Below are 113396 nucleotides of genomic sequence, written 5' to 3'. Positions count from 1 at the left end.
CGCCGAGGAGGAGTTCGCGCTGGTGGCGAATGCCGAGAGTGACCTGGCGACCAGCTGATCCGCTCAATCAGTTCAGGTAGCAAAGACGACAACGCCCGCCATGGCTGACCATGGCGGGCGTTGTCGTGACTGGCGGGCTCAATTCAGCTCAGCTCAGCTCATTTCAGATCAGATCAGCACAGTTCAGATCCAATCAGAAAGGATACTGCGCCAGGAATTGCTGGGCGGCCGCGGCGGGGTCTTCGGCACTGCACAGCGCCGAGACGACGGCGAGGCCGTCGGTGCCGCTGGTCATGACTTCGCCGGCATTGGCCAGCGAGATGCCGCCGATGGCGACCGTCGGCAGCGGGCTTGAGCGCACGAGCTGCGTGAGTCCCTCGATGCCCAGCGGCGCGGCATGATCCGGCTTGGTCGGGGTGGCATATACCGGGCCGAGGCCGAGGTAGTCGATGCGCTCGACATCGACGGCCTTGAGCTGCTCAAGCGTCTGGACCGACAGGCCGATCAAGGCGTCCTCGCCGAGACGGCGACGCGCCTCGACCGGGTCGCCATCGCTCTGACCGATGTGCAGGCCATCGGCGCCACTGGCCAGCGCGACCTCGATGCGGTCATTGATGATCAGCGGCACCTCGTACTCGTCCAGCAGCGCCTTGAGGCGGATGGCCTGGGCGATCATCTCTTCGTCGCTGGCATGCTTGTCGCGAAGCTGCACGACACTGACGCCGCCGCGCACGGCGGCCATCACGGTGGCTTCCAGGCCGCGCTGGGCGCACAGCGCGGGGTCGGTGACCAGGTAAAGGGATAGATCAAGTGACATCGGTCAGCTCCAGACGAGAGGCTAGCGGGGTGGAATCGGCGTCGAGAGTATACAGGGCATCCATGAAGCGTGGCACGAAGCTGCCCGGGCCTTGCGCCGACTGGCCCGCCGTCTCACCGGCCTCGGCGTAGCAGGCCAGCGCGGCGGCGGTGGCGTGCAGGGTGTCGTCATGCCCGGCGAGGGAGGCGGCGAGGAAGGCGGCGACCACACTGCTCAGCGCGCAGCCCATGGCAGTGACGCGGCCCATCAGCGCATGGCCGCCCTGAACCGTGATTTGCCGCTGGCCATCGGTGACGACATCGACACGGCCGGTCATCGCCACCACACAGTTCTGCGTGCGCGCCAGCGCGACGGCGGCCCGACTGGCGCGCTCCAGCGCATCCTCACCGTCATCGCCGCTGTCCACGCCGCGTCCCTGATTCATCTCACCGGCCAGCGCCAGCACTTCGGAGGCATTGGCGCGAATCACGCTAGGGCGATATTCCAGCAGCGCGCGGCACGCATACTGGCGCAGGCTGGAGGCGCCGATGCCGACGGGGTCCAGCACCCAGGGTTTGCCATCGCGGTGGGCGCACATCGCGGCCAGTTGCATGGCCTCGATCCAGCTGGGTGACAGCGTGCCGATATTGATCGACAGCGCCGCACTGATGGCGGAGATCTCCTGAATTTCCTGCTGCGCATGCGCCATCAGCGGCGAGGCACCGATAGCCAACAGGGTATTGGCGGTCGGCGTCATCGCGACATGATTGGTGATGTTGTGCACCAGCGGCGTGGTCTGGCGCAGCTGATTCAGCAGACTGCCGGGAGAAAGGGACGACGATGGGGTCATGGGATCTCGTGACTGGAGAAAGGAAGCATCAGCGCTCGAGAGTAAAAGCTGGCGCTGAAAGGTCAAGTGGCAAGGTCCGGCGCTGACGGTGGCGTGACGCGCTAGCTCTCTCTCATCTATCAAGAGTCGCGCAAAGGATAATAAATAATATTGTGGTTCTATAAACCTTGACGACAAGTCCATAAGATACAGTCTCTTACGGTCTTTTGTGTACGAGTCATCAGTCAAGGGTCACGCAGTGATACGGATAGGTCAGCGCGGTAACGTCAGCAATACGAGCAGCAGTCACCTGGATATCGCTGGCAACAGCAGCACAAGCAGCACAAGCAGCACAAGCTACAACAGCAAGCTCCCGCGCGGCCGGCAGCCGTCTGGCGGTTCTCGGCTTGAGCGCATCGCCAGAAGAGTGGTGATGGCGCTGACAGTGCCCGTACTGCTGGGCACTGCAGCCAGCAGTCAGGCGGAGGCGGTGATCGCCAGCTGGAATCTGAAGCATGCCGGCTGGAACAACGGCAAGCATCTCGAGCAGGTCGCGGCGGTGGCGAGCCATATGGACCTGATCGGCCTGCAGGAGGTGATGAAGGAGGAGGTCGTCAGCGAGCTCGAGCAGCAGCTTGAGGCGCTGACCGGCGATGAGTGGGACAGCCTGGTCAGCCATGCGGTCGGGCGCAGCACCTATACCGAGCGTTACGCCTATCTGTATCGCGACAAGACGATCGCCTATCAGGGCGGGGCTACCGTCTATCTCGATCCCGAGGATGTGTTCTCGCGCGAGCCGCTGCTTGCCACCTTCGTCGAGAAGGACAGCGGGCGGGCCTTCAGCGCCGCCAACGTGCATATCGTCTACGGCGACAGCAAGGCGGATCGCGCGCCGGAAATCCGTGCGCTGGCGGATATCTACGACCTGATGAAGGAAATCTCGCCCGGCACCCCGGCGATCATCATGGGCGACTTCAACATGGCGCCGGATGAGCCTGCGTGGGGAGACCTGCGGATCCTCGGCCTGCGCCCGCTGATCACCGAGGGCGCGACGACGCTCTCCAAGACCGATGGCCGCTATGCCTCGCTCTACGACAACATCTGGTATGTGCCGAGCGAATGGCCCAGCGCCAGCGGCGAGGTGTTCCGCTTCCCGGACTATCTGGGCATCAGTCATGAGGCGGCGCGTGCCGATGTCTCCGATCACGCCCCGATCTATCTGTCGGTGACCGGCGAGACACTGGCGTTGCTGCCGCTGGACGGCGGCCAGCCGCAGGCGGCGGGCACAGAGGTGGCCAGTCGTGCATCCAACGCCTCCAGTTCGGCGAGTCAGACCTGTATCGACCTCAATACCGCCAACGCTGATCAGCTGGATCGCCTGCCCAATATCGGGCCGGCACGCGCCGCCGATATCATCCGTCAGCGTCCGTGGAGTTCCAGCGGTCAACTGACCCGCATCAGCGGCATCGGCAAGGGCACGCTCAGCGAGATCGTCGCCAGCGGCATGCTGTGCAGCTGAGTTTTTTTCAGAACGGGTCTGTTCTGAAATGCTCTTTTCTTAGTAGGTCAGTCTGAACAGGTCTGTTGTGAACTGATCAGGCCTGAGCCTTAAGAGATCAGTCTCGGTCTCACTCGAAAATGACGAAGCCAGCCATCACGGGGATAGCGTGATGGCTGGCTTCGTTGCCTTGAGGCGGGCTGGTCGTCTTCCTGGTGCCGCCTGAGGTCAGCTCAGATACTTCTCGAACCAGGCAAGGGTTCTGTCCCAGGCGAGCTTGGCGGCCTGTTCGTCATAGCGCGGGGTGGAGTCGTTGTGGAAGCCGTGGTGGGTGTCCGGGTAGATGTAGGCCTCATAGACCTTGTCGTGCTCCTTCAGCGCGGCTTCATAGGCGGGCCAGCCGGCATTGACGCGCTCATCGTGCTCCGCATAGTGCAGCAACAGCGGGGCCTTGATGGCGGCGACTTCCTCGGCGCGCGGCTGGCGGCCATAGAAGGGCACGGCACAGGCAAGCTCCGGATAGGCCACGGCGGCGGCATTGGAGACGCCACCGCCGTAGCAGAAGCCGGTGATGCCGATCTTGCCGGTGGTGCGGTCCTCGCTCATCAGGTAATCGATGGCGGCGAAGAAGTCGTTCATCAGCTTTTCAGGGTCTACCTGTGCCTGCAGCTCCTTGCCCCTGGGGTCATTGCCCGGATAGCCACCCACCGAGCTCAGTCCATCCGGGGCCAGCGCGATATAGCCGGCCTTGGCCACGCGGCGCGCCACGTCCTCGATATAGGGGTTGAGGCCACGATTCTCATGCACCACCACCACGCCCGGCAGCGAGCCGCTGGCCTTGGCGGGCTTCACCAGATAGGCGCGCACCTCGCCATGGCCCTCGGGGGACGGGTAGGTGATGTATTCGGCGACGATATCGGGGTCCGTGAACTCGACCTGGGAAGCCAGTGCGTAGTCGGGGCTCAAGCTTGCCAGAATCGAGGTGGCCGTCATGCCCGCAACGGCAAAGGCCGCCGCGCGATCCAGAAACTGGCGGCGAGTGATGTTGCCATGCACATATCCGTCGTACAGCTCCAGCAACTCGGGAGCAAAATCCTTTGCAGTGAGGCGGGCCATGTCAGACTCCTGGGCAAGAGAAGGGGGCGAGCGAGTCTTGAACATAGCAACCCGCCATGACGCTACCAAGTTTTTGCCGCCCTGTTCACCGAGTCTGTCATTTTCCGGGCCTGACATTTACAGGGTCTCTCCTTTTCCGGGCCTGACATTTGCTGAGTCAGGTATTTGCCGAAGCGTGCGTGAGCCGGATGTGAGCAGGGTGGGCGTGAGCAGGGCGGGAGTGGGAAGCACTGGTGTAGGAAGGTCTGGAGGCACCGCCAAGTTGGGTTGAATGGACGTGAGCCGAGTCGCGCATGTCGCCAGTCGCGGCCGTGCGCATTGTGACTGCAGGCGTCAATCATTATCATCTGCGCATGATTCATGCTGATAGCCGAGCTGCCTGGTGGCTCCGGTGGGCCCTGATGCATGGAAGTTCACTTCCTCCTCCTAGTGGCAGACCTTGCTGGTGATTGAAAAAAGTCCGATGTCTCCCCCCGCGCACGCTCAGGCCTCAGCGCCTGAACCGTCGCCTACGCTCGCCCAGCAATACCGGCGCTTCGCCTGGAAACGTGTGGTGATTCTCGCCGCGCTGGGCCTGGCACTGCTGTTGGCCATCCTTGGCGACATCATGACCGGCCCTGCCGATCTCGCGCTGTCTGATCTGCTGGGCGAACTCATCAATCCCGGCTCGCACGGGCCGATCAATGAAGCCATCGTCTGGCAGATTCGCCTGCCGACGGCGGTGATGGCGGCGCTGGTCGGTGCCGCTCTGGGGCTTGCGGGCGCCGAGATGCAGACCGTGCTCAACAACGCCCTGGCCAGCCCCTTCACACTGGGCGTGGGCGCCGCGGCGACGCTTGGTGCCTCGCTGGTCATCATCCTGGATGTGGCCTTGCCGGGGCTGCCGCCCAGCTACACCATCGCGCTGATGGCCTTCGTGTTCGCGGCGCTGTCGATTCTGGCCATCGATGCCGTGGCCTCGCTGTATGGCGCCAGTCGCGAAGTGATCGTGCTGTTCGGCATCGCGCTGGTCTTCGTGCTCAACGCCGTCAATGCGCTGGTGCAGTTCGTTGCCAGCCCCGATGCGCTGCAACAGCTGGTGTTCTGGACCATGGGCAGCCTGTCGGAAGCCTCGTGGGAGCGAGTCGCGATCATCGCAAGCGTCTTGGTCGTCTGCCTGCCCTTCGCCATGCGGCGTGCCTGGGCGCTGACAGCGCTGCGTGCCGGGGAAGACCATGCGCGCAGCTTCGGCGTGCCGGTCACCCGCCTGCGCCGCACGGCGCTGTTGCGCGTCAGCCTGCTGGCGGCAGTGGCGGTGGCCTTTGTCGGCACCATCGGCTTCATCGGTCTGGTCGGGCCGCACATGGCGCGTCTGGCGCTGGGGGAAGACCATCGCTTCTATCTGCCCGGCAGTGCGCTGGCGGGCGCGCTGGTGCTGTCCCTGGCCGCCACGGCCAGTGAGTCGCTGGTGCCCGGCCTGGTGCTGCCGGTGGGGATCGTGACCTCGTTGATCGGTATTCCCTGTTTCCTCGCCTTGCTGCTCGGACAGCGCAGGGGGCAGGGATGAGCCATCACGTCTTTGATTCGCAAGCATCCTTGAAGATCTCGCAGCTGACCACCGGCTATCAGCGGCGCATGATCTTCGATCAACTCGATCTGCCACCGCTGCCGGCGGGCTCACTGGTCGGGGTGCTCGGGCCGAATGCGGTCGGCAAGTCGACCTTCCTCAAGGCGATTGCCGGCATGCGCCCGGCCAAGGGCGACATCCACCTCGGGGAGCTTGCGCTGTCGTCGCTGCACGGGGCGAACCGCATGCGCCATGTCGGCTACCTGCCGCAGACGCTGCCGCAGCCGACCAGTCTGGTCGCCTATGAAGCCGTGGCCAGCGCCTGTCGCGCGGCGCGTGCCGAACTGAGCCGCGAGGCCACGGATTCGCTGGTCGAGCAGGTCTTCGCACGCCTGTCGCTGCATTCGCTGGCCTTCCGGCGCATGGACACGCTCTCCGGTGGCCAGCGTCAGATGGTCGGTCTCGCCCAGGCGCTGGTGCGCCAGCCGCAACTGCTGCTGCTGGATGAGCCGACCAGTGCGCTGGACCTGCGCTGGCAGCTGGCCTTGATCGAAGGCGTGCGCGGTGTGGTGCAGGAGCAGCAGGCCATCTGTCTGATCGCGCTGCATGACATCAATCTGGCGCTGCGTTTCTGTGATCAGATCATCCTGTTCGCGCCCTCCGGGCTGCTGGCCACCGGGGCCCCGCGGGAGGTGATCACCGCCGAGCATCTGCGTGAGGCCTATGGCATCGAGGCGCGGATCGAGAGCTGCTCGCTGGGCCATCCGGTGGTACTCACCGACCGCGTCGCCGACTCGGCCCACGCCGATATCGGCCATATCACGCGCGATGCCGGAGCCAGACGATGATGGCGGTGCGCAAGACTGAGCCCAGAAACGAGCCCAGGAGACTGGCAGGCGCCTGTCTGCTGGCACTCGCCAGTGTCTTCGCAGGCGCCTTCTCGAGCGCACCGGGCAACCTTGCCCATGCCGCCGAGCCGGTCGCCAAGGGGCAGACCCGGGCCAGCTTTCCGCGTCAGGTCACGGATCTCGCCGGGCGCGAGGTGACGCTTGAGGACTCACCGCAGCGCATCTTCCTCGCCCAGCCGCGCCAGCTGTATGCCCTGCTGACGCTATTGGATGCGCCGCTTGAGCGCATCGTCGGCTGGGCCTATCCCTTGGCGGTGTTTGACCCGGCGATGACCGCGCGTCTCGAAGCGCGCTGGCCGCAACTTGCCACGCTGCCAGCACTGAGTCGCGCCTCGACGCCGAGCCTCGAGGGCGAGGCCCTGCTGGCGCTGACGCCGGACCTGGTGCTGTTCGATCTCTCTCAGCGCTCACGTATCGAAGGCTCGCCGCTGGCGGCGCTGCTGGACGAGGTCGGCACTCCCTACCTGTATGTCGAGTTCAATCATCATCCGCTGCAGGATGCTCCGGTCAGCGTGCGCCTGCTGGGCGAGGTGCTCGGCGTCGAGGCGCGTGCCCGCGAGGTGGATGACACCATCGCGGCGCATCTGGCGCTGATTGACGAACGTCTGGCGACGATAGCCGAACGGCCGCGTGTGCTGATCAACATCGCACCGGGCGTGAAGGTGGATTGCTGTCGTACCAATCTGCACAACGGCGTGGCGGACCTGGTCACGCGGGCTGGCGGGCGCAATCTGGCCGCTGAACTGGCGCCGGTCAGCGGTGCCACCCTCAGCAAGGAGTGGGTGCTGGCACACCCGCCCGAGGCGATTCTCAATACCGGCGGCCAGTGGGCCAAGGGCGATGGCCTGCGTGCCGGCATCGGCATCTCGGGCGAGGATATCCAGCACGATCTGGCGCGCATGGTGCAGACACTGCCCGGCTGGCAGTCGCTGGATGCCGTCAAGCAGGGCCGGGTGATGGCGCTGTGGCATGGCTTCCACCAGGGGCCCTATGCCATCGTCGCGCTGGAGGCCATCGCGCGCTGGCTGCACCCCGAGACCTTTGCCGACCTCGACCCCATGGCCACCTTTGCCTACCTGATGAATGACCCGACGCTGTCGCGCAGCAGCGGCCACTTCTGGGGGCAGCTGGCGCTTGAGGCGCCTGACACGCCCCGATGAGCTGATCGGGGCTGGTGCCTGCTGGTGCTCGGGGACGGAAGTCGTATTTTCTACTTGAGGCTTTCCTGAAACGATGGGGCGACGTTGTCATCGTCCCATGATGTTATCGCCCGACGATGACATCGGGCCAGCGACGGGAGGCCGCATGTCAGAGCAGGATGACCGCAAGCCCACAGCGACGGTCAGCCCGGTGCGCAGTGCGCAGCTGGTGGCGATCGTCCTGGCGCTGATCGAGCTGTTTCAGGGAGATTGGCAGGGCGCCCTGCTGCTGGGCGGGTTAGGTTGGGTGATCGGGCTTTTCAAGCATCCGCGCTGATAGGCGGCGCGAGTGGTACGTCTTTTCCGTGACAGGAAATCAGGGGGTAATGTGGCCAAGACACGCATGGTGACCCAGTTCGGCATGGGCACCTCCATTCGCAGCCAGAACTACACCGAGGCGGCGGCACGTGGCATCCGCGATGCCCTGTGGCACAACTCGCTCAACGTGGCGGACGCCTTCGGCTTCCCCAAGGAGGCGATGCTGATCGAGGTCGAGATCGGCGTGCAGCAGCCCGACAAGGTCGACAGTGATGCCCTGCTGGGCACCTTTCCCTACGGTCAGCCCAGTGTGCGCGTGGTCAAGGGCGGACTGGACGTCGCCAAGCCGGATGGCAGCGGGGTCAGCGTGATCGCCAATGTCGCCATCATCGTGTCATTCGACATGGCGGCCGCCGGCGCGGCGTCCACTTCTTCCACGCCCGGGCAGTCGGCAGGAGGTCAGGCATGAGCGAGCAACGCATCATTCTCGAGATGGGCACCGGCAATGACCTCTACGGCATGGACTACACCAAGGCCGCCTGCCGTGCGGTGCATGATGCCCTGCATCATTCCTCCATCGTGATGTTCCAGTCACTCGGCATCGATCACCACCAGATGCGCGTCGAGGTCACCATCGCGGTCCAGGAGCCGGACGCCGTGGATACGGACGCGGTGGCGCGCGAGCTTCCCCGTGGGCGCGCCGAGGTGACGGTGGTGCAGGGTGGCCTCAATGTGCATGACGAGGTCAGTGGCCAGACGCATGTCATTGCCTCGGCCGCCATCGCCGCCATGCTCGATATCGACCACGACGCCTGGCAGCTGTGTCAGTCGTAGGCAATGCGCGAGCGCGCTGACTGAGGTCATGCCGATCAATGAAGAAAGCCCCCGTGCGTCAGTGACGCACGGGGGCTTTGCGGTTCAGGCCAGGTGGCGCAGGCGCTGATTACAGCGAGCTGATGCGCAGCACCGGCTTGACGGTCAGGCCTGATTTCGAATCCGCGAAGGCCTGTTCGATGTCATCGAAGTCATACATCTGGATCAGCTTGTCGAAGGGGAAGCGGCCTTCCTTGTAGTAGCCGACCAGGCGCGGGATGAAGACGCGCGGCACGGCGTCGCCTTCGATCACGCCGATCATCGACTTGCCTTCCGCCATCAGGTCGTGGTGCACGTCCAGGGTCACATCGTGGGTCAGGCCGACGATGGCAGAGGTGCCCAGCGGACGCAGTACCTGCAGGGAGCTGCGTACCAGCATCGGCACGCCGGTGGTCTCGAGGGAGAATTCGCTGCCGCCATCGGTGATGCGCTTGATCTCGCCGACCAGGTCCTCGGTCTTGCCGTTGACGCTATGGGTCGCGCCCAGCTCATGGGCCAGTTCAAGACGGCTCTCGTGCAGGTCGACCGCGATGATGTTCTTGCAGCCGGCGATCTTGGCCGCCATCACGGCACTCAGGCCCACGGCGCCACAGCCGAACACGACGAGACTGTCACCGAAGCCCGGCTTGAGGCGATTGAGGATGGTGCCGGCGCCAGTCTGGATGCCGCAACCCAGCGGACCCAGCAGGGCGAGATCGACATCGCTGTCGACCTTGACGGCATTGCGCTCGCTGACCACGGCGTGAGTGGCGAAGGACGACTGGCCGAAGAAGGTGGCGACGTCATGGCCGTCACAGCTCAGACGCTTGCCGCCATCATCCATCACACCGCCGAAGTTGAGCTCACCGCCACGCTCGCAGACGGTCGGGTGTCCGGTCAGGCAGTGGCTGCAATGGCCACAGTGCGCGAAGGACAGCACCACATGGTCGCCCACTTCCATGTCGCGGACATTGTCACCGATCTGCTCGACCACGCCGGCTCCTTCATGGCCGAGCACGATCGGATAGGGGGCGATGCCCAGGTCGCGTGCGGCGGCATCGGTATGGCAGACCCCGGTGGCCACGACACGTACCAGAATCTCGTCTCCCTTGGGGGACGCGAGTTCGACGTCCTTGAGGTCGAAGGGCTGGCCTTGGGTGGCGGTGACGGCGGCGCGAATTTTCATGGTGTTGATCCCTTTGATGATCGAGTGATGGCGTTCTTCAGAGGCGTCCCGGGGCGGCGTGCCCTCCGGGACGGTTCTCTTGACTATTTCAGGGCTGTCTAGCCTCGTTCAGGACTGTCTAGCCTCGTTCAGGACTGTCCCAAGTCGCTCAGGGCTTCTGGGTCGTGACATGGGCAATCACGGACATGCCGATGCGTACCTTGTCGAAGTCGGGCTGGTTCGGGTCGAACACGATCTTGACCGGCATGCGCTGGGTGATCTTGGTGAAGTTGCCGGTGGCGTTCTCGCTGGCCACGGCCGAGAAGGCGCTGCTGGAGGCCGGTGCGATGCTGTCGACATGGCCAGTGAAGGTCTTGCCCGGCAGGCTATCCAGCGTCATCTCGACCGGTTGGCCCGGCTCCATCTCGGCCATCTGGGTCTCGAGATAGTTGGCGACGACATAGGCTTCCTTGTGCGGCACGATGGCCAGCAGCGAATCACCCGGTTGCACGTAGGCGCCGACACGCAGTGAGCGCTGGGTGACGATGCCGTCCTTCGGCGCACGAATGACGGTATAGCCGGTGTTCAGTTCCGCCTGCTCGAGCGCTGCACGTGAGCGTTCGACCTCGGCCAGGGCTTCCACGCGCTGGGCTTCAAGGACGCCGATCTGCTTTTCCGCCGAGCGCTGAGCCGCCTGGGCCTGCACGAGATTGGCTTCCCAGATGCCCTGCTGTTCATCGGCCTTTTCCTTGTCCTGCTGGGAGGCGGCGTTGGTCATGCGCAGGCTGCGGTAACGCTTGGCATCATTGCGCGCATAACGCAGCGAGGCCTGGGTGGACTTCACTTCGGCGATGGACTGCTGCACGACGGCGTGCTGACGCTCGATGTTGGCATCCAGGTCACCGACCGCTGCCTGCTGGGCGGCGAGGTCGGCCTGGGCGGAGTGCAGGGAGGCCTGGTAATCGCGGTCATCCAGCGTGGCCAGGATCTGGCCTTCCTTGACCACTTCGTTGTCTTCCACCAGCACCTTGTCGATCTGGCCCGCGACGCGTGTGGTCACCATCACGCTATCGGCGCGCACATAGGCATTGTTGGTGGCTTCGCGGCCATCGTGGCCCTTCCAGTAGAGGCCCGCGTAGGTCGCGACCAGCAGGAGCGCCAGAACGCTCAACAGTAGGGTGGTACGTGTCTTGTTCATGTCGGTGTCGTATCTCGTCGTCTATGTCGAAGAAGGGGGAAGTGGTTGAATCCTGGCTGGCGGGCAGCCGCCGGCTTTGTCTGTGTCTATGCCCCGGAGGGTTGTGCTTGAGGGGGCTGTGCTGGCGATGGCTCTGGTTGAGGTGCCGGCGCCGGCGCCGGTTGTGGCGGATAGGCGCGGATCGGAAGCACCATGACCAGTATCAGCAGCGCCACCACGAAGGGGATGATGGCGAGGTAGGCATCCGCATAGCTCATCACGGAGGCCTGCTCGGAGATGCGCGTGGTGATATCGCTTGCCGCATCGACCTGGATGAGTCCGGCGGGCTGATTGCCCTGCAGGCCGAGTGCTTCGCCCAGGCGGGTGGTGTGCAGGGCTTCACGCGTGACGAGGAAGCTTCCGTAGACCGTGGAGGCCACCACCGTGAACAGGGCGCGCAGCGAGTTGACCATCGCGGTGGCGAACGGCCCTTCCAGCGGGCTGAGTGCCCCGGTGGCATTCATCAGCAGCGGTACCACCACCATCGGCTGGCCCAGGGTGTTGAGCACCTCGATGAGATAGAAGTTGTCGCGATTCCAGTCGCTGGTGAGCTGCGAGCCCAGCAGGCAGCTGATCAGGATCAACACCAGGCCCGTGGCCATCACGTAGCGGCTGTCGACGCTCTTGCGGTTGATCAGTGTCGCCACCAGCGGTGCCAGCAGCAGCTGCGGCAGGGCCATGGTCAACATGACCGGGAACAGCTGCATGGGGCGATAGCCCTGCACTTCCCCCAGGAAGGCGGCGGGAATGGTGCCGGCGGCCAGGGTCAGGAACATGAAGGTACACAGGGTGATGATGCCGAAGGCAAAGTTGCGGCGTGCCAGCAGCTGCAGCTTGTAGAGCGGCATCGGGTGGAACCACTCATGGATCAGGAAGGTCACGAAGACCAGCCCGCCCGTGGTCAGCAGGGCGACGATCAACGGCGAGTTGCCCCAGTCGAGTCGCTCACCCTGGGTCATGCCGGCGACCAGCGCGCACAGGGCGGTGACGCCCAGCAGGGCACCGAGCCAGTCGAACTGCTTGCAGCGTTCCAGCTTGAGCGGGTCCTGCGGCAGGCCCCAGGAGACCAGCGCGGCGGCGAGAAGGCATACCGGCGCGGTTTCCCAGAACACCAGATTCCAGTCGCCCAGGTCGCCATAGAGAGCGGCCAGCGGTGCCGACAGATAAGGGCCGAAGGTGGCCGTCATCGCATAGGCCGACAGGCCATAGAGCTTGCTGTGCCACGGCAGGAAGCGCAGCGCCGACATCATCAGCAGCGGCAGGATGCTGCCGGAGGCCAGGCCTTGGGCAACGCGCAGCCCCGCCATCAGCGGGAAGCTGTCGGCCAGGGGCACCAGCAGCGAGAACAGGGCCAGTGACAGGCAGGCACCGATCGCGAAGCGGCGCAGGCTGAAGGTGACGGCCAGCCAGCCGGCGAGCAGCATCATCGAGACTTCCGCCGCGCTGTAGATGGTGGTCAGCCAGCTGCCCTCATCGTGGGAGAAACCGAAGTGTCCGACCACATCCGTCAGGACGGTCTGCGTGACACGCTCTCCCACACCGGACATCAGCGATGCGAGCAGAATGCCCACAAGACCGAGTGCGAGTCGTAGATTGAAGGGTTGAGGAGCGGCCACTGTAGAGTTCCCGTTTTGAGGTGAAGCGCTAGACACCTTGGGTGTCTCGTTATGCGGTACACTGTACCACTTGGTGGTTTTGTTAGGCAAGTAGTTAGCTTGTTAAGGAGTTGTGTCTGTGTCCACAAGAGAAGGTAATGGCGTGCAGGTCGTGGCCAGAGTGGCGGCGATTCTCAAGAGTCTGGAAGGCAGTGAGCAGGGCATGAGCCTGGGGGAGATCGCCGCCAGGAACGATCTGCCGCGCTCGACCGTCAAGCGGCTGGTCGATGCGCTGGCCCAGGAAGACCTGCTGGAAATCCACGGCCATGGCGGGATACGGCTCGGCTCTGCGCTGATGCGGCTGGCGCGCCATAGCCAGCTCGATATCACCACGCATGCCAAGTCGTTTCTGGAGGCGTTGAGCGGCACCACCGAGGAAACGGTGGTGCTCTGCAGTCTGAGCGGCAACGAGCTGCTGATACTGCACTCGGTGTTGTCGCCGCTGCCGCTGCGGGTATCACCGATGGCCGGCAATTTCCTGTCATTGCATGCGACAGCCAGCGGCAAGGTGCTGCTGTCGCATCTCGAGGATGAGCAGGTGGAGCGCCTGCTGGGCACGGAACTCACGGCCTACACAAACAACACCCTTGCGATGCCGGCACTGCTGACGCAACTGGCCGAGGTGCGTCGCACCGGCATCGGCCATGACGAGAATGAGCATATGCAGGGAGTTGGCGCGATCGGAATCGGCCTGGAAACCAGCCAGGGCCATTACTCCGTGTCCGTGGTCGGCCCCTCGTGGCGCATCAGCGAGCGCAGGGCGGAGATTCAGGCCGCGCTGCAGGCGACCCGTGACGAGATGCTCAAGGCCTTTCGTTCACTCAAGTGAGCGCGTCCCGCCAAGGCGGCAACGCTGCCGTGTGCGGCGGCTGATCGAATGGCGAGATAGTGGAGAGGGCGAACAGGAAGGCAGGCACAGCAACGCCGCTCACCCGAATGGGCGAGCGGCGTTTATTTACTAGGCAGCACTCAGAGACAGAGCTGAGAAACTGAGTTTGGAAAGAGAGTCTAGCAAGAGAGCTCAGAGGCCAGTGCTCGCTCAGGCCTCTCTGGCCGCGATCAGTTGGTCCGCCAGGGTCATCAGCTCCGCGGCGATGAAGTCCGGGGTCGGCACATTCTCGGCGGGCAGCACGGCATTGTGTGGGCGCGTCAGCAGGGCGCCCTGCATGCCGGCAGCCTGGGCACCGATGGTGTCCCACACATGGCAGGCGATCATGCACATGTCGCCCAGTTCGACCTCGAGCTGCTCGGCGACATGCTGATAGGTGGCCGGCGCCGGCTTGAACTGCTTGACGCTATCGACGCTGAAGTGCTGCTCGAAGGCCTCGCTGATACCGGCCTTCTCCAGCGGCGTCGGGGAGGCGCCTGCGGGGGAATTGGTCAGCGTCACCAGACGAAAACCGGCCTGCTTGAGGCGCTCAAGCGCCGGGGCGACATCGGGATGGGCCGGCATCTCGGCCATGCGCGACTTGAGCTCATCGATATCGCCATCCGCGAGTCTGACCTGATGGATGTCGGCGACCATCTTGAGGGCGCCCACGCCGAGCACACCGAAGGGGGTATAGCGTTGTGAGAGCGTCATGGTCTGCGAGTACAGCACCAGCTGTGCGAACCATTCGCGCAACACGCTTTCATCACCGAACACGCGTGAGAACAACGGCGAGAGAGTGGTGATGTCGAGCAGTGTCTCGTTGACGTCGAATACCAGTACGTCGGGAAAGGTCGTGTCAGACATGATGACTCCTGGGGTGATATTTCAGACATGCAGTGGGCGCGAAGCGAGGTAGCAGGTCGACGGGTAGCGTCAGCGGATCAGCGCCAAGGAATCAGCGCTGGCAAGCCCGCGTCACTTTCTTCATGACGCAAGACTACCCGTTGTTGAGCGATTGCTCAAATGGTGGCCGTTGGCAGTGTGATGACGCCGGTCAGAGGTCTGGAATGGCAGCGACAGCCTCAGCGCCTGACGGCGCTCGATATTTTCATGATCAAATGTTGTACAAACATTGAATTTACGCCATATTGCGTCGCAGAAGGGCTGAGAAAACCAAGAAAACAGCAGGGGTAAGGGACAATGAGCAATATCGCTATCTGGATGGGGCTTGGCTTGGCCGTCACCTTTGTGCTGTTGGCGACTGGCGTCTTTGACAAGCTACTGACCCGCATCGAGCAAGATGATTCGGCGCGCAAGATGAAATGATCTACTGGCGGTGACAGCCGAAGGGATTCACGTAAAACCCGCCCTCCAGGGTGGGTTTTTTCATGCCCGTTTGGCGACAGAGCCTGCAGGGCAAGCGCGCTTTACGGTTTCGCGAATCTGAAGCCGGCACGCCATCGGTCAGCGAATGTAGTCTTGCGTATCGCTGTGTAATCATGGAGAAGTGATTTGCTATCGGGGTGTTCGTCGCGGCCATGATGTTTCGCGAGTCGCGATGAGATCAACGTGCTGAACACGCCAGCAAGTTACCACTGGTTAACGTTTCGAGAAATGTCGCCCGCAAGAGAGAGTTGTACAGATATCACATCATGGATAGTGTGAGTTCAGCGGGTTTTACAGAGTATGAGGGATGTTCACACCCGTAATGGTTACCTGAACGCGTGTGATCATTGCCGTGAATTCAATCAGTGTGGCTCCAGGGAATCGAATCATGGATGAGAAAGCCAACGCTGTTCTGTCCTGCCCGGTATGTAACTGCCTGAGCATGGATTACCAATATCATGAGCGCTCTGATGATTACCTGGTGCACTGTGGTGAGTGTGCCGAGTTCATCGGCACCTGGTCGTTGTTGCAGCGTGAGCTTGCAGTGCAGAAGGCACGGATTGCCTTGCTCAGTCCGGAACTCGCCAGTCAGAGTCTTTACCGTCGTGTGCGCAGCATGCCCGTCATCCACTGAGGCGTGAGCGGGTGGGCTTTCGCTGAGCTGCCCCGGCAACGGTCATCGTGTGTTGCTCTCGAAATTCCTGTCGGGATGTCTCGAGCATGAATGTCAGATACAGCAAGGCCCCGCCATGGCGGGGCCTTGCTGTATCTGGCGTCTGCGGCCGTGCTCAGTTCTGGTAGGCACCGGCGGCGTAGGTCATCTCATAGCTGTGGCTATAGACTTCCAGGATGTTGCCGAACGGGTCTTCCATGTAGACCATGCGGAACGGCTTCTCACCCGGGAAGTACTCGCGTACCGGCATGCGCTGCTTGCCGCCGGCGGCGACGATGCGCTCGGCCAGACCTTCGACGTCCGGGTCCTGGACGCAGAAGTGGAAGATGCCGGTCTTCCAGTACTCGAAGTTGTTTTCCGGCGTCTCGTGGTTCGGGAATTCGAAGATCTCGACACCGATACGGTCGCCGGTGGACAGGTGGGCGATGCGGAAGCTGCCCCAGCCCGGACCGAAGACATCGCTGCACATCACGCCGATGGCGGAGTCATCTTCGGTGATGGTGGTCGGTTCCATCACCACGTACCAGCCCAGCACTTCGGTGTAGAACTTGACTGCGGCTTCCACATCACCGACGGACAGGCCGATGTGGGAGAAGGTGCGCGGATACGGTGTGTTCTTTTCGTTGCTCATGAGTCACCTCGATATGTGAGTCGTGAAGGAAATGGCTCGGTCACTGCCTGCGTGACGTTGGAAGCCATCTTGGGCGTCATGAGCAATAATGAAAACTACGTAGCAGTTATGATAATGATAAGACTTGCTTATGGTGATGTGGGTTCACCGTCGCAGTCTTGCTGATGCCACCTCCCTGACGCTGACTTCCTGATTCTGTCCCCTGACTCTGCCCCCTGATTCTTCCAGCCCCCAGGAGCTTGAATGCTGCAACCCCAATGGCTACGCACCTTTCGCACTCTGGTGAGTGTCGGCAACTTCACGCGCACCGCGGAGCGGCTCGATCTGACCCAGGCCGCCGTCAGTCAGCATGTGCGCCAGCTGGAAACCCGACTTGGCACGCTGTTGATCCGTCATCCGCGCAAGATCGAACTGACGCCGGCCGGCCATGCACTGCTGGATTTCGCGCGTGAGATGGAAACAGCCGAGCAGCGCCTGGCCCAGCGCCTGGCGGGAAATGAAGACAGTCATGGCGACATTCGGTTGATCACGCCGGGCAGCATTGGCCTGGCGATCTATCCGCGCTTGCTGGCGCTTCAGCAGGAGTCGCCGGGCCTCAATGTCCACCATCGCTTCGCGCCGACGCGCGAGGTGGTGGAGGCCGTGCTGGAGAATCGCTTCGAATTGGGGATCGTCACGCTCAAGCCTGATGACCCGCGCCTGAGCGTGACGGAGTGGGCGCGTGAGCCCCTTGAGCTGGTGGTGCCGGCGGGAGTCGAGATCCATGACTGGGGGGATCTCGAGACATTGGGCTTCATCGACCACCCGGATGGTCAGGACATGGCCTCGCGCCTGTTGAGTCGGCGCTTCCCGGGCAATCCGGGCATCAGCTCACTGCCGCGCAGTGGCTCCACCAACCAGATCAGCCTGATTCTGGAGCCGGTCGCCCGCGGGCTGGGCTTCAGCGTCGTGCCGCGCCATGCCCGCGAGGCCTTCCCCGAGCATCAGGCCATCCGGGTGGTGCCACCGCCTGAGGGCAGCACGGAGGTGGTCGATACCCTGTGGTTGCTCACGCGAGCGGAATGGCCGCTCTCGGCGCGCGCCAGACGGGTGTTGGAGTATCTGAAGGTGTCGCTGTAGCGCGCCGAGGCATTGACGCTCAGACCTCGGCGCTCAGACCTCGACGTCGGGCATCAGCGCTCAGACCTCGACACTCAGGCAGCGACGCCGGGCATCAGCGCACTGATCAGCTTATGGAGCAGTTCATGAAACAGTTCATGGAGCAGCTTACGGCTGGCTCAGCGCGTAGACCTGTGCCGTCAGGGTGCTGCCATCTTCCAGCGTGACCGTGGCCGGCTGGCGAAGGTATTCGCTGCCTTCGAAATCATCCAGCGCCTGCCAGTGAACGGCCAGGTTGTCGGAGGAGAAGACGTGACCGCGGATGGTGTCGCCCGCCTCATCCAGTCTCAGCCCCGGAAAGCCCATCTCAGCCCCCCAGCCAGCTGCCTCAAGGCGGCCCTTGAGGGTGCCGGGTGTCCAGCTGCCGCCAATGTCGAGCATGACGTGTTCGTTGGGGCCGCCCGGGCCGAGGGTGCCGTAGATGAATAGATGCTGCATGGGAGTCTCTGTCGTTCGTCGGGGGAGAAGCCTGTCTCGGCGGCGCGCGCCGGACGGAGCGAGGGCTTGCGGCAACTCATGGCTGCCTTGTGGTAGGCCCCGGAATCTCGAGGCCGGAAAATTCGCGTGTCAGCCAGCGGGTGATTGGTTGGATCACGGCGCTGTTGGGATGGCGGACACTCATGCGATAGCCGTGGCGGTCCCGCGAGATATGCGGCGTCAGGGCGATCAGCGAGCCGTTGTCGAGCAGGTCCTGGATGACGTGGCTCCAGCCCAGCGCGACGCCCTGATGATTGACGGCGGCATTGAGCGTCAGCGGGAAGTTGTTGTAGGGGAAGGCCTTGTCGAGGCGCGGCACCGGCAGTCCCGCATGGCGACACCAGGTGGCCCAGTCCAGCCAGCGGGTATCGCGCATGTCCAGGTGCAGTAGGGTGATACGCGACAGCGCCTCGGCGTCCAGCCCCTTCTCGAGCCCATGACGCTGGGCGTAGTCCGGGGAGCAGACCGGGAAGGCGCGCTCCGCGACCACCAGCGTATCGCGATGATCGCCCGTCAGCGGCGGGCCGAAGCGGATCGCGATGTCGGCCTGCTGCATCTGCGGGTCTTCATCGCGATCGATCGGCAGCAGCGTGAAGTGGCAGTCGGGGAAGTCCTGCTCCAGCCGCTCCAGACGCGGGCGCAGCCAGACATGCGCAAAACCGGCGCCCGCGGCGATGGTGATGCGCGGGGTCGGCTTGTGCACCTTGCGGCGTGCTTCCGTGACGGCGCTGCATACCTTGCCAAGCCCGCCTGCCAGTTCGGCATGGAAGCTCTCGCCGTAGTGGTTGAGGATCAGCCGGCCGCCCTGGCGATCGAACAGCGGATGGCCCAGGTGCTCCTCCAGCGCGCGGATGCGCTGGGAGATGGTGGGCTGGGTGGTATCCAGCTCACTGGCGGCGGCCGTCATCGACCCCAGACGGACCGTCACGTCAAAGGCGACCAGCCCGCGCAGGGAGGGCAGGTCATCCAGAGGGCTTGCGCTTTCCAGCGGCGGTGGGGAGCTTGTCTTTCGGGCCGGCACGAGAGTCCTCACTGTGATGCGCTGTCGCGGCGCTCCTGTCGTACTGTTTTGGCCTAGATGATGGCCTGGCTGATGGCTCGGGCGATTGCCTGAATGAGGCATGAGAAGGCATCAGCCAAGGATCACCGGATACGAACAGGAGTGCCGCCTTGTATAGGCGGCACTTATACGCGACGCAGCGAATGACATCAACGCTCAGCCCGGCGGATCAGGCCGTGAGGTCGCAACGGATCCTGACCAGCGTCGCATCGGATCCTGATCGACGCGCGGCTGATATCAGTCGGTGTCGCGCTCGGCAATCCGCGCATGCCAGGCGGCAATGCTCTCTTCGGGATACTCGGCGTGATGAGCATCACGCGCTTCGTGCGCGACTTCCACCCAGTTGGCCTTGCTGTCGAGCATGATGTGGACATGTTCCGGCGGTACGGGCAGCGGGGTGTCGATCGCCCCCGCCTGAGGGTGGATCAGCTCCGGCCAGCGGGCATCGTAGAGCCACAGTGCACTGCCGCAGTGCTTGCAGAAGTGGCGTTCCGCCGGACTTTCGACCCCGTCGGTCACCGCGTGATAGATGGAGAGATTGTCCCGGCCTTCCACCTTCAGGGTGTTGGCATCGCCCGCCAGATTGATCGCGTAGCCACCGCTGCCCGCCGTCTTGCGACAGATCGAGCAATAGCAGCGCTGATACGGATAGGGGTGCGGCGATTCGAGCTGGAATGTGACGGCCTTGCAGTGGCAGGAACCTTCAAGCTGCATGAGGAATCTCCCTTGTGATGCATGAATGAGGACGCTGGCGCTGACTGGCCATGCATCGCCTGAAGGGCAATGTTACTCCATCCGGGCGCAAGGCGGCGGGCCGTCATTCATCACTTGCCACGATCCATCCATCTCTTGCCACGAGCCAGCAATCGCTATCCGTGCCGCGCGTGAGTCTCACTGCGGCAGGGCGTAGACATAGGCCTCGAGTTCACGATTGTCATCGAGAATGACGGTGGTGACGGTGCGCTGATAGATGGGACCCTCGAAGTCATCGAGGGCATCCCAATGCTCGGGCAATTGCGCCGAGGAGAACACGTGGCCGCGTATCACTTGGCCCGTGTTGTCGACGACCAGCCCCGGGAAGTTGTGCTCATCGCCGTGATCGGTGTTTTCCAGTCGGCCGCGTAGATAGGCCGAGCTCCATTCGCCATCGATATTGGCGATGACATGTTCGTTGAGGCCGCCGGGGCCCAGTGGACCGTAGATGAAGAGATGTTCCATGCGTCTGCCTGTCGGGTTGGGGAAGGGGGGATGATCCGCGAGGGAAAGACGGCCGTATCGGCACCGTCTTCATTGACGCTGACGTTAGCCAATGATGATGAAGGTTGAGTGGCGAGGTTCAACCCCTTGGTGACGTGGAGCACTCAACGCAACGCCCACAAACCAGATTGCCCCCACTGGGCGGGCCAGTGAGGGCAATGGTCAAGCGGGGGAGCGGAGCAGGTCAGGCGCGTTTCACGCCCCCGCCTTCACACGCTCAGACGCGGCTGTCGAAACCGCCGGCCGGCTCTTCGCCGATCACGTCCGGATCGAAGGGCTTGCGCGCGAAGACGCGACGCAGTGCCGGTTCGAAGTGCTCCAGCGGCGGGGTCGGGTAGTCGGGATCGAAGGCCGCCTGATCATAACGCTCGCAGAAATCCACGCACTTCTGATACCAGGGATGGTCCTTGTAGATCTCGCGCTCGTTGCGGTCCTCGCCGTAGAAGTGACCGTAGTAGAACTTCTGGAACAGGCCGTGGTGATGGATGATCCAGGTCACTTCGGCACGCACGTACGGGCGAATGATGGCGGCAGCCAGCTGCGAGTGATTGTAGGGCGCCAGCTCATCGCCGAGATCATGCAGCAGGGTGGCGACGACCAGGTCGTCATCGGCGCCATCGGCCTCGGCGCGCGCCGCTGACTGCAGGGAATGCTCCAGACGGCTGACCTTGTAGCCGCTCAGGCCATCATCGAGCTTGCGCAGGGCAAGCTTGAGGCGCTCCACCAGCCCTTCATTGAACTGATCTTCAAGACGCTCGAGCAACGCATAGTCTTCTGCGGTGCCGTCCTTCATCTGGGTGAATGAAACCTGATCCATTACGCCATTTCCTCACGGTTTTCTTGTTGTGCCTGCTGCTGACGCTGACGCATCAGGGTCGTGGCGAAGCGCTCACGCGGGCCATCGCTATCCATGTAGCAGCCCTGCAGGTGGCGGTGCCCCTCATTGGTGTCGAACGCCGTACGGCCATGCAGCACGCGGGTGTTGTCGAACATCATCAGCTCTCCGGATTCGAGTTGGAAGCGAATCTCGTTGGCTGGGTCCTGGAACAGCTGCCCCAGACGCTGGCGGGCCTGATGGTAGCGGCGAGTGTTTTCCAGCGACATGTGCGGCAGATGATCGAGGCGCGGGCTGTAGTTGACGCCGATGGGCTCACCATCGGAATTCTCGCGAATCACGCAGCGACGCGTGGTCAGCTCGGTACCGGCGTCCAGGAAGCGGAAGCCGACCGGCGTGGTGCGCAGCAGTTCATAGCCTTCCGGCATCTCGGCCTTGAGCTGCTTGAGCGCATTGAGGCTGTCGACCAGCGTGGACAGGCCACCGGTGGTCTCATTGACCAGGCAGTGCAGCATCTGGATGCCCGGCACCGGATCACGATACGGGTTGTCGGTGTGCGGCCCGAGCGCCACGCTGCGGTAGGCCAGGTCATTGCCCGTCGGGCGCGAGTACACCTCGAAGTAGCTGCCGAAGTTGGTGTCCTTCACGTAGCCGAAGTGACCGGCCACTTCCAGAATGCGTTCCGGGTCGGTCGGCACGTTCTGCACGATGATGTAGCCAAAGCGCAGATAGGCCTTCAATGCCTTCTGGAAGTCCTCATTGTTGCCCATCTTCTCCCAGTCGACGCGCTGCGCCTGCTGATCGATGCTCGCATCCCAGCTCTCGGGCTTGGGGAACGGCGTGATGCCCTGCAGTTCATGCGCCAGCATGGTGAGGTCATACACCTCGCAATGCCCGTCACTGAAGGTGAATTCCACGTGCGTCTCGTCGACCGGGCGCGCCGCGGTCAGCTCGAGGTTGACGTCGATGGCATGCGAATCGAACAGACGCTGGGTGGTCACTTCATCGAGCTGCTCCGGGTCCTGGGTGCGCTCGCGCAGCCACAGCGGGCTGACCGGCTCCAGGCCTTCGGCGGTGATCAGGTTCAGTGACAGCGGTGACTCGCTCAGGGTCAGCGGCAGCGCGTCGGACAGGGCATTGGTCAGGGACATGCAGGCATCTCTCCATTAGCACGGTTGTATATCGTGGCCATTATGGGAGCGAGGCATGGGACCTAAGTAGGGGGTGAGTGTTATCGGAGGGTATGCATTTTTCTTATGGGGTGGATAGAACCCGAGAAAATGACCCGTGATGCGTACTGGTAAATTGATACAAGGATTCAGTGATGCTCACTTCGAGTAGTTGCAGGGCCTGAATTCAAGCAATAAGCGCAGCACCTGCGGTATCTAGGTTCTGTACGAAAAGTCGGCTCGTAGACAGCGCCGTATGCAAGCTACGCATACCATCGCATAAAAGCTACGGGCCAACTTCTCATATCGCGTCGCAATACGACGGAACTCTCTCAGCCAACTGAAAGAGCGCTCCACGATATTTCGCTGACGGTACATGGGTTTATCGAAACCCCGTAAGAGACCTGGCCGGGGTTTCCGCTTCATCTTTCGTTGCGCGATGATCGGCTTGATTCGAACGCGGTCGCAGTAACGGCGCAACTCATCACTGTCATAGCCCTTGTCTGCCACGATGTAGCGGCAACGCTTTCGTGGCCGGCCACGACTCCCCGGTAGATGAACCTTTTCCAGAGTGGGCATGAAGTACCGCGTATCCGATTCTTGCCCCGCCGACAGCCTGAAGTCGATGGGCCAACCAAAGCGATCACAGATCAAATGGATTTTGGTCGTGATACCGCCACGACTCCGGCCCAACGCATGGTCTAAAGGTGCTTCGGATCCCCCTTTTTGCCTCCACCAGCGGAGGCGCGTGTTGCACGAACGGCGGTTGAGTCGATCATCCAGGTCTCGAGATCCATCAGGCCATCTTCGCGAAGCCGCAGTTGAAGTCGCGACAAGACTGCCTCAAAGGTACCGTCATCACGCCATTGTCGAAACCTGGCGTAGACAGTGCTCCAAGGGCCATAACGTTCGGGGAGGTCACGCCACTTAGCGCCAGAGCAGAGGGCCCAAAAGATGCCGTTCAGCATCTGTCTGTCGTCTTTCCTGGGCCTGCCCATCGATTGAGCCTGTGAGACAATGTCCTCGATCAACTGCCATTGGCTATCCGAGATTTCGTAGCGTCCTGTCATACCGCACCTATGCTGGATGTGCATGGGTCACATTAGCAAAAATGACTTTTCGTACAAAACCTAGGCCTCCTGAGTATTTTCCTAGAAACTTACTTCGGTCAGAATTAATGTAATCCCCCTTATTTTATGTGCTTACTTAAATCAATCACTTGCTATAGGGCAATAGGTGCGAAATCGCACTTTGTTGTCATATGGTAAGCCATTCTAGGGGTCAGCGTTTCTTGTCATTCAGCAAAAATTACCCAATTTCTGATGACTATCAACAGGTTGTGAGGGTGGGCTGGCCAGGCGGTCTACCCTAGGGGGCTGGCCGGAAATTTCCGCGTACGAGCGGCTGTTGAGGCCTATCGGAGGAGGGGAGGTTCCGCTTCATCATAACGCACCATGAGGTGGAAATGGAAATAATACAATGAGATTTTCATGTATTATCATAGCGTTATTTGCGGTTTTTCGTATGAGTCATACAGGGCAGTCACCTCCCTATAATACGGAGGAATTATCGTTATCCCTCTTTTCTCAGCGACAATCGAGTAGGTACCTGCTTGGCCGCGGATTCTGAGTGCAACACCTGAGTTTCCCTGTAAAGTATTGCGCTCATACCATACTCATAACTCAGCGTTACCGATCGTGCCACTATCCATGTTTGTCTCTCTCAAGGGTTGAGCCTTCGAGATATTGCTCGATGCCTGAGTCGTTTCCATTTCACTATCGCCGCGAAATTCGCCGAAATAGTGAGTCGGGCAAAGACTACCTGGCTGAACGCGCGCAAGCGTCGCGACTCAAGCATCGGTGTTTTTTCTCGCCTATGTAAAAGCTATCCATCGATAGCGAGCGATTCAGGCCTGTCGATTACCTTCTTCGTAGCTACTTGTCTCCAGAGTAGATCGCTGACAAGCTTCGATACATTAACCTACCCAAACTTGAAGACACCTACTTCTGTCGCGAGACGATTTTATACTGACATCAACGCGCTGCCGGTTGGGCAACTGCACAAAGAGCTCATTCATTGTCTGCGGCACGGAAATAGTATGCGTGAGCCTCTTCGTGGTGTGAAGGACCGGCGAGGGCAGATCCCGAAATGGTCAGTATTCACCTCCGCCCGCCCGAGGTGGAAAAGCGCGAAACGCCAAGGCATTAGGAAGGCGATATGATCAAGGGAAAAGGCAATGCCTCAGAGGTTGGCACTCTTGTAGAGCTCAGCAGCGGATACTTGAAACTGGCAATATGCATGATGCTACTGCGACTTCAACCGTAGAAGGCTTCAGCGCTGCTCTGAACAGAAAGTCGTTGGCAGCACGAAAAACTTTGACGTATGGCCTCGGGCATGAAATGGCCAAGCACACTGCTATCACGCAAAATACTGGCGTCGTCATCTAATTCTGTGATTCTCATGGTTCTTGGCAATGAGGCAGCAAGGAGAATATCAATGGCTTGATTTGCCAGTATCTTCGCAAGGGTACGGACCTGTCACTGACCAGTCAGGAAGAGGTGTTGATTGCGGCACGCGAATTCCTACGTTCCGGCTTGGATGATCTGTTAATCGTGGCACGTGAGTTCCTCAATCCGCGGTTGTCTCGCTCCGACCTGCATCGCATGCTCAAACGGTGCGAGGTGCCGACACTGGCGGAACTGGCTCGACAAGACGCCGGCGATAACGAGAAACCCAGACACAAGCCCTTCAAGGACTCCGAGCCGGGCTTCATACATATCGATATTAAGCACCTCAGATGCTCGACGAGGAGCAAAAACGCTTCCTGTACGTCGCTATCGTTCGTGCCACGCGGTGGGTCTATATAGAGGTCAGACATAGCCAGTCCGCGAAGGATTCGCGGGCGTTCATGAAGCGGATGGACGAGAAGTCTCCTTTCATGACCCAGAAGTGCTCACCGACAACGGTAAATCGTTTACCGATCGTTTCACTCGGGCGGGTGAGCGCAAGCCCAGTGGGCGACACCCCTTTGTCCAGAAGTGCCAAGCCATGGTAACGAATACTGCCTGATCAAGCCGGACAGGCCACAGACGAACGGCATGGTGGGGTGCTTCAACAGCCGTATCAGCAATATGCTAGCGACTCGATACTATGTCTCAGGCGAGGACCAAGAGCAGACGCTTAAACGCTACTCTTGGCTGTACAATTACTACATCTCGCAGAAAGCACTGCACCATCAGTCGCCGATCGCAGCGATGCTGGAGTAGCAGATCAAGTGGCCTGAGTTATTTACCAAGCGAGAGGTCTACCACGCGGGACCCGACATCCACCTTTTATTTAAAATATTTCCTCTTTAATAGCTCTATCTCTAAAGCAAGATGATCTGTCCGGTTAATAAATTGTCTTAATTTTTTGTTAAGTTTTTTCTTATCTTCTTGATTGTATTTTACAATCTTTTCTTCATCTTCAATACATGCATTATTGTGCAATTCTTTTTCAGGTCTAATAATAAATTCACAGCTTATAGTGTGTGTTTTAGATTTTTTTTCTATAGTCTTCTTGCCTTTTATTGCCATAAAAGCTATGTCTGTTTTAAAAGAAATGCTATATTTTTCATATTCATCAGTCATGGCTATCGCATTGTCAAAAATTTTAGAGTTGGTTTTTGGGTTTAAAGATTCTATTTGATAATCATGAGAAATTGATGTTCTCAATCTTCTTCATCATTTCAGCAGTTACATTGTCTATTCTTCTGCAAGCAACATAGCTATTGCGCATCTCTCTTAGAGATAGCTTGGTTGCCATTGTTTTTTTTATTGATTCACTAAATGGAATATTATTCTCGAAAGTGGAATATTTATGCTGAATAACCAATTCTTTCATGGGTTCTATATATTCAGCCTGATCTTTTTTGTAATTCATAAAAAAGATTCCAAGTGATTTTGGAGATTTCCCAAATTGAGAATTTATTTTTTTTATAGAATCTTCAATCGTAAAGAAACACAGAACAGAAAATATGTCTGGGCTAGAAGGGGTTATAATGTAGTCCGCCATTAAAAGCGCCGCATTATATTTGTCCCCTTGACCAGGTGAAGTATCAATAAGGATATAGTCATAGTTTCCTTGATATGCTAATTGACGAATTTTTTTGTAGCTGCTTGATATATCTTGACGTTGACTGTTATCGAGATATAGACCTCTTTGTGGTTCTCCAGCTATAAAATCGATGCCGGGCTTATATATTTTAGGTCGTGGTAATTTATTACCTTTCCCTATAAGGTTAGAGATATCAAATTCCTTCTCTAGGTCAGTACACATTTTTTGATGACAATCGTGCTTTTTTAGGAATAAGAAGCTTAGATCACAATCATCACTGAGATCAACGCAAAGTACACGTTGAGGTTTGTTGCTTTTTCCATCACCAGTAGAGGGTTCCGAAAGTCGATGGGCCATATGCCAGCAAAGAACTGTTCTACCTACGCCGCCCTTAGCGTTCGCTATCGTGATTATATGTGCCATTTTTTACCTATTTCGTAGTTGATATTATTTTTAATTATTAAGTGAATTTGAATGTATTAGTTTATTTTAGCTCTTTATAAATTGCTTTTTCAGACTTTTTAGTACATCGATCTAGAGCGATAGAGTATTTGTAGCACAATCCATTCGAGGAAATAAAGCGCTTTTTCAAGGTGAGATGCGGGAGGAAATATTGATAAGGCGGTGGCAGTGCTAGTTAAGATCTCAACGAAGCCTCTAAAAGCAAAGCATGTTCTTTTTATTATTCGTTCTCGATATCTTTTGCGCATGATTTTCTGTAATTCACTGTGTTTTTTTATTGATTGTTAAGTGGGTGATTGTTTGTAATTTTAGTGAAGCATTAGGAAGCAAATGATCGATATGATTGGAGTGCGGTGGGTTTTCGAAGGAAGAATATATGGGTTAATATTGCGTTAACTATTGATTTTATTGATTTTTTTATATAATTTTTCTTATCTTTTTCATGATTTTTGAGAGATCATTTGATTAATATTCTTCTAATTTATACATGTTTTGTATTTATTTTTTTGCGACTATTTTTTATTTTTTTTCTACGTGGATGTTGTGATATTTCTTGTTATTAGATGCGTTTTTTCTAATTCTTTGGTTTTTTGAGACCTTGGTATAGGTTGCCTCAGATACCCTTAAAGAGGGCCAAGAAAAGGGAGTAAATGGTAGGGTGAACTTTGAAACTTGGATTCATAGAATAACCGCAGCACTTTGGGTCGCACGGTAGAGGCAGGAGGGCCAGCGCCGGTACCCTTCTCGGCTCACCGACCAAAGTGAAGCAGAGTATGGAATACCGACCGCTGACCCAGACCCAGCGATACCAGATCCACGCCCGTTATGACTTGGGCATGAGCCGGCGCCAGATCGGCAGGGAGCTGAACCTCCACAGCAGCACGATCAGCCGTGAAATTCGCCGTAACGCCATCGCTGATGGCTATGATCCCGAGCAGGCTTAGACACTCAGTGATCATCGGCGCCACACTGTTACCAAGTGGATAAAGCGCCTTCCAGGCATGATGGCCGCCGTTGCCGGGTGGCTACGTGAGGAGTGGAGCCCACAGCAAATCAGTGGCTTCATGGCGCCCTTGGCCGGCGTTAGTGTCAGTCATCAATGGATCTACCCCTTGATCTGGGACGACAAGGCACGGGGTGGTGACCTTTGGCGGCATCTCCGTCAGCCCAAACGCCGCAATAAGCACCGCACGCACGCCAATAGCGCCGGGTTGGGCAAGATCCCCAACCGAGTCGGTATCGAGCACCGCCCAGATGAGATTGATGACCGGCGCTTCATCGGTCGCTGGAAGGACCACAAGCAATCAGGCCTGGTCACGCTGGTCGAGCGTCGCAGTGGCTATTTACTGGCGGCACGACTGCCCAGGATCTCGGCCGAGTTGACGCAAGCAGCCATGATCCGCTTGTTGAAGCCGCGTCGGGGAGCGGTCCAGACGATCACACTGGACAATGGCTCGGAATTCGCTGGCCACGAAGCGGTGGCCAAGGCCGTGACGGCGGCGATGTACTTCTGCGATCCCTACTGCTCTGGACAGCGTGGGACCAACGAGAATACGAATGTCCTGATACGGCAGTACTTCCCCAAAGGAACGGATTTCCGCCAGGTCAGCAATGCAGAGCTACGCAAGGTGGTCGAAAAGCTGAATGACCGTCCTCGAAAGCGACTCGGTTACCGGGCACCGGCGCAGGTGTTTCTAGGGGAATACTCAGGAGGCCTGGATACCGCAGGTGCTGCGCTTATTGCTTGAATTCAGGAAAAAATGGGCGGCCTCACGTTCCAAGTGAAACCCTATTGAAGGGGGGGCGGACCGCCAACGGATTTTTTGAGCACCTCGGCCCAGACTTCCAGGAGGGTTCGCCAGTCCAGTGTCTGGCGAGGCCGTGTGTTCAGTGAGCCGGCGATCTCGTTGAGCTCTTGCTGGCTGTGGATGAAGAGATCCGTGCCCTTTGGCAGATACTGCCGCAACAGTTCGTTGGTGTTCTCGTTGGAACCTCGCTACCAGGGGCTATGCCGGTCAGCGAAGTAGATCGCCGTGACGGTCTTCTGGGGGGGCTCGGCATGTTTCACCATCTCTCTGCCTTGATCGTCGGTCATGGACAAGCGCAGCGATCGCGGTGCCTCCCTGAGATCACTGACCTGCCTATTTCTCAGGATATTTAGCGTTAAGACTTAAACGGCAAGTTTCCTTATCATCGAGACCACGTTCTGGCAGTTGGGTCGTCTTTCCCGCCCCAGGACCCGCATAAGGTGAATGGATCTTGTTCCATGCCTTTACACCAGAGAGTCTCGAGTCAGCCTGTTCTCTGATTTCTCTCGGACACTGTCTGAAATAGGGAGAGGCGGCTGTCACCATGACGCGTTAAAGGACGCCCCACAACCGCCGTTAACCACTGTATCAGTCTTCGTGTCAGTGTCTGCCGTGATCGAGCATGATATGCGACTTTCAACAGCTTTTAACTCGCCGGATGACCATGACGCAATATCCTGAGCCTCCCCCAGTTGAGAAAGGTTCTCACTACACTGACGCCACCCGCCTGGCGTCACGACTCCTCATGTACGTTATCGTCGCCCTGTTTCTTATGTCGGGTGGCGGCCTGATTTACCTCAGTCTGGCGGTCGACGAAGACCAGCTGGCGCATAACAAGTCTGATGTTTCATTGGCGTTGAATAGCCGATTGGAACAGATTGCCATCGCCCTGGACGACTATGCCTTCTGGATTGATTCCTATGACTATACCTATGGTGAAGTCGATCATGAGTGGGCGTATGAACGAGATAATATTGGAGCTTCTCTATATCCCACCTATGGACTGAATGGCGTATTTATTGTGGGGCCAGCAGGCGCTACCCGTTACGCTCTCATCAACGGTGAATTGACGGATATCAAGGTAGAGGAGTGGATCCAGAGTGATCTGCCACGCCTACTGGAAAAAGCCAGAGAGGGATCACTGGAGGATGAGGTCGCGTCTGAATATACGGCAGTCAATGGCGTACCTGCTGTCGTATCGGCTGCCGTCATTCGGCCGGATAGTTCTTATGTACAGTTCGAGACGCTTTCCTATCTTTTGTATGTTGACATCCTGGATGCGACAAAACTGGCCGCACTGGCCGAAAGTTATGACCTGAAAGGCTTGCGTGCTGGCATTGGAGCAGGGGAAGACCTCGAGGAACCCTACGTGATTCTCGCCAGCGAGGGGGTTGGGGATATTGTGGTGCAATGGCAGAAAACCGCTTATGGCCAAAATATCCTCATCAAGGTGCTGCCTATCTGGGTACTGGTAGGGGGGCTGGTACTGTTCCTGTTGATATGGCTTCGCAAGCGTATCAATCATGCCAGCAAGGTTGTGGATGAAGTGCAGGGCGCCTTGAAAGTCAGCGAGCAGCGCTTCAAGAATCTGTCAGAAATTTCGTCCGACTGGATCTGGCAATCCGATACAGACCAGGTCTTGGTCTATCTGTCTGAGCGCTTCGAGCCGCTGACAGGGTTATCAACTTCGGAGTGGATCGGAAGGCCGTTGTCAGAGCTTTTGCATTACGACGCGTCGACCTTGGTGGCCATTGCCACTCGTGGGGCGGCGGCCGGGCGTCAGCCCATCGAGTGTGAGCTGCGGGATGGCGAGGGGCGCGTGAGATATTGTCAGATTTTTGCCTGTGAATTTCGTGTCGGGGGAGAGCTAAAGGGCTATCAGGGAACCGTGTGTGACATTACGCGTGAAATGGAAGCCAAGGCCAAGATTGAACATATCAGTCAACACGATCCATTGACAGGTCTCGCCAATCGTCACCGCCTTGACCGGTTCCTTGAAGAAAAACTGAGTACTGGAGTGAGCGGTCATCACCCGTTATTCGTGCTGGCCCTCGATCTTGATCGCTTCAAGCCGGTCAATGATACCTACGGCCACGCTATCGGAGATCATGTGCTCTGTGAAATCGCGAAAACGATACGCGATTGCACAGATGATCGGGACATGGTCGCAAGGCTCGGGGGAGATGAATTCATCGTTGTGGCGACACAGTGCAAGACATCCCATGATGCAGAGCAGCTGAGTCAGTGCCTGATTGACAAGATCAATCAACCGATCAAGGTCGAGAAGAACGTCATTCATGTTGGAACGAGCATTGGCATCGTTGCGGCGCCGTATCATGCATTGACGCACGATGCGCTTTTGCGAAGTGCGGATATCGCGCTCTATGAGGCAAAGTCGCAAGGCAGAAATCTGGCATGTGTCTATGACCCCTCAATGACTGAGCGCATCATGGAGCGGCGCCAGTTGGAAATGGATCTATGCCAAGCTGTCGCGCGCAAGGAACTTCAGCTTGAGTTTCAGCCTCGTGTCGATGCGGTAACCCAGGAGGTTATCGGTGCGGAAGCACTGGTGCGCTGGCACCATCCTATCCGGGGGGTATTGGGGCCTGCCTGCTTCATTCCTTTGGCGGAAGAAAACGGCATGATCTTCGAAATCAGTGACTGGGTCTTGCGCGAGGCGTGCCGGAATGTCATGAGCTGGAAGGACACGCTGTGGGTGTCAGTCAATCTGTCGCCCGTGGAGTTCCAGCGCCATGACCTGGTGCAGCGTATCCAGCGAGTGCTCGAGGAGACCGGCTTGTCTCCTGACCGGTTGGAGCTTGAGTTTACCGAAAGCATCATGCGGGAGGACTCTGAGGCAGTACTGACGACGATGAGCAACCTGAAAACCCTTGGGGTTCGGTTGTCGATGGATAACTTTGGAACGGATTACTCTTCCATGGGGTATCTGCAAAGCTATCCATTCGATGGCATCAAGATTGATCGTAGTTTTCTGATGTACCTCGATCATTCTGAGCGTCATGAGGCGGTCGTGGATGCCATTATTCGAATGGGTCACGCGCTATCACTCAATGTGACCGTCGAGGGGGTCGAGACGACTGAGCAGTTTGAGAAAGTCACCAGTTTGTCCTGTGATCAACTTCAAGGGTTTTACCTTGGTCCGCCAGTCTCTCCGAGTTCCTTCCGGGAGCTGCTGAGTGATGATATGTCTCGCCAACGCTGGGGGGGAGTGCAATAGAGAGACGTCATACAAGGAGGGGAGGCTTTTGCACTGGGAGCCTGTCAGGTCGGCACACAGACATTCTGTCAGGGATGTGGCCTCCCATTGGCTAGTGCCATCGACCTGCTGAGGCGCCATCGGTGAATTGCACCCGCGACCACGTGGGCACTCAAGGGGTGGGTAGTCCAGCTTGGCGGGGTCGCGATAGCATGCACTCAGGCATCCATTTCCCGTGAAGGAAACGACACAGGCACCCGCTTTCGGGTGCCTGTGTCGTTACAGGACGGTGGCGCTCCCCTGCGTCATGCGATTGTAGAGCTCACGACTCTCAGCCAGGGCCCGCCAAGGGTGTTGTCGTGGCGGGTTGCGAATCCTGGGGCGACTGAGAAGGCGCTTCATCCATCGGCTCCGTCATCATGTGTCCCCCCGGGATATTGGCCAGATCGAGGTTTTTATCGACCTGACTGAGGAATTGCAGATGCCGCTGGTATTCATTCAAGACGTCATGAATGACCTGCGTGCGTGTGAAGCCATTGAGATCCTGACCGATGCCCCCTTCGGCGAGATGCACATCCAGTCGTAGATAGTAGTCATCATCTGCCGGTAGGAAGCTCGGGGTACGCATGCGGCATGGACGCACCTGATACAGGAAACTGGGAGCGCCAGGGAAATCAACCTGCAGGGTCGGACACCCACCCTCCACCTCTTCACTGTCGCGGTTCGTGACCGATGCCTGATGGCCGTGTGCTTGCAACTCGCTGGCCAGCTGCTGCAATGCCGGACGCACAGAGTGCTTGAGTATGCTGGCAGCGCCATGACGTGTAGAGCCATCGAGGGTACGCGTCAGTCGTTCACGCCAATCGCTGTCTTCACCGCTGACAACGGAAACCATCTGACGGGCTTCGGATTTCTCGCTTTCAATGCTCAGCGCGCGGTACATGCTGATCATCACCATGAAGATGACGACAGAGAAGGGGAGAGCCGTGATCACGGCAACACTTTGCAGGGTCTTGAGGCCACCGGCCATCAAAAGCGCGATGGTGATGACTCCAATGAGGACGGACCACAGGATGCGTAGTCGAATGGGGGCATCGTGGTTCACGTCACGTAGCACATAGGTGAAGTTGGCGAGTACCAGTGCCCCGGAATCTGCTGATGTCACGAAGAACACGATGCTCAGCAGTGTCAGCAGGCTCGCAGTAAAGCCGACACCGGGCAATTGTTCGAGGAAGGTGTAGATGCTGGTTTGCGGTGTATTGAGCGCTTGCTCGCCCAGTTCCACGGCACCGGATTGCACCAGTTCAATGGCCGAGTTACCGAAGACGCTCATCATGATCATCACGAAAGACAACGGGATGAAGAGCGCGCCGGCCACAAACTGGCGAATGGTTCGACCGCGGGAGATACGTGCCAGGAAGAGGCCTACGAACGGGGCCCAGGAAATCCAGAAGCCCCAGAAGAAGACGGTCCAGCTATTGAACCAGGACTGTTTGTCGGGGGCATAGGCGTAGGTTTCGAAGCTCAAGCCCAGATAGGCGGTGGCATAGTCACCAACATTGGTCACCAGTGCATTGAGAAGATGTAGCGTGGGCCCCTGAAGTAGCACGAACAGCACCAGCCCACCGACCAGCAGCAGGTTCAGTTCTGACAGGCGGCGGATGCCTTTTTCGACACCCGATACCACAGACATCGTGCCCAGTACGATGACCATGATGATGATCAGAATCTGAGAGACCAGCCCCTCATCGACGCCGAACAGATAGTTCAGGCCGTAATTCATCTGCATCACGCCTATCCCGAGTGCCGTGGCGATCCCGAAGACGGTGGCGAGTACCCCCGTGATGTCCACCGCATTGCCAATGGGGCCGTAGATACGCTTGCCAAGCAGCGGGAAAAGGGTCGAGCGAATCGCAAGCGGCAATCGGTGACGATAGCTGAAATAGGCCAGCGCCATCCCCATCACCACAAAGACTCCCCAGCCGGAAATCCCCCAGTGCATGAAGGTCTGCACGATGGCCCTGCGTTGCATCTCTTCCGTCGTCCCTGAGCCACCCGGAGGTGTCAGAAAGTGCGACAGTGGCTCGGATACCACGAAAAAGAGGATCGCGCCGCCGATGCCCGCGGCGAACAGCATGGCCGCCCAGGATAGCGTCGAGAACTCGGGACGCGAGTGGTCAGGTCCGAGTCGTATGCGCCCGAAGCGTGACATGCCGATACCGACCACGAAGATGACATAGAGTGTGACGGCCAGCATGTAATACCAGCCGAAGGTATTGCCAATCCAGTCGAGGCAATATCCGAAGAAGGCGGTGGCCTGTTCTGTGAAGCCCATGGCGTACGCCACGAGCAGTACGATGGCGATCAGTGAATAGCGAAAGACCGCGTGGTTGAGGTGATTGCTGGAATCCGTTTGAGGCACATCATGCGTGGCAAGATGCGCTACATCCTTTGGTGTCATGCTCAATCTCAAGCTCCTGCGATAACGGGGAGAGGGGAGTTGATACGACGATGTCCTGGAAAACCGTGTCAGCCGGACAGGGCTTCAAGGGGGGGACAGGGTCGCCGCTCGCCATATTGATCTCATGGGTATCAGTGCACTTGCAGGCTGCAGGCATCGAGGTGGCATGCCTTGAAGCCTGTGGTGCCTCTTGTCTTATGGATGCTGCTCATCACTTGTGGTGCCTGACGGTCCTGCAGCCATATTGTTTTTCGTCATAGCGCCTTGCCTGCGAGTGGCGATTTTCGCGCGTGGTCTAGCCGTGAAATCGACGTAACGGTGATTCACATCCTGATAATCGAGTAGCCGGTGGTTGAATGAGTCGGATCAGCGAAGTGAATGCGCGAGAGCGCGCCGGGTTGGTGACAGCATCATGAGCCCCAGGCCTCGTGCCCCCTGAATGATTCGCTGCTCTTGACGCTGTGGCCCTGTCCTCAAGCGGGGAGGATAAGCGGCGGCTGACACCCTGCGCAGGGCCTCGATACTGCAGGCGCACAAGAGGGGAAGTCGCTACCCAGTAAAGGGGGAGATAGCTCGATAGCAGGCAATCGTCTGGTGTGGCGCAGGACATGAAAGGGCGGCTAGTCGAGTCATAAGCTCTTTGCATCATTTTTGGTTATGGAGCATGCCGTAACGGCGGTATCTGAGAGGGCTGGAGCATCATAAGATATTATGCAATTCGCGAGTCTCCATGAGCGGCATTAATCTGTAAACTGGCCCATTGTTAATCAGAGGGTATTACCTGAGCTTATGGCAAACATCGGTCGTCATGTGTCACCCAACCTGTTGCGTGTGTTCGAGGTGGCGGCACGTCATCGTGCTTTCACGCACGCTGCCCAGGAATTACGCTCGACCCAATCTGCCGTCAGTCAGCAGATCCGAGCGCTCGAAGATGCGTTGGGGGTGACGCTCTTCAAACGAGTGCATCGTGGAGTCAGCTTGACGGAAGCAGGTGAGCAGCTGTTCCAGAGCGTGCAGGAAGGGTTTGCTGTCATTGAGAGAAGTATCAACGACATTCAGCAGCTGACGACTCCCCCGTCTCTCAATATCTTGACCGATTTCGCCTTTGCCAGTGCATGGTTGATGCCTAACCTGCCCGAGTTCCGACGGCTCAATCCGGGTATTGCGGTTCACTGCATGACCAACCAGGGCGTTCTCGATCACTCGATGCAGGATATCGACGTGGCACTATTGTTCTGTGCGGAAGAGGACACACGACCTCGGTTGTTGCGTGAGCGAGTCTTTCCCATCTGTAGCCCTGATTTTCTGGCACGCCACGGGCCCATTGAGCATCCTGAACAGCTTTGCCAACTCCCGCTGCTGACCTTGTCGGCTGCCCAGGGACAGGCCTGGATGGATTGGTCGGCGTATTTCATGGCTCAGGGGGTCAAGCATGGCGTCGGGCAGCGAGAGTTGGTCATGAACAACTATCCCCTCCTGTTGCAAGCTGCCGCTGCGGGACAAGGCGTAGCGTTGGGATGGGAAGGGTTGTGCGATGAAGCGCTAGCGTCTGGGAGCCTGGTGGCGCTTCGTGAGTTTTGTCATGACACACACCATGGTTACACCTTGATCGAGGTTGATCCCTCCGAACATTCCCAGGCCAAGCAGGCCTTGGTTGACTGGATCACCGCCCATTTCGATGATCCCGAGGCTGTCACGGAGATAGCGTCAGATACGTCATGCTGAAATGAGGCGGCTGCACGAGGGCCGCTGAGGGAAGTGTTTGGCAAGGGGCGTCGCCTCGTTGCAGCATTATCGTCGGAGCGTTTTTGGCGATCGCCAAGTGGGTATCACCACCCCCGATAGCCTGTGGATCGGAGATGCCATGAAAGGGGGTGGAGCTTCCCCGACGCCTGCGCATTCTGATCTGAAAGCACCAGGCGTCGTGGTTTCGTACGACATGCCACTGCGTGGTTGGAAGGCCTCATTGGATTCAGTACATGCCTTGCCGTGGCGAGGGGAAGTCAACTGGGTGACATCAAGGGCCCCGGGTTATCCAGATAGCGTTCTCGAATATGCTGTGCCGACCAATAGGTAAGAGCTGCGACCGTCCCCGTAGGGTTGTGCTGCATATTCTGCGGGAAGGCACTGGCGCCCATGACGAAGAGGTTATGCGCATCCCAGTGCTGTAAATATCGATTGAGGACCGATGTCTTGGGGTCTGTTCCCATGATGGCGCCACCGGTTATGTGGGTTGATTGATAGCTCGAAGGATCAAAGTGATCGCCTCGCTGTTTGACGCTCTCGGTGTGATAGTCCGGCTGTAACTGGGCGACGATCTCACGCATTCGCTCCGCCATGAACTCCGTCATGCGTAGATCGTTTTCCTTCCAGTCATAAGTCATGCGCAGCAAGGGATCCCCATGAGGATCCTTGTAGGTGGGGTCCAGGTCGAGGTAGACATCCCGATAGGACATGTTCGTCCCGGTCGTGCCTATCATCATGTGATGGCCATAATGCTGGCGAACCTGCTTTTTCCATTCACTGCCCCACTGTGGTGTTCCCGGAGGAGTGCGTAGTGCACCGATAGCGCCTCCCGGGCCTTGGGTGGTGTAGATGTATGAGCCCCCGATGAAACCGTGTTGCTCGGTATCGAAGGTATCGGGGCTGAAGTCATCAATTACCTGTCCACTGCCACCAGCCGAGATGAAGGGGTTGAATTGATGATCCTTGAAGTAAAGATCCATGGAGCCCGTGATCTGGTAGGAGAAGTTGCGTCCCACCACCCCGGTGTTGCTTTCCGGGTCATAGGGTTCTCCAATCTCGGACAACAGCAACAAGCGGACATTGGATAAGGGAAATGAGGCAAGAATGACCATGCCCGCAGGCTGAAAGACCTCATTGCCATCAGCATCGCGATAGATGATCCCTTTGACCGTCTCATCTTCCTCGTGCTTCACGATCCGTGTGACTTCACAGCCCGTCCGATACGCGAAGTTCTCGCGTTGCTTGAGTGCATCAAGCGTGCAGGTCTGTGGGGATGCCTTGGAATAGTTGAGGCATCCGTAGTTGCTGCAAAAGCCGCAGAAGTTGCAGGGACCCAATTGCATGCCATAGGGGTTGGTCCAAGCGCCCGATACATTGGCAGAGGGGTAGGGATATGGATGCCAGCCCAGTGCCTGGGTCGCCTTGGTGAACAAGGTGTCCGTCAGGGTTCTCGGCAAAGGAGGGAGTGGGAATGGATTCTCGCGCGGACCTTCGAAGGGATTTCCTCCTTCGATCATTTCCCCCTGGATATTGCCAGCCTGACCGGATAAGCCTGCGACCTTTTCGAAGAAGTCATAGTGAGGTTCCAGCTCTTCATAGCTGACGCCATAGTCCTGGATGGTCATGTCCTCAGGCAAAAAGCCTGGAGAAAAGGTGCGATCGGCAAAGCTCTTCAGTGCCAGTTCGTTTGGTGTGGCGCGATACAGCACGCCTGTCCAGTGCGAACCTGCACCGCCCACCCCATCACCGGGATGGAAGGTTGTCCAATGACGTTGGGGGATGGCCTGTTCCTGGCGATTGCGTCGTATCGTGACGGTGCTCTGACGTGGGCGTTGCATCATCTTGAGGCGTACGCCGTACTTGAGTTCATCCGCAGGCTTGGGATACAGGAAGTCCTCTTTGCTCCGATCTGCTCCGCGCTCAAGCGCCAGCACGTTCAATCCAGCGCTCGTCATTTCCAGGCCCATGATCGAGCCGGTCCAGCCAAGACCGATGATGACGACATCAACGTCTGGTTGTGTGATGGACATGTCGTGATTCCTTTCAGTTCGACGGGGAAGTGGAGGCAGCGCCTTCGCGAGCGTGGCCCAGGGAGTCTGGGCGCCCTTGTTGCGCCGGCCTACCAGGCCCGTGTGCCTGTCTCACCTCAGCCACCTGCTCAGGAGTCACCTGGGAGGCGTCATTGCTCCAGCTCTGGCGGACGAAACTTGCCAGGCTGGCGGCTTCCTCGTTGCTCAAGCGCCAGTCAAAGCCTGGCATTTGCAAGCGTTCCGGGCGTTTTGGCGTCGACGGCAACTGTGCGCCATACAGGATGGTGCTGATCAGGGCTGTCGGGTTGTCAGCGTTGACCTGGGTGTTGCCGGAAAGCGGGGGGAAGACGCTATCTGCGCCTCTACCATTGGCGAAATGACAAGCATTGCAGTTATCCAGATACAGACGTGCCCCCTCGTCGAGGGAAGTCGCGCTCGTCAGTTGCCGTGTCGTGGCATCCGGTGCTGTGTGGGAAGGTGGCGTCGAGACGGGGGCGGGCGAGACGCGTTGCTTGTCCGTGGCACCCAGCGTCGTCAGGTAGGCAGCGATGGAAGACAAGTCCGCATCAGTGAGGTGGGACGTACTGTGCTGAATGACAGAGGTCATTTCGCCGCCAGTCGCGGCGTGGCGATTGCGTCCAGTGGCCAGATAATCGATGACATCGTCTTCCGACCAATCGCGTAATCCCGTCGAGTCGCCGCCACGCAGTGAAGGAACCTGCCACTCGTTCAGCTCAGTTCCAGCCAGGTAGTTGTCGCCGTCTTGGTCGTTGAGCGCTTTTTCCTGCATGAACAGGCCGCGAGGGGTATGACAACTGCCGCAATGCCCCGCGCCTTGTACTAGGTAGCGTCCACGCGCCAGCTGTTGCTGTCGATCACCAGAGAGATCACTGGAATGATTGGCGGAAGAGGTATTCGATACATCATCGACGAACAGCCAGTTCCAGAACCGAATCGCCCAGCGCTGATTGAATGGGAAGCTGAGAGAGGTCTCCGGTGCGGGCTCGGTGACAGGGTCCACCCCTTTCATGAAATAGGCATACAGTGCCTGGATATCGTCGTCACTCAGACTGGCATAAGACGGGTACGGCATTGCCGGGTACAGATAACTGCCATCCGCACGAACCCCTTGTCGCAGGGCGGCGGCGAAATCCTGCTCACGATACCCTCCGATCCCTGCCTTGGGGGCTGGTGTGATATTGGTTGCGTAGATGGTGCCGAAGGGGCTCTCGATGGGGCGCCCCCCTGCGTACTCTTTACTCGTACCCTCACGGGTGTGGCACGCCATGCAATCTGCTGCTCGGGCCAGGTAGGCGCCGCGCTGGATCAGTTGGGTATCGGCTGTAATATCCGTGCTGGTAGGCGACGGATTATTTGTGGGGCTGTCACCGAGAACGGCCATTGCCGCACCTGCGGCACTCACGGCAGCCGCCAAGAGCGCGAGGCGTACTGGCCAATTTCTGTAATGGGGCATCCGTTGCTCCTGTTACCCGTCGTCCGGAGGGGAATGGCTGACTTTTGAGCGGTGCTGGTCAGCCGCGCTTTCCGGCAAGGCTGACTGGGCCGAGCGGATAGGGCACATCATGCTGTGTGACCCACTCACGGAAGCTGGCGCGAGCGCCCGTGAAGCCAAGCATCTTCCAGCCCACCATGTCCCGGTTTCCCCCATACATGGGATCCGAGAGATACCCTTCGCGTGTGTTCTGCAAGAGAAAGGCAAAGAAGGTGGCGGAGGGGAGGTCGGGTATCCCGGCGGCTTTAAAATCAGCTCGTCCATTTTCCAGGTCGGCTAACAGCACCTCCTGCTGCTCTGATGAAAGGTCAGTGAATTCCTGTCCCGTTTTTTGCTTGGCATGGTGACGAGCGCCCTGAATCCCCAAGCGATAGAGTGCTGCAGGTGTGTGGGGGAGCTGATACCCAAAGACGGGATCGGCGTTCGGGTGAAAGGGGCCTTGCATGTACCAGTCGCTCGCTTGCCCGTAGTCTCCACTCAGCTCCTTGTCGATGAAGACTGGGACGTTGGCCGTCAAGGCCCCGGCACCATGTTCATCTTCAGGTATCAGGCGATCGGTGGCGGCGAGAATGAATTCCCATTCTTCCGCGTTGAAAAACGCGGGGGCGTACTGATGAAGAGGTGGGGTCGCCGCATCCGACGTCTGGCTGAATAGCAGGCTTGGGGCCAAGGTGACGGCAGGAATGACGGTCAGTGAGTCCCGCATGAACTCACGGCGTTTCTGGCCTTCGGGATCAAGCGACATATTGCCTCCTTACGCGCGGTGCATCGGTGACTCGCTTAACTTCTCAGCGAGTGCTCAACGCGATATCTGGCTGACTCCTTCGGGAGCGGGGCACACCATATGACGACTCATGCCGCCTCTCTTCGACGTCACTCCTGTCATAGGATGGTGATGCCGAGAGAATGCAGAGGGAGTGTCAGAATGCTGTGCTGCAATATTAGAATAACAGCATGATTGGTTGCATTTGAGAGGAGAGGGTAAAGAGTTGGTGTGACGCAGCGTTGCGTTTACCAGTCTGCTAGGTGTGAGAGGCTTGTCGGTAGGTAATGGCGTGTGGAGAGATTCAATACTTCTAGACTCCAACGTGATGGGTAAGGTTGCCCCCTCAACGAAAGGTTACCTGACCCAGGAAGTGTCGTGCATTCTTCTGTCGCTTAACGTAGAACGTTTCTCGCCTAGGGTTAGGTCAAGGTCATCTGATGCGACTAGTCAGTGTCTTTGGAAGCTGGTGAAGCTGATTTCTACGCAGGATCACCCTATTAGTGGAGGCCGCGAGAAGTCATGCTGAAGGAAGACGTTATCTTCAGAGTCGGCAAGCTCAAGGAGTACAGCGCTGGTAGTAATATCGTCGATAACGATAAGTTCTGGCGTTGAAATATTGTAGCTTTCTTGATATTGGCTGCGACAAAGCAAGACGCTGCACGGAGGCTTGGGAGTGAACTGGAAGCATCTAAGCCAAAGGCTTGAAAATAAGCCATGGTGGGGCGACTTGATGTTCTAGGTTGTTAGGTCCCAGGCTGTGCAAAGGCACGGCTCAGTCAGCCCTGATGATATTATTTTTTTTGGCGTAGTCATCAATGAAGCGATTGGGCCTCTGGTGTTGTATCTGTCTGCTCGCAGAGTGGTTGATTGTGATACGTCTTACGGGCCGGTGGGTCTGGTAGGGTAAGCGCTAGGCCATGCTTGAAGTCATGGGGTGGCGGTCAGAGAAGGGATGCTCCTCACCAACCAGTGAAGCCCTTAGACCGGTTGCCAATCCTGTGAAAAGCTTGGCGCTCTTGAATGCTTCAGGGTATTTGCCAGCGGAAAGCTGCTAGGAACGCCTCAACCGAGTGGCTATGCACGAGTCCCAAAGTGAGAGTCTTCAACGACTGTCAAAAATATGCGTGTTGCTGAGTTTCGTGAAATGAGCCGGTCGGACAGCTGAAATGAAACGCTACCCGTTATCATGGCTTACCCAGCGTATTGATATTTGTGCGAATGACAAGATCGGCCTTCATTGCCTTGGCAATTTCACGTCCGTAGGAGACTGCCGCCTTCTGTGTGGTGAATAACTGAGTGTGATGATTGCGTTCATCGCTCTTGACGAGCCATGCCCCTGATTTGGCTATTACGAAGACAGTACGAAACATAGTTAACTCTCATGTAAAATGGCGATCTTACATTAATGTATTATAAATTAATACTAAAGTTTTACATTCCCCTTCTGTGAATATTGGATGCTGGTAATGGTTCTATTAGCGCAAGTTATTTCTTCCTGTGTGGCGCATAATCGGAGATAATTTGAGAGGCTTGATTTTTGCCTAGTGAAAATCCTGGATTCATAGACTTGGATTCATAGAATAACCGCAGCACTTTGGACCGCACGGTAGAGGCAGGAGGGCCAGCGCCGGTACCCTTCTCGGCTCACCGACCAAAGTGAAGCAGAGTATGGAATACCGACAGCTGACCCAGCCCCAACGATACCAGATCCACGCCCACTATGATTTGGGCATGAGCCAGCGCCAGATCGGCAGGGAGCTGAATCTCCACAGCAGCACGATCAGCCGTGAGATTCGCCGCAACGCCACCGCTGATGACTATGATCCCGAGCAGACTCAGACACTCAGTGATCATCGTCACCGCACTGCTACCAAGTGGATAAAGCGCCTTCCAAGCATGATGGCCGCCGTTGCCGGTCAGCTAAATGAGGAGTGGAGCCCACAGCAAATCAGTGGCTTCATGGCGTCCTTGGCCAGCGTTAGTGTCAGTCATCAATGGATTTACACCATGTTAGTAATGCAGAGTTACCCAAGATGGTTGAGAAGCTGAATGGCCGTCCTCTAAAGCGGGTCGGCTACTGACTATCGACTACCGGCGTAGGTGTTTCTGGGGAATGCTCAGGAGGCCTGGATATCCTACAGATATGTCTTGATCGAGGTAAATCCGATGAGCATTCTTTGACCAGACAGGCACTTATGGACTGGATCAAGGTGAATTTACAGCGTCGGTTGCGGATATCTCATGAGAGATGACGTGGCCCGTGTCGGTATTGATGATTGCTCCAAAGCAGCATGGCCCTCTCGTTAAGCCTACAAGCATTTTTGAAACCCGATCATTCGGCCTCGGCGACGGCGATGATGGGGGTGTAGATTACTATGCCCCAAGCCTTAAACTCTACGCCACGCAGCGCGATAGACGGGGGCTCGGGGTCCCCCGACAGCAGCGCCGCTGGCCATGCCATTGGCCCAACATGCTGTCGGCCTTGGCTCGACAGACGTCGCTGGCGCTGGGGTGAGGGATCAGGTGTTCGGTGGGGCCCAAGACGTGATCAAGTGCCGCATCCGCGTGGATGGAAACCCGTCCCGAACCTCCCCAGCCATCAACGGCAGGGTATAGCGAGAATCGCTAGGCGACTGCCCCAGCATTTCGACTCTGCAAGGGGTAGCGTCATCATGTTGGAAGGGCAACGTCTCCCTCTCGAGTGCTGTGCAGGCAGACAGTGTCAGAGGGGCGAAGGAGCGAGGCAATAGCGCTCCTGACAGAAAGAAAGGGCAACACACGGCTTTCCCGGTCCAAGGGAAGCGCTGACACGGAGGAGCGGGCACTACAGGCGACGATCTGGAGTGAAATCGACCTCTTCGGCACCCTGGGCCAGCGCCAGAAAAGCGGGGTGCTCTGGATTAACGAGGTAGTTCGTTTCTCGGGGCGCGACCACACTCGGAACCGCCAGAACTAGGCTCGACTGTCCCTCAAGCCAGTCGTCCCCGATCTCGGCTGTGGAGGGTGGCGCCGGTTCAGCTCGCCAATCTGCTGGCAGAACGTCCTCCGGGAGCTGCATTAGCACCTCCTCCCGGAATGTCACCTCCAGGAGCGCATACTCCTTCAGTAGCTGATTGTCTTCCAGGTGAACCATCACCTCGAGCATGGCCAATGACTCTGTGCTCGCGAGGTACACACAGGCCTTGCCTTTGCTGTTCCAGCGCCCGCCGTACAGCCGAGCCCCTTCCCCATCAAAGGCTGTCTTTAGCCACTTCCGCTTAACGAGCCGATAACCGCGCACCACAGTCATGCAAAGACGCCATGCTCAAGCCGGCCGATCAGATCTAGAACGGCTTCGGCGCCAGCAGTGGTAGCCACCATCTCGACCGGTCGACGGCCCCCCAGCCCACGCACGGGGCTGAGCAACCATTCTTTCGCCTTCGCCTTGTCGCCTTCGAACAGGTCCACCGCGCTCTTGTACACCTCAGCGAAACGGTAAAGCCGATCGCCCTCGGCAGGTTTGAAGTAGCCAGTATCGGCACGACGCTTCAGGGTTGCCGGAGGAATGACCACATACCGTGCCAACTCCTTGCTCTCAAGCCCGGAGATCTCAGTGAGCTTGGTATAGACTTTGTACGAGATGCCGGCACTCAGCGCTTCATGCAGCTTGGCTCCACGCGAGGGAAGACCCAGAGCCCTCCAGAAGTCGTCCTTCCGAGCGGCTGGTTTTGGGCGATACTCTTTGATAGTGGCTTGCATAGCTCTCTCCCGTGACTTCACCTGATACCTCTTCAGGGTATCAGATGATTCATTTGCCAGTATCTCGTACCGTTTGTCGGCTTCCTGAGGTAGTACCGGCCGTAGGCCAAACCTGAACCGGCATCAGACAGAAGAACACAAACGCCGCCACCGGCCTCGCCAACGCCCGCGTGATATCGGCAAGAGTGCCCGAGCGGATATCACTCTCGTTGTTGGTCATCACTCTGTCGTTGCTTCCTGAAGTGTGACGCTATGAGTCAGAGCCTAGCGGGTTTACGAAAAAGGAGTTGGGCGAGGTTCGGGTGTCCATGGCATGCGCGCCCCTGGAATGCCCGCGCGCTGGATGATTTCGGGCACGAAGGCTTCCTGACGATGCGCCATGATATGTACGCCGCTCACACCTTCTATCTCACGTAACTGCTGGATCATCTCGATGCAGAGGTCTCGGCCTTCCGCCTTCTGATCCCTGGCCCCTTTCAAGCGCTTGAGTACGTCATCCGGGATATGCACGCCAGGAACATGGCGGCGCATCCACTCGGCGGTGCGTGCCGAGGCCAGCGGGCCGACGCCGGGCAGGATGAAGCATTTCTCCAGCAGGCCCAGATCACGGGCACGATGCATGAAGTCCTGAAAGCGCGGCAGGTCGAAACAGTACTGTGTCTGGATGAATTGGGCGCCGGCGGCAATTTTCTTGGCCAGGCGGTGAGGGCGAAACGCGAAGGGCGGGGCGAAGGGATTGGCGGCTGCGCCCAGAAATACCTGGGGCGCTGAGGTCAGTGCTCGGCCGCTTGCGAAGGCGTGCTTGTCACGCAGCCCGGCGACGATTTCCAGCAGCGACAGGGAGTCGAGATCGAACACCGGCTTGGCCTCGGGGTGATCCCCGACCTGCACGCCATCCCCGGTCAGACACAGCAGGTTGCGGATGCCCAGCGCCGCAGCCCCCAGTACATCGCCCTGGATGGCGATGCGGTTTCTGTCACGACACGAGATCTGCATCACCGTCTCATGGCCTTCGCGGGCCAGCAGGGCACACATCGCCACGCTCGACATATGGCAGTTGGCACCCGAGCCATCGGTGGCGTTCATGGCATCCACATGGCCGGCAAACAACTGCGCGCGCGCATGCACTTCCTGTGGATCGGCCGAGTCGGGCGGTGCCAGCTCGGCGGTGACGGCAAACTGACCGCTGCGAAGCACTCTCTCCAGGTGACCGACGTTGCTATCGCGCTCGGTAGGTGGCGGTTGGGTGTTGTCCGGGATAGTGAGTCTGGAGGTCATTTCAGGCTCTCTCGGCGTTCAGCGGCTTGCCGAGCCACGCGCAGCCAAGATGAGGTGCCCTGCAGGCGATGGTCCACCGGCAACTGCACGATCTGGATCGCGTCGTTGTCCTTCATCCGCTGGCTGCCTTCCCAGGCTTCCACCCAGACACAGCGCGTGTCCGGTTCGACTTCACAGTTGCCATTCTGCATGACACCGCCGCAGGGGCCGTTGCGCAGGTGCTTGGGGCAGTTCATTGAGCAGGACATGCCGGTCGAACTCAAAATGCACTGGCCACACATCTGACAGTCAAATAGCAAGCCCTTGCAGGCTTGCTCCAGCCTGGCGACGGGCTTCTCGGCGCGTGCGTAACCGACGGACTTCCACAACGGCTGCAGTTTGATGATCACCGGCTCGACGGCCTGATAGGTGAGCTCCAGCAGTCGTGCGTGACGTGCGGCCCACAGACGAATCGAATACACGCATGCCTCCTGTCAAAACCTGGCGGGGGGGTAACGCCCTGGGCGTTTCGGAGCGCTATCTTCGCATGGCCGCTACCCGAGCCGACATCCCGTGGGCGACAGCGTCACTATCGAAAGGCGCGGGCCAAGGATCCGGCGACGGGGCATGAAGGGCTCATTGCTCGGCGGCGAGGCTTTCAATGATGAAGCTCTCCATGGCCTGCGCCGCCGGCGACAAGCTGGCTCCCTTGCGGCGAATCAGGCCCACTTCGCGACTGACCCGCGGTTCAGCGAGCTCAATGAACCGCAGGCGCTCATATTCCTGCGGAAACGCCAGGCGGGGCAGCGTCGTGACCCCCATCCCGGCGACCAGCGTGGCGGTCAACGAAATCATGTTGGAGATATACAAGGCATGCATCTCGAGCAGTGACTCGGCCGCCGTGCCCTGTAACAGCCGCGAGGTGCCATTGCCGATCAGAGATTCTGTCTCCAGTGCTTGCCATGTCAGAGTCTGGCGCTCGGCCAGGGGGTGATCGTCACGGCAGACCACACCGACTTCGTCATGAAACAACGGATGAAAGAGCAATTCTTCCTCCAACCCCCACAGGCTGGTGATGCCGATGTCGACCTGACCGCTGATGACCTGCTCGCGAACGAAATCGGCGTTGCCATCGTGGAGACCGACCTTGATACCCGGATAGCGGCTGACGAACTCGGAGAGCAGTTTCGGCATCAGTCGGCTGGCCACTGACGGCACCACTGCCATGTCCAGTTGGCCTGCTTCCTTGGCGGCGCGCGCCTGTAGCTCCCGGCTCAGACGATCATGCTGATTGATCAGCTCTCGAAAGCGTGGCACGCAGTAGCTGCCATAGGGCGTCAGGGTCGCCTTGGCACCCTTTTCGAACAGTGCCTCCCCCAGGCGGTTTTCCAGCTCGCGGATGGCCATCGACAGGGCAGGCTGGGTGCGATGCAGATAACGAGAGGCAGCGTGAAAACCGCCGTGATCTACCACTGCCAGTACATAACGCAGTGGCGTGATCTTCAGCTCTGCGACCATCGCGTCGATCCTCTTCAAGGTGGTAAGAGAAACTTATCATAGAGTATTTATTATTGATTATCTTTATCCCACTGGTCCTCCTAGTCTGTTGTCACCGCGTTCAAGGAGGTTCACATGTCACACCACACCACTACCGCCACTCACGCCGCTGTTCACGATCTCTACATCGATGGTCAGTGGGTCGCAGGTCAGGGCAGCATCGCCAATCTCAATCCGTCCGATACCCGTGATGTCATCGGCCAATATGCGCAGGCCAGTGTCGATCAGGTTGCCGATGCCATCCAGGCGGCCAAGCGTGGCCAGGCACAATGGGCCCAGTCGGGTCTCGAGCAACGTTATTCCGTGTTGATGGCCATCGGCGATGAGCTGATCGCCCGCAAGGCGGAGCTGGGTGAGCTGCTGGCGCGTGAAGAGGGCAAGACCCTGGCGGAGGGAGTGGGTGAGGTACATCGCTCCGGGCAGTTCTTCCATTACTACGGCGCTGAAGTGCTGCGTCAGATTGATGAACGCGCAGACTCGGTACGTCCTGGCGTTGAGGTCGAGGTCCGTCGGGAGCCTGTCGGTGTCGTCGGTGTGATTAGCCCCTGGAATTTCCCGATGGCGACAGCGGTCTGGAAGATTGCCCCTGCGCTGGCCTTCGGCAACTCGGTCGTCTTCAAGCCGGCCAATCTGGTCCCTGCAAGCGCATGGGCGCTGACCGAAATCATTCATCGCCAGTCACTCCCGGCAGGCACTTTCAATCTGGTGATGGGCCCGGGCAGCAGCATCGGGGATGAACTGATCTCCAGCCCCGACATTCATGCCCTGTCCTTCACCGGCTCTCTGGAAGTGGGTCGCCGAGTGGCGGCGGCCACTGCCGCCAATCTGGTCAAGTGCCAGCTGGAGATGGGCTCCAAGAACGCCCTGATCATCGCCGATGATGCCGACATGGAGCTGGCCGTCGAGGCAGCCTTCAATGGTGCCTACTCAGGCACTGGCCAGAAATGCACGGCATCTTCGCGGTTGATCGTGATGGAATCGGTCCATGACGAGTTCGTGGAAAAGCTGACTCAGCGCCTGTCTCAGGTATGTGTCGGCCACGCGTTGGAAGAGGGCGTGCACATGGGGCCTGCTGTCGATGCCAGACAGCTCGAGTCAAATCTGTCCTGGGTGCAGCGCGCACAGCAAGAGGGGGCAACGTTGGTCTGCGGCGGCGAGCGTGTGGAGTGCGCTACCGACGGCTACTTCATGAGTCCGGCGCTGCTGGTAAATACCAGCAACGACATGGCCATCAATCGCGAGGAGATCTTCGGTCCCATCGCCTGTGTCATCAAGGTGAGCGACGCAGAAGAGGCCATCAATGTACTCAATGACACGCACTTCGGGCTCACGGCGGGCATCATCACCAATTCCCTGAAACTGGCCAGCAGCTTTAAGGCGCGTGCCGAGACTGGCTGCGTGATGGTCAATCTGCCGACTGCGGGGACGGATTACCACGTGCCCTTTGGCGGACGTAAGGCTTCAAGCTTCGGGCCTCGTGAGCAGGGGCGATACGCGCGCGAGTTCTACACCATCGTGAAGACCTGCTACATCAAGGCGTGAGGAGGCCCCATGTCAAAGACAATGCTGACGATCGATGGCCTGCAGTATTCCAACTGGTCACGCGAGATATTTGAACAGATGCGTGAAGGTGGGCTGGACGCCGTACACGCCACCCTCGTGTACCACGAGACGACGCGAGAGACGTTGTCGCGTCTTGGCGAGTGGAATCGCCGTTTCGAGGCCTGGCCTGATCTGATCATGCCCGTGCATGTGCCGCAGGACATCGCGGTTGCGCAGGCCAGCGGGCGTGTCGGCATCATCCTGGGGGCGCAGAACTGCTCCCCCATCGAGGACGATATCGACATGGTCGAGGTGATGCGTGACCTCGGGTTGATGATCATGCAGCTGACCTACAACAACCAGAGTCTGCTGGCCTGCGGGTGTTATGAGGCGGAAGACAGCGGGATCACACGCTTCGGACGCCAGGTGATCCGTGAGATGAATCGCGTCGGCATGGTCATCGACATGTCGCACAGCGCAGAGCGTTCCACGCTCGAGGCGATCGAGATATCCGAGCGCCCCGTGATCATTTCCCACGCCAACCCGGAAAGCTTCCATCCGGCAAAGCGCAACAAGTCCGACAAGGTGCTCAAGGCCATCGCGGAGAGTGATGGCCTGCTGGGGTTCTCGGCGTATCCCTTCCATCTGCGCAATGGCTCCGACTGTACCCTGACCGAATACTGCGAAATGATCGCCAGAACCGCAGACCTGATGGGCGTCGAGCACCTGGGGATTGGCACCGACCTGTGCCAGAACCAGCCGGTGTCCATTCTGGAGTGGATGCGCAATGGTCGCTGGTCCAAGGACATGGATTACGGTGAAGGCAGTGCCAGCAACGCTGACTGGCCGCGTCCGCTGTCCTGGCTGCGAGACAGTCGTGACTTCCCCAACCTGATTGCCGGTCTGCGCAAGGTCGGCATGTCCGAGGACGAAGTGGCCGGCATCATGGGCAAGAACTGGGTCGCGCTCCTCGAGCGCGCCGCGACCCGTCAGGAGACCGCGCCCGCCTGATCGCCGTAACGCTATGCCATGGCACCTGTGCCGAGCCAGGAATCCTCAGGGTATCGCTCGGCAACCAACAACCATAATAAATGCCTGCCAATGACGAGAGCTCGTCAGAGGAATGCCACATGACTTCATCTCGCAAGACCACGACGTCTGCCACGTCGGATGCGTTACCACAAGGTCAGTACCGCTTTGGTGACCCTGTCGTTCTGACCTGCAGCATCGGCTTCATACTGCTGTTCGTCGGCCTGTCCCTGTTTGATCTTGAAGGGGTCGCGCACGCCATCAGTGCCGGCTTTGCCTGGACCGCCAGAACACTGGGCAGCTACTTCCAGATTCTGTTGCTGCTCACCTTCTTCATTGCCCTGGGGCTGACCGCGACGCCTGCGGCCAGTGCCCGTATCGGTGGCACGCGAACGCCTGAGCTATCCACCTTCAAGTGGGTGTCGATCATCATGTGCACCTTGCTGGCGGGAGGTGGGGTCTTCTTCGCTGCCGGCGAACCGGTGTACCACTTCCTGGTGACGCCGCCTGCCTTTGATACCGAGCCGGGCACTGCGAACGCCATCGCGCCTGCACTGGCGCAATCCTTCATGCACTGGGGCTTTCTTGCCTGGGCCATTCTGGGCAGCCTGACCGCCATCGTGCTGGCGCATGCCCATTACGACAAGGGCCAGCCCCTGCAGCCGAGAACGCTGCTGTATCCCGTATTCGGCGAGAAGATCATGAAGGGCAAGCTGGGCGGCGTGGTGGATGCCATGTGCGTCATCGCCGTGGTGGCAGGAACGGTGGGCCCCATCGGTTTTCTGGCCACCCAGGTCAGTTTTGGCCTGCATGAGCTCTTTGGCGTGACCAATGACTATTCGACGCAGCTGAGCGTGCTGGTAGTGCTCGGGGTGATCTACGTCACCTCGGCCGTGACCGGCATCGACAAGGGCATCCAGATCATGTCGCGCTTCAACGTCTTCCTGGCGCTGGGCGTGGCAGCGGTAATCTTCGTCTTCGGGCCGACCCTGTTCATGGTCAATGCCTTCACCCAGGGCTTTGGCGAGTATCTGAGCTCGTTCTTCACCATGTCGACCATGACGGCACAGAGCGCTCCAGACTGGTGGATGCAGTGGTGGACCGTATTCTTCTTTGCCTGGTTCCTCGGCTATGGCCCGCTGATGGCGATCTTCGTGGCGCGCATCTCCAAGGGCAGAACCATCCGTCAGATGATCCTGACCGTTGCCGTGCTGGCGCCACTGGCCACCGCCGTCTGGTTCACCCTGCTGGGCGGGGCGGGCATCTTCTATCAGTTCACCGGCGTGATCGACCTCACCGAAGCGCTCAACAACTTCCAGTTCGATGTCGCGACCCTCACCGTGGCGCAGGCATTGCCCGGCGGAACCGCAATGGCAGCTGCCATCCTAACGCTGACCACCATCTTCGTCGCCACCACCGGTGACTCTATGAGCTACGCGATCGCTGTCGTCAGTGCCGGACACGATGACCCCAGCCCGCTGGTGCGTGCCTTCTGGGGCATCAGCATGGCGTTGATGGCTGCGATACTCCTCTATATGGGGGCCGGTCAGATCAGTGCGCTTCAGCAGTTCATCGTCATCACGGCCATCCCTGTCTCGCTGGTGCTGCTGCCCTCCTTGTGGACAGGACCTCAATCAGCCTTCGCGATGGCACGTGCGCAGGGAATCACCAGCCAGCGGCCAGCCATGCCGGCCCCGGAAGACGCAGGAGAGCGTTGATATGTCTCGCAATCACCAGGGCGCGCGCCTCTCATCCACCGAGCAACGTCTGCGACTGCGGGCACCGGACGATGTGATGCAGCTGGAGCGTCTCGGCAGCCTGCATGCCAGTCGCCTGAGTTTCGTGAGAAGTCTGGTGCGCCAGATGGCACATGAAAAATGGAAGATCACCACGACCCGATTCGAACTGGATGCCCTCGGTCACGGGGTGGCGATCTACTGCCTGCAGACGCCCGGCAAGCGTTATCACGGCGTCATATTTTCTCAGGCGCTTGAGGATTCCGCACGCTCTGACCGCGTCATTGCCGAGGCCTGGGATGTCACCTTCGGCGTAGTGGAGGGGGATGTGGATGATGCGCTTCTCGAGCAGATGGCGGCCAATGTGCCGTTGCAGGAAGCCGGGCGCCAGCACCCGAGACTGCTGGTCCTTTCGCGTGCCAATCGCAGCTTGCGTAACTTCGCAAGCTTCCTGGAGGCACTGAGTGCAGGCCAGCAACCTGATCCTGAGTGGCTGACCCGGGTCGGCTATCTGTATCGGACCACGGCCGTCTACGGTAATGGCAAGTTCGGCATCGCGGATTATGACCGTCTCAAGGACAACGCGGATTTCCATCGGCCATTTTCTGCCCAGATGCTGGGCGTCTATCTGCTGCGTCACTTCTCGATCCAGCAGATAGAGCACATGGCCCGTGCCCAGGCACCCGAGACCGCCGCACCTCTGGCAACCTCATTGAAGCGCTATCTGGGCATCGGCAACTCCACCGGCCTCGGGATGGCGCCGTTCCTGATCAATCATCCGCAGCTGGTACAGCGCTGGGTGGAAAGCCGAGAACTGGCGCTTGCCGAGGTGACGGCACAGGCACCGGGAGAGCAGGAGCGTTCACGTCTGCTGGCACTCCTCAAGCGCGCCGAGACTCATCTGCGCCAGACGGTCACGGACGATCACGAGCAGACCCTGCGCAACCAGGCCACGGTGGCGTCGTTGCCTGAGCTGATGACCTGGCTCGAACTCGTGCCGCTGTCGCCGGAGCTCTGGCAAGAGCTGATCGACTGGAGTTACCAGCAGCATGGGCTCGAGGCTCAGGAGCTGGTAAATACTCTGCTACTGGAACTGTACCCGAGTATCGTCGACCGCTATGAGGACCTGATGGCGGTGGAGGAAAGCCTGGAACTGACCCCTGACATGCCGCTGGTTCACCTCAAGCAGGTGATCGAAACGCACTACGACTGGGCGTTGCGCGTCGATTTTTCACTCGCCGAGAATCGCCACTGGTTCTGGTATCGCTCGGTAGAGAAGGAGGAGCCCCGCTTGGGAGTCCGCGACAGGGAAGCGGGTGCCGACAAGGAAATGAAGCTGGCGATTGCCCCGCGTGTCGCGGATACCCATGCGGCGATCAGTCAGTACCTGGAAGATCACCCTCGTGCCTTGGTGGTGGAATTCCTGATCCATTGCCCGCGCCACAAGGATATCGTTCGCCGCATTCAGAGCATGGCCAGCACCTCTTTCGGCGAGATACGCGCCAACCTGTGGGCGCGCGACATGAAGCCCATGCACCTGTTGCGGACCAAGCTGTCGTTCTTCGGTGCCAGTCGTTTCGATCCCAAGTCTGATCGTTGGGTGCGAATCACGCTCTTCCAGGGAGCTCCGCTGGTGGAGGAACTCAACGCCGAACCGCAGGACCCTGTCGCATTTGATGATTGGAGCTTCCCGCTGGCTCCGCAGATTGCGCACACGGTGCTGCCAGAGATGAACGCCGACCCTCGGCAGGGCAAGACCACGACAGTGGGAGGAATGTCATGAAGGTCTCCTACAACGAGCTTCACGGACTGTGTCGCAAGGCCTTTCAGGCGATGGGCTTTGAAGACGGTGACGCCGGTGATGCCGCCGACATGGTGGCCTGGATGCAGCTCTATGAGCTGGAAGGGCTGGCGGCGCTCAATCGCGGACTGCGTTTCTTGCTGGAGGATACCGATGAGCGTCCGCCGGAGATCGTCTATGCCGATGGCGACCTCGCGGTACTCGACAGCCACGGTCACAGCGTATTGAAGAGCTCATCGCTGGCGCTGGAACTCGGCTTCGCCAAGGCACGTGCGCGTGGCCTCGCCGTCATCAAGATCCAGCATTGCCACAATCGGCAGCTGATCATGGGTTATCTGGCGCGCCTTGCGGGGCGCGGCATGAATGTCACCGCCTTCTGGCGCAACGCCCAGGACGTGGACGAGGCGGTCGGCTGCCCCATGATCGAGCAGGTCGTGGGCTTCAGGGCCAACAGCTCGGTCCCCGAGATACGGGTCTACGCGGTGCGTGAAGTGCCAGAAGAGAATGAGCCCAATGATGGCATCACGCTGGTGATGGCCAACCATGTCGATCTGCTGCCATCCCTTCGCTCCGACTATGACGTCGACCTGCTGGCCTGTCATGAAGAGTCGAAGCTGCTCGCCTGTCGCCAACGTGCCATGCAGGAAGGCATCGAGGTGGATGACGAGCTCTGGTCACGCCTGAAAGCACTCTCGACACGCCTGTTGGTCGAGGCAACGGAAGACTCTCGCAGCGGTGCCGGCGCCGGTTCCACCGACAACGACTGACCTTTCGCGTCTCAATACGCCCCAGAACTCCATGATTCGCCGCTCTTGCGTCGGCGGGTCATGGAGTGCGCCCATCGAAAGATTCTCGAGGAATACCCATGGTTCATCCCGTCAAGACTGATCTGTTTGCCTCTCGTGCGCCCCTGTCATGGGCGAGTGTCGGCAATGGCATCCTGTTCACTGCCCAGATTCCAATCGATGCCGCCGGCAATGTCGTGGAGGGCGGGATTGCTGCCCAGACCCGCCAGACGCTGGATAATCTGATTCATACCCTGGAATGCGTCGGTGGTGACGCCTCTTCGCTGACTCAGGTGCTGATCTATGTGACTGATCGCGAGCACCTGGCGACAGTGAATAGCCTCTATGCAGAATATGTGCGTGAGCCCTATCCCAATCGGGCTGCCATCATCGTCTCCGGGTTTGCACGTGAAGAGATGCTGGTCGAGATGGTCGCCTACGCCGCATTGGAAGGCGATAGAGGCAGCTCTGCGTAGAGCCCCCTCTGTAAGATTGATCAGCCGGATACCATCGCTCAAAGAATAAGCGTTCCGAGATCACCCGCGCGCGTTCACGCCAGGTGCCTATCTAGTCATTGATGGGCGCCTGAGTTCATTGCACTGGGGCTGACCAGGGCGTAATCGCCTGGGTGTACTTACTGGCGCGCCGCATGGCCTGACGATGCAGGTACTCCAGGCTATGGGCATAGTGTGTCAATGTCTGCTCCGGTGTGCGGTGGCCGATCCAGATGGCGAGTTGATACAGCAACATGCCACGTTCCCGGCTATCTTCCCCGGCATAGCCCTGAACTCCCTCAAGAAAGCGTTTCAGGGGCGCTTTTTGCAAGCCCCAGGAGCCGTGCTCCTGCAAGTCATCGAGAATGTCTCGATTTTGCGCTGCTTCAAGTCGGATCAGCCACCAACTGACGGCAGCGTGACGCAACGAGTGAAAGTCGATAGCGTTTCCCACCACACCTCTCATGGCGTCGATCGCTGGGGTGATCAGGCCGGCGTGATTGAAGGCCAGACCGCTGTCGCTCGGGCCGAACAAAGCGATGTCAGAGAGGGCTGAAGTGGGGAAACATCGCCGCCGATAAATCCACCACGCTGCCAACAACTGAATATCCTCTAAGGACGTCAGAAGGTGCAGCGGCAGTACGCGCCGTGCCGCAGGGGTCTTTCCGCCACGAATATAAACGCGGCACTCAATCTCTGGCAATGAACTCAGCTGCTCACTCAACGCCTCGCGAATGGTCTCCATCTCATGCGATGCAGGAGGTGAGAGCTCTGTGTCAGATAGCGCCGGTAAGGGGGTGGCCGGGCATTGATCCTCCAACCAGTGCTCGAGCGAGAAGGTTCCCTGAGGACATTCGATGCGAATGTCTCGTAGCGTCAGGGCGCAGACTTCGCTGGCGCGCATCCCCCCGTGAAAGCCAAGGGCGATGCTGAGCCATTGCATGGTGCTGTCAGGCGTTGTATCGGGCTTGGAGAGAAGATGGCCCCGTACCTTTTCCATCTGTCTCAGGGTGGCGAAATGAATTCGTTTGGCGCTGGGAGCTTTATTGTTGCCTGATATCGGGGGCTCGACGTCCAGCAGTACTCCCATACTGTGCATGAAGCGGATGAGTTGCCCCATATTGCCAAGAAAGCTCTGTGTCGTGCTGGCAGACCAGCCCATATCGTGTGGCACACACCAGCACATTTCCTGAGCACTGTCGTTGTCCCATTCCTGGATATCGATCGACAAGGCGTAGTCCGCCATCGCCATCGGCAAGCTGCGAGACAGGTAGGTGTGCAATGAGCTGACGCGAAGCATGCGAGTCACGCGCAGATCGTGGAGCCAATAGAGCACCATGGCCGGATAGCTATGGCGGATACCCATGAGTTTGGTGAGACGCCTGCTTGTCTCGAGTAACAGAGCCTCCAGGCGCCCTCTGACCTTCTCGTCGCTTGTCTTGCGCAGATAATCAGAGGAAATGACACCGATCCATTGCTTGATGATACGTCTTGCAGAAGGAAGCCAGTCAATTGACCAGAAAGCTCCGCTAATCAAGCGCTGCCCCGGAGGTTGTGTCAGCACGGTTGGGGGATATGGAGCCTTCGTTTCTGACGCCTCGGCTGCGAAAAGATCCACGGTGCTCATCTTGTCGTCATTCGCCACAGGCTCATGCTGGCGGTCGATGGAATGAGCCGCCATGACGGGGCTGGGAGGAGGGGCCTCCAGCCGAGCGAAATACGAGTGGGGCTCATAAAGCCCTTGGGCGCTACTGTAGGGAATCGGATAGCGACTGAACTGACTCACCCAATAGCCTGGCAACCCTCCTAGTACTGCGGCATGGGGCAATGCTCTCAACAGAGTCGTTAGTTTTAGCGTCCGGCGTTCCTCGATCGTCAGGGGCAGTGTGGTGACCAGGGACGCCAGCTCCTGTCTCATGCGACCCTTGACGCTGCGAATCCGCTCGGTAATCGAGAGAGGTTCGTCTTCCGGCCTCTCGGCCAGTAACCATTTGTCCTTGGCGGCGGCGGGTTTCTTGGCTCTCAGTGTCTTGAATGCTGTCGCCAGTGTCGACTCCAATGGCAGACGGTAGGCCGTCAGGTGAGACGACATGATCCGTGGTGGGGTCGAGTGAGCAGGGATCCAGACCCACTCATTAGGGGTATTTCGATCACCCTCGAAGTGACGGCGCGTGAGGCAGGCCAATGTGACCAGAATAACTTGCTGCCCCAGCCCTGCACGCACGCCGAGCTCTACGGCAGCGCGTAGCAGGGGAAAGTCAGCGCCGGAACGACGTAGCTCGCGGATGATCGGCAAGACCCTTGCCGTGCTGGCCAGTGCCTTCGCATCCATTGGCAGCACGCTTTTGCGCCTGGCTAGCGTGGGCCACTGTGGCAGCATCGCCAGGACTCCCGGGCTTTGATTGACCTCCTCCAGAAAGTGGCCGATGACGCCGTAGGCTTCGCGACGCCCTATCGGGCGACGATGGTGCACGCTTCTCCACCGCATCAGTTCCTCGACCATGGCTTCGGCTTGCGTGTAGTCGAGTGCCAGCGTAATGCTCCCGGCCTCTGCTGGTACATCGTTGGCTGGTTCGCGCTTGGCGTGACGCTCGAGCCAATACAGAAGGTGCAGGCTTTGCTGGCGCTGCCTGCCCTTGACTCGATCAAGTCGGCGCTCCTCCCATCGCCGCCAAAGCTCCTGCATGTGGTGGGTTTTCATGAACTTTAGGTGCAAGTCAGGATCGGGACGGGTCAGTAATCGGGTTACTGGAGCATCCTTTTCACGAGCAATGGAAAATATCCAGTCTCCGCTCATGGCAAATCCTTGAGAGGTAGTACCCTTATCCTCAACTCCTCTGACAAGCCCCCCAAGAGGCGTTGCATCTCGGGTGGTAGGCAGAGGTTGCTGGCATAGGGGGCGTGACGCTGCTGGCCGCGTTTGACATGGCCCAGCAGCATATCCAGCGTGTTCGCTTTCATTCGGCCATCAAGTGTCTGGGCGACGAAATGACGCGGGGCGTTATCGGGCAGTGCCAGCAGGGTATCGAGTGCACTGCGTGATGATGTGGTCAGCTGCGGTGCCTGATGGCGTGCGCTGATCCAGTCTCGCATGTAGGTCTGTCGGAAAGGCTTTGCTGTCAGGTTGAGGCTCGCCCTGCGCCTCGACCACCACATGGCCAGTGCCTCCTCGTTTTCAGGCCATGACAGCCAAGTCTTTCCCTTTCGTGGCCAGTTTTGACGCCAGGCGGTCTGCCACGCCTCTAGGGTATCGAGGTTCTGGCAAACCGGGAGAGGTAGCGGGATCACCCGGCTTTCTCTGTAGTGCCCCGAATCCTTGTCAGCGACCCAAAGCAGACGTCCACGCCGAGACATTCGCGTAGTGGGGCCTATCGGGCGCAGTCCTGCTGTGAGCTGAACGCCCAGGAGCGTGTAGCAACAAAGGGCGCTATTGAGTTCGATCAAGGCCGAGCAGACATCTTGCGAATGACTTTGCGTACGGGCGGCTTTGGGGAAGTCAGAAAGGCCAGCTTGCACCAGATCATACAAGCCCTTCAGTGCCTCTCTGGCCCTATGGAGCGTCAGTGTCACGCTCGAGCCCAAGGCCGTGATGGCTTGTGTCTCATTGGGAAGTGCAACCGCTTTCTTTGGTGTTGCGATTCCCCACCATTCAAGCGACGCGTTCATGAGCCGCTGTAGCTCACGCATGGGCATCTTGCGGTAAGCGGCAGGCGCTGCCGTTTTCAGACTGAGTTCCCCGTTAAGCCACTCTGCTTCGATATCCGTCTTCGCCATGCCGAGAATCTGATGCCGCGCGGCTCTGACAACGCGCTGAGCCGTGGGGGTGGTGCCAGTGTCTGACCTCATGTGTTGCACCAGCTGGCGATTGAGCAGCGTCAGGGTCTTTATCAGAGGCTGAGTTGTCGCATCACTCAATTGATTGAGTGATACCGCGAGGGTGTTCGGTAGTCGTAGAGAGAGTGGTGGACTGCCTGACGGTGCATGAATGACGGGGACGTAGAGTGTCCTGCTTTCAGCAACCCACTGCAGCGGTTGACCACGCGATACCGCCGTAGTGCGGAGCAGCGCTTCCTGCGCTACATCCGTCACACGCATCTGGCTGAGACGCACGGGGGCAATACCAGTCGCGAGTACAAGCTGCACCAGCAGTTTGGCATCAGGCGGCAGAGGTAATGCCAGTATCCTGCGGATCTGCCCCTGAGTCGTGGCGAAAGTCGACAGACTCCCCAGGCTCTGCGCGATAGAGGTTTGTTGACGCTTGCGAGCGATTACCCTGCAATCTTCCGGTGTCAGCAGGCTGTCTCCCTTGCGATAGAAGGGGGCTTCCTCTTCTTGCTGGTGTGAGACGCTGTCTCGTTCGAGGCTGGCATCCTCGTCCCCGTCCGGGCGCAGTGGTGCATCGAGTGTCTCAGGTAGTTCCGGGCTGGAGGCAACGGGCGAGAAGTTGTGCTTGAAAGTGTCTTGAAAAAAGACAGAGCGTTGCGGGCTTCTTTTCGTGTAGCGCGCGCGTCGAGTTCCAAGGGCTGGATTACCGGAGAGCAGTTCATAGGCTCGATTCAAACGGTTATAAAGCTTCGACTTATCGTTCGCCAGCCAGGGCATGCTTTTCCAGGCACTGAGCAACGAGAGACTGGCAGAATGACTCCATACGATCGGGTGCTGCCAACGTGGCAACATGTACCTCAATGCGATGCGTAACGTCGACAGATGTTGGTAATAGATACTGGGATCGACAAGAGGGCCTGAGTGGTAACCCGCCATGTCGCGCAGGGCGAGGCGAATCAATCGTCGATTGTGCTCAATGGGAGACTGCTCGCCATTGTTTGGCAAGAATGCGAGGTAGGGTGTTGAGGCTGTACCGTGGCGTGCAATCTGTGATGCCTGAGTTGCGATATCTGTTCGCACCATGGTGGGGCCGAATTTATCGGGAAAGGTCAGGTGACTATGTAAGGGATGGCTCTGACGTATTGTCTGTAAAGGGCCCGGCTCAAGTGGGAGAAGTCTCAGGAGCTTGCTGATGAGGTCAAGCAATTCAGGATCGTTCTCATCCTGCGCATGAATCTGAGCGGATATCCAGAGGTCCGCTTGGCTACAGGGGGGGAGGTTGCGCTGAAGAAACGGCCATAAGTGCCTTTCCTCTGAAGCTGACAATACTTGGTCACCCAGTTGATCTGCCCATTGGCGGAGTATTGTCTCGGGGAGCCACGTCTTGCTCTCGGGAGTGTCATGCGTCATGACGAGGAGCTCTCTGTGTCGTCCTGCTGATCGTCAAACAGATCGCCTATCTTCTGGTTGGTCACCTGAGGCTTGCAAGTCGGTGAGGGGGCGGGATTCGCTGTGTCCGGGGGTGTGCTCAGCGCTTTTTGCCATCGGGGCGGCGTTGTCGGCTTAGACGCTGGGGGAGTGATAGTCGCAGAGGGGGGTGCCTCCTTTTGTGCCTCGTTCTCCCGTCTTGTCGCGGTAGAGGGTGACTCTGACACCACGGGCTCATCGTCGGGACTACGCTGCCCTTTCGGGCTATGAGCGCGTTGCAGCGTACTCTTGGCCCAGCGTCCTTGGGTCAAGATCATGAGGCTCTTGATATCCAGGGTGGGTTTCGATAACCCGAATACGATGTGAGCCAGTTTCTCTTCCAGTCCAGGCTTTTCGTTGAGCTGCTTGATGAAGGCTCGGGCGTCCATCACGTGTGAGGTATTGAAAAGCTCCTGGGGCAGTACCTCTGACAGGTAGCGCAACACCTCCAGCTCCTCATAGGTGAGGGTTTGCCGGTCCACCTCGAAAACCTGAATGGAATGGAAGTTCTCGAGAGTGAGTCCACTTAATTGGCGCAAGAGCGTCCCATTGTTGAGCAACTCAGCATGGCCCTGAGCACTGACAAGCACGATGGGTAGGTGCCGGAGCAGAACACGCTTGTGAGATATCGTTGTGCCTTTGCGCGAGGGGGGAAGGTGGATGAGATCGCCAAGGGAGCGTCGTGAACGACTCCGTAACTTGCCTGAGATGACAAACTCAGCCTCAGGTAGTGGGGCGTAGGTATCGGTCATGATCCCTCCCTAGTGTCTTATTGATTAACTCATCCTTATAGTAGGATAAATATCACCTCATTGGTGTCCATGGAAGTGCTGCCGTCCTTGGCAGCGCTTATCAGAGTGCGAGCTATCAAAAGATGTCGTTGCCCGGGGCATGCATGTCATCCGCCATGCGAATGTAGCGTTCGAAGGTTTTCTGGTCCCGGTGTCCGCTGATGCGCTTTATCTGTTGGTCGCTCTTCCCGCGGAGATGTGCTTCGGTAATGAAGCCAGCACGGAAGCTGTGGGTCGTGAAGCCTTCCTCTGCTAGACCCGCCCGTATGAGCGCCTGTTTGAGAAGGTTGCTGAAGGTGACGGGATGCATTCTGCCGGCTCCCAGCCCGCCTCCCTGATCAATGGATCGATATAAGGCACCTCGCTGAATACCGCTCCGCTCCAACCAGGCTTCCAGCAGACTCACCGGACAGCAACGACCGCCCGCAGGATTACGGGGAAGCGTCTTTTGCTCGATCCGTCCGCTTTGATTGGTTTTACTGTGGCGCAACGTGATCACGATACCGCCATCACGCCACTCGATATCCTCCCTGTAGAGTGCGACCACCTCACTGGAGCGAAACGCTCCGTAGAAACACAGACAGAACATGCTGGCATTACGTAAATCCCGCGGTGACTCGAGATCCAGCGCATTCAGCAGCTGTTGTAAATGATGGAGTCGCAATGCGGGCGCTTGACGTTGCCGTCCATCACTCTTGCGATGAATCCCCTTCAATACGCCCTTCACTTCCAGGCTCAGGGTGGGAGAGGGCAACTGCATGTAAACATGCCAGGTGCCCAGCGAGCTGGCATGGCGGGAAATCGTGGCAGGCTTGCGGCCTTTGATATGCAACTCGGCCAGATAATTGGCAACTTGCTGGGCAGTGGCGGGGAGTGAGTAGCCGGCTTTCAAGAAGCCTCGAATATCTGATCGGAATGCCAGAATCGTGTTCTTGGCCATGCTGTCAGACAGCAATCGTCTGGCAGCGCGTGACAATTCCATATCGCCTGTCAGTGCATGGCTATCTTCCATGTCGGACCATGACGACACATCGGTGGGCAGGCCTGCGGCCTTCTTCTTAGGCGACATGATTTCCTCCTTGCGATGTGGCTGAGCAGAAGGAAGGAAGACACATTGAGGGTGTTCGCTTTACACCGAAGAGTGAAGGAATACATGGCAGTGGGATGATCATGAAGTACCTCGATTAGCAGGCAGTATCTGACGCCGGTTCGGTGGCGCCTCTTGTCCTGCGGAGTCGCTTGCAGGCAACTCCCACGCTATCGAGCTTCGTGAAGCTGGGAAGGCAATTTTCAGTGGGCCGATGGCTGTAATCCTGCAGTCTATATAACAGGTGCCACTCTTGTTCGAGGGGAACGAGATAACACAGGTGAGGGAAGTATGACTGGCATGACATATCACCTGTGTTCGATGTGTCGTTAGGTAGGACTGCACCAGTAAACGACACAGCACTTAGAAGAAGGATTTCAACTCGCCATGTGGCAGAGCACAGACAAGAAAATTGCGAAAGATCACCAGGTTGGTGCGCATGGAAAGAGATATATTTTCCTATGCACCTGATTGGTGCGCTCAGAATATTTAAGTCTCTAACGAAAAATAGTGGTGGCGGTGGAATGTACTAAGCAAGTCGGCCTTATGCCATTGATTGGCATATCGATTGCACTACACGAGGAGGGATAACAAGTACAACAAGATACGAGGGAATGTCGTGAACAAGAAAATCGCTGCCGCAATGCTATCCGCCTGTGTCGGTTTCTCGCTGGCCAATGTCGCCCAGGCAGAAGAAGGGCCGATCAAGGTCGGCATCCTGCATTCGCTGTCCGGCACCATGGCGATCAGTGAATCGACCCTGAAAGACACCATGCTGATGCTGATCGAAAAACAGAACGAGGAGGGCGGACTGCTGGGACGCAAGCTGGAGCCTGTCGTGGTCGACCCGGCCTCCAACTGGCCGCTGTTCGCCGAGAAGGCGCGTGAGCTGCTGGCGCAGGACAAGGTCGACGTGATCTTCGGCAATTGGACGTCCGTCTCGCGCAAGTCAGTGCTGCCGGTGGTCGAGGAGCTCAACGGTCTGCTGTTCTATCCGGTGCAGTATGAGGGCGAGGAGTCCTCGGAGAACGTCTTCTACACCGGAGCGGCGCCCAATCAGCAGGCGATTCCGGCAGTGGATTACCTGATGAACGACGTGGGCGTGGAGCGCTGGGTGCTGGCGGGCACGGATTATGTCTATCCGCGTACCACCAACAAGATCCTGGCCGCCTACCTCAAGTCGAAGGGCGTGGCGGACGAGGATGTGATGGTCAATTACACCCCCTTCGGCCATTCCAACTGGCAGTCCATCGTCTCGGACATCAAGTCCTTCGGCAGTGCCGGCAACAAGACGGCCGTGGTGTCCACCATCAATGGCGATGCCAACGTGCCGTTCTATCGTGAGCTGGCCAACCAGGGCATCAATGCCGAGGACATCCCGGTGGTGGCCTTCTCGGTGGGCGAGCAGGAGCTCTCGGGCATCGATACCGCGCCGCTGGTCGGCCACCTGGCCGCCTGGAACTACTTCATGAGCGTGGACAGCGACACCAACTACGACTTCATCGATGAGTGGATCAATTACACCGGCAAGGAAGATGCGGTCACCAACGACCCGATGGAAGCCCACTACATCGGCTTCAACATGTGGATGGAAGCCGCTCGCAAGGCCGGCAGCGTCGAGGTCGATGCGGTCAAGGACGCCATCATCGGTGTCTCGGTGCCCAACCTGACCGGCGGCTACGCCACCATGATGCCCAACCATCACATCACCAAGCCGGTGCTGATCGGCGAGATCCAGGACAACGGTCAGTTCTCCGTCGTCTGGCAGACCCCATCCACCGTGGCAGGCGATGCCTGGTCGGACTATCTGGAAGGTTCCAAAGACCTGATCAGTGACTGGCGCAAGCCGATGGAATGCGGCAACTACAATGTCGTGACCCATTCCTGTGGGGCTCAACAGAGCGTTGCGGCGCAATGATGCGTAGCACGTTCTGAGAGCGAGGCGGCGTGCTGGCTCACCTGCATGCCGCCTCGTTGAGTGTCAGTCTCCGAAGCCGCGATGCCCTCGGAGACTGATGACGCCTTTGCGCGTTCACCATGGATGGCCTTCTTGATGTCTATCTCCGTTGCAACGATGTACCGCGGGTGCTGGCAGTGGATGCTGCTGGTCTGTCTTTTGTCATTCCCCCTGTTTGCCGCTGCCCAGTCCGAGTCCGCGACTGGCCAGTCTGCGCGCCTGTCCGATGGCGCTGCCCAATCCCTGTTGACCCGGCTTGCCGAGGCACGCAACCCGGTCAAGCCGGCCGTGATCGATGAGATCGCCATGAGCGGCGATGCGCGTGCGCGTGGCTGGCTGGAAGCCTTTTCCGCCAGCAAGCTGGCTCGCCTCAAGGACGCCGAGCGCTTCTTGATCATCGACAACAATCGCGGCCGTGAGTGGGCCGTCTCCGACGCCCTGTCGGGAGAGTCGGCGGGCAAGGTCTCGCGCCGCGACCTCAAGACACTGCGCAGCAACAACTCGCTGCGTGGGCATATCGATGGCGTGCTCTCGATGATCGACCTGTCTTCGCCGGATGCCGAGGTCAGACTCGCGGCGGCGCGCGGCCTGCGCGGCAGTGTCGATGAGGCCATGGCCGAGCGGTTGCCGAGCCTGATCGAGCAGGAAGGCGATGACGCTATCCGCGCCACTCTCGAGGAAGCGCTCGCCATCCAGCAGCTGGAAGCCACTGGCGACCCCGCAGCGCTGGACACACTGTCCGGCAGCCTGAACGCCGCCGCGATCGCTGCCATCAATGGCGCCGCGGCGAGTGATGATCCGCAGCTGGCCCAGGCCGCCAAGGTGGCGCTGGCCGGTATCGAGCAGAAGCTTCAGCTCAACAGCGGGCTCGAGACGCTCTACTTCGGCCTCTCGCTGGGCTCGGTACTGGTGCTGGCCGCCATCGGGCTTGCCATCACCTTCGGTGTCATGGGCGTGATCAACATGGCGCATGGCGAACTGATCATGCTGGGCGCCTACACCACCTGGGGCATGCAGCAGCTGCTGCCCGGGCAGCCGGGGCTGGCGCTGCTGCTGTCGATTCCGGCGGGCTTTCTGGTCGCGGCGGCGGTGGGCATCATCATCGAGCGCAGCGTCATCCAGCACCTCAAGGGGCGTCCGCTGGAGACCTTGCTGGCCACCTTCGGCATCAGCCTGATCCTGCAGCAGCTGGTGCGTACCACCATCTCGCCCTTGAATCGCATCGTGGTCACGCCGGAGTGGATGAGTGGCTCGCTGATGATCAACGAGGCGCTGTCACTGACGCTCAATCGCCTCTACATCATCGGCTTCGCGCTGTTCGTGTTCGCCGGTCTGATGCTGATCATGCGCCGCACCCGTCTCGGCCTTGAAGTACGTGCGGTGACCCAGAACCGTGCCATGGCGCGCTCGATGGGCATCAAGGCAACCCGTGTCGACATCATGACCTTCGCGCTGGGCTCCGGCGTTGCCGGCCTGGCCGGTGTCGCGCTCTCCCAGATCACCAACGTCGGGCCGAACCTGGGCCAGAACTACATCATCGACTCCTTCATGGTCGTGGTGTTCGGCGGGGTCGGCAATCTGTGGGGCACGCTGGTGGCCGGCATGTCGCTGGGGCTGCTCAATCAGTTCCTCGAGCCCTGGGCGGGTGCGGTTCTCGCCAAGATCGTGGTGCTGGTCTTCATCATCCTGTTCATTCAAAAGCGCCCGCGGGGACTCTTCCCGCAGAAGGGCCGCGCCGCGGAGGGTTGATCCATGCCTGATTCACGTTCCTGGCTGGCGCGCCCCTTCACGGAGCGCTCCACCCAGATCTTCCTCGCGGTGCTGACGCTGTCGGTGCTCGCGATCACGCTGCTGCATGTGCTGCTGCCCGAGGGGCATCCGCTGCATGTCAGCACCTTCACCGTCACCCTGCTGGGCAAGTACCTGTGCTATGCGCTGCTGGCGGTCGCGGTGGATCTCGTCTGGGGCTACCTGGGCATTCTCAGCCTGGGCCACGGCGCCTTCTTCGCGCTGGGCGGTTACGCCATGGGCATGTATCTGATGCGCGAGATCGGTGACCGCGGCGTCTATGGCAATCCGGAACTGCCGGACTTCATGGTCTTTCTCAACTGGCAGGAGCTGCCGTGGTTCTGGCAGGGCTTCGACATGCCGGCCTTCGCCTTCCTGATGGTGCTGCTGGCGCCGGGGCTGCTGGCGCTGGTGTTCGGCTTCCTCGCCTTCCGCTCCCGCGTCACCGGTGTCTATCTCTCGATCATCACCCAGGCGCTGACCTTCGCCTTGATGCTGGCGTTCTTCCGCAACGAGATGGGCTTCGGTGGCAACAACGGCCTGACCGACTTCAAGGACATTCTCGGCTTCGATCTGCGCACGGATGCGGTGCGCATCGCGCTGTTCATCGCCAGTGGCGTGGCGCTGGGGCTCGGCTATCTGCTGTGTCGTGGCATCGTCGGCTCCAAGCTGGGGCGGCTGAGCATCGCCTGTCGCGACGCCGAGGCGCGCACGCGCTTTCTGGGTTACCGCGTCGAACGTGTCCAGCTGTTCATCTTCGTGGTCTCGGCGATGCTGGCCGGGGTCGCGGGTGCGCTGTACGTGCCGCAGGTCGGCATCATCAATCCCGGCGAGTTCTCGCCGCTGTTCTCCATCGAGGTGGTGGTGTGGGTGGCGCTCGGTGGCCGCGCGACGCTCTACGGCGCCGTGCTGGGCGCGCTGATCGTCAACTACGCCAAGACGGTATTCACCGGCATCATGCCGGACGCCTGGCTGTTCGCCCTTGGTGGTCTGTTCGTGCTGGTCACCGTGCTGTTGCCCAAGGGCATCGCTGGCCTGTTCGCCCAGCGTGGCTGGGGCAGACGCTCGCAGTCGTCCAACGCGAAGAGCGAACCGCCGTCCGAATCGGCATCCGGTTCCCGTCCCATCGAGGAGGCCACCGCATGAGCCTGTTGAAAGAGATGGCCACGCGTGACCGCGTGTTCGACTTCCTGACTCCGCGCATCTCGCCGGTGGACGTGACCCACGGGCCGATCCTCTATCTGGAGGATGTCAGTGTCAGCTTCGATGGCTTCAAGGCGATCAATGACCTCAACCTGACCATCGACGATGGCGAGCTGCGCTGCATCATCGGCCCCAATGGCGCGGGCAAGACCACGATGATGGACATCATCACCGGCAAGACGCGCCCCGACAGTGGCTCGGTGTGGTTCGGCAGCCGGCACGATCTGCTGCGCATGAGTGAGCCCGAGATCGCCACCCTGGGCATCGGGCGCAAGTTCCAGAAGCCCACCGTCTTCGAGGCGCTCAGCGTGTTCGAGAATCTCGAACTGGCCATGGCCACCGACAAGCGCATCTTTCCGACGCTGGCCGCGCGCATGAGCGGTGAGACCCGCGCCAGGATCGAGGAAGTGCTCGAGACGATTCACCTCAAGGAGTGGCATGCGCGCGAGGCGGGCATCCTGTCCCACGGCCAGAAGCAGTGGCTGGAGATCGGCATGCTGCTGATGCAGAAGCCGCGGCTGCTGCTGGTCGACGAGCCGGTGGCCGGCATGACCGAGCAGGAGATGGAGCGCACCGCGGAGCTGCTGACCAGCTTGGCGGGACGCCAGTCGGTGGTGGTGGTCGAGCACGACATGGGCTTCGTGCGCTCCATCGCGCGCAAGGTCACGGTGTTGCATCAGGGCGCGGTATTGGCGGAAGGCAGCATGGATGCGGTATCGAGCGACCCGAAAGTCGTCGAGGTCTACCTGGGAGAGAGTGACGGATGACGCAAGCGCTGAACACCAAGGCACCGATGCCGGGCGGCGAGTCGCCGCTGCTGACCATCGACACGCTCAACCAGTTCTATGGGGAAAGCCATACGCTGTGGGACCTGACGCTGGAGATTCCCGTTGGGCAATGCACCTGCGTGATGGGCCGCAACGGCGTCGGCAAGACCACGCTGATGAAATGCATCATGGGCGAGGAGAGCGTCCGTGACGGCAAGCTTCTGTACCGCGCCGATGGCGATGCCAGTGGTAGCGATTCCGGTCGCGATGTCAGTAGCAATGAGCCGCTTGATCTGACGCGGCGCAAGCTCGAGGAGCGCGCCCGCCTGGGGGTCGGCTACGTCCCCCAGGGGCGGCAGATCTTCCCGATGATGACGGTGGAAGAGAATCTGCGCACCGGGCTTGCCGTGCGCCGCGATGGTCTGCGCCAGATTCCCGAGCGCATCTATGAGCTGTTTCCCGTGCTCAAGGAGATGCGTCACCGCCGCGGGGGCGACCTGTCCGGTGGTCAGCAGCAACAGCTCGCCATCGGTCGCGCGCTGGTGATCGAACCGCGCCTGTTGATTCTCGATGAGCCCGGTGAGGGCATCCAGCCCAACATCGTCGCCCAGATAGGCGAGGTCATCCGCCGCCTGATCAAGGAAGACGGCCTGACGGTACTGCTGGTCGAGCAGAAGCTGCCCTTCGCGCGCAAGTACGCTGATCGCTTCGTGATCATGGATCGCGGCCGGCGGGTAGCCGAAGGCGATATCGCGGCGCTGTCCGATGAACTGATCAAGCAGCACCTGACCGTATGACGATCCGGTGCGTGATTCCCGCTGACGGCGCGACGGATGCCGTGCGCAGTGAGGCCAATGCCTCCGGCCACCGCTTCGATGACCAGCGCCAGTGGCAGGCCTCGCTGGCGCTGCGGTTCGAGGCTGATGCGCGCGACACCAGTGATGGCGGGCGCGTCATCACCCGCCTGACGCGTCGCCGTCATCACGGCCCGCTGCGCGTGCAGCGGCCCTTCTACCCCGAAGGCCGCCACGGCTGCTGCCACGTCTATCTGCTGCATCCTCCGGGTGGGCTGGTCAGCGGCGATGCGCTGCAGATCGAGGCCGAGGTGGAGGAGGGCGCGCATGTGCTGTTGACCACACCGGCGGCGGCCAAGCTCTACAAGGCCGACCGCAACGGCGTGGCCTGGGGCCAGCATACGCATCTCAAGGTCGCCGATGGGGCCACCCTGGAATGGCTGCCTCAGGAGACGCTGGCCTTCAATGGCTCGCGTGGCGAACAGACCACCACCCTCGAGCTTGCCGGCTCTGCGCGCTGTCTGGGCTGGGAAGTGCTGGCACTGGGCCGCCCGGTCGGCGAGCTGCCCTTCGTCAGCGGTCATCTCGAACAACGCTTCCGCCTGACCCGCGACGGCAAGCCAGTGTGGATCGAGCGTCAGTCGCTGGACCCGCTGCATCCGCGCTTCACCGGGCGCTGGGGGCAGGGCGGTTGCAGTGTGCAGTCGACGCTGTGGGCGGTCGGGCTCGAGGATGAAGCGGCGGCCATCGAGGCGCTGCGTGAGGCGTTGCCGGCTTCCCCGCGCTGGGCGGTGACCCGCCGCGAAGGCGTATTGCTGCTGCGCTATCTGGGCCATGAACGCAACGAGGCCTGGGCGCTGTGCCAGCAGGCATGGCAGCTCCTGCGCCCACTGATGACGGGGCTTGAGGCACAGGTACCACGTATCTGGCTGACCTGATCTCGAGAGACCCCACTGAATGACAACCACAAGAGCCACGACATGGAACTGACGCCAAGAGACAAGGACAAGCTGTTGCTGTTCACCGCAGCGCTGCTGGCGGAACGCCGCAAGGCCAAGGGCCTCAAGCTCAACTACCCGGAATCCATCGCGTTGATCAGCGCCGAGGTTCTGGAAGGCGCACGCGAAGGCTTGAGCGTGGCCGAGCTGATGGGGCGCGGTGCGGAGGTGCTGACCCGTGACGACGTGATGGAAGGCATCGCCGAGATGATTCCCGAGGTGCAGGTCGAGGCGACCTTCCCGGACGGCACCAAGCTGGTGACTGTTCACAACCCCATCGTGTGAGGCGAGCAATCATGATTCCCGGTGAATATCTGGTGGCGGACGGCGAGATCTCTCTCTGCGAGGACCGCCTGCGCACCACGCTCTCGGTCGGCAATACCGGCGACCGACCGATCCAGATCGGCTCGCACTATCACTTTGCCGAGGCCAATCCGGCGCTGGTGTTTGATCGCGAGGCCGCCCTCGGGCAGCGCCTGGACATTGCCGCCGGCACGGCGATTCGCTTCGAGCCGGGGCAGACGCGTGATGTCACGCTGATCCCCTTCGCCGGCAGTCGTCATATCTATGGCTTCCGCGGCGAGGTGATGGGACAGCTCAAGGATGACGGCAGTGTCGAGCGTTGAGCGAGCGACGCTCCTTCCGGCAAGACGTCAGGCAATGGCGCTGACAGGCATTCAGTTCGGAGCTCACTTGGCGACTGCAGTTCAGAAATTGCGGCTTAGCAACTGCAGCTCAGAAGCTTTGGCTTAGAAGCTGTGGCTCAGGGATCAAGAGGCAACCCATGAAGATAACGCGACAGGCCTATGCCGACATGTACGGCCCGACCACCGGGGACCGCGTGCGTCTGGGCGATACGGCGCTGTGGATCGAGGTGGAGAAGGATTTCACCCACTACGGGGAAGAAGTGAAGTTCGGCGGTGGCAAGGTGATCCGCGATGGCATGGGTCAGAGCCAGCGCGCCGATGACAGCGTGATGGATACCGTGATCACCAATGCGCTGATTCTGGACTGGTGGGGCATCGTCAAGGCGGATGTCGGTCTCAAGACTGGGCGCATCGCAGCCATCGGCAAGGCGGGCAACCCCGACACCCAGCCCGATGTGGATATCGTGATCGGCCCGGGCACCGAGATCATCGCCGGTGAGGGCAAGATTCTCACCGCCGGTGGCGTCGATCCGCACATCCACTTCATCTGCCCTCAGCAGGTGGAAGAGGCGCTGATGAGCGGCATCACCACCATGCTCGGCGGCGGCACCGGGCCTGCCACCGGCACCAATGCCACTACCTGTACGCCGGGGCCGTGGCATATTGGCAAGATGCTGCAGGCGGTGGATAGCCTGCCGATGAACATCGGCTTTCTCGGCAAGGGCAATGCCTCGTTGCCACAGGGGCTGGAGCAGCAGATCGAGGCCGGCGTGATCGGCCTCAAGCTGCATGAGGACTGGGGCACGTCGCCGGCCTCCATCGACAACTGTCTGACCGTCGCCGATGCCCATGACGTGCAGGTGGCGATCCATACCGACACCCTGAACGAGTCGGGCTTCGTTGAGGATACCCTGGCGGCCTTCAAGGACCGCTGCATCCACACCTTCCACACCGAAGGTGCCGGTGGCGGCCATGCCCCGGACATTATCACCGCCTGCTCGCGGCCCAACGTGCTGCCGTCATCCACCAACCCGACGCGTCCCTACACCGTCAACACGGTGGATGAGCACCTCGACATGCTGATGGTCTGCCACCACCTGGACCCGAGCATCCCCGAGGACGTCGCCTTCGCCGATTCGCGCATTCGCCGCGAGACCATCGCCGCCGAGGACATCCTGCATGATCTGGGTGTCATCTCGATGATGTCCTCGGATTCCCAGGCGATGGGCCGTGTGGGCGAGGTGATCTGTCGTACCTGGCAGACGGCGCACAAGATGCGCGAACAGCGCGGCCTGCTGGCAGAGGACAGCGAGCGCGGCACCGACAACTTCCGCGCGCGTCGCTATATCGCCAAGTACACCATCAACTCGGCTATCACCCACGGTATCGCCCACGAGGTCGGCTCCATTGAAGTCGGCAAGCTGGCGGACCTGGTGCTGTGGTCTCCGGCGTTCTTCGGCGTCAAACCGGCCTGCATCCTCAAGGGCGGCATGATTGCTGCCGCACCCATGGGCGACCCGAATGCCTCGATTCCTACACCGCAACCGGTGCATTACCGCCCGATGTTCGGCGCCTTCGGCAAGGCGGCCAGCGCCACGCGCTTGACCTTCGTCTCCCAGGCGGCACTCAAGGCGGGTGTTGGGGAAGCGCTCGGGCTCGACAGCCCGCTGTCCGCCTGCCGCGACGTACGTCAGGTGCGCAAGTGCGACATGAAACTCAATGACGCCTGCCCGGAGCTCAAGGTTGACCCCGAGACCTACGAAGTCTTCGCCGACGGTGAGCTGCTGACCTGTGAGCCTGCTAGCGAGCTGCCGCTGGCCCAGCGCTATCACCTGTTCTGAAGGCCTGTTTCAAGTGCCTGTTCTGACTCCCTATTCGAGATCGACGCCATGATGGAATTGATACATCGCCTGCCAGACGCCAGTGGATCAGGCGACCCAGCGAGCGCTCACACCGATGCCGAGCCCCTCGACACCCTGACCCTGCCGCTGGAACTGCGCATCCGCGGGCGCCTGCGAGCCACCACCGACGGCGGGCGCGAGGTCGGCCTGTTTCTGGATCGCGGCCCGGTACTGCGTGACGGAGATAGGCTAGCCTCGCGCGAGGGCGAGGTGATCCTCATCCGCGCTGCAGATGAGCCAGTAGTGACTGCCCACATCGCCGCCGGGCGCCCGATGGCCGCGCTCTGCTATCACCTGGGCAATCGCCATGTGCAGCTCGCCATCGGCATGCAGACGCCTGACCCTGGCGGTAGTGAAGGAAAGGACGAAGCAAAGGGTGAAGCAGAGAGTGCAATCGGCTGGGTGCGCTTCCCGCCGGATCACGTGCTGGAAGAGCTGGCCGAGCGACTGGGCGCGACTCTTACCCATCACGAGGCGCCTTTTGACCCTGAGCCGGGCGCCTATGCCCAGGCGGGGCAGGGGCATGCTCATTCTCACGGCCATACCCATGAGCACAGCCACGGCCATTCTCACAACCACGCTCATGAGCACACGCATGAGCACTGATGCTATGGCGGGCCTGCCGGCGCAGGAGGATCTGGCGCTGCTGGGGCTGTTGCAGCTGGTGAGTCCGGCCTTGCCCATCGGCGCCTTTGCCTGGTCTCAGGGGTTGGAGAGTGCCTTCGAGCTTGGCTGGGTCACTCAGGAGCAGGAGCTTGGCGAGTGGATCGACGGCGTGCTGGAAGACGGGCTTGGCCGTTGCGAGCTGCCACTGTTGGTGCGTCTGCAGCAGGCGTGGGCCGAGGGGGATGCACCGGCGCTCGACGAGTGGGATGGCTGGCTCAAGGCGACCCGTGAAACCGCCGAACTCAGCGATGAGGACGCGCGACTCGGGGCGGCGCTGCTGCGCCTGCTCAGAAGTCTCGAGCTCGAGCCACCAGTCGCGCTGATGCCGCAGTCACCCGGCTACGTGACGGTGTTTGCCTGGGTGGCGCACCAGCGTGGGGTGCCGCCGCGTCAGACCTTGATCGGCTTCGCCTGGGCCTGGCTCGAGAATCAGCTGGCGGTGGCCTGCAAGGCCATGCCGCTGGGGCACACCGCCGCCCAACGCCTGACCGAGCAGCTGCGCCCCCGCGTGGTGGAAATCGTCGCGCAGGCGCTTGAGCGTATGGATGGTGAGCTTGGTCCGATATTGCCGGGGCTGGCGCTCGCCTCCGCCCAGCACGAAACACAATATTCCCGTCTGTTCAGGAGTTGAGCCAAGGCCGCCTGTCTTGAGGCGGCGGCGCCTGAACCGACCGACATGAACGTCTGATATCTCACGAGAAAGGAAGCTGCCATGAAGCATTGTCTACGCGTAGGAGTGGGTGGGCCGGTGGGCTCCGGCAAGACGGCGCTGCTGCGCCAACTGTGTCTGGCCCTGCGCGATCATTACGACATCGGGGTGGTCACCAATGACATCTACACCCGCGAAGATGCCGATTTCCTGTTGCGCCATGAAGCGCTGGACGCGGACCGTATCCTCGGGGTCGAGACCGGCGGCTGCCCGCATACCGCGATTCGCGAGGATGCCTCGATGAACCTGGCGGCCATCGATGATCTGCAGGCCCGCCATCCGGACATGGAGCTGGTGCTGGTGGAATCCGGTGGCGACAACCTGTCCGCGACCTTCAGCCCCGAGCTTTCCGATCTCACCCTCTATGTGATCGATGTCTCGGCAGGCGACAAGATTCCGCGCAAGGGCGGGCCGGGCATCACCAAGTCGGACCTTCTGATCATCAACAAGATCGACATCGCCGAGCAGGTGCATGCCTCGCTCGAGGTGATGGATCGCGATTCGCGCAAGATGCGTGGCGAGCGGCCCTTCGTGTTCGCCAATCTGTATGACGGTGTCGGGCTGGAAGAGATCATCGCCTTCATTCTGGATCGCGGCATGCTGCCGGAGCGTCGCCCGCAAAAGCTGGCGGCACAGGCCTGACCGTACAGCGTTTTCTGCCGCTGGCTTAGGATTCATTGTCTCCCGGCATTCGTCTCACCACGGGTGTCGGGGGGATTCATCATCATCTTGTTCAGGAATGACACATGAAGCGTTCTCACCCCGCACTGCTTGCCACCTCGCTGCTGCTGGTGGCGACCTCGGCCTCTGCCCACCCCGGCCATGATGCCCAGGGGCTGATGGCGGGCCTGTCGCATCCCTTTACCGGGCTGGACCACCTGCTGGCCATGCTGGCCATCGGCATCTGGAGTGTGCGTCAGTCGCGGGCCTTGACGCTTGCCACGCCGCTGTTGATGGGCTTCGGCATGCTGGCGGGGGCGGGCATCGCGCTGCTCAGTGGTGGGCAGGCGCTGCATGCGCTGATCGCCGAGCAGGGCATTCTGCTCTCGGTGCTGGCCTCCGGTGCGCTGGTGGCAATGCTGCTGCGTCTGACCACCCTGGCTGGCGCCGTGATGGTCGCCGGCTTCATGGCCTGTCACGGCTTCGCCCATGCGCTGGAAATGCCGGCGGCTGGCAGCGCCGCGGGCTACATGGCGGGCTTCGTGGTCGCGACGCTGGCCCTGGCGTTGCTGGGCCGTGCAATCGGCCAGCTCCTGATGGGTGTGCCCGCCATTGCTTCACGTCTAGTGGGTGGGGCGGTGATGGCCTCTGCCGTGATCATGGCGGTCTAGGAAGATTTCAGGTTGAGGGAATTCATGACGATGACATGAGCTCTCGCATTGGATTCATTGCGCTATCGACGCCCCGCTGACCTGTCAGCGGGGCGTTTTTTGCTTTTTGGAGGAAGGGGGTAAGGGATTGCCTTATAGAAATGTTATAACGTATCATTTTGGGGTCGAGTGGATGATGGCGCATTCCTCGACCTTCCGCGCAATCGTGCTTGCTGATGCAAGCCCTCTGTCAAGGGCTCTGACAAGGGCTCTGACAAGGGCTCTGACAAGGGCTCTGTGAGACAAGCCCTCATGGGCGTCATGCAGCACCTGATTCGGCGTGATGCCCCCTCATGAATCCAAGGCAATGACTGATGACAACTCTGCAATCGACTTCCTCTCCTGACAGGCCCGATTCACTGCCTCCGGCGCTGCCAGTCACTGTGCTGTCCGGCTTTCTGGGTGCCGGCAAGACGACGCTGCTCAATCACATCCTTGCCAACCGCGAAGGGCGTCGAGTGGCGGTGATCGTCAATGACATGAGCGAGGTCAACATCGATGCTGCCATGGTGCGTGGCGCACCCGGTGCGGACAACGAGGTGACGCTCAATCGTGCCGAGGAGCAGCTGGTCGAGATGAGCAACGGCTGCATCTGCTGCACGCTGCGTGAGGACCTGCTCATCGAGGTACGGCGACTGGCCGAGGAAGGGCGCTTTGATTGCCTGGTGATCGAATCCACCGGCATTTCCGAGCCGCTGCCGGTGGCGGAAACCTTCACCTTCGAGGACGAGGACGGCCAGTGCCTCTCCAGTGTCGCGCGTCTCGACACCATGGTCACCATCGTGGATGGCGCCAACTTCCTCACTCAGTATCGCGAGGCGCAGTCACTGGCGGAAGCGGGGGAAAGCCTCGGCGAAGACGATGAGCGCAATGTCGCCGACCTGCTGGTCGATCAGATCGAATTCTGTGATGTGCTGTTGATCAGCAAGTCGGACCTGCTCGATGCCTCGCAGCTGGATGAGCTGAGCGCGGTGCTGCGCTCGCTCAACCCGGAGGCCGAGATTATGTCCATGACGAAGGGCGCCGTGCCGCTTAACAAGGTGCTGGACACTGGCCGCTTCAGCTTCGATCGCGCGCAACAGGCATCGGGCTGGCTGAAGGAGATGCGCGGCGAGCACATGCCGGAGACCGAGGAATATGGCATCTCGAGCTTCTCCTACCATGCGCGCGTGCCGTTCCATCCCGAGAAATTCCACCAGTTGCTCCACGGAGACTGGTTCGGTGGCAAGCTGCTGCGCTCCAAGGGCTTCTTCTGGCTTGCCACGCGGCCGCAGTTTGCCGGGCAGTGGAACCAGGCCGGTGGCATCGCCCACTACGGGTTCGGCGGCATGTTCTGGAAGGCGGTACCGAAGGTCGAATGGCCCGAAGACCCCGAGTATCTGGCGTCGATCCAGGAAAAGTGGCAGGAGCCGTTCGGTGACATGCGCCAGGAGCTGGTGTTCATCGGTCAGAATCTGGATGAGGCCCGTATCCGCCAAGCGCTGGATGAGTGCCTGCTCGATGACGCCACGCTGCTGGCGGGCAAGGAAGCCTGGCGTGGTCTGCCAGACCCGTTCCCCGCCTGGGAATGAACGACGGCGCGAAAGTCCCTGATCTGCTGACACTCGCCAAGACCCCCCACTGATCCGCGATCAGTGGGGGGTTCTGTTTCTACGTTCCTTGCAGAGATGGCCTTCCCGTTAAAGGCCGGCTGCCCATGCACGTCGGTTCCCCCGGTGGGTCATGGAGTCAACTCATGACGGCTTGGCTGAGCGCTACGTCGCTTGAGCGATACCCAGAGGGGGAATGTCAGGGCAGAAGCGATGCAGAAAGTGCCAAGCCATTGAAGGGGCCCGAATGACTCGCCCATCCACACAAAACCCAGCACCGTTGCCGTCAACGGGCTGAAGATACCCAGCAGTGATGCGGAAAAGGCGGGCAATCGCTGGATGCCGGCAAACCAGAGGCCATAACCGAGCACTCCACCCGGCAGGATCAGGTAGCCATAGCCCAGCAGATGTTGCAGCTCGAGATTGGTCGGTATGCCTTCCGACCAGGCGGCCAGGGGCAGCAGCAACATTCCACCGAAGATCAATTGCCAGCCCGTCAGGCTCAATTGACTGACGTCGGGCGGACGTTGCCAGCGTTTGCTGAGTACGATGCCGGCGGCCATCGAGACAGCACCGAGCAGTGCGATCCCGACCCCTGTCATGTCCAGCCCACCTTGGCCGGGATTGAGCAGCAGCACCACTCCGACCATGCCCAGTCCACACTGCATTGTGGCTGTCATGCTGAAGCCTGTCCCCAGCCACCAGCGGCTCAGCAGTAGAACCCACACCGACTGACTTGCCAGCAGCAAGGCGGCCATGCTGCCGGGGATGCGGTAGGCAGCGGCAAACAGGCAGGTAAAGAAGAGTCCGATATTGAGAGTGCCCAGCACCATGGCTTTCACCCACCACCCTCCCGACAAGGTCTGTCGAGTCCAGAGCAGAATCAGCAGTCCCGCGGGAAGGGCGCGAATGGTGGCTGCGGTGAGTGGGGTGTCGGCAGGGAGAAGGGTCTGTGTCACCAGGTAAGTACTTCCCCATATGATCGGGGCCGTGGCGGTCATGGCGAGAACCTTCAGGTGTGAAGATAGCATATTTGTCTCTCCTTGAAGTATCTTTCTTGAAAGATAGATGTGAGAGTACTCGCAAATCCGCCGTCATCAAAGTATCTTTTTGGAAAGATAACTGGGAGGTTTCATGATGACGGATGCCGTGGATCGCATTCTTGCGCAGTGGGAGGAGGCTCGCCCCGATCTGGATTGTCGGCCGATGGGCATATTCGGGCGTATCAGTCGGGCAGGTCGCGTGTTTGGCTCGAGGATGGAGCAGGTATTCGAGAAGGAGGGCCTGTCGACTGTCGAGTTCGACATCCTGGCGACGCTGCGACGTTCGCAGGCGCCATTGACCCCGACTCAGCTGTATCAGACGTTGATGCTCTCTTCCGGTGCCATGAGCACGCGGATAGATCAGCTGGTGAAGCGAGGGTTGTTGCAGCGCCAGGCCAGTGATGAGGATCGGCGCAGCAATCGTGTCGCGCTGACGGAAGCAGGGCGTCGTCTGATCGACACCACTCTGGAAGCGCATGTCGAGAATCAGCAACGGATGGCGAGTGCGCTGGACAGCGATGAACAACATCAGCTTGCCTGTCTGCTGCGCAAGCTGATGACTGATGAACAACGCTAGCTATCATGCAGCACCCATCGGGCCTCTGTATGGGCATGCACCAGCTCACCCTCGAGCAGACGCTTCGCTGCTGGTCTGTGAGACAAGACGTGTGACAAGGCGTGAGATGCGTGCCGCTGCACTGCTCAGGGCAAACAGCAGGGTGGCCAGGCACACGATGGTGGGGCCGGTGGGGGTATCCAGCCAGTAAGCTGCCTGCAGTCCGCCGGTGGTGGAGACTTCGCCGATGATGGCGGCGGCTATAGTCATCAGCTCCGGGGTGTGACAGAAGCGGCGCTCAATGGCCAGAATCTGATGTTCGTCGAAGACGCCGCACGCAGGTTGATCAATGGCCTGGCGATCTCAGACGGCGAGGCACATGTCCACGTGCGGCATATCGAAAGTCTTCATCCGCACGACGCCGTGGCCTGGGGGCGTCGTGACTGAGTGACGCCGTGGCTGAGTGATGCCCAGTCGCGCTCTTGCCTGGCGCTCAAGTCGCGTTCTCCAGCCTCACTCGCCCGTTATGCCCTTTTTCGAGACGTTGGCGTCTCTGGCCCGCATGCAAGCCCTGCCGAGGAAATCGGCGGGGCTTTTGGTTTTGCAGGGCTGAAAAACCTCCAGACACCGCGGCTGACGACATCAGATGATTGATGTCGGTATGTGGTTTGCCATCCAGTCCAGATGAGGTCGGGGAAGGGGGATTGTTGCGTGTTTCGCTAGACAAAGGTCTATTTCTGCGGCGCTATGATTGACCGATGCGGCAGTGGACGACTAAGTTTTGCTTCATCTGGTATGTTTTGCAGTCCACTTTAGGGAGTGGAATTTGAACGTGACGTACGTGAGTCAGTCTCGCCGACACAGACTCAGGTCCGGAGCGATCAAATGGCAAGCCAGACCCGATACGTCCATATCCAGAATCATAACAATCAAAGGGATTCGACAATGAAGCGAGCCATGCTTGCCGCCACGCTGTTAGCCGCCGCCTTGGGTACCACCACTGCGCATGCCGAGAAGATCGTGTTTGCCATCGGCGGTAGCCCCAACAGTCTGCAGGGCCAGACTGCGCAACATTTCGCCGATAGCCTGCAGGCTCGACTCGGGGATGAGCATCAGGTCGAGTATTACCACAGCGGTCAGCTGGGCGATGAGCGCCAGCTGATCCAGAAGCTGCGCCTCGGCACGGTCGATCTGGCCGCGATTTCCTCGGTGATGTCATCCGTCTCGCCAAGCTTTGCACTGTTTGACATGCCGTTCATGGTCAAGGATCGCGAGCATCTCAAGCGCATCGATGACGAGATCGTGATGACGGACCTGGCCGAGGATGCCAAGGCCAAGGGCCTCAAGCTGGTCTCCACCTGGGAGAACGGCTTCCGCCAGATCACCAACAATGAACATCCCGTGGTGGAGCCGGAAGACCTGGACGGCCTGAAGCTGCGCACCCCGCAGAGCGAATGGCGTACCGGCATGTTCACGGCGTGGGGTGCCAATCCGACACCGATGGCCTTCTCGGAAGTCTTCGTGGCACTCCAGACCGGGGTGGTCGACGGCCAGGAGAACCCGCTGTCCAACATCGATGGCGCCAAGTTCCAGGAGGTCCAGAAGTACCTGTCACTCTCCAATCATGTCTATTCGCCCATCTGGCTGACCAGCAGTCAGGCCGGCTGGGGCAAGATGCCCGAGGACGTGAAGGCCGCGATTGCCGAGGTGTCCGCCGAGACCCAGAGTTGGGCCTTCGCCAAGGGCGCAGAACTGGATGACAAGCTGCTGGCGAGCCTCAAGGCGGGCGGCATGGCCGTCAATGAGGTGGATCGGGATGCCTTCGTCACCGCGAGCGCGCCGGTCTATCAGGCGTTCTCCGACAAGGTCGACGGTGGCCAGGCGATGGTTGACCGGGCCATGGCACTGGCCAAGGATTAAGTCATGAGCTCGCATTCCCATGCGGCCAAGGCAACCTTCCCCACCGAGAGTGGGGAAGGACTGACGGCCACGGCTGATGTGACCCTGCTGGACAGAGTCAACCAGGTGGTGGAGCGCTGCCTGGAAGTGTTCACCGTCGGGTTGCTGCTCTCGCTGACGGTAATCGTGCTGGCGGCGGTGGCCTTGCGTACCTTCGGTGGCTCCTTGCCCTGGTATGACGAAGTCGCCTCGATCAATCTGGCCTGGCTCAGCTTCTATGGCGCTGGTCTGGCGGCTCTGAAGCGTTCCCACATGGGCTTCCCTGGTCTGATCACCAAGGCGCCCATCGCACTGCGCAGTACGCTATTCATTACCTCTGAGCTAATCGTGGTCGGATTCTTTGCCGTGGTGGGCTGGTTCGGCTATCAGGTGCTTGACGTGCTGGCCTGGGACTCCCTCATCGCCTTGCCGGCCATCGGTCTGGATGTCACCCAGTCGGTGATTCCGATCAGTGCGGCGCTCTTCATCCTGTGCGAACTGCTGAGTCTGCCTCATGCCTGGCGCAAGATGTGTGCAGGCGTCAACAGCGAAGAGGAAGAGATCGCGGAAGCCATCCGTCTGGCCGAGCAAGACCTCAAGGAGCACCGTTCATGACGCTACTGATCATTATCGCGGCGCTGTTCGCACTGGTGTTGATCAACGTGCCCATTGCGGTCGCCATCGGCACCGTCGGGGTCGTCGGAGTGGTGATCTTCATGGGCGTGGATGCGCTGGTGAACGTGCCGCTGACACTCTTCAATGGCGCCACCAAGTTCCCGCTGATCGCGATTCCACTGTTCATTCTGGCCGGCGCGCTGATGAATACCTCGGGCATCTCCATGCGACTGATCAACCTCGTCACGGCCATGGTCGGGTTCGTGCGCGGTGGCCTGGCCATGGTCAATGTCGGGGTATCGCTGTTCTTCGCTGAGATTTCCGGCTCTGCGGTGGCCGATGTGGCAGCCACGGGCTCGGTGCTGATTCCCGAGATGAAGAAGCGCAAGTACACGCCGCAGTTCTCGGCGGCGATCACGTCGTCTTCGGCGTCGCTTGCCATCATCATCCCGCCGTCGCTGTCGATGATTCTCTACGGGGCCATCGCGGACACCTCCATCGTCAAGCTGTTCGTCGCCGGCATCATCCCGGGGATTCTGGGTGGTCTGGGGCTGGCGATGCTCTGCTATTACTACGCCCGCAAGTATGACATGCCGCGTGAGGCTGCCTTCTCGCTGTCGACACTCGGCAAGGCGTTCCGCGAGGCCTTCTGGGCCCTGACGCTGCCGGTCATCATTCTGGGCGGTATCTTCGGCGGCTTCGTGACCGCCACGGAAGGCGCGGGCATCGCCGTGCTGGCGGCGCTGGTCATCGGGGGCCTGGTCTACCGTGAGCTGAACCTGCAGGTGCTGTATCGCGCGGTGATCGATGGCGTGATCCAGACCTCGGTCGTGATGCTGCTGGTCGCCACCTCCGCGGTGCTGGGGCTGTTCCTGACTGAGATGCAGCTGCCGCAGCAGCTGGCCCAGGAGATCACCGCGATCACCACGGACCCGGTGGCGGTGCTGGCGTTGCTCAACATCCTGCTGCTCCTGCTTGGCATGTTCCTGCACGGTGCTGCTGCCATCATTCTGGTGGTACCGATCGTGATGCCGTTGATCCAGCAGATCGGCATCGACCCCATCCACTTCGGTCTGATCCTGACCCTCAATCTGGCCATCGGTCAGCAGACGCCGCCCGTGGCCTCGGTACTGGCCACCTCATGCTCCATCGCCAAGACGGACATGTGGGAAACCACCAAGGTCAATCTGCCGATGATCTTCGTGCTCTTCCTGGTGCTGATGCTGGTCACCTACGTGCCGGCGATTCCCATGAGTCTTGTCGAGCACTTCTATGGTTAATCGCTATGGCTGAGAGCAATGGTTGAGAGGGCAGTGAGGGAGACTGCTCACCAGACACGCCAAGGCCGCCCTTTGAGGCGGCCTTGGCGTGTCTGAAATAGATGAGTGAAATAGGTGAGTGAAATGTGCGGGGGATGTCCATCGGCCAACCCAGGCTTCATCAGGTGGGGTATTTCACTGCTCTGATCCCGTAACAGGTACGCCACCCACAGCCTCTCGAGGGCCGGGCACACGCTGCTCGGCGCGCAGCGTCCACATCACACCGCCGAGAATCAACAGCATGCCCAGCACTTCATTGCTCTGCGGCCATTGCCATGCCAGCAGATATCCGTAGAGCAACGCGCAGCAGGTCTCGAAGACGATCATCTGTCCGCCTACCGATACCGGCAGGCGCTGGGCCGAGGAATTCCACAGGGCATTGGCGATCCAGGAGCCCCCGACCGACATGAACAGGGCTGCGGCAGCGAAGGCCAGCCAGCGTTCAGGCGCGAGCTCCAGCGGCAATATCCGCGGCTGCAAGACGGCGACCAGCACAAGAATCATCACTGCCACGACCCCGGTTGCGATGCCTTGCAGAGTGGACCATTCTCGCGCGGAAAAACGACCGGCCTTGAGCTGCTGGGCATTGCGCAGCGCGAACCATGCCCAGGACATCACGCCGAGCGAGCCACACAGCACGCCGAGCAGGTCTTGCCACTCTCCTGCGCCCTGCAGGAAGCGAAGCAGAACAGGCACATTCATGCAGACGATTCCCACCCCGATCAGCGTCAGGGACAGGCTCACGGACAGGCGGCTCGCCTGAATATGGCGTCTCCCGATCAACATCACCGCCACCGGTACCAGCCCGTTGATCAATGCCGCGATGGCCACGCCGGCATATTGGACGGCTGCCGTCAGCAGGATGAAATACGCCACATTGCCTGTCAGTGCCAACTCCAGCAGCAAGCGGGTATCGCGCGTAGTGAGGCGAGCAGACAGGCGGCGAGCATGGGGCAACGCGATCGCCGCGGCAAACAGTCCGTAGAGTCCGAAACGCGCGCAGCTGATGACCACTGGATGGATGTCACCAAGCAGTGATGGCAACACGATGACGCCTCCCCAGAGGGCGCCTGCCATGCCAGCATGGACTATTGCTTTCTTCATGATGAGTCGCCCTTGTCTTGATCAAGGGGCCATTCTAATGCGTTACTTCGGGATCAAGCAGCGACTTTGCCGCATCCAGACATTCCATAAAGGAATGTGAGGTGAGAGAGCTGCCTGGAGCCATCCGCGCGAGCGCAATGACAAACACAGACACAATTCCAAATACAGGGAGCCCCCATGGCAGGACGTTTTCGCCATCTTCCCTCACTGGAGGGACTCGCGGCCTTCGAGTCCGTGAGTCGCTTGGGAAGCTTCACCCGTGCCGCCGATGAGCTGTGCCTGACTCAGAGCGCCATCAGCAAGCAGATTCGCGCGCTGGAAGCGTCACTTGGCACGCCGCTGTTCGTGCGCAAGGCGCGCGGTGTCACGCTTTCCAAGGCGGGGATGCTCTACCAGCAGCACATTCTGCCGGCGCTGCAAGGGCTCGAGATGGCCGGACAGCGCCTGCGCGCGCTACAGCATCCTGACACCGTCAGCGTGCTGGCAACGCATGCCGTCTCCCAGTACTGGCTGTTCCCCTGCCTGTTGCGCTTCAGCGTCGAGCACCCCGAGATCACCGTGCACATCCACGCCAGCAACGAGATGGATGCCAGCATGGTGCCGGACCATGATCTCGCGATCCTCTATGGCGACGGTGAATGGCCAGCGCTGGGTGCCACGCCGCTGATTCACGAAGATATCTATCCGGTGGCGCGCCCGGATGTGATCGAGGAGCAGGGACTTTCGCTGGAAGAGCTTGCCCAGCGGCCGCTGATTCAGCTGGACTCCTCCTGGAACTGCATGGACTGGTCTCACTGGTTTGCCCACTTCGGTATTCGCTACCGTGCGCCCAAGTCCGACATCACCTTCAATCAGCTGACGCTGACCTACGCCGCCATTCAACGAGGCGCCGGCATCGGGCTGGCGTGGGACTTCATGGCGGCGGAGGCCATCGCCAAGGGCGAGCTGGTACGTGTCACGAATCATCGCGCGATCACCGGCCTCGCGGAGCATCTCGTGTTTGATCTCGATCGACCGCTCTCGGACTCCGCGCGACTGTTCCGGGATTGGCTGATCGCCAAGGCTGGGGAGGGTGGTGTGTCAGGGCAGAATGTCTGAGCAGGAGAGCTGAGCAGGAAGGCTGAGCACAGTGTCCAGACATGAGCCCTGAACGTGAAAGAGCCACCCCGTGGGGTGGCTCTTCTGGCAGGTGTGGACTGCACTACATCTTGTTCAATGGCGGGGTATCACCCCTCCCGCACCCCATCCACCAAGCGGCTGATGTCGGAGGGCGCGTCGTGCTTGAGCTCCGGTGGCAGCAGGGCATCCGGCAGGTCCTGATAGCAGACCGGACGCAGGAAGCGGTGAATCGCGGCGGTGCCCACCGAGGTGGTGCGGCTGTCGGAGGTGGCGGGCCAGGGGCCGCCGTGGACCATGGCGTCACAGACTTCGACCCCTGTCGGCCAGCCATTGACGAGGATGCGTCCGGCGCGACGCTCCAGCACCGGCAGCAGCTGACGTGCGGCATCGTGATCGGCGTCATCCAGGTGCATGGTGGCGGTCAGCTGGCCTTCCTGCGCACTGCAGACCTGCTTGAGCTGAGCGAGATCATCGCACTCGATGATCAGCGAGCTGGAGCCGAAGACTTCCGCCTGCATGGCCTCATTGGCCAGGAAGTCACTCGCCTGGGTGCTGAACAGCTGGGTCTGGCAGGGGCTGGCGATGGGCGAGTCGCTTTCGCCACTGGCCAGGCAGGTGATGCCGGGCTGTGAGGACAGGCTTGCCACGCCCTCGGCATAGGCCTTGTGGATGCCCGGCGTCAGCATGGTCTGCACCGGACTTGCCTGGATGGCGGGAATGGCGGCTTGCTTGAAGCGCTCCAGTGCTTCGCCCTTGATGGCCAGCACCAGCCCCGGGTTGGTGCAGAACTGACCGGCGCCCATGTTGAGCGAGCCGACGAATGCGCTGCCCAGCGCTTCGCCGCGGGCTTCCAGTGCGGCCGGCATCAGGATGACCGGGTTGATGCTGCTCATCTCGGCATAGACCGGAATCGGCTGCGGGCGCGCCTGAGCGAGGGCCAGCAGAGCGGTGCCCCCGCTGCGCGAGCCGGTAAAGCCGACCGCCTGGATCTCTGGATGCTTGACCAGCGCCTGGCCGACCTCATTGCCGGGGCCAAACAGTAGTGAGAAGACGCCTTCCGGCATGTCGCAACGCTTGGCGGCGCGCGCCACGGCCTGACCGACCAGTTCCGAGGTGCCCGGGTGAGCCGAGTGTCCCTTGACCACCACCGGGCAGCCTGCGGCCAGCGCGGAAGCGGTATCGCCACCGGCCACCGAGAAGGCCAGCGGGAAGTTGCTGGCCCCGAAGACAGCCACCGGGCCCAGCGGGATCTGACGCTGGCGCAGGTCGGCACGCGGCAGGGGCGCACGTTCCGGCAGCGCAGGGTCGACGCGCACATCCTGCCACTCACCGCGGCGCAGTACCTTGGCAAACAGCTTGAGCTGCCCGCAGGTGCGGCCGCGTTCACCGTTCAGGCGTGCCTCGGGCAGGCCGGTTTCCTGCATGGCGCGCTGTGTCAGGGTATCGCCCAGTGCATCGATTTCCTCGGCGATGGTCTCGAGGAAGGCGGCTCTCGCGTCGGGCGATGTGGCGCGATAGGCATCGAAGGCCTGACTGGCCAGCTGGCAGGCCTCTTCCACCGTACTCGCGTCGGCGCCCGGATAGGCGGGCTCCAGACGCTCACCCGTGGCCGGATTGATGGCGTGGATCGCCTCGCCCTGAGCGGCGAAGCTGCGTTGTCCGATAAGCTGATGACCGTTGTGTGACATCGTGTCTTCTCCTTGATAAGTGAAGCCCTGAGGCAGGTTGAGTCAGGCCGTGCGTGTCGTGTGGGTTGCAGTAGAGAACGTAATAGAAGGTGTAGTAGCGGTGGAGCTGGGGACAGCGGCAGCATCCGTGGGCGATGCGATAGTGGCAATCGGTAGGCGATACCAGTGAATGGCGTTGTCGTGCAGTACCTTGTCGAGGGTGTTCTGGCGCAGGTCGGTGCTCGCCATCTGCTCAATGGCGCTGGTCACCAGCGCTAGCCAGTCGCCATAGCTGACCTTGAGGCCGGAGACCGGGAAGTTGCTGGCGAACAGACAGCGCTGGGCACCGAAGATATCCAGTACCTCACATAGCAGCTCACGATTGGCGCCGGCATCCCAGGCATGCCAGGGAGTGCCCAATTCCGACAGCTTGACGGCGACATTCGGGTTGTCGGCAAGCGCCCGCATGCCTGCGCGCCATTGGGCAAGGCCTTCTGGCGTGCGATCCCACGGCAGCCCGCTGTGGTTGAGGATGACGCGCAAGCCGGGGAAGTCCTCCAGCGTCGCGGCCGCCTCTTCTAGATGCCAGGCGGGCACGCGCAGGTCCCAGCTCAGGTCACGCTCCTTGAGCAGCGCCAGTCCCTCGCACCAGCGCGGGTCCTGCAGACTGCCGCTGGTGCCCGCCACCGATTGGCGGGTCTGCGGCGTGGCAGCGGTGACTGGCTTGGCGCGAACGCCACGAAACAGCGGCGATTCACATTGAGCGTCCAGCTGTGCGGCGCACTCGTCAGTGCCGAAGGCGGCCCAGCCGACATGCGCGCTGGGTAGTGCATGAGTGGCCTGCTGTCGGGTGATCCAGCGCGTCTCTTCTAGTGCCTGCGAGCGTGCGGCCTCGGCTTCACAGTGCACACTGCCCACCAGCCGGAAGCCCTCAGGCACCAGGCGCTTCAAGTCCGCGGCCACAAAGGGTCGGCGGATCGCGGCGTAATCGCCGAGAAAGAAGTTCTCCACCGGTGACTCTTCCAACCAGGGGTACGCCACCTGGCCATCCAGTGCCCAGAAGTGATGGTGCGCATCGATCAGCGGCTGACTGTGTGATGGCTCGTGCCTGAATGTGGTATCCGTCATGACTGGCTCGTGTCCTGGTTAGAAGCATCAAGTGCCGATTGACTCAGTGGTCACGCACCAGCAGGCAGGACACGTCCGGCTCGGCGCGTGTCGCGAAGCTTCTGCGTACCTGGCCGCTCTCCAGATCCAACACCGCGATGCGATCGCCCTTGAGCGAGACGAAGGCTTGCTCGCCATCCGGGTGGAAGCTCATCGCGATGGGAATCGCCTCAAGCTGGATGGTGCCCAGCGGCGCCAGCGCCTCATCGAACAATGACAGCGAGCTTTCCCCGTAATTGGTGGTGATCAGGCGCCCCTTGGGGTCACGGTAGATGCGGTTGGGATCTCGACCGGTGGTCGCCGAGGCGCGCACGGTCATCGATTCGGTATCCACCGCCACGATGCTGTCGTCATCGCGATTGCTGATGAATAGGGTGCGGCCATCGGCGGAAAGACTGTTGCCCTCCGGCTTGCGGCCCGGAATCATCGCGATGGGCGTGAAGGTGGCATCGTGAGGCTTGAACTTGGTGATGGTATTGCTGAGCAGATTGATGCCGTAGGCCCAGTCGCCGGCCTTGGTGAGCGCGAACAGGTGGGTCTTGTAGCCACCGGAGGACACGGCCAGATCTGGCGTGGTCTGGGTCAGGGGCGTATTGAACAGCAGCAGGGTGTTGTGGCCTTCGCTCATGGCGTAGAGGCGGTCCTGGTCATCGATGCCCAGGCCGTGGATACGATAGTAGGGCCAGGTACTGAGCGTATTGACCAGCGTAAAGGTCTCGAGATCGACCACGAACACCGAGCAGCCGCCCTGGTCACCGATACAGTCGGCACCGAGGATGCCGTAGTGACCCACGAAGGCGTAGCGGCCGGTGGAATCCACCACGAACTCATGCGGGTAATCCGGCAGGCGAAGATGGTGGAGTTCCTCGCCGCTGGTGGCGTCGAACAGGCTCAGGGTGTGTGCGCATTTCTGGTTGAGCAGCAGAGCATCTCGGGACATGACATTTCTCCAATCAGCGAGGGTGCCGTCAGGGCTCATGCCCTCGCTGGATGACAGGTAAGCAAGGCGATAGAACGGATGGGCGTTACTGCGTCACTGCGTCACGGCGGCCGTGGTCTTCTGCGTGCCTTGCGGTTCGGCTTTTGCATTTACATCGGCACTGGCCTGACTGGCGCCCTGGATGGCATCGATCCAGTCGCGTCCATTGGTGGCGATATAGCTGTCCCAGGTCGGCAGCACGACCTTCTGGAAGGCGGCGGTATCGACATCGGTCTCGATCTTCATGCCCTTGTCGGCCAGTTCAGCCAGAATCTTCTGCTCGTTCTTCGCGTTCAGTTCACGCTGATAATCGCCGGCTTCGCGCGCCGCGCTTACCAGTACCTGCTGATATTCTGGTGACAGGCTTTCGAACTTGTCGTCGTTCATCACCATCAGCAGCGAGGTGTATGCCTGGTTGGTCAGTGACAGGTACTCCTGGACCTCATAGAAGCCCGCCGACCAGACGATGCTGATCGGGTGGTCCTGCGCGTCGACCGTGCCGGTTTCCATCGCGGTGTAGAGCTCACCCAGCGGCATCGGCACCGGATTCGCACCCAGCAACGAGAAGGCCTCGATGAGCGACTTGTTGGAGTTGGTGCGCATCACCAGGCCATCGACATCGGCGGGGGTCTTGATCGGGTGCTTGGAGTTGGTCATCGCGCGGAAGCCGACTTCCCAGAAGGCCAGCCCCTTGAGGTTGTCTTCCTTGAGCAGTGCCAGGGCATCGTCGCCGACCTTGCCGTCCAGCACCTGATAGGCCGTCTTGCGGTCCGGGAAGATGTAGGGCAGATCGAAGGCGCCCAGCGCCGGCTGAAGGCCCGCGAAGTTGGGGTTGCCGGACATCTCGATATCGATGGTGCCGCTGCGCACGCCGGCGATCATCTGCTGGTCGCCCCCGAGCACACCATTGCCGAAGATGTTGACGGTGATCTCGCCATCCGTGCCTTCCTTGACCAGCTCGGCAAAGCGCTCGGCCGCCTGCTGCTGGGTATCGGTGGTCGGGGCGGCGTGGGCCAGCTTGAGCGTCATCTGGGCATGGGCAGCACTCAGAGGGGCGATCAACAGCAGGCTGGCGAGGGTCGTCTTGATCATGGGTGTCATTGAATGGCTCTCTTGTTGTCTTTGTGGCGGCTGTCTTTGTTGGCGACTGTCTAAGCAAGCGGCGTGTCGTTGGCGTCTTGCCTTCTTTCTGTCGTCTTTTGCGGCTTCGTGGTTGTGGTTGTCACGGGGTCAGTCGGTCATCCAGTAAAGCGGCGCGGTGATGATCTGCGGGAAGGCGACGAACAGCAGCAGAATCACCACATAGGCGAGGGCGAAGGGCGCGACGCCACTGACTGCCTTCTCGAACTTGAGGTTGCCGACGCTGGTGATCACGTTGAGCACGTTGCCGACCGGCGGGGTGATCAGGCCGATGGCGCAGTTGAGGACGAACATGATCCCGAAGTAGACCGGGTCGATGCCGGCCAGCTTGACGATGGGCATCAGGATCGGCGTGAGCACCAGAATGGTCGGCGTCAGGTCCATCACCATGCCGACCACCAGCACGATACCCATGATGGCGAGCATCAGGATGCGCGGATCATCGGCGAGCGGCTGCAGCAGGCCGGCCACCATCAGCGGCAGCTGGGCGATGCTGATCAGCCAGGAGGCGACCATCGCCGCGGCGACCAGGAACATCACGATGGCGGTGCTGCGGGCGGCCTGGGCGAGCACGGCGTAGAGTTGGCTCAAGTCCAGTTCGCGGTAGACCACGGTGGCGACGAAGATGGCGTAGACCGCCGCGACCACACCGGCCTCGGTCGGGGTGAAGATGCCGCTCTTGATGCCACCGATGATGATGACCGGCAGCATGATGGCCCAGAAGCTGTCCTTGAGTGCCTTGAGGCGTTCACGCCCGCTGGCCTTCTTCGTGACCACCAGATCTTCCTTGCGGGTCATGAACAGCCACATCACCACCAGGGTCACGCCCATGATCAGCCCCGGCACGATGCCGGCGAGGAACAGCTTGCCGATGGAGATGCCACCGGCGACCCCGATGATGATCAGTGGAATGGAAGGCGGGATGATCGGCGCGATGATGCCACCGGCGGCCATCAGGCCGGAGGAGCGACCCAGCGGGTAGCCGGCCTTGCGCATCATCGGCAGCAGCATGCTGGCCAGCGCCGCGGTATCGGCGACGGCAGAACCGGACAGGCTGGCCATGACGATGGCGGCGAAGATGGCCACGAAGCCGAGCCCGCCCTTGCGGTGGCCCACCAGTGACATCGCCAGCGTGACGATGCGCTGGGAAAGGCCGCCACGCGACATCACTTCGCCGGCGGTGAGGAAGAAGGGGATGGCCAGCAGGGTGTAGCTGTCGGCGCCATTGACCAGGTTCTGGGCCAGGATCTGCGAGTTGAAGAGATCCAGATGCAGCATCAGCACGATGGCACTGACCAGTAGGGCGAAGGCGATGGGGAGGCTCAGGCCGATGGCGGCCAGCAGGGAGCCGAGGAAGAGCCCGATGGTCATGGCGTATCTCCTTGCGAATCAGAGGCGTGGCTCGACGCGACGCGCGGCGTGACAGCATGCAGTGCCAGCGGCGTCAGCAGACGCCAGAGCAGAATCAGTGACATCATCACGCCCGCCATCAGGCCGGCGAGATAGAAGACGCCGACCGGAATGCCGCTGATGGGAGAGAGGTTGCTCCAGTTGAGCACCGTCTGGGCATAGCTGCCCTTGAGCAGCATCAAACAGCAGCCGAGCATCGCCAGGGTCACCAGCCGATCAAGCCCAGCGCGCATGGCCGCTGGCAGCTTGTCGGCGAAGGTATTGACGCTCAGGTGCTCCTGGCGGATCAGCGCCGTGACCGCGCCCATGAAGGTGACCCACACGAACAGGAAGCGGGACAGCTCGACACTGATCGAGATGCCGCTGTTGAAGCCGTAGCGCAGCACCACATTGACGAATACCAGTACGATCATCGCCACCAGTGCCAGCACCATCAGCAGGGTCAGGGTCTTCTCGAGTCCCTTGAACAGCGCCGTGATGCCGACGGCAATGTTCGAGGGGGCGGCCGTGTCCTGCGGAGCTGTCTTTTCCTGCACAGTGGTCTTGTCCTGCGGAGCTGCCGTGTCCTGCGCAGCGCCAGCGGCCTTGCGGGACTCGGCGTGCGTGGCGGAGGGCGGTTTGATCGACATGGCTAACGGCATCTCTTGGGTCAGTTTGTTCATGGTGTCATCCCCGAAGGAGGCATCTCGATGACGGTGCGGCAGCGCTGTCATTGCGCCCCTCTGGTTGCAGCGAAAAGGGCGCTGCCGCGTGTCGGTGGCTGGGACTGATGTCAGGGGCTGATGACACAGGCGCTGATGAAAGTGTTCAGCGCGCGTCGGCCAAGGCAGTCTGGAACTGCGTCACCACGTCTGCGTCAAGCGCCTGGGTGTGCTGCTCGATCACCGGTGTCAGGGCCTCACGCATGCGCTGGCGCTCACTGTCCGCGACCACGTTGACGGCCATCTTCTTCTCAAGGGCACTCAGCAGCTCCTCGTTCAGGGCGCGACTCTGTTCGCGCTGATAGAGCGTGGCTTCTCGGGCGGCCTCGCGGACCAGCTGGCGCTGCGCCTCATCGAGTGACTGCATGAAGCCTGACGAGGCGACCAGCACCAGGGCGTCATAGGCATGCGCGGTGCGCGAGAGGTACTTCTGGACCTCGAAGAAGCGCTTGGCGTCGATCACGGTGTAGGGATTTTCTTGGCCATCCACCGTGCGGGTCTCCATGGCCGTAAACAGCTCATTGACCGACATGGGCACGGCGTTGGCACCCAGCCCATTGAAGAGGTCGATGTAGAGCGCGTTCTGCATGGTGCGAATCTTGAGGCCCTCGATGTCCTCGAGCGTCTCGATGGGGCGGCGGCTGTTGGTCATGTGACGGAAGCCGTTCTCCCAGTACTCGAGTGCCACCAGCTGCTTGTCATCGAGGCTTGCGAGCAGGGCTCGGCCGGCCTCGCCATCCAGCACCGCGTCCGCGTGTGCACTGTCATCGAACTGGAAGGGCAGGCTGACGATGTTGAAGTCAGGATTGAGACTGCTGAGGGTCGCGGTGGACGGTACGGTGAAATCCAGGGTCCCGGACTGCAGCATCGAGGTCATGTTGACGTCGTTGCCCAGAATGCCGTTGGAGAACACCTTGACGGTGATCTCGCCGTCGGATCTTTCCTCGACGAGTTGTGCGAACTTCTTGGCCCCCAGCGTCTGCGGGTGGGCATCCGGCAGGCTGGTGCCCATACGCGCGGTGATCTCGGCGTGGGCAGTGGTCGCGAAGGTCAGCATCAGTCCCAGCGCGGAGACTGTCTTGATCAGAGCTTTATGGGAAAGGGCGTGGCGGGTAAGCATGGCGAATTCCTTGCAAGTTGTTTTTATAGAGGCTGTCGTTGTGGCAATCGCTGGCGTGGCGATCGTCGTCATTCCGGCCTGGCGTTAGCGTTCAAGCGGTAGCGGCGCACGGCGTTGTCGCAGAACAGCTTGAGACGGTGTTCGGGACTCAAGGAGCGGCTGAGGTCCTTGAATGCCTGCAGCAGCGTATCGAGCGAGGTCACCAGTCCATCGACCGGGAAGTTGCTGGCGAACATCACGCGGTGGACCCCGAAATGGCGCAGCACGATGGCAAAGACCTCACGGTTGTCTTCCAGCCGCCAGGGCTGACCCGCGATGCCAAGCCCCGAGAACTTGATCATCACCTGGGGCCAGGCGGCGACCTTGGCGAGGGCCCGTGACCACTGACGCAGGGTGTCGGGATGACGGTCACCGGGCACGCCGGCGTGATTGATCACCACCGGCATCTCGGGGTGACGGTCCAGCAGTGGCAGCAGTTCCTCGAGGTGCCACCAGGGCACCTGCAGCTCGAAGATCAGCCCGCGCCGCGCGACTTCACTGACGCCGTACTGATAATGCGGGCAGCGCAGCGAGCCGGGCATGGCGTGGGTGGCAAGCCTCGGATCGTGACGTTCCAGCGCGGCCGGCTTGTGGCGAATGCCCATGACCAGGCTGCCTCTGGGGGTACGTGGCTCACACAGCGTTGCGAGTTGCTCGGCGATGTCGTCCTGATCCAGCCAGGCCTGGGCGATCATGGCATTCGGCCAGCCGGTCTCGCGGGCAGTCTCCTCGACCCAGCGCACTTCCTTGAGCGCATCGCCCCGCGCCCATTCCGCTTCCATGTAGACGCAGCCCATCACGCGATGCGCCTCTCCCGCCGCCATGAGATGCTCGGCGGGCAGATAGGGGCGACGAATCGCGGCATAGTCGCCGTAGCGGAAGGCAATCATCGGCTCATCGCACAGCCAAGGGTGGTAATTGCGCGTCGGGTCCCAGACATGCATGTGGGCATCGATGATCGGCAGGTCTTCATCCTGCTGCGTGGCCAGATAGCGCTCGCGTTGCTCGCCCAGTTCGGCAAGAGACGCAGGCATCACCGGGGATTGGAGTGAGTCAGAGAGCATGGCGAGCTTCCTTCCAGTGGCGAGTCAGGCGAGCGTGATCAGTGGGCGAGAGCGGCGTCGATGCGTTCCAGCAGCTCGCTGCCGTGCTTGGCGGTGAACTCGGCGCGCACCGGCTCGGCGACCTTGGCCCGCATGCTGGCGGTATCGGGTTCGCGCACGACCTGCATGCCCTGTTCCTCGAGGAAGGCCAGATCGCCCTGTTCATTGTCATGATTGAGCTGGCGCTGATAGCGGGCCGCTTCGCGGGCTTCTTCCTTGATCAACGTCTGCAGTTCGGGGGCGAGGCTGTCGAACGTCTGCTTGTTCATGATCAAGGGCGCGGCGGTATAGGCATGCGCGGTCAGCGACAGATGGTCCTGCACCGAATACAGGTTGGCGGAGCGAATCAGGCTGACCGGATTCTCCTGGCCATCCACGGTGCGGGTTTCCAGCGCGGTATAAAGCTCCGCGAAGGGCATCGGGGTCGGGTTGGCACCGAGAGCCTGGAAGGCGGCGATATGCGCCGGGTTCGGGGTGGTGCGCAGCGTCAGGCCGCTGATGTCATCGGCGGTCTCTACCGCGCGGCGCGAGTTGGTCAGGTTACGGAAACCGATTTCCCAGAAGGCGAGCCCTTCGATCTGCTGAGGCTGCATGGCAGTCAGCAGGTCCTGACCGACCTCGCCGTCCAGTACCTGATAGGCCTGCTCGCGGGTGTCGAACAGGAAGGGCAGGTCCAGCACGTTGAGCTCGCTGACCAGACCACTGAAATAGGGATTGCCGGAGAGCTCCAGGTCGATGGTGCCGCTGCGGACACCGGAAATCATCGCCTGGTCATTGCCCAGCTGGCCGTTGGGGAAGATCTTGACCGTCAATTCTCCCGCACTGCGCTCGGCGAGACGTTCGGCGAAGCGCTCGGCGGCCAGATGCTGCGAATCGGTGACCGGGTGGGCATGCGCGAAGGTCAGTGAGGTGGCGGCAGTGGCGGTGCCTGTCATCGCCAGGCTGAGCAGGGCGGCGGACAGGAGGGTGGCGGTGGTGTGGTGGCGTGAGGTTGTCATGGCGAAACCCTTTTCTCGTTATTGTCGTAATGCGTTGGCGGCGTGTTGACGCTGGTGCTGCTGGTGTTGCCGGTGCTTTTGGTACTGGTGCTTTTGGTGCTGCCGGGATCAGGGCCGTGTGATGGCGGGGTTCTCAAGACCCTGATCCTTGCTCTACTTGTTGTGCTGATCGGCAGTGATCACAGCACTGCCATGGCGGATGGCTGCTCCGCTTGGTTGTCGTGGGACTCGAACGCGACCGGGTTGCGCAGCGCGCGCCCGAAGGCCGGCAGTTCGATCTCGAAGCGGTCTCCTTCCTGAACCTTGATCTGATCGGCGAAGCTCAGCGTGGCGGTGCCGAAGAAGTGCACATGCAGGTCACCGGGCGCGCGGAACTGGGCGTACTTGAAGTGGTGGTGTTCCAGGTTGGCCAGGCTGTGGGCCATGTTGGCCTCACCGGTCAAAAAGGGCTTCTCCCACAGGGTCTGGCCTTCGCGGGTGATACGGCTGGTGCCTTCCAGGTGCTGGGGCAGTTCGCCGATCAGCAGCTCAGGCCCGTAGCTGCAGGCGCGCAGTTTGGAGTGGGCCAGCCATAGATAATTGGCGCGCTCGGTGATGTGGTCGGAGAATTCGTTGCCCACGGCGTAGCCGATGCGATGCGGCTGGCCATTGGCATCGTTGAGGTACAGGCCGACCAGCTCGGGCTCTTCGCCGGCATCCTCGGCGAAGGCCGGCACGCTGATCGCGGTTTCCGGCGCGACCACGATGCTGCCGTCACCCTTGTAGAACCATTCCGGCTGCGCGCCGACCTGACCCGCGGCGGGCTTGCCGCCCTCGAGGCCCATGCGGAACATGCGCATCGAGTCGGTGACATTGGCGTCATTCTCGCTCTGTGCCTGGGCGGCGGCATGCATGGCATCGCGGGTATCGGCACTGCCCAGGTGGGTCAGGCCGGTGCCGGTGACGGTGCAGCGCGCGCGGTCGGGGTGGGTGACCGGCGGCAGCAGTTCGCGGCGATCGATCGCCTGCTTGTAGTCGACCAGGGTGTGCGAGTAGTGCTGTTCGATCAGCGCGCTGAGCCCGATGCCCAGCTCGATGGCGCGGGTGGCCAGCTCATAGGTGCCACCGGGGAAGTCGAGCAGGCGCAGCTGGTCGCGGCTTTCGACCACGGCGACCCGCGGGCCATTGGCGGTGCGAAGTTGGACGAGTCTCATGATGGCTTCCTCACTCGATGATGTTGAACTGATCGAAGTAGTCGCTGTTCAGCTCGAGGCCCAGCCCCGGGGTCTCTTCGTCGAGGTCGATGAAGCCGTTCACCGGCTCCGGGTCACCCTTGAAGATGTAGTAGAAGAGCTCGTTGCCGATCTCGACATCATGCACCGGGAAGTACTCGCTCATCGGGGAGGCCAGTGAGGCCATGGTCAGGTGGTAGTTGTGCATCTGGCCGGCGTGCGGGATGACCGGCACGCTGAAGGACTCGGCGAGGGCGTTGATCTTGCGCGCGGCCGTGATGCCACCGACCCGGTTGGTGTCGTACTGGATGACGGAGACGGCGCGCTTTTCCAGCAGCTGGCGGAAGCCGTAATGGGTGAATTCGTGCTCGCCACCGGAGATGGGAATGCTAGTCAGCTGATTGAGTTCGGCGTAGCCATCGATGTCATCGGCGATCACCGGCTCTTCCAGCCAGCGCGGCTGGAAGCGTTCCAGCTTCGGCAACATGCGCTTGGCGTAGTCCAGGTTCCAGCCCATGTAGCACTCGAGCATCAGGTCGACATCCTCGCCGATGACTTCGCGCACGGCGGCCACGCTATCCAGGTTGGCACGCACGCCCTCGACCCCATCACGCGGGCCATAGCCGAAGCGCATCTTCATGGCGGTGAAGCCTTGATCCAGATAGGACTGGGCCTCTTCCTGCATGCCCTTTAGGTCGGTGCGGTAGAGCTTGGAGGCGTAGCAGGGAATCTTCTCCTTGGTGCGCCCGCCCAGCAGCTTGAAGACCGGCTTGCCGACCGCCTTGCCCATGATGTCCCAGATGGCGATATCGACGCTGGAGATGGCGGCCATGCCGATGCCCTTGCGGCCCCAGGCGTGGGTGGAGCGGTACATGCGCTGCCACAGGTATTCGTAGTCGAAGGGGTCCTGACCGATGATCAGCGGCGTGAGGTACTGATCGATGATCGCCTTGGCGATGCGCGGTGCCAGCGCCACGTTGCCCAGCCCGACCAGGCCGTTGTCGGTCTCGATCTCCACCACTGTCCAGCCGTGGAAGCGGAAGGTGCCCATCGAGTCGCCCTTGTCCCACAGCTCATCCATGGCGTTGGAGCAGAAGTGGGCGGTCGGGGGGACGGTGTGGCCTTTCCATTCGAAGACGCGGGTTCTGACGTTGGTGATCTTCATCGAATTATCCTTGTTGTGGATGGCGTTGATTCAGTTTCATTAGCGAGAGGCGCAAGCGCATCAGGCAGAAGCGGTCTCGAGGCGCAGCGCACGCAGGTTGGTGCCCATGCGCTTGGCGATCGCGAAGGCATTGCGGGTCGGGTTGACGTCTGCCTTGCCCTGACCGGCGATATCGAAGGCGGTGCCGTGGGCCGGCGTGGTGATGGGGATAGGCAGGCCGCCCTGGACGGTGACGCCGGACTTGAAGCCCAGCAGCTTGATCGCGATCTGCCCCTGGTCGTGGTACATGGTCACGATGGCGTCGTACTCGCCATCGCGCGCCTTGATGAAGATGGTGTCGGCCGGGAAGGGGCCCTCGACCGGGTAGCCCTGTTCATTGCAGCGCGCGACGGCCGGCGCGATGACGTCGATTTCCTCGCGCCCACAGGTGCCACCTTCACCACCGTGGGGATTGAAGGCGGCGACGGCGATGCGCGGGTGTTCGAAACCGGCCAGTTTCAGCGAGTCATGAATCAGCTGGCTGGCGGCGATGATGCGCTCCTGGGTGACGTACTCGGCGGCGTCCTTGAGCGGGATGTGCGAGGAGATGCGCGAGGTCCACAGCGTCCCCAGGGTGTTGAACTCGCAGAAATAGCCCTCGACTCCCAGTTTCTCGGCGAAGAAGTGCAGCTCGTCCTCGTGGCCGAGGCCACCTTTCTTCATCGACAGCTTGTTGAGCGGTGCGAAGCAGATGGCGTCGACTTCCTCGTTCTGGGCCGCCTCCAGGCAGCGGGACAGCACCGCGAGGGTCGAGGCGCCACAGGCGGCGCTTTCCTCGGCCAGCGTCACCTCCTGCTGGGCCACGCTTTCCACCAGCATCAATGACAGGCCTTCATGCTGGCGGGCCTCGGCGAAGCTTGCGACGCGCGGCAGCTGTGTGAAGAGACCGGCCTGGCGTTGGCCCTGCTCCCACAGCCACTGATCGCCGACCAGTACGCTGTGGGTCTCGGCGAATTGCTCGGGTTCCGCGACCAGGCGCGCGATCAGCTCCGGGCCGATACCGGCGGGGTCACCAAGGGTGAGGGCAATGACAGGGCGTGTTGCTGACATGTGAATTCCAGCCTTGTGAGAGTTGGCGTTGTTGTTGGTTTCTTCAATCAATTCGCACTTTATGGTCTGCTGGTTGGTTTACCAGACCAGTTGAGATAAAAATTAGCCGAGCCCACGCTGATCGGTCAAGGTTTTCTCGAAAATTGCGACCATGGTCGGTTTGTGGATGCGTGATATGCGGTTGTCGGTTATGCTGGTATGAAATATATACCAGTGGAGGCTGCATGAAGCAGACGCCTTTCGCCTTCGAGAAAGCGCTGAAGAATCAGACCAAGAAGGAAATTCTCGCCGACAAGCTCATCGAGATGATCCTGACGGGCCTGCTGCGCGATGGAGATGAGCTGCCCAGCGAGCGTGAGCTGGCGCAGTTGTTTGAAGTGAGTCGTGAGACGGTGCGCGGGGGGCTGGCGCTGTTGACGGGCTATGGCCTCTTGAATGTCTCGCACGGTAGCAAGTCACGGGTCTGCGCCAGTGAGGCCGTGATCGACAGTTTCCGCAATCATCCCGCGCGTCAGCAGGGCGATGAGCTCAACAACCTGGATATCGAGAGCGTCTTCGAAAGCCGGATCGTGGTGGAGTCGGCCATCGCCCGCCGCGCCGCGCGGCATATCGATGAGGTCGGGCTCAAGAAGCTGGACGCCTTGCTGGAAGCCCAGTCACAGCACTTCGACTCGCCGGTGAACTTCCAGCTCTCGGACCAGAACTTCCATCACGTCATCGCCGAATACTCGCGCAACGAGATCCTGATCCGCTATGCCGATGAGCTTTATACCTACGCGCTCAACATTCGCCGCCAGGTCATGGCCGAACACGGCTCGATCAAGCGCAGCTATGAAGAGCATGTGCGTATCGTCGAGGCACTACGTGCCGGTGACCCGGATGCTGCTGAACGCGCGATGCTCTCGCATATCGATAGCGTCTATTACACCACGCGGGACAAGATGCCGCGCTGATTGATGGTGTTTATATCGGCTAATCCTAGCAGGCGGAGTCGACTGTCATATCGCAGTGCTAGCTCGCTCACCGGCTATTGGTGAGTTGCCAGGCCCACATGATCCCCTTTGGGATATGGCGGTCGGATTGAGTAATGATAAACGCTCAAGTCTTACTCTACGCACAGATGATGGCCAGACCTTTTCCAGAAATAGAGCTCACATGAGGTGGTAGCCAGTGGGATAGTTCGATGACTTTCCTGTGGGCACTGATTTTACAGTTGGGTAATGTCTTCCACGCCAACTTCGTAAGTCTCTTGGGTGCGGCCAATGTGTGCATCCAATAGCGCGCGCAGAGCGGTGATGTCCTTGTCTTGAACAGCGTCGACTATCTCGGTGTGTTCTCTGAGCGAAAGGCGGGTATGGTCCGGCCGGGTTGCCAGGTGAGTGCGTAGGGCAGCGATCTTTCCAGCGTACTGCTCGTAGGAACTCTTTAAATAGGCGTTTCCACAATGGTTGAAGAAGGCCATGTGGAAGTCCGAATCCAGATCCAGGTAATCGGTTATGCGCCCAGATCCATGTGCTACTTGCATCTGGCTTTCTACCTGTCGGAGCTCGTGATAGAGGCCAGGCTGATCAAACTCGATTGCCAATGCCAGGGCGGCTGGCTCCAAGGTACGGCGAAAGGTACAGATGTTGCCGACTTCGCGGGCGCTAAGGGTGAAGACCTGAGCACCGGACTGCGGCTTAATGATGACCAGGCCTTCGTGCTTGAGTCGGGTCAATGCTTCACGCACCGGCGTCTTGGATACATTCAGCAGTGCCGATATACCGCGTTCGGAGATAGCTTCGCCCAAGGCAAGCTCCCCTCGTACGATCATGTTACGTACGTGATCAGTGACGAGAGCTCCTAGGGAGGGAGGGCGTTCAAAGTCCTGCATCTCGGTCCTTGTAGGCTGTAGTGTCGGCCCGAGAAGGGCCATGGAATTTTTCCACAGAGTAGCACAGACGACTGGAATACCAGATGCCTATGCCATTGGGAAGATTGACCTCAGATTTTAGACTTATGGCAGCAGGGGCGAGCAGGCATATGAACTTGATTTCCAATCCGTGTGTCAGTAAGGACGGGCGTGTTCACGTAGAAAATCGCGATCGATGGTAAACCCGAGGCCGTCACTTGTAGGGACGTTGACCCAGCCTTCACTCTGGGTGATCGCTGCGGTGACCAGATTGGATCGGAAAGGATGGCTCGAGGTGTCGTACTCGAAGATCGGACCGCTGGCTGCCAAGGTGGGATTGACCAACGGCATCGCGGCGATGGCATGCAGCGATGCATACTGACCGATCGCGGTCCCCCAGACATGGGGGTTCACCTGGATACCGTTGGCGAGGGCCAAGGCGGTGATATGCGTCATCGCGGTCAAACCGCCGGCCATGGCCACATCTGGCTGAGCGATATCGATACAGCGCCCGGCCAGTAGGTCGCGAAATCCGAAGAGGGTGAATTCTGCTTCGCCACCGGCTAGGGGGATCAGAGTCTTCTGCTTCAACAGACGATAGCCCTCCTTATCATCGGGGTTCACCGGCTCCTCGAACCATCGCAACCCGTATGTCTTGAGGCCATCTGCCAGCTGTGCTGCCTCGCTGACGGTATAGGCGTGATTGGCATCAATCATCAGTTCGACGTTATCGCCCACAGCATCACGTATATCGGTCATGACTTTGATGTCATTGGCCACCCCGAAGCCCAGTTTGATCTTCATGCTGACAAAGCCTGCGTCACGGTGGCGACGCGCTTCTTCGACAAGACTAGCAGTGTCTGTACCAAGTTCGATACGAAAGAAGCCAGTAGCGTAGGCTTGCACCTGTTTGCGAAAACCGCCGCCAAGTAGTTCAAAGACAGGTCGTTGCGTGATCTTGCCCTTGAGATCCCAGAGTGCGATATCGAGAGCACTGATAGCAGCGATGACGATTCCCTTACGACCGTAGTCTCGAGTGTGATTGTAGAGCTCATGCCAGATGACCTCGCTATCGAACACTGAACGGCCGATCACTAATGGCGTAATTATGTACTTGAGGACTGAAGCGGACAGCTCCGGTTCCAGCAGCCCTGAGCATAGCGCTTCGCCCCAGCCGCTTTGTCCATCCTGAGTTACCACTTCCACCAGCGTTGCAGATCGACGGGTGATCCATTGCTGGGAGAATGCGAAGGGACGTGGCAGCTCGGATGTCATGGTATAGACGTTGATTTGCTTGATGATCATGGAAGTGCTCAAGCTGAGGTAAGGGGTTTGCAGGCGCGTTGTGCTATCTATTGCTTGGCAGTCGCAGCCCAGCTGGCGTGAGCTTCGATAAATGCTCTTGCTCGCCTGGCGACCTCCGTATTGGCGATGCCAGGTTGATAGAGCGCGCCGCCGAGGCCGAACCCCCGTGCTCCTGCCTCGAGGTAACCCGCCATGGTGGCCGGCGTTATGCCACCCACCGGCAACAACGGCGTTGTCTCGGGTAGCACAGCACACATGGCCTTGACTGCTGCAGGCGAGATCGCCTCGGCAGGGAATAGTTTAAGAAAGTCGGCACCGAACTCGATGGCAGTGAAAGCCTCACTGACAGTGCCTACGCCGGGGCCGTAGATCAGCCCTCTGACCGTGGCTTCGCTTGCGATCCGGGGGGCCAGGTTAGGGGCAATTATCAGGCGGCCACCTGCCTGCTCAACATCGGCTACGCGATCTGGCGCGGTGACTGTCCCTGCTCCTACTAGACCATCGTCCCCGACATGGGCTGCCAAGCGACGAATGCTTTCCAGTGGGTCGGGAGAATTGAGTGGGACCTCGATTAACCGGAAGCCTGCCTCAAGCAGGGCATCGGCTACCGGTATGACTTCCTGGGGTTTGATACCGCGCAGGATGGCGATGAGAGGGCAGGCGTCGAAGGCCTGTTGCCAGTTCAGCATGTAATCAGCTCCGCGGCTCTTGCGATGGCCAGCTGCCCGTGGCGTGACAGACCGGGCGTCGCCATAGTGGAGGGTAGCGACAGAAAGTCGGTGGCAATACGGTATCGCTCCGCAAGATCATGGCGGCCGATGATGGTGACCTTGTCAGGGGCTGACCCCTGTTGTAATTGGCCGAGGCATTCCTCGCCGATTAGCAGGCCGGAGAGATAGTCAGCGCTTTGCTCTAGGGATAGCTGGTCGAATAGGTGAAGCGCGCGAGTGGTGAACAGGGTCGCTAGCAGTTGTCCGGGGTGCTGGCGGGCGGTCTGTAACCCACGCTGAAAGGCTTCTGGTGAGAACTCGCCTTGGCGTATGGTGCGGCCAAGCAGTGAGTGTTCTCGAAGGATTGCATAGAGTTCGCCGGTCATGCAGGTGACAAAGCGGGTGATCTTACCGTGCTCGACTGTCAACCATTTGTTGTGTGTTCCGGGTAGTAGGAAGGTACCATCGCTGACACCCTGGGTAGACAGATACCCGACTATCTCGGTTTCTTCACCGCGTATGACATCGGGGCGCTCGCCATCGGGCGACTGCACTGCGCCAGTGACGAAGTGCACCTGACCGAGGTCGGCAACGGTTTCACAGACCAAAGCATTGGCCAGCTCATTGATCCCCAGAGGGAGAGGTTGGTAGGGCGTCTCAATCCAGCCATTACGGCTGGTGATCATGCCCGAGGCAAGAATCGGTATGCCGGGGAAGTCGGTCAACCAGCTTTTGATGCTGTGACGAAGGAAACCTGCAAAGTCCCTGTCGGATACCGCGAGAATCCCATTGGGACTCTCGCGGGTATCGAGGGCCTCGCCGTGACGATCGACGAGGCTTGCACGAAACGATGAGGTTCCCCAGTCGATGCCAATCATAAGGGGATGCGACATCCTAGATTCTCCCGAACTCGGCCAGCAGGTCTTCGACGGTCTTGCCTTGCTGAACCCATGCGCGGGTAGCTTCCTCACGCTCGGCCTGCTCCAATGCCAGTTCGACTACCTCGGCTGCTCGGGCCAGCGGAATGACGGTCACACCCATCACATCGGCCACGATGAAATCACCAGGATTGACCGGTACGCCGCCACAGGCGATAGGCACGTTGATCGACAGCTCCTCCTTGCGATCGGAGAACATGGTGTGGGTACCACGCGGAGTGATGGCGCGTGTCCAGATCGGCCATTGGATATCTTCGAGTTCATCGGTATCACGTCCCGCGCCGTCCACTACCATGGCTCGAATGCCACGATTCTGGGCCAAAGCGCCCATCAGACCACCACACACAGAAGTGTTGGGATCCCCACCGGCATCGACAACGATGATATCGCCTGGCTGGCCCATCTCCAGTGCCTTGAGGGGATCGACCAGGTCGCCCTTCGATAGCTGAACGGTAATTGCTTGGCCACAGACCTTGGCGCGGAAGGCGGGTTTGATGCCGCTATCCATCACCCCGGTGCGATATTGGGAGTCGGCGAAGACAGCCGTGGCGGAGTAGTAGGACAGAACTTTGTCGAATTTCTCGAGCAGTGCCGAGTCACGCTTGAAATCATTGAATTGCTTGAGCATAAGAACGTTCCTCTGATCGTTGTAGTGGTCTGCTTTTCAGTGAGACGGTGTATTGACGGGGTTGTGTGGTGACTGGCCAGCCAGCACTCGGGCGACTTCCTTGGCGGCGATAGTGCGGGCCGCACGCAGTGATTCCTCCGAGTAGTAGGCGGCATGAGGGGTCACGATGACGTTGGGGAGCGAGAACAGAGGATTGTCGTTGGGGGACCAGTGTTTACGTTTGGCTGGCTCCTCCTCGGGATCATCGAGGCCCGCCCCAGCTATCCAGCCCTCTGACAACGCCTTGTAGAGCGCGCGGTTATCGATGGTGGGGCCGCGGCCAGTGCAGACCACCAATGCGTTGGGTTTCATTGAGCGAAACTCCTCCTCGCTCAAGAAGTGACGAGTTTCCGTTGTCATTGGCACCTGCATCATGACCACGTCTGACTCTGCCAGCAGTGCACCCTTGCCCACTGCTGCAACCTGATGGGCCGCGATGGTTGCGCTATCGACGTAGGGGTCGTGAATGATCACCTGAGCCCCGAAGGCCTTGGCACGCTGCGCGATGGCCTGGCCGATGGCGCCAAAGGAAACGATGCCAACAGTCTGGCCACGTAGACGATGTAGAGGAGCCGCACTCTGCCAGCGCCATTCACCTCGATGAGTGGCCCGGTCGTAGGCGAACAGCCCGCGCGCCAAGGCCAGCCAGAGACTGATAGCGTGGTCAGCAACTTCCTCGGTGCAGTAATTGCGCACGTTGGTGACTTGGATCCCCCTGGCGGTGGCCGCCGCCACGTCAACGATGTCGGTACCGACGCCGTAACGGGCGATGACCTGGCAGCGCTGCATGGCGGCGATGGTGCTGGCACCGATGTAGGCATATTGGTTGATCATGGCAGCGCAGTCGGCAGCGTGTTCTAACAGGTCCTGCTCCGATTTGGCTTGCAGGGCTATCACTTGGGCTCCAGCCTTCTCGAGAATTTCGCGCTCCAACTCGATATCGGCGAAGTCGTGATCAGTGATGATCACCTTCGGTCTGGTGGGCATGGCACTACCTCGTAATTGTTCGTTGCTGTCTTTTGCTCAACTGGTGTACCAGGCACCAGATGGAGTGAAATATACAAGCTAGCGTCGAGCTGTCAAAGAGGATCGATTGATAACGTCATTAGACATTGGTCATGTGAAGTACAGTAGCTACGGTGCCAAAGTCACCATCTTAAGGTATTGGGTATCGATGGGTTATTCTCTTTTTTATTCAATAATTATTCATCAAAAACAAAACCTTATCTGTGTTTTTCAGAAAGCGTGACGCCACCGATTTGGCGGGAAAGTAAGTCAATGCAAAACAGAGGTAGATCGGGTGGGTAGCGATAGCGCCATGGCGCTTTCTTGACAGATCCTTTTGGCATCAATCAATCTTCATATCGAAATCTGGAATACCAGTTTCGGATTGACTCCTTAATAACAATAGTGAGAGTTCGCCATGATCAAGAAATGGATGCTTATCAGCCTGCTGGTCGCCGCCACGCCGGCTCAGGCCACCACTGTCATCAAGCTGGGACACGGGACCAATGAAAATTTCCATATGGCGCGAGCGATGGTGGAGTTCGAACGCCTGGTGGAAGAAGGGGCTAATGGCGAGATTGACGTACAGATCTTCCCGTCATCCCAGCTGGGGGGGGATCGATCCATGATTGAAGGGGTGCAGACCGGCATTCTGGAAATGGCGGTGTCACCGTCGTCGTTCTTCACCAACTGGGACCCCGCTTTCGGCGTGATCGAACTGGCCTATATCTATCCGGACAAGGACACTGCGTTGGAAGTACTCGATGGCCCAGAAGGGGATGCCATGCTGAAACGACTTGATCGGATCGGCCTGAAGGGGTTGGGCTGGGTCGAGAGTGGCATGCGTCACCTGACCAATAATGCTCGCCCGATCAAGGCTCCTCAGGATCTGGAGGGCATCAAACTGCGCACCATGAAGGTGCCTGCCCATGTCGATACCTTCAAGGCGCTGGGGGCCAACCCGACACCGATGAATTTCGGTGAAGTCTATTCCGCTCTACAACAGGGAGTCATCGATGGGCAGGAAAACCCGCTTTCGTTGATCGACACGCAACGCTTCTATGAGGTGCAGAAGTACCTGACCCTTACGGCGCATATCTTTACGGCCTATACGCCGGTCATCTCCAAGACCTTCTTTGACTCCCTGCCTGAAGGACAGCAGCACTTGATTGAGCAGTCGATGGATCAGGCTATCGCCTACGATCGTGAACTGGTAGCAGAGGAGGATGCCGATCACCTAGCGCGTATCCAGAATTCTGGTGTTGAGATAAACAAACTGTCCGATGAACAGCATCAGGCCTTTGTTGATATCGCTGCAGACGTTAACGCTCAATATCGCAAGCGTATCGGTGCAGATGTCTTTGATGGGTGGATGGCTGCCATCGATCGCGCCTCTGAACAGTGATTAAGCACAGAGCCGGCACGCTAATCGCGAGGGGCGCCCAACTGGAAGAGATCCCTCACTCATTACGTGAAGCCGGAAAGTCGAGGACATGCCGATGATTCGTTGGCTGAATGAAAGGTTGGAAGAGTATCTGTCAGTTGTGCTGCTAGCACTGATCGTCGCACTGGTATCTGCCAATGTGCTGGCGCGCTATGTGTTCAACGCGTCCCTGTCCTGGGGGGAAGAGCTGGTGGGTTGGCTCTTCATCTGGTTTATCTGGATAGCAGTGAGCTACGTCTTTCGTCAGGATAAGCATATCGAGATTGCCTTTCTGAAGGAGCAGCTGCCTGAAGCGATACAGCGTTACTTGACACTAGTGGTTAGGCTGATCGTGGTTGCGTTTTTGATCACCATCAGCCTCTACTGCATCCAGCTGATGCTTAATCCCATGGTGCGGTATCAGGTATCGGTGGTGCTCCAGATACCGATGCCGCTTTATTACGCCTCGGCGCCCGCCGGCGCGCTATTGTCAGCGTTTCGCATTCTGCAACATTGTTGGCTGGCATGGCGATTTCCTCGCACCAGCCTTGAAGGAGGTGCCCTATGATCGCTGTTTCACTGATCGGCATGTTATTCGCCTTTATTGCTGTTGGCATGCCGGTGGCCATGGGGATGGGGCTTGCCACGCTGCTGGTGATATTGCTGGTCGATGGTGCGCCACCAGTGGTGCTTCTAGCGCGTTCGCTGGTAACAGCAGCGGACTCCTTTCCGCTGATTGCCGTCCCCCTTTTTGTGCTGGCCGGCGATCTGATGCAGATGGGGGGCATGTCACGACGCATCGTCGGTTTTGCCCATTCGCTGGTAGGGCATGTCAAAGGCGGTTTGGCCTATGTCAACGTGCTGGCTTGCTGCTTCTTTGCTGCCATTTCCGGCTCGTCACCGGCTACCGTGGCAGCGATTGGGTCGAACATGGTGCCGGAGATGGAAAAGGTCGGTTATCCACGACGCTTCTCGTCTGCTCTTACGGCAGCCGGAGGCATGGTGGGGGTGATGATTCCACCGTCCATTCCCTTCATCATCTATGGCGTATCCGCGGAGGTCTCGATCGGCAAGCTATTCATGGCCGGGATCGTCCCTGGCATCATGTTTGGCATTGCCTATATGCTGACCGCACGACTGATGCTTAGGCACAATCGTAAGTTGTTGGAGGAGCGCACCAGCTTCTCGAGCAAGGCGGTGACCACTTCGCTGCGCGATTCGATCTGGGCGCTGCTGGTCCCGGTCATTATCTTGGGTGGGATTTATGGTGGGATATTCACTCCTACCGAAGCGGGTGGGGTAGCCGTCATCTACTCGATCATCATTGGCGTCTTCGTCTACGGTGATATCCGCTTGTCGGAGTTGCCCAAGGTGTTTGCGCGTAGTGCTTCGACTAGCGGACAGATCCTGATCCTGGTAGTGGTGGCCGGTGGCTTTGGCCAGTTACTGACCATTGCCCAAGTGCCGAAAGATCTTGCGGCTGCCATTACCGGGTTTTCGACCAACCCTTTGGTACTACTACTGATGATCAACCTATTGCTACTGATCGTCGGCATGTTTATGGAGACCATTGCAGCAATCATCATCCTGACACCACTTTTATTACCGGTAGCGATTGCCGCGGGCGTCGACCCGATCCACTTCGGGGTGATCATGACCGTAAATCTTGCCATCGGCTTCTGTACGCCACCTCTAGGGGTCAACCTGTTCGTTGCCTCATCGGTGTCCGGTGTCAAGATCATGGAGGTGTCAGCGGCGATCATTCCTTACTTCGCGGCCATGATCGCGCTGCTGCTGGCCATCACCTATCTGCCGGGCATCTCGATGTTCCTTGCGGGCGGCTAGCTGCACCAACGGATATTTCACACCGTTGCATGCACTCTTAAACCGGCGCTTCGATCCAGTATCGTGTGCCGGTTTTTTGTATGTGGTCGCATATCGATACTTGGCTTCTCCTCGATATAGCATGTCGAATCAGCGAGTTGGCTCAGTGAGGGCTTGCTGTGTGGAGAACTTTCGCGAAGGAGCAATACTCGAACGCGGCACAGCGTTGGGCTTAGCGAGGCGACCTCCCAGCTCCCTTTTCAGAACTAGCCTGTTACCCCATTGCGTCAATACTCGACGCCCGTCATCACCCAGACGATGCGGGTCTCGGTCTCACCGGGGTTGCGAATCCAGTGGGGTTCTTCCCCGGTCAGCGAGAAGCTGTCGCCCGGGTTGAGCAGGAAGACCTGTTCGCCGAGGGTCAGCTCCAGCTGGCCACTTTCCACATAGCCCGCTTCCTCACCGCGCCGTTCACGTGGCGTCTCGCCGCCGCTGCCACCGGGCTGAAGGCGGGTCATGATCAGGATGAGCTGACCGCTTAGGCGAGGGGAGAGCAATTCTTCCCGCGCGCCGATGGCGCCGAGATTCATGGCGCGGCGCTGATCTGCACGCACGATGGTTTCCTGTTCTACCGCCGAGTCACTGCCGCCCGGCTGGAAGAACCAGCTGACGCGCACGTCGAGGGCGTCACTCAGCGTCTGCAATACCCCGATGGGCAGCGAAGAGACGCCGCGTTCCACCTGGCTGAGATAGCCGACGGATTTGCCGACGCGTTCCGCCAGTTGGCTGAGGGTCAGCTGACGGGACTTGCGCAGGTCGCGCAGCTGCCTGCCGATACGGCGGTCTTCCTGTTCTGCATTGCTGAGCGTGCTGCCGGTTGATGCCTGTGAGGAGTCTGTGTCCGTGGTCATCCGGTTTCCTCTTGGCAATGGGCGCTGGCGGTCAATGAGTGGCGTTTCATGTGGATGAAAAGCATGCAGCGGTTTTCATCAGCAAGATTATCAGCATGCGGCGTCGAGAGATAAGCCTGTGTCGTTATCAAATCGTCGTGTCGAGGCGGGGATTGATAGGGGGTTGAGGTAGCGGCTCCTGAGATAGGGGCTTGAGACAGAGACTTCTGAGATAACGCTTGAGACGCAAAAGGCCAGTCATCGCGACTGGCCTTTTGCGTCTGTGCTGCGCGTGACGATCACGCGGCTGGCGTAAAGGCCGGTCGCTGCTTGCGGAAGGCCTGTTTGCGGGTGATCTTGCCCTTCTCGAGGGTGAAGAGATCTACGCTATCGGCCTCGACACGCAGGCCATCGGGCTGGGTCGCCATGAAGGTGCATTCGGAGACGACGCGCTGATCAGCGAAGAAGAACTCGCCCTTGGCCCACTGCACATCGGGCATGGTCGTCCAGGTATTCACGAAGGCGTCGCGCACGGCGGCCTTGCCGACGATACGCGTGCCGTGCGCCTCATCGCCGGACACGGTGTCGAAGACCACATCGTCGGCGAAGTACTCCATGACCTCATCGATGGCGTGGCGATTGAAGGCATCGAACATGGCGGTCATCTGTTCACGATTCATGGTGCGTCTCTCTGGTGCTTGCATGCCGCAAGAGGCATGTCAGTGGGAGGTGTCGCGACGGAATTGGAGTGCGCCGCGGCGTGTCGGGAAGTGATGGCAGGAAGTGATAGGAGCGATCGGTGGCGGAGCTCGCGCGGCGCGTGACTCAGCTCACCTTGTCCAGCACCTGGAAATACTTGTAGAGCAGGTGTTGGCCCATGCGCCGGATAGGTCTGAGCGGATGGGCGGGCAGCGGCGAGTTGAAGATCGGCAGATGGGCTTCCGGCAACGACTGTCCGGCGATCAGCGCGGCCAGCTGCTTGGAAGCATAAGCCGAGAACGACACGCCGTTGCCGCTGTAACCCTGGGAGTAGAAGATCTGCTGCTTGGGGTCTGGCTGCACGATGCGCGGCATCATGTCGTGGGAGATATCCATCCAGCCATGCGAGAACCACGGCGTCTCGATACCGGCCAGCGCCGGGAACTTGCGCGCGATGGCCTCATGCACCACATCCAGATGCCGGGCATTCTGCGCATCCGCGCCACTGATGGCGCTACGCGTGCCGATCTGCAGGCGTTTCTCGGGTAGTAGTCGATAGTAATAACGCAGCTTGCGGGTGTCCGTGGTCAGGATGGTCGAACGCAGGCCACAAGCCTCGATCTCCTCGTCGGTCAGGGTGCGCGTCCACACCGAGTTGGCCATGATCGGCATGTTGCGATAGGCGGTCAGCGAGTGAAGGTTGGGGCTGGTATAGCCCGCCGTGGCGATGCCCACCGCGCGTGCCTTGACCGTGCCGCCCGGCGTCTGCAGATAGTGGATGCCGTTCTCGGTCGTCCAGTGCTGCACCGGGCTGCTGGTGTGGATTCGGGCGCCATGGCGGCGCGCGATACGCGCGTAGCTGTAGGCCAGCTTGAGCGGCTGCACGGCGATGCCCTCGGGCTCGAGCATCGCGCCGTGACTTTCCTGATCGCCCATGAAGTCACGGTGCACTGACGCGCGGTCCAGCGTTCGGGTCCGGTAGCCGAGGATGTTGTTGCACAGACGTGATTCGGCCTCGAGATGCTGCATGGCCTGCGGGCTGTGGGCGATCAGCAGATTGCCCAGTGGCTGAGGCTCGCAGTCCACCTCCGGGTCCTGGGTCAGGGACTTGAAGACCTCGAACCCCTCCAGGCTATTGGCGTGCAGCTGGCGCGCCATGTCGACGCCCCATTTCCTGACCCACTGGCTGCGGCTCAGGCGCCCCCAGGCCAGATGCCCCTGGCCGCCATTGCGGCTGGTGCAGCCCCAGCCGATCTGATTGGCCTCCAGCACCACCGCCTTGATGCCATGCTCACGCGCCAGGAACATCGCCGTGGCAAGGCCGGTGAAGCCGGCACCGATCAGCACCACGTCGGCCTCCATGTCGTCAGTGACCGGGCCATCATCCTCGGGCGGCGGCCCTGCGTGGTAGCGCCAGTAGCTCGGCGCATAATCCACTCCTTCGCCCGGGGAGCTGTCCTTGAGAGGGTCGTAGTGAGGGTTGTAAGGCTGCTTGACAGTCATCGTGGGTCACCATCCGTCTTGTTGTTGGCGATCGTTGTCATTGGTGATCGTTGTTGTTGGTGATCATTGTCATTGGCGATCAATGGCGGTGTCGGTTCGTGCGCGTTGCGCTCGGCTGGCTGGCCTGCTCGAGACGACGTGAGCCCATCATGCCGTTCATGTCGCGCCCGGGATGGGTTGGCTTCCCGACCCCGGGAGGGCGGGCGGCGTAGCCGTGGTACTTGTCGATGTACTTGGCGATGTACTGGGCGTGCTAGCTGGCGTGGCGGGTGTCACAGCGCTGGAGGCTTCCGGCTCAGCGGCTTCGGCAGGCGTCGGCTTTACCTGAGGGGCCGGCTGCATGGCCGTCGCGGGCTGTTCGTGGGTCGCCTTGAGCATGCGATAGACCGAGAACATGTAAGCGATGCTGACGAGGAAGAAGGGCGCGCCGACCACGATCGCCAGGCTCTTGATGGCGTTGAAGCCACCGGCGAGCTGGAAGACGATGCCGGTGACACCGATGATCACGCCCCACAGCAGGCGCATCAGGATCTTCGGATTCTCGTTGCCATTGGAGACCTGCATGGCCGAGAAGAATGAGGCCGAATCCGAGGTGGTGACGGCGAAGACGATGATGTTGAACAGCACCGCGAGGCACAGCCACCAGCCGCCGGGCATGCTCTGCAGCAACAGGTAGATGCCGGATTCCGGATTGCCCTGCACGCTTTCCCACAGCGGCACGATCTGATTGACCTCGGCATAGCCGGCCGAGCCGCCCCAGATGCTGAACCACACGATCGACAGCAGCATCGGCACCACCACTACGCCGAACACGAATTCGCGCAGGGTGCGGCCGCGGGAGATGCGCGCGATGAAACCGCCGCAGAAGGGGATGTAGGAGATGTACCAGAGCCAGTAGAAGATCATCCACCAGCCCACCCACTCGCGCTGTTCGAAGCTGCCCGCGTCGGTCCAGAACTGGTTGACGAACACCGAGCCGAAGTAGTCACCGAACTGCTGGGTAATCATGTTCAGCAGGTACTGCGCCGGGGCGTGACCGAAGGCCAGCAGCGCCAGCAGAATGGCGCCGGCCATGATCATGTTGAGCAGGCTGAGGTACTTGATGCCGCGCTCGATGCCGGTCGCCGCCGATGCCACATAGGCGATGATGATCACCAGCATCACCATGGCCTGACCGAAGGCACCGAACTCGAGCCCGAACAGCACCCTCAAGGCATAGCTGATGGAGGTAACGCCCAGCCCGATCATGGTGGCATTGCCGCCGATGGTACCGATCACGCCAAGCCCGTTGGCAAGCTTGCCCCACAGACTGCTGTTGCAGCGCTCCCCCAGAAGACCATAGAGACCGGTGGCGACCGTCAGCGGCTGCCCGAGGCGGTAGGCAGGAAAGGCGATGGCCCAGGCGGCCACGGCAAACAGTGCCCAGCCATTCATGCCCCAGTCCATCAGCGTGTTGCGGATCGCGGTTGATACCCCGGCCTGCTGGCCGACTTGATTGAGGTCCTGCACATGCGAGGAGGTGTAGAGGTGCGTCAATGGCTCGGCGACGCTGAAGAACACGAAGCCGATGCCCAGCCCGCAGCTGAAGATCATCGAGATCCACGCCACATAGCTGAACTCAGGACGTGAATCATCCGGCCCCAGGCGGATGCCGCCGAAGGGGCTGAGCAACAGATAGAAGCTGAAGATCAGCGTCGCGGCGACCCCGAGCACGAAGCTCCAGCCGAAATTGAAGATCAGGAAGTCACGTATGCCGGACAGCGCCGCGCCGGTCTGCTCCGGCGCCGCCAGGGCATAGATCATGATCAGGGTGTAGATGCTGAGGACGGGCCAGAACAGCCCCTTGTCGTAGTCGCCAAGCAGACCGGATGAGCGCGGAACGCCGTTGCTGCCAGCGCGCTCAGCCGCTGCGGGATTGCGTGTTGCTGTCACTGGGGTGCCTCCAGGAAGGGGCCCTGATGCTCCACGCCAGATCTCGTCAGACACCTGACAAGCCGACAGGAATATCGAGAGCAGATTTTATTGTTGTCATGGGAGCGGGGGCTGGGACGTCGCCCTTCATCGAACCGGCTAGGTCCCCATCCATCGTCAGTGAATGCGCTGCAGCTGATACAGCACTCGATGAATCTTCTCGCGTCACAAATGAAAATAGACTGCGAGTAAAATCGCGCAAGTGAAATTTTTCAGTATTTTTTCATTTATATGTAAATTGATTATCTTCCGACATTAACTTCTTGAAATACAGAGAAAATAACGCCGATGCGCAGCCTGGCCCGATGGTGGCAGGTCAGCGAACAGAGGCGAAAGGGGGGTAGAGAGCGGGGTAGGGATAAGAGTTGGGAGGTGAAAAAGGGACAGCGCTCATGCCCTGGTGTATCTCACCCAGCACGCTGGGCCAGCTCGGATATCGCTCGCTCGGGTATGAAACTCACGCTCCATCACACGCAACGCCGTGTGCCAGCGTGAGTTTCGTGGCTGGCCATTGTTTTCCGCGGCTTGGACCCAAGGTCTTGTTCACTGTTTATTCGAATGAGTGAATGCATTGCTCATCCTGACCCGAAAGTTCACCGGAAAAGGAAAGCACCTCCATGGCACTAACCACATCTTCGTCAGCGTCCGTCTCCGAGATCATCGTCGATTCATTGCTCGAAGCGGGAGCTCAGCGTTGCTACGGCATCGTGGGTGACACCATCAACCACTTCACCGACGCCATTCGGCGCTCCGAGATGGAGTGGGTACATGTGCGGCACGAGGAGGTGGCCGGTTTCGCGGCAGGGGGCGAGTCTTTCATCAGTGGCGAGCTTTCCTGCTGTGCCGGTACCTGTGGGCCGGGCAGTACGCACTTTCTAAATGGTCTGATCGAATCACATCGCAATGGTGCGCCGG

At 59.9% G+C, this 113396-nt stretch carries 101 protein-coding genes and 5 pseudogenes (2 of these 106 only partly in view); 49 read left to right on the top strand and 57 right to left on the bottom strand.

Annotation, left to right across the window (positions count from 1 at the left end; all coding sequences use genetic code 11):
• Positions 1-58, top strand: the 3' end of a protein-coding gene (gene eat / locus U0O11_RS11495; protein ID WP_324690131.1) for an ethanolamine permease. The gene continues 1361 nt to the left of window position 1, outside the view; 58 of the gene's 1419 nt are visible here — the last part of the coding sequence; its start codon lies beyond the left edge, outside the window; its stop codon occupies positions 56-58.
• 135 nt (positions 59-193) lie between these two features.
• Here the strand turns inward: eat and thiE are convergent, their stop codons facing one another.
• On the bottom strand, positions 194-817 hold the full coding sequence (gene thiE, locus U0O11_RS11490) for a thiamine phosphate synthase (protein WP_248377366.1): 624 nt from the start codon (positions 815-817) through the stop codon (positions 194-196).
• Positions 807-1646 carry a hydroxyethylthiazole kinase gene (gene thiM / locus U0O11_RS11485; RefSeq protein ID WP_284726765.1) on the bottom strand — a complete coding sequence of 280 codons (840 nt, stop codon included), beginning with the start codon at positions 1644-1646 and terminating at the stop codon, positions 807-809. The genes thiE and thiM overlap by 11 nt, the downstream gene beginning before the upstream one ends.
• Before the next feature lie 412 nt (positions 1647-2058).
• Between thiM and U0O11_RS11480 the strand changes: the two genes are divergently transcribed.
• Complete coding sequence (locus U0O11_RS11480; protein WP_324690128.1) at positions 2059-3144, top strand: endonuclease/exonuclease/phosphatase family protein; 1086 nt, start codon at positions 2059-2061, stop codon at positions 3142-3144.
• A gap of 207 nt (positions 3145-3351) precedes the next feature.
• On the opposite strand, the gene yghX is transcribed toward U0O11_RS11480, so the two are convergent.
• Entirely contained in the window at positions 3352-4239 is an 888-nt protein-coding gene (yghX, locus tag U0O11_RS11475) for a YghX family hydrolase (RefSeq protein ID WP_284726763.1), read from the bottom strand.
• A 463-nt stretch (positions 4240-4702) separates the two neighbouring features.
• Here yghX and U0O11_RS11470 point away from each other — a divergent pair, with 463 nt between their 5' ends.
• From U0O11_RS11470 to U0O11_RS11445, 6 genes are all read left to right on the top strand, one after another.
• Entirely contained in the window at positions 4703-5785 is a 1083-nt protein-coding gene (locus U0O11_RS11470; RefSeq protein WP_082388608.1) for a FecCD family ABC transporter permease, read from the top strand.
• Positions 5782-6633 carry an ABC transporter ATP-binding protein gene (locus U0O11_RS11465; protein WP_153636179.1) on the top strand — a complete coding sequence of 284 codons (852 nt, stop codon included), beginning with the start codon at positions 5782-5784 and terminating at the stop codon, positions 6631-6633. The genes U0O11_RS11470 and U0O11_RS11465 overlap by 4 nt, the downstream gene beginning before the upstream one ends.
• Entirely contained in the window at positions 6630-7853 is a 1224-nt protein-coding gene (locus U0O11_RS11460; RefSeq protein ID WP_324690124.1) for an ABC transporter substrate-binding protein, read from the top strand. The genes U0O11_RS11465 and U0O11_RS11460 overlap by 4 nt, the downstream gene beginning before the upstream one ends.
• A 145-nt stretch (positions 7854-7998) precedes the next feature.
• Entirely contained in the window at positions 7999-8169 is a 171-nt protein-coding gene (locus U0O11_RS11455; RefSeq protein ID WP_153636178.1) for a hypothetical protein, read from the top strand.
• Between the two features lie 51 nt (positions 8170-8220).
• Positions 8221-8619 carry a Lin0512 family protein gene (locus U0O11_RS11450; protein ID WP_324690121.1) on the top strand — a complete coding sequence of 133 codons (399 nt, stop codon included), beginning with the start codon at positions 8221-8223 and terminating at the stop codon, positions 8617-8619.
• On the top strand, positions 8616-8984 hold the full coding sequence (locus U0O11_RS11445) for a Lin0512 family protein (RefSeq protein WP_324690119.1): 369 nt from the start codon (positions 8616-8618) through the stop codon (positions 8982-8984). Before U0O11_RS11450 ends, U0O11_RS11445 begins: the two co-directional genes overlap by 4 nt.
• A gap of 109 nt (positions 8985-9093) precedes the next feature.
• Here the strand turns inward: U0O11_RS11445 and U0O11_RS11440 are convergent, their stop codons facing one another.
• From U0O11_RS11440 to U0O11_RS11430, 3 genes are all read right to left on the bottom strand, one after another.
• Positions 9094-10188: an NAD(P)-dependent alcohol dehydrogenase gene (locus tag U0O11_RS11440; protein ID WP_279837317.1), complete on the bottom strand. Its 1095-nt coding sequence runs from the start codon at positions 10186-10188 to the stop codon at positions 9094-9096.
• A 148-nt stretch (positions 10189-10336) separates the two neighbouring features.
• Positions 10337-11365, bottom strand: coding sequence for an HlyD family secretion protein (locus U0O11_RS11435; RefSeq protein WP_324690116.1), 1029 nt, complete (start codon positions 11363-11365; stop codon positions 10337-10339).
• 86 nt (positions 11366-11451) lie between these two features.
• Positions 11452-13020, bottom strand: a complete 1569-nt coding sequence (locus U0O11_RS11430; RefSeq protein WP_288986324.1) for an MFS transporter — start codon at positions 13018-13020, stop codon at positions 11452-11454.
• 118 nt (positions 13021-13138) lie between these two features.
• On the opposite strand from U0O11_RS11430, the gene U0O11_RS11425 reads away from it, so the two are divergent.
• Positions 13139-13888, top strand: a complete 750-nt coding sequence (locus U0O11_RS11425) for an IclR family transcriptional regulator (RefSeq protein WP_324690113.1) — start codon at positions 13139-13141, stop codon at positions 13886-13888.
• 210 nt (positions 13889-14098) lie between these two features.
• On the opposite strand, the gene U0O11_RS11420 is transcribed toward U0O11_RS11425, so the two are convergent.
• Positions 14099-14794: a haloacid dehalogenase type II gene (locus tag U0O11_RS11420; protein ID WP_324690111.1), complete on the bottom strand. Its 696-nt coding sequence runs from the start codon at positions 14792-14794 to the stop codon at positions 14099-14101.
• A 336-nt stretch (positions 14795-15130) separates the two neighbouring features.
• On the opposite strand from U0O11_RS11420, the gene U0O11_RS11415 reads away from it, so the two are divergent.
• Positions 15131-15256, top strand: a complete 126-nt coding sequence (locus U0O11_RS11415) for a hypothetical protein (RefSeq protein ID WP_263643033.1) — start codon at positions 15131-15133, stop codon at positions 15254-15256.
• Positions 15257-15704: 448 nt separating this feature from the next.
• Positions 15705-15950, top strand: a complete 246-nt coding sequence (locus U0O11_RS11410; RefSeq protein WP_043333917.1) for a hypothetical protein — start codon at positions 15705-15707, stop codon at positions 15948-15950.
• Positions 15951-16104: 154 nt separating this feature from the next.
• Here the strand turns inward: U0O11_RS11410 and U0O11_RS11405 are convergent, their stop codons facing one another.
• Positions 16105-16620 (bottom strand): lactoylglutathione lyase family protein, encoded by a 516-nt coding sequence (locus U0O11_RS11405; protein WP_043333918.1) that lies wholly within the window; start codon positions 16618-16620, stop codon positions 16105-16107.
• A 243-nt stretch (positions 16621-16863) separates the two neighbouring features.
• On the opposite strand from U0O11_RS11405, the gene U0O11_RS11400 reads away from it, so the two are divergent.
• Positions 16864-17739 (top strand): LysR family transcriptional regulator, encoded by an 876-nt coding sequence (locus U0O11_RS11400; protein ID WP_248377390.1) that lies wholly within the window; start codon positions 16864-16866, stop codon positions 17737-17739.
• Between the two features lie 147 nt (positions 17740-17886).
• Here U0O11_RS11400 and U0O11_RS11395 read toward each other — a convergent pair whose 3' ends face one another.
• The 7 genes from U0O11_RS11395 to U0O11_RS11365 all read right to left on the bottom strand — a co-directional run bounded on the left by U0O11_RS11395 (position 17887) and on the right by U0O11_RS11365 (position 23646).
• A complete protein-coding gene (locus U0O11_RS11395) occupies positions 17887-18216 on the bottom strand; it encodes a gamma-glutamylcyclotransferase family protein (protein WP_324690107.1) in 330 nt (109 codons plus the stop codon).
• 76 nt (positions 18217-18292) lie between these two features.
• A complete protein-coding gene (locus tag U0O11_RS11390) occupies positions 18293-19276 on the bottom strand; it encodes a LysR substrate-binding domain-containing protein (RefSeq protein ID WP_324690105.1) in 984 nt (327 codons plus the stop codon).
• A 276-nt stretch (positions 19277-19552) separates the two neighbouring features.
• Positions 19553-20029 carry a GFA family protein gene (locus tag U0O11_RS11385; RefSeq protein ID WP_324690103.1) on the bottom strand — a complete coding sequence of 159 codons (477 nt, stop codon included), beginning with the start codon at positions 20027-20029 and terminating at the stop codon, positions 19553-19555.
• 177 nt (positions 20030-20206) lie between these two features.
• Positions 20207-20533: a gamma-glutamylcyclotransferase family protein gene (locus tag U0O11_RS11380; protein WP_054556216.1), complete on the bottom strand. Its 327-nt coding sequence runs from the start codon at positions 20531-20533 to the stop codon at positions 20207-20209.
• A 256-nt stretch (positions 20534-20789) separates the two neighbouring features.
• Complete coding sequence (locus U0O11_RS11375) at positions 20790-21389, bottom strand: HD domain-containing protein (RefSeq protein ID WP_054556215.1); 600 nt, start codon at positions 21387-21389, stop codon at positions 20790-20792.
• Entirely contained in the window at positions 21389-22558 is a 1170-nt protein-coding gene (locus U0O11_RS11370; protein ID WP_054556214.1) for a TauD/TfdA family dioxygenase, read from the bottom strand. Before U0O11_RS11370 ends, U0O11_RS11375 begins: the two co-directional genes overlap by 1 nt.
• A gap of 234 nt (positions 22559-22792) precedes the next feature.
• Positions 22793-23646 (bottom strand): IS5 family transposase gene (locus U0O11_RS11365; protein WP_324690099.1). Its coding sequence is split into 2 segments (ribosomal slippage): positions 22793-23286 and positions 23286-23646, totalling 855 coding nucleotides; the frame shifts between segments, so codons are not numbered across the junction.
• A gap of 635 nt (positions 23647-24281) precedes the next feature.
• Here U0O11_RS11365 and U0O11_RS11360 point away from each other — a divergent pair.
• Together U0O11_RS11360 and U0O11_RS11355 are read left to right on the top strand one after the other, a co-directional pair.
• Positions 24282-25137, top strand: a pseudogene (locus U0O11_RS11360) (IS30 family transposase); the annotation flags it as partial.
• Positions 25114-25932: pseudogene (locus U0O11_RS11355) on the top strand (DDE-type integrase/transposase/recombinase); the annotation flags it as partial. The pseudogenes U0O11_RS11360 and U0O11_RS11355, both read left to right, overlap by 24 nt.
• On the opposite strand, the gene U0O11_RS11350 reads toward U0O11_RS11355, so the two are convergent.
• Complete coding sequence (locus U0O11_RS11350; RefSeq protein ID WP_324690097.1) at positions 25909-26205, bottom strand: hypothetical protein; 297 nt, start codon at positions 26203-26205, stop codon at positions 25909-25911. The pseudogene U0O11_RS11355 and the gene U0O11_RS11350 overlap by 24 nt on opposite strands.
• Positions 26206-26266: 61 nt before the next feature.
• The gene (locus U0O11_RS11345; RefSeq protein WP_324690096.1) at positions 26267-27094 is read right to left on the bottom strand and encodes a ParA family protein; all 828 of its coding nucleotides are present in this window, start codon (positions 27092-27094) and stop codon (positions 26267-26269) included.
• 812 nt (positions 27095-27906) lie between these two features.
• Here U0O11_RS11345 and U0O11_RS11335 point away from each other — a divergent pair.
• Positions 27907-28881, top strand: a pseudogene (locus U0O11_RS11335) (IS30 family transposase).
• 41 nt (positions 28882-28922) lie between these two features.
• Here the strand turns inward: U0O11_RS11335 and U0O11_RS11330 are convergent.
• Positions 28923-29240, bottom strand: a pseudogene (locus U0O11_RS11330) (IS30 family transposase); the annotation flags it as partial.
• A 446-nt stretch (positions 29241-29686) separates the two neighbouring features.
• Here U0O11_RS11330 and U0O11_RS11325 point away from each other — a divergent pair.
• A complete protein-coding gene (locus U0O11_RS11325) occupies positions 29687-32179 on the top strand; it encodes a bifunctional diguanylate cyclase/phosphodiesterase (protein ID WP_324690093.1) in 2493 nt (830 codons plus the stop codon).
• Positions 32180-32489: 310 nt separating this feature from the next.
• Here the strand turns inward: U0O11_RS11325 and betT are convergent, their stop codons facing one another.
• On the bottom strand, positions 32490-34619 hold the full coding sequence (betT, locus tag U0O11_RS11320) for a choline BCCT transporter BetT (RefSeq protein ID WP_324692524.1): 2130 nt from the start codon (positions 34617-34619) through the stop codon (positions 32490-32492).
• A 789-nt stretch (positions 34620-35408) separates the two neighbouring features.
• Between betT and U0O11_RS11315 the strand changes: the two genes are divergently transcribed.
• Positions 35409-36344 carry a LysR substrate-binding domain-containing protein gene (locus U0O11_RS11315; RefSeq protein ID WP_324690091.1) on the top strand — a complete coding sequence of 312 codons (936 nt, stop codon included), beginning with the start codon at positions 35409-35411 and terminating at the stop codon, positions 36342-36344.
• 278 nt (positions 36345-36622) lie between these two features.
• Here U0O11_RS11315 and U0O11_RS11310 read toward each other — a convergent pair whose 3' ends face one another.
• From U0O11_RS11310 to U0O11_RS11295, 4 genes are all read right to left on the bottom strand, one after another.
• Positions 36623-38395, bottom strand: a complete 1773-nt coding sequence (locus U0O11_RS11310) for a GMC family oxidoreductase (RefSeq protein ID WP_324690089.1) — start codon at positions 38393-38395, stop codon at positions 36623-36625.
• Between the two features lie 13 nt (positions 38396-38408).
• Positions 38409-39797 (bottom strand): cytochrome c, encoded by a 1389-nt coding sequence (locus U0O11_RS11305; protein WP_324690087.1) that lies wholly within the window; start codon positions 39795-39797, stop codon positions 38409-38411.
• 130 nt (positions 39798-39927) lie between these two features.
• On the bottom strand, positions 39928-40653 hold the full coding sequence (locus U0O11_RS11300; RefSeq protein WP_324690085.1) for a gluconate 2-dehydrogenase subunit 3 family protein: 726 nt from the start codon (positions 40651-40653) through the stop codon (positions 39928-39930).
• A 1205-nt stretch (positions 40654-41858) separates the two neighbouring features.
• Complete coding sequence (locus U0O11_RS11295) at positions 41859-42044, bottom strand: DUF2188 domain-containing protein (RefSeq protein ID WP_284727567.1); 186 nt, start codon at positions 42042-42044, stop codon at positions 41859-41861.
• Between the two features lie 298 nt (positions 42045-42342).
• On the opposite strand from U0O11_RS11295, the pseudogene U0O11_RS11290 reads away from it, so the two are divergent.
• A pseudogene (locus U0O11_RS11290) lies at positions 42343-42687 on the top strand (transposase); the annotation flags it as partial.
• Between the two features lie 811 nt (positions 42688-43498).
• Here U0O11_RS11290 and U0O11_RS11285 read toward each other — a convergent pair.
• The 5 genes from U0O11_RS11285 to U0O11_RS11265 all read right to left on the bottom strand — a co-directional run bounded on the left by U0O11_RS11285 (position 43499) and on the right by U0O11_RS11265 (position 47187).
• A complete protein-coding gene (locus U0O11_RS11285; protein WP_082388599.1) occupies positions 43499-43963 on the bottom strand; it encodes an RES family NAD+ phosphorylase in 465 nt (154 codons plus the stop codon).
• On the bottom strand, positions 43960-44412 hold the full coding sequence (gene parS, locus U0O11_RS11280) for a type II RES/Xre toxin-antitoxin system antitoxin (RefSeq protein WP_324690079.1): 453 nt from the start codon (positions 44410-44412) through the stop codon (positions 43960-43962). The genes U0O11_RS11285 and parS overlap by 4 nt, the downstream gene beginning before the upstream one ends.
• 273 nt (positions 44413-44685) lie before the next feature.
• Positions 44686-45690: a methylenetetrahydrofolate reductase gene (locus tag U0O11_RS11275; protein WP_324690078.1), complete on the bottom strand. Its 1005-nt coding sequence runs from the start codon at positions 45688-45690 to the stop codon at positions 44686-44688.
• Entirely contained in the window at positions 45687-46151 is a 465-nt protein-coding gene (locus U0O11_RS11270; RefSeq protein WP_077373944.1) for a methylenetetrahydrofolate reductase C-terminal domain-containing protein, read from the bottom strand. The genes U0O11_RS11275 and U0O11_RS11270 overlap by 4 nt, the downstream gene beginning before the upstream one ends.
• Before the next feature lie 154 nt (positions 46152-46305).
• Complete coding sequence (locus U0O11_RS11265) at positions 46306-47187, bottom strand: LysR family transcriptional regulator (protein ID WP_213115084.1); 882 nt, start codon at positions 47185-47187, stop codon at positions 46306-46308.
• A 114-nt stretch (positions 47188-47301) separates the two neighbouring features.
• Between U0O11_RS11265 and U0O11_RS11260 the strand changes: the two genes are divergently transcribed.
• The 6 genes from U0O11_RS11260 (at position 47302) to U0O11_RS11235 (ending at position 54595) form a co-directional block, all read left to right on the top strand.
• A complete protein-coding gene (locus U0O11_RS11260) occupies positions 47302-48768 on the top strand; it encodes an aldehyde dehydrogenase family protein (protein ID WP_324690073.1) in 1467 nt (488 codons plus the stop codon).
• A gap of 9 nt (positions 48769-48777) precedes the next feature.
• Positions 48778-49779 (top strand): dipeptidase, encoded by a 1002-nt coding sequence (locus U0O11_RS11255; protein ID WP_303592670.1) that lies wholly within the window; start codon positions 48778-48780, stop codon positions 49777-49779.
• A gap of 119 nt (positions 49780-49898) precedes the next feature.
• A complete protein-coding gene (locus U0O11_RS11250; RefSeq protein ID WP_324690072.1) occupies positions 49899-51515 on the top strand; it encodes a BCCT family transporter in 1617 nt (538 codons plus the stop codon).
• A 1-nt stretch (position 51516) separates the two neighbouring features.
• On the top strand, positions 51517-53316 hold the full coding sequence (locus U0O11_RS11245) for a hypothetical protein (protein WP_324690070.1): 1800 nt from the start codon (positions 51517-51519) through the stop codon (positions 53314-53316).
• Positions 53313-54101 (top strand): DUF3726 domain-containing protein, encoded by a 789-nt coding sequence (locus U0O11_RS11240; RefSeq protein ID WP_107336417.1) that lies wholly within the window; start codon positions 53313-53315, stop codon positions 54099-54101. The genes U0O11_RS11245 and U0O11_RS11240 overlap by 4 nt, the downstream gene beginning before the upstream one ends.
• A gap of 98 nt (positions 54102-54199) precedes the next feature.
• Positions 54200-54595, top strand: coding sequence for a RidA family protein (locus U0O11_RS11235; protein ID WP_324690067.1), 396 nt, complete (start codon positions 54200-54202; stop codon positions 54593-54595).
• 115 nt (positions 54596-54710) lie between these two features.
• Here U0O11_RS11235 and U0O11_RS11230 read toward each other — a convergent pair whose 3' ends face one another.
• From U0O11_RS11230 to U0O11_RS11215, 4 genes are all read right to left on the bottom strand, one after another.
• On the bottom strand, positions 54711-57410 hold the full coding sequence (locus tag U0O11_RS11230) for a hypothetical protein (protein ID WP_324690065.1): 2700 nt from the start codon (positions 57408-57410) through the stop codon (positions 54711-54713).
• Positions 57407-59848, bottom strand: coding sequence for a hypothetical protein (locus U0O11_RS11225; RefSeq protein ID WP_324690063.1), 2442 nt, complete (start codon positions 59846-59848; stop codon positions 57407-57409). Before U0O11_RS11225 ends, U0O11_RS11230 begins: the two co-directional genes overlap by 4 nt.
• A complete protein-coding gene (locus tag U0O11_RS11220) occupies positions 59845-60657 on the bottom strand; it encodes a hypothetical protein (protein WP_324690061.1) in 813 nt (270 codons plus the stop codon). Before U0O11_RS11220 ends, U0O11_RS11225 begins: the two co-directional genes overlap by 4 nt.
• A 115-nt stretch (positions 60658-60772) precedes the next feature.
• The gene (locus U0O11_RS11215) at positions 60773-61765 is read right to left on the bottom strand and encodes a site-specific integrase (RefSeq protein WP_324690059.1); all 993 of its coding nucleotides are present in this window, start codon (positions 61763-61765) and stop codon (positions 60773-60775) included.
• A 661-nt stretch (positions 61766-62426) separates the two neighbouring features.
• Between U0O11_RS11215 and urtA the strand changes: the two genes are divergently transcribed.
• From urtA to zigA, 14 genes are all read left to right on the top strand, one after another.
• A complete protein-coding gene (gene urtA, locus U0O11_RS11210; protein ID WP_324692523.1) occupies positions 62427-63701 on the top strand; it encodes an urea ABC transporter substrate-binding protein in 1275 nt (424 codons plus the stop codon).
• 135 nt (positions 63702-63836) lie between these two features.
• Positions 63837-65489, top strand: coding sequence for an urea ABC transporter permease subunit UrtB (gene urtB / locus U0O11_RS11205; protein ID WP_240548591.1), 1653 nt, complete (start codon positions 63837-63839; stop codon positions 65487-65489).
• Between the two features lie 3 nt (positions 65490-65492).
• The gene (gene urtC / locus U0O11_RS11200; RefSeq protein WP_324690055.1) at positions 65493-66674 is read left to right on the top strand and encodes an urea ABC transporter permease subunit UrtC; all 1182 of its coding nucleotides are present in this window, start codon (positions 65493-65495) and stop codon (positions 66672-66674) included.
• Positions 66671-67498 carry an urea ABC transporter ATP-binding protein UrtD gene (gene urtD / locus U0O11_RS11195; protein ID WP_175089551.1) on the top strand — a complete coding sequence of 276 codons (828 nt, stop codon included), beginning with the start codon at positions 66671-66673 and terminating at the stop codon, positions 67496-67498. Before urtC ends, urtD begins: the two co-directional genes overlap by 4 nt.
• Positions 67499-67545: 47 nt before the next feature.
• Entirely contained in the window at positions 67546-68295 is a 750-nt protein-coding gene (gene urtE / locus U0O11_RS11190; RefSeq protein ID WP_324692522.1) for an urea ABC transporter ATP-binding subunit UrtE, read from the top strand.
• Positions 68296-68306: 11 nt separating this feature from the next.
• Entirely contained in the window at positions 68307-69230 is a 924-nt protein-coding gene (locus U0O11_RS11185) for an urease accessory protein UreD (RefSeq protein ID WP_442872628.1), read from the top strand.
• A gap of 42 nt (positions 69231-69272) precedes the next feature.
• On the top strand, positions 69273-69575 hold the full coding sequence (gene ureA, locus U0O11_RS11180; protein WP_324690052.1) for an urease subunit gamma: 303 nt from the start codon (positions 69273-69275) through the stop codon (positions 69573-69575).
• An 11-nt stretch (positions 69576-69586) separates the two neighbouring features.
• Positions 69587-69916 carry an urease subunit beta gene (locus tag U0O11_RS11175; RefSeq protein WP_107336426.1) on the top strand — a complete coding sequence of 110 codons (330 nt, stop codon included), beginning with the start codon at positions 69587-69589 and terminating at the stop codon, positions 69914-69916.
• 158 nt (positions 69917-70074) lie between these two features.
• Positions 70075-71778: an urease subunit alpha gene (gene ureC, locus U0O11_RS11170; protein WP_324690049.1), complete on the top strand. Its 1704-nt coding sequence runs from the start codon at positions 70075-70077 to the stop codon at positions 71776-71778.
• Positions 71779-71826: 48 nt separating this feature from the next.
• Complete coding sequence (locus U0O11_RS11165) at positions 71827-72444, top strand: urease accessory protein UreE (RefSeq protein ID WP_324690047.1); 618 nt, start codon at positions 71827-71829, stop codon at positions 72442-72444.
• Positions 72434-73135: an urease accessory protein UreF gene (locus U0O11_RS11160; protein WP_324690045.1), complete on the top strand. Its 702-nt coding sequence runs from the start codon at positions 72434-72436 to the stop codon at positions 73133-73135. The genes U0O11_RS11165 and U0O11_RS11160 overlap by 11 nt, the downstream gene beginning before the upstream one ends.
• Before the next feature lie 81 nt (positions 73136-73216).
• On the top strand, positions 73217-73855 hold the full coding sequence (gene ureG / locus U0O11_RS11155) for an urease accessory protein UreG (protein WP_175089557.1): 639 nt from the start codon (positions 73217-73219) through the stop codon (positions 73853-73855).
• Positions 73856-73959: 104 nt separating this feature from the next.
• The gene (locus U0O11_RS11150; protein ID WP_324690041.1) at positions 73960-74544 is read left to right on the top strand and encodes a HupE/UreJ family protein; all 585 of its coding nucleotides are present in this window, start codon (positions 73960-73962) and stop codon (positions 74542-74544) included.
• 353 nt (positions 74545-74897) lie between these two features.
• Complete coding sequence (zigA, locus tag U0O11_RS11145; RefSeq protein WP_324690039.1) at positions 74898-76154, top strand: zinc metallochaperone GTPase ZigA; 1257 nt, start codon at positions 74898-74900, stop codon at positions 76152-76154.
• A 149-nt stretch (positions 76155-76303) separates the two neighbouring features.
• On the opposite strand, the gene U0O11_RS11140 is transcribed toward zigA, so the two are convergent.
• Positions 76304-77203: an EamA family transporter gene (locus U0O11_RS11140; protein ID WP_324690037.1), complete on the bottom strand. Its 900-nt coding sequence runs from the start codon at positions 77201-77203 to the stop codon at positions 76304-76306.
• Between the two features lie 103 nt (positions 77204-77306).
• Here U0O11_RS11140 and U0O11_RS11135 point away from each other — a divergent pair, with 103 nt between their 5' ends.
• Entirely contained in the window at positions 77307-77792 is a 486-nt protein-coding gene (locus tag U0O11_RS11135) for a MarR family winged helix-turn-helix transcriptional regulator (protein ID WP_324690035.1), read from the top strand.
• A 45-nt stretch (positions 77793-77837) separates the two neighbouring features.
• Here U0O11_RS11135 and U0O11_RS11130 read toward each other — a convergent pair whose 3' ends face one another.
• Positions 77838-78041: a metal ABC transporter permease gene (locus U0O11_RS11130; RefSeq protein WP_324690034.1), complete on the bottom strand. Its 204-nt coding sequence runs from the start codon at positions 78039-78041 to the stop codon at positions 77838-77840.
• A gap of 45 nt (positions 78042-78086) precedes the next feature.
• On the opposite strand from U0O11_RS11130, the gene U0O11_RS11125 reads away from it, so the two are divergent.
• The 4 genes from U0O11_RS11125 (at position 78087) to U0O11_RS11110 (ending at position 81604) form a co-directional block, all read left to right on the top strand.
• Entirely contained in the window at positions 78087-78218 is a 132-nt protein-coding gene (locus U0O11_RS11125) for a GTP cyclohydrolase, FolE2/MptA family (protein WP_324692521.1), read from the top strand.
• A gap of 498 nt (positions 78219-78716) precedes the next feature.
• Positions 78717-79691: a TRAP transporter substrate-binding protein gene (locus U0O11_RS11120; protein ID WP_324690032.1), complete on the top strand. Its 975-nt coding sequence runs from the start codon at positions 78717-78719 to the stop codon at positions 79689-79691.
• 3 nt (positions 79692-79694) lie between these two features.
• Entirely contained in the window at positions 79695-80324 is a 630-nt protein-coding gene (locus tag U0O11_RS11115; protein ID WP_324690030.1) for a TRAP transporter small permease, read from the top strand.
• The gene (locus U0O11_RS11110; RefSeq protein WP_024952532.1) at positions 80321-81604 is read left to right on the top strand and encodes a TRAP transporter large permease; all 1284 of its coding nucleotides are present in this window, start codon (positions 80321-80323) and stop codon (positions 81602-81604) included. Before U0O11_RS11115 ends, U0O11_RS11110 begins: the two co-directional genes overlap by 4 nt.
• A 174-nt stretch (positions 81605-81778) precedes the next feature.
• On the opposite strand, the gene U0O11_RS11105 is transcribed toward U0O11_RS11110, so the two are convergent.
• Positions 81779-82747 carry a DMT family transporter gene (locus U0O11_RS11105; RefSeq protein ID WP_324690026.1) on the bottom strand — a complete coding sequence of 323 codons (969 nt, stop codon included), beginning with the start codon at positions 82745-82747 and terminating at the stop codon, positions 81779-81781.
• Positions 82748-82924: 177 nt separating this feature from the next.
• Here U0O11_RS11105 and U0O11_RS11100 point away from each other — a divergent pair, with 177 nt between their 5' ends.
• Complete coding sequence (locus tag U0O11_RS11100; protein WP_324690024.1) at positions 82925-83845, top strand: LysR substrate-binding domain-containing protein; 921 nt, start codon at positions 82925-82927, stop codon at positions 83843-83845.
• Positions 83846-83973: 128 nt separating this feature from the next.
• Here U0O11_RS11100 and U0O11_RS11095 read toward each other — a convergent pair whose 3' ends face one another.
• The 12 genes from U0O11_RS11095 to U0O11_RS11040 all read right to left on the bottom strand — a co-directional run bounded on the left by U0O11_RS11095 (position 83974) and on the right by U0O11_RS11040 (position 97655).
• Positions 83974-85554 carry an aldehyde dehydrogenase (NADP(+)) gene (locus U0O11_RS11095; RefSeq protein WP_324690022.1) on the bottom strand — a complete coding sequence of 527 codons (1581 nt, stop codon included), beginning with the start codon at positions 85552-85554 and terminating at the stop codon, positions 83974-83976.
• A 42-nt stretch (positions 85555-85596) separates the two neighbouring features.
• Positions 85597-86661 carry an amidohydrolase family protein gene (locus U0O11_RS11090; RefSeq protein WP_324690021.1) on the bottom strand — a complete coding sequence of 355 codons (1065 nt, stop codon included), beginning with the start codon at positions 86659-86661 and terminating at the stop codon, positions 85597-85599.
• 43 nt (positions 86662-86704) lie between these two features.
• Positions 86705-87640 (bottom strand): YncE family protein, encoded by a 936-nt coding sequence (locus tag U0O11_RS11085; RefSeq protein ID WP_324690019.1) that lies wholly within the window; start codon positions 87638-87640, stop codon positions 86705-86707.
• 93 nt (positions 87641-87733) lie between these two features.
• Positions 87734-88780 (bottom strand): TRAP transporter substrate-binding protein, encoded by a 1047-nt coding sequence (locus U0O11_RS11080; RefSeq protein ID WP_324690017.1) that lies wholly within the window; start codon positions 88778-88780, stop codon positions 87734-87736.
• A gap of 129 nt (positions 88781-88909) precedes the next feature.
• On the bottom strand, positions 88910-90190 hold the full coding sequence (locus tag U0O11_RS11075; protein WP_192837780.1) for a TRAP transporter large permease subunit: 1281 nt from the start codon (positions 90188-90190) through the stop codon (positions 88910-88912).
• Positions 90187-90891 (bottom strand): TRAP transporter small permease, encoded by a 705-nt coding sequence (locus tag U0O11_RS11070; protein ID WP_324690015.1) that lies wholly within the window; start codon positions 90889-90891, stop codon positions 90187-90189. The genes U0O11_RS11075 and U0O11_RS11070 overlap by 4 nt, the downstream gene beginning before the upstream one ends.
• Positions 90892-91036: 145 nt before the next feature.
• Positions 91037-92050, bottom strand: coding sequence for a TRAP transporter substrate-binding protein (locus U0O11_RS11065; RefSeq protein ID WP_324690013.1), 1014 nt, complete (start codon positions 92048-92050; stop codon positions 91037-91039).
• Between the two features lie 68 nt (positions 92051-92118).
• Positions 92119-93153, bottom strand: a complete 1035-nt coding sequence (locus tag U0O11_RS11060; RefSeq protein WP_324690011.1) for an amidohydrolase family protein — start codon at positions 93151-93153, stop codon at positions 92119-92121.
• A 38-nt stretch (positions 93154-93191) separates the two neighbouring features.
• Entirely contained in the window at positions 93192-94190 is a 999-nt protein-coding gene (locus U0O11_RS11055; RefSeq protein WP_192837784.1) for a TRAP transporter substrate-binding protein, read from the bottom strand.
• Positions 94191-94369: 179 nt separating this feature from the next.
• Positions 94370-95383: an AraD1 family protein gene (gene araD1, locus U0O11_RS11050; protein WP_324690009.1), complete on the bottom strand. Its 1014-nt coding sequence runs from the start codon at positions 95381-95383 to the stop codon at positions 94370-94372.
• Positions 95384-95393: 10 nt separating this feature from the next.
• Positions 95394-96566 (bottom strand): L-rhamnonate dehydratase, encoded by a 1173-nt coding sequence (locus U0O11_RS11045; protein ID WP_324690008.1) that lies wholly within the window; start codon positions 96564-96566, stop codon positions 95394-95396.
• 60 nt (positions 96567-96626) lie between these two features.
• Positions 96627-97655 carry a 4-hydroxythreonine-4-phosphate dehydrogenase PdxA gene (locus U0O11_RS11040; protein WP_324690006.1) on the bottom strand — a complete coding sequence of 343 codons (1029 nt, stop codon included), beginning with the start codon at positions 97653-97655 and terminating at the stop codon, positions 96627-96629.
• Positions 97656-97879: 224 nt separating this feature from the next.
• Between U0O11_RS11040 and U0O11_RS11035 the strand changes: the two genes are divergently transcribed.
• A complete protein-coding gene (locus tag U0O11_RS11035) occupies positions 97880-98608 on the top strand; it encodes a FadR/GntR family transcriptional regulator (protein WP_192837787.1) in 729 nt (242 codons plus the stop codon).
• Between the two features lie 254 nt (positions 98609-98862).
• Here the strand turns inward: U0O11_RS11035 and U0O11_RS11030 are convergent, their stop codons facing one another.
• From U0O11_RS11030 to U0O11_RS11005, 6 genes are all read right to left on the bottom strand, one after another.
• Positions 98863-99528, bottom strand: coding sequence for a GntR family transcriptional regulator (locus U0O11_RS11030; protein ID WP_192837788.1), 666 nt, complete (start codon positions 99526-99528; stop codon positions 98863-98865).
• A gap of 174 nt (positions 99529-99702) precedes the next feature.
• The gene (locus U0O11_RS11025; RefSeq protein ID WP_324690003.1) at positions 99703-100851 is read right to left on the bottom strand and encodes a mandelate racemase/muconate lactonizing enzyme family protein; all 1149 of its coding nucleotides are present in this window, start codon (positions 100849-100851) and stop codon (positions 99703-99705) included.
• A 47-nt stretch (positions 100852-100898) separates the two neighbouring features.
• Entirely contained in the window at positions 100899-101540 is a 642-nt protein-coding gene (locus U0O11_RS11020; protein ID WP_324690002.1) for a 2-dehydro-3-deoxy-6-phosphogalactonate aldolase, read from the bottom strand.
• Positions 101534-102454 carry a 2-dehydro-3-deoxygalactonokinase gene (locus tag U0O11_RS11015; protein WP_324690000.1) on the bottom strand — a complete coding sequence of 307 codons (921 nt, stop codon included), beginning with the start codon at positions 102452-102454 and terminating at the stop codon, positions 101534-101536. The genes U0O11_RS11020 and U0O11_RS11015 overlap by 7 nt, the downstream gene beginning before the upstream one ends.
• A 1-nt stretch (position 102455) precedes the next feature.
• On the bottom strand, positions 102456-103127 hold the full coding sequence (locus U0O11_RS11010; protein ID WP_192837792.1) for an RraA family protein: 672 nt from the start codon (positions 103125-103127) through the stop codon (positions 102456-102458).
• 36 nt (positions 103128-103163) lie between these two features.
• Positions 103164-104153: a C-terminal binding protein gene (locus tag U0O11_RS11005; protein ID WP_192837793.1), complete on the bottom strand. Its 990-nt coding sequence runs from the start codon at positions 104151-104153 to the stop codon at positions 103164-103166.
• A 436-nt stretch (positions 104154-104589) separates the two neighbouring features.
• Here U0O11_RS11005 and U0O11_RS11000 point away from each other — a divergent pair, with 436 nt between their 5' ends.
• The 3 genes from U0O11_RS11000 to U0O11_RS10990 all read left to right on the top strand — a co-directional run bounded on the left by U0O11_RS11000 (position 104590) and on the right by U0O11_RS10990 (position 107439).
• Positions 104590-105576 (top strand): TRAP transporter substrate-binding protein, encoded by a 987-nt coding sequence (locus tag U0O11_RS11000; RefSeq protein ID WP_192837794.1) that lies wholly within the window; start codon positions 104590-104592, stop codon positions 105574-105576.
• A gap of 94 nt (positions 105577-105670) precedes the next feature.
• The gene (locus tag U0O11_RS10995; protein ID WP_324689997.1) at positions 105671-106162 is read left to right on the top strand and encodes a TRAP transporter small permease; all 492 of its coding nucleotides are present in this window, start codon (positions 105671-105673) and stop codon (positions 106160-106162) included.
• On the top strand, positions 106159-107439 hold the full coding sequence (locus tag U0O11_RS10990) for a TRAP transporter large permease (protein ID WP_192837796.1): 1281 nt from the start codon (positions 106159-106161) through the stop codon (positions 107437-107439). Before U0O11_RS10995 ends, U0O11_RS10990 begins: the two co-directional genes overlap by 4 nt.
• Before the next feature lie 266 nt (positions 107440-107705).
• On the opposite strand, the gene U0O11_RS10985 is transcribed toward U0O11_RS10990, so the two are convergent.
• The 4 genes from U0O11_RS10985 to U0O11_RS10970 form a co-directional block, all read right to left on the bottom strand.
• The gene (locus tag U0O11_RS10985; RefSeq protein ID WP_324689994.1) at positions 107706-108329 is read right to left on the bottom strand and encodes a helix-turn-helix domain-containing protein; all 624 of its coding nucleotides are present in this window, start codon (positions 108327-108329) and stop codon (positions 107706-107708) included.
• Between the two features lie 278 nt (positions 108330-108607).
• Positions 108608-108988: a nuclear transport factor 2 family protein gene (locus U0O11_RS10980; RefSeq protein ID WP_216060339.1), complete on the bottom strand. Its 381-nt coding sequence runs from the start codon at positions 108986-108988 to the stop codon at positions 108608-108610.
• Positions 108989-109133: 145 nt separating this feature from the next.
• Positions 109134-110510, bottom strand: a complete 1377-nt coding sequence (locus tag U0O11_RS10975; protein ID WP_324689990.1) for an NAD(P)/FAD-dependent oxidoreductase — start codon at positions 110508-110510, stop codon at positions 109134-109136.
• A 156-nt stretch (positions 110511-110666) separates the two neighbouring features.
• On the bottom strand, positions 110667-112442 hold the full coding sequence (locus U0O11_RS10970; RefSeq protein WP_324689988.1) for a BCCT family transporter: 1776 nt from the start codon (positions 112440-112442) through the stop codon (positions 110667-110669).
• Positions 112443-113098: 656 nt separating this feature from the next.
• On the opposite strand from U0O11_RS10970, the gene U0O11_RS10965 reads away from it, so the two are divergent.
• Positions 113099-113396: the 5' portion of a thiamine pyrophosphate-dependent enzyme gene (locus tag U0O11_RS10965; protein ID WP_324689986.1), read on the top strand. Its footprint extends 1433 nt past the window's final position; the window shows 298 of its 1731 coding nt (coding positions 1-298); the start codon lies at positions 113099-113101; its stop codon lies beyond the right edge, outside the window.

Origin of the sequence: Cobetia sp. D5 (genome assembly GCF_035666195.1) — a bacterium.
GTDB lineage: Bacteria > Pseudomonadota > Gammaproteobacteria > Pseudomonadales > Halomonadaceae > Cobetia > Cobetia amphilecti.
The sequence above is the reverse complement of the archived record's forward strand: the minus strand, read 5'-3'. Positions and strand labels throughout refer to the sequence as shown.

What these genes read in the sequence shown, in the direction of transcription:
- ureA (WP_324690052.1), top strand. Translation starts at nt 69,273, where the DNA reads ATGGAACTGACGCCAAGAGACAAGGACAAGCTGTTGCTGTTCACCGCA.
- U0O11_RS11035 (WP_192837787.1), top strand. Translation starts at nt 97,880, where the DNA reads ATGAAGCAGACGCCTTTCGCCTTCGAGAAAGCGCTGAAGAATCAGACC.
- parS (WP_324690079.1), bottom strand. Translation starts at nt 44,412, where the DNA reads ATGCAAGCCACTATCAAAGAGTATCGCCCAAAACCAGCCGCTCGGAAG.
- yghX (WP_284726763.1), bottom strand. Translation starts at nt 4,239, where the DNA reads ATGGCCCGCCTCACTGCAAAGGATTTTGCTCCCGAGTTGCTGGAGCTG.
- U0O11_RS10990 (WP_192837796.1), top strand. Translation starts at nt 106,159, where the DNA reads ATGATCGCTGTTTCACTGATCGGCATGTTATTCGCCTTTATTGCTGTT.
- U0O11_RS11160 (WP_324690045.1), top strand. Translation starts at nt 72,434, where the DNA reads ATGAGCACTGATGCTATGGCGGGCCTGCCGGCGCAGGAGGATCTGGCG.
- U0O11_RS11465 (WP_153636179.1), top strand. Translation starts at nt 5,782, where the DNA reads ATGAGCCATCACGTCTTTGATTCGCAAGCATCCTTGAAGATCTCGCAG.
- U0O11_RS11065 (WP_324690013.1), bottom strand. Translation starts at nt 92,050, where the DNA reads ATGCTTACCCGCCACGCCCTTTCCCATAAAGCTCTGATCAAGACAGTC.
- U0O11_RS11025 (WP_324690003.1), bottom strand. Translation starts at nt 100,851, where the DNA reads ATGATCATCAAGCAAATCAACGTCTATACCATGACATCCGAGCTGCCA.
- U0O11_RS11250 (WP_324690072.1), top strand. Translation starts at nt 49,899, where the DNA reads ATGACTTCATCTCGCAAGACCACGACGTCTGCCACGTCGGATGCGTTA.
- U0O11_RS11215 (WP_324690059.1), bottom strand. Translation starts at nt 61,765, where the DNA reads ATGTCGCCTAAGAAGAAGGCCGCAGGCCTGCCCACCGATGTGTCGTCA.
- U0O11_RS11285 (WP_082388599.1), bottom strand. Translation starts at nt 43,963, where the DNA reads ATGACTGTGGTGCGCGGTTATCGGCTCGTTAAGCGGAAGTGGCTAAAG.
- U0O11_RS11010 (WP_192837792.1), bottom strand. Translation starts at nt 103,127, where the DNA reads ATGCTCAAGCAATTCAATGATTTCAAGCGTGACTCGGCACTGCTCGAG.
- U0O11_RS11405 (WP_043333918.1), bottom strand. Translation starts at nt 16,620, where the DNA reads ATGAGCAACGAAAAGAACACACCGTATCCGCGCACCTTCTCCCACATC.
- U0O11_RS11345 (WP_324690096.1), bottom strand. Translation starts at nt 27,094, where the DNA reads ATGGCACATATAATCACGATAGCGAACGCTAAGGGCGGCGTAGGTAGA.
- U0O11_RS11455 (WP_153636178.1), top strand. Translation starts at nt 7,999, where the DNA reads ATGTCAGAGCAGGATGACCGCAAGCCCACAGCGACGGTCAGCCCGGTG.
- U0O11_RS11395 (WP_324690107.1), bottom strand. Translation starts at nt 18,216, where the DNA reads ATGCAGCATCTATTCATCTACGGCACCCTCGGCCCGGGCGGCCCCAAC.
- U0O11_RS11085 (WP_324690019.1), bottom strand. Translation starts at nt 87,640, where the DNA reads ATGTCCCGAGATGCTCTGCTGCTCAACCAGAAATGCGCACACACCCTG.
- U0O11_RS11000 (WP_192837794.1), top strand. Translation starts at nt 104,590, where the DNA reads ATGATCAAGAAATGGATGCTTATCAGCCTGCTGGTCGCCGCCACGCCG.
- U0O11_RS11230 (WP_324690065.1), bottom strand. Translation starts at nt 57,410, where the DNA reads ATGAGCGGAGACTGGATATTTTCCATTGCTCGTGAAAAGGATGCTCCA.
- ureC (WP_324690049.1), top strand. Translation starts at nt 70,075, where the DNA reads ATGAAGATAACGCGACAGGCCTATGCCGACATGTACGGCCCGACCACC.
- U0O11_RS11055 (WP_192837784.1), bottom strand. Translation starts at nt 94,190, where the DNA reads ATGACAACCTCACGCCACCACACCACCGCCACCCTCCTGTCCGCCGCC.
- U0O11_RS11225 (WP_324690063.1), bottom strand. Translation starts at nt 59,848, where the DNA reads ATGACGCATGACACTCCCGAGAGCAAGACGTGGCTCCCCGAGACAATA.
- U0O11_RS11040 (WP_324690006.1), bottom strand. Translation starts at nt 97,655, where the DNA reads ATGTCAGCAACACGCCCTGTCATTGCCCTCACCCTTGGTGACCCCGCC.
- U0O11_RS11435 (WP_324690116.1), bottom strand. Translation starts at nt 11,365, where the DNA reads ATGAACAAGACACGTACCACCCTACTGTTGAGCGTTCTGGCGCTCCTG.
- U0O11_RS11275 (WP_324690078.1), bottom strand. Translation starts at nt 45,690, where the DNA reads ATGACCTCCAGACTCACTATCCCGGACAACACCCAACCGCCACCTACC.
- urtA (WP_324692523.1), top strand. Translation starts at nt 62,427, where the DNA reads ATGCTATCCGCCTGTGTCGGTTTCTCGCTGGCCAATGTCGCCCAGGCA.
- U0O11_RS11090 (WP_324690021.1), bottom strand. Translation starts at nt 86,661, where the DNA reads ATGACGGATACCACATTCAGGCACGAGCCATCACACAGTCAGCCGCTG.
- U0O11_RS11350 (WP_324690097.1), bottom strand. Translation starts at nt 26,205, where the DNA reads ATGACTGATGAATATGAAAAATATAGCATTTCTTTTAAAACAGACATA.
- U0O11_RS11295 (WP_284727567.1), bottom strand. Translation starts at nt 42,044, where the DNA reads ATGTTTCGTACTGTCTTCGTAATAGCCAAATCAGGGGCATGGCTCGTC.
- U0O11_RS11385 (WP_324690103.1), bottom strand. Translation starts at nt 20,029, where the DNA reads ATGCAGCTTGAAGGTTCCTGCCACTGCAAGGCCGTCACATTCCAGCTC.
- U0O11_RS10985 (WP_324689994.1), bottom strand. Translation starts at nt 108,329, where the DNA reads ATGACCACGGACACAGACTCCTCACAGGCATCAACCGGCAGCACGCTC.
- ureG (WP_175089557.1), top strand. Translation starts at nt 73,217, where the DNA reads ATGAAGCATTGTCTACGCGTAGGAGTGGGTGGGCCGGTGGGCTCCGGC.
- U0O11_RS11240 (WP_107336417.1), top strand. Translation starts at nt 53,313, where the DNA reads ATGAAGGTCTCCTACAACGAGCTTCACGGACTGTGTCGCAAGGCCTTT.
- zigA (WP_324690039.1), top strand. Translation starts at nt 74,898, where the DNA reads ATGACAACTCTGCAATCGACTTCCTCTCCTGACAGGCCCGATTCACTG.
- U0O11_RS11325 (WP_324690093.1), top strand. Translation starts at nt 29,687, where the DNA reads ATGTACGTTATCGTCGCCCTGTTTCTTATGTCGGGTGGCGGCCTGATT.
- U0O11_RS11075 (WP_192837780.1), bottom strand. Translation starts at nt 90,190, where the DNA reads ATGACCATCGGGCTCTTCCTCGGCTCCCTGCTGGCCGCCATCGGCCTG.
- U0O11_RS11380 (WP_054556216.1), bottom strand. Translation starts at nt 20,533, where the DNA reads ATGGAACATCTCTTCATCTACGGTCCACTGGGCCCCGGCGGCCTCAAC.
- U0O11_RS11045 (WP_324690008.1), bottom strand. Translation starts at nt 96,566, where the DNA reads ATGAAGATCACCAACGTCAGAACCCGCGTCTTCGAATGGAAAGGCCAC.
- U0O11_RS11260 (WP_324690073.1), top strand. Translation starts at nt 47,302, where the DNA reads ATGTCACACCACACCACTACCGCCACTCACGCCGCTGTTCACGATCTC.
- U0O11_RS11015 (WP_324690000.1), bottom strand. Translation starts at nt 102,454, where the DNA reads ATGTCGCATCCCCTTATGATTGGCATCGACTGGGGAACCTCATCGTTT.
- U0O11_RS10995 (WP_324689997.1), top strand. Translation starts at nt 105,671, where the DNA reads ATGATTCGTTGGCTGAATGAAAGGTTGGAAGAGTATCTGTCAGTTGTG.
- U0O11_RS11165 (WP_324690047.1), top strand. Translation starts at nt 71,827, where the DNA reads ATGATGGAATTGATACATCGCCTGCCAGACGCCAGTGGATCAGGCGAC.
- U0O11_RS11310 (WP_324690089.1), bottom strand. Translation starts at nt 38,395, where the DNA reads ATGTCCATCACACAACCAGACGTTGATGTCGTCATCATCGGTCTTGGC.
- U0O11_RS11420 (WP_324690111.1), bottom strand. Translation starts at nt 14,794, where the DNA reads ATGTCTGACACGACCTTTCCCGACGTACTGGTATTCGACGTCAACGAG.
- U0O11_RS11120 (WP_324690032.1), top strand. Translation starts at nt 78,717, where the DNA reads ATGAAGCGAGCCATGCTTGCCGCCACGCTGTTAGCCGCCGCCTTGGGT.
- araD1 (WP_324690009.1), bottom strand. Translation starts at nt 95,383, where the DNA reads ATGAGACTCGTCCAACTTCGCACCGCCAATGGCCCGCGGGTCGCCGTG.
- U0O11_RS11235 (WP_324690067.1), top strand. Translation starts at nt 54,200, where the DNA reads ATGGTTCATCCCGTCAAGACTGATCTGTTTGCCTCTCGTGCGCCCCTG.
- thiM (WP_284726765.1), bottom strand. Translation starts at nt 1,646, where the DNA reads ATGACCCCATCGTCGTCCCTTTCTCCCGGCAGTCTGCTGAATCAGCTG.
- U0O11_RS11305 (WP_324690087.1), bottom strand. Translation starts at nt 39,797, where the DNA reads ATGGCCGTTCTCGGTGACAGCCCCACAAATAATCCGTCGCCTACCAGC.
- U0O11_RS11070 (WP_324690015.1), bottom strand. Translation starts at nt 90,891, where the DNA reads ATGAACAAACTGACCCAAGAGATGCCGTTAGCCATGTCGATCAAACCG.
- urtB (WP_240548591.1), top strand. Translation starts at nt 63,837, where the DNA reads ATGTCTATCTCCGTTGCAACGATGTACCGCGGGTGCTGGCAGTGGATG.
- U0O11_RS11315 (WP_324690091.1), top strand. Translation starts at nt 35,409, where the DNA reads ATGGCAAACATCGGTCGTCATGTGTCACCCAACCTGTTGCGTGTGTTC.
- U0O11_RS10980 (WP_216060339.1), bottom strand. Translation starts at nt 108,988, where the DNA reads ATGAATCGTGAACAGATGACCGCCATGTTCGATGCCTTCAATCGCCAC.
- U0O11_RS11445 (WP_324690119.1), top strand. Translation starts at nt 8,616, where the DNA reads ATGAGCGAGCAACGCATCATTCTCGAGATGGGCACCGGCAATGACCTC.
- U0O11_RS11100 (WP_324690024.1), top strand. Translation starts at nt 82,925, where the DNA reads ATGGCAGGACGTTTTCGCCATCTTCCCTCACTGGAGGGACTCGCGGCC.
- U0O11_RS11175 (WP_107336426.1), top strand. Translation starts at nt 69,587, where the DNA reads ATGATTCCCGGTGAATATCTGGTGGCGGACGGCGAGATCTCTCTCTGC.
- U0O11_RS11095 (WP_324690022.1), bottom strand. Translation starts at nt 85,554, where the DNA reads ATGTCACACAACGGTCATCAGCTTATCGGACAACGCAGCTTCGCCGCT.
- U0O11_RS11030 (WP_192837788.1), bottom strand. Translation starts at nt 99,528, where the DNA reads ATGCAGGACTTTGAACGCCCTCCCTCCCTAGGAGCTCTCGTCACTGAT.
- U0O11_RS11300 (WP_324690085.1), bottom strand. Translation starts at nt 40,653, where the DNA reads ATGTCGCTTGATCCCGAAGGCCAGAAACGCCGTGAGTTCATGCGGGAC.
- U0O11_RS11265 (WP_213115084.1), bottom strand. Translation starts at nt 47,187, where the DNA reads ATGGTCGCAGAGCTGAAGATCACGCCACTGCGTTATGTACTGGCAGTG.
- U0O11_RS11245 (WP_324690070.1), top strand. Translation starts at nt 51,517, where the DNA reads ATGTCTCGCAATCACCAGGGCGCGCGCCTCTCATCCACCGAGCAACGT.
- U0O11_RS11135 (WP_324690035.1), top strand. Translation starts at nt 77,307, where the DNA reads ATGATGACGGATGCCGTGGATCGCATTCTTGCGCAGTGGGAGGAGGCT.
- U0O11_RS11060 (WP_324690011.1), bottom strand. Translation starts at nt 93,153, where the DNA reads ATGCTCTCTGACTCACTCCAATCCCCGGTGATGCCTGCGTCTCTTGCC.
- U0O11_RS11150 (WP_324690041.1), top strand. Translation starts at nt 73,960, where the DNA reads ATGAAGCGTTCTCACCCCGCACTGCTTGCCACCTCGCTGCTGCTGGTG.
- U0O11_RS11480 (WP_324690128.1), top strand. Translation starts at nt 2,059, where the DNA reads ATGGCGCTGACAGTGCCCGTACTGCTGGGCACTGCAGCCAGCAGTCAG.
- U0O11_RS11410 (WP_043333917.1), top strand. Translation starts at nt 15,705, where the DNA reads ATGGATGAGAAAGCCAACGCTGTTCTGTCCTGCCCGGTATGTAACTGC.
- U0O11_RS11105 (WP_324690026.1), bottom strand. Translation starts at nt 82,747, where the DNA reads ATGAAGAAAGCAATAGTCCATGCTGGCATGGCAGGCGCCCTCTGGGGA.
- U0O11_RS11220 (WP_324690061.1), bottom strand. Translation starts at nt 60,657, where the DNA reads ATGACCGATACCTACGCCCCACTACCTGAGGCTGAGTTTGTCATCTCA.
- U0O11_RS11460 (WP_324690124.1), top strand. Translation starts at nt 6,630, where the DNA reads ATGATGGCGGTGCGCAAGACTGAGCCCAGAAACGAGCCCAGGAGACTG.
- U0O11_RS11080 (WP_324690017.1), bottom strand. Translation starts at nt 88,780, where the DNA reads ATGACACCCATGATCAAGACGACCCTCGCCAGCCTGCTGTTGATCGCC.
- urtD (WP_175089551.1), top strand. Translation starts at nt 66,671, where the DNA reads ATGAGCCTGTTGAAAGAGATGGCCACGCGTGACCGCGTGTTCGACTTC.
- U0O11_RS11415 (WP_263643033.1), top strand. Translation starts at nt 15,131, where the DNA reads ATGAGCAATATCGCTATCTGGATGGGGCTTGGCTTGGCCGTCACCTTT.
- U0O11_RS11110 (WP_024952532.1), top strand. Translation starts at nt 80,321, where the DNA reads ATGACGCTACTGATCATTATCGCGGCGCTGTTCGCACTGGTGTTGATC.
- U0O11_RS11375 (WP_054556215.1), bottom strand. Translation starts at nt 21,389, where the DNA reads ATGGATCAGGTTTCATTCACCCAGATGAAGGACGGCACCGCAGAAGAC.
- thiE (WP_248377366.1), bottom strand. Translation starts at nt 817, where the DNA reads ATGTCACTTGATCTATCCCTTTACCTGGTCACCGACCCCGCGCTGTGC.
- U0O11_RS11140 (WP_324690037.1), bottom strand. Translation starts at nt 77,203, where the DNA reads ATGCTATCTTCACACCTGAAGGTTCTCGCCATGACCGCCACGGCCCCG.
- U0O11_RS11020 (WP_324690002.1), bottom strand. Translation starts at nt 101,540, where the DNA reads ATGCTGAACTGGCAACAGGCCTTCGACGCCTGCCCTCTCATCGCCATC.
- urtC (WP_324690055.1), top strand. Translation starts at nt 65,493, where the DNA reads ATGCCTGATTCACGTTCCTGGCTGGCGCGCCCCTTCACGGAGCGCTCC.
- U0O11_RS11115 (WP_324690030.1), top strand. Translation starts at nt 79,695, where the DNA reads ATGAGCTCGCATTCCCATGCGGCCAAGGCAACCTTCCCCACCGAGAGT.
- U0O11_RS11005 (WP_192837793.1), bottom strand. Translation starts at nt 104,153, where the DNA reads ATGCCCACCAGACCGAAGGTGATCATCACTGATCACGACTTCGCCGAT.
- U0O11_RS11125 (WP_324692521.1), top strand. Translation starts at nt 78,087, where the DNA reads ATGTTCGTCGAAGACGCCGCACGCAGGTTGATCAATGGCCTGGCGATC.
- U0O11_RS11130 (WP_324690034.1), bottom strand. Translation starts at nt 78,041, where the DNA reads ATGACTATAGCCGCCGCCATCATCGGCGAAGTCTCCACCACCGGCGGA.
- U0O11_RS11255 (WP_303592670.1), top strand. Translation starts at nt 48,778, where the DNA reads ATGTCAAAGACAATGCTGACGATCGATGGCCTGCAGTATTCCAACTGG.
- U0O11_RS11440 (WP_279837317.1), bottom strand. Translation starts at nt 10,188, where the DNA reads ATGAAAATTCGCGCCGCCGTCACCGCCACCCAAGGCCAGCCCTTCGAC.
- U0O11_RS11470 (WP_082388608.1), top strand. Translation starts at nt 4,703, where the DNA reads ATGTCTCCCCCCGCGCACGCTCAGGCCTCAGCGCCTGAACCGTCGCCT.
- U0O11_RS10975 (WP_324689990.1), bottom strand. Translation starts at nt 110,510, where the DNA reads ATGACTGTCAAGCAGCCTTACAACCCTCACTACGACCCTCTCAAGGAC.
- U0O11_RS11370 (WP_054556214.1), bottom strand. Translation starts at nt 22,558, where the DNA reads ATGTCCCTGACCAATGCCCTGTCCGACGCGCTGCCGCTGACCCTGAGC.
- betT (WP_324692524.1), bottom strand. Translation starts at nt 34,619, where the DNA reads ATGACACCAAAGGATGTAGCGCATCTTGCCACGCATGATGTGCCTCAA.
- U0O11_RS11400 (WP_248377390.1), top strand. Translation starts at nt 16,864, where the DNA reads ATGCTGCAACCCCAATGGCTACGCACCTTTCGCACTCTGGTGAGTGTC.